General features: G+C 43.3%; 61 protein-coding genes and 4 pseudogenes. 14 read left to right on the forward strand and 51 right to left on the reverse strand.

Annotated elements, in window-relative coordinates:
- The 3 genes and pseudogenes from BM329_RS15290 to BM329_RS05695 form a co-directional block, all read left to right on the forward strand.
- Positions 1 to 213 (forward strand): annotated as a pseudogene (locus BM329_RS15290) (hypothetical protein); the annotation flags it as partial.
- A 136-nt stretch (positions 214 to 349) separates the two neighbouring features.
- The gene (locus BM329_RS05690; protein ID WP_092550121.1) at positions 350 to 976 is read left to right on the forward strand and encodes a beta/gamma crystallin domain-containing protein; all 627 of its coding nucleotides are present in this window, start codon (positions 350 to 352) and stop codon (positions 974 to 976) included.
- 733 nt (positions 977 to 1,709) lie between these two features.
- Positions 1,710 to 2,618, forward strand: a complete 909-nt coding sequence (locus BM329_RS05695) for a TIGR01777 family oxidoreductase (protein ID WP_092550285.1) — start codon at positions 1,710 to 1,712, stop codon at positions 2,616 to 2,618.
- Between the two features lie 155 nt (positions 2,619 to 2,773).
- Here BM329_RS05695 and ampE read toward each other — a convergent pair whose 3' ends face one another.
- From ampE to trmJ, 23 genes and pseudogenes are all read right to left on the reverse strand, one after another.
- Positions 2,774 to 3,643 (reverse strand): beta-lactamase regulator AmpE, encoded by an 870-nt coding sequence (ampE, locus tag BM329_RS05700; protein WP_092550124.1) that lies wholly within the window; start codon positions 3,641 to 3,643, stop codon positions 2,774 to 2,776.
- A 5-nt stretch (positions 3,644 to 3,648) separates the two neighbouring features.
- Positions 3,649 to 3,774, reverse strand: a pseudogene (locus BM329_RS05705) (1,6-anhydro-N-acetylmuramyl-L-alanine amidase AmpD); the annotation flags it as partial.
- A gap of 139 nt (positions 3,775 to 3,913) precedes the next feature.
- Positions 3,914 to 4,051 (reverse strand): annotated as a pseudogene (locus BM329_RS14680) (IS110 family transposase); the annotation flags it as partial.
- A gap of 36 nt (positions 4,052 to 4,087) precedes the next feature.
- Entirely contained in the window at positions 4,088 to 5,578 is a 1,491-nt protein-coding gene (der, locus tag BM329_RS05710) for a ribosome biogenesis GTPase Der (protein WP_092550127.1), read from the reverse strand.
- A 277-nt stretch (positions 5,579 to 5,855) separates the two neighbouring features.
- The gene (gene bamB / locus BM329_RS05715; protein ID WP_092550130.1) at positions 5,856 to 7,028 is read right to left on the reverse strand and encodes an outer membrane protein assembly factor BamB; all 1,173 of its coding nucleotides are present in this window, start codon (positions 7,026 to 7,028) and stop codon (positions 5,856 to 5,858) included.
- 15 nt (positions 7,029 to 7,043) lie between these two features.
- The gene (locus BM329_RS05720) at positions 7,044 to 7,664 is read right to left on the reverse strand and encodes a YfgM family protein (RefSeq protein ID WP_092550133.1); all 621 of its coding nucleotides are present in this window, start codon (positions 7,662 to 7,664) and stop codon (positions 7,044 to 7,046) included.
- 13 nt (positions 7,665 to 7,677) lie between these two features.
- Positions 7,678 to 8,955, reverse strand: coding sequence for a histidine--tRNA ligase (gene hisS / locus BM329_RS05725; RefSeq protein WP_092550136.1), 1,278 nt, complete (start codon positions 8,953 to 8,955; stop codon positions 7,678 to 7,680).
- A 157-nt stretch (positions 8,956 to 9,112) separates the two neighbouring features.
- Positions 9,113 to 10,234 (reverse strand): flavodoxin-dependent (E)-4-hydroxy-3-methylbut-2-enyl-diphosphate synthase, encoded by a 1,122-nt coding sequence (gene ispG, locus BM329_RS05730; RefSeq protein ID WP_092550139.1) that lies wholly within the window; start codon positions 10,232 to 10,234, stop codon positions 9,113 to 9,115.
- Positions 10,235 to 10,393: 159 nt separating this feature from the next.
- Positions 10,394 to 11,431, reverse strand: a complete 1,038-nt coding sequence (rodZ, locus tag BM329_RS05735; protein ID WP_092550142.1) for a cytoskeleton protein RodZ — start codon at positions 11,429 to 11,431, stop codon at positions 10,394 to 10,396.
- Between the two features lie 176 nt (positions 11,432 to 11,607).
- Positions 11,608 to 12,090, reverse strand: a complete 483-nt coding sequence (locus BM329_RS05740; RefSeq protein WP_245759019.1) for a fimbrial assembly protein — start codon at positions 12,088 to 12,090, stop codon at positions 11,608 to 11,610.
- Positions 12,091 to 12,164: 74 nt separating this feature from the next.
- Complete coding sequence (gene rlmN / locus BM329_RS05745; RefSeq protein WP_092550145.1) at positions 12,165 to 13,343, reverse strand: dual-specificity RNA methyltransferase RlmN; 1,179 nt, start codon at positions 13,341 to 13,343, stop codon at positions 12,165 to 12,167.
- Positions 13,344 to 13,668: 325 nt separating this feature from the next.
- Positions 13,669 to 14,097, reverse strand: a complete 429-nt coding sequence (gene ndk, locus BM329_RS05750; protein ID WP_092550148.1) for a nucleoside-diphosphate kinase — start codon at positions 14,095 to 14,097, stop codon at positions 13,669 to 13,671.
- Positions 14,098 to 14,509: 412 nt separating this feature from the next.
- Complete coding sequence (locus BM329_RS05755; protein WP_092550151.1) at positions 14,510 to 14,938, reverse strand: enhanced serine sensitivity protein SseB C-terminal domain-containing protein; 429 nt, start codon at positions 14,936 to 14,938, stop codon at positions 14,510 to 14,512.
- A gap of 117 nt (positions 14,939 to 15,055) precedes the next feature.
- Positions 15,056 to 16,351 (reverse strand): aminopeptidase PepB, encoded by a 1,296-nt coding sequence (gene pepB / locus BM329_RS05760; RefSeq protein ID WP_092550154.1) that lies wholly within the window; start codon positions 16,349 to 16,351, stop codon positions 15,056 to 15,058.
- Between the two features lie 183 nt (positions 16,352 to 16,534).
- Positions 16,535 to 16,729, reverse strand: coding sequence for a Fe-S cluster assembly protein IscX (iscX, locus tag BM329_RS05765; protein WP_092550157.1), 195 nt, complete (start codon positions 16,727 to 16,729; stop codon positions 16,535 to 16,537).
- A gap of 13 nt (positions 16,730 to 16,742) precedes the next feature.
- Entirely contained in the window at positions 16,743 to 17,078 is a 336-nt protein-coding gene (fdx, locus tag BM329_RS05770) for an ISC system 2Fe-2S type ferredoxin (protein ID WP_092550160.1), read from the reverse strand.
- 2 nt (positions 17,079 to 17,080) lie between these two features.
- Positions 17,081 to 18,937 carry a Fe-S protein assembly chaperone HscA gene (gene hscA, locus BM329_RS05775; RefSeq protein ID WP_092550163.1) on the reverse strand — a complete coding sequence of 619 codons (1,857 nt, stop codon included), beginning with the start codon at positions 18,935 to 18,937 and terminating at the stop codon, positions 17,081 to 17,083.
- An 84-nt stretch (positions 18,938 to 19,021) separates the two neighbouring features.
- Positions 19,022 to 19,543 carry a co-chaperone HscB gene (hscB, locus tag BM329_RS05780; protein WP_092550166.1) on the reverse strand — a complete coding sequence of 174 codons (522 nt, stop codon included), beginning with the start codon at positions 19,541 to 19,543 and terminating at the stop codon, positions 19,022 to 19,024.
- A 77-nt stretch (positions 19,544 to 19,620) separates the two neighbouring features.
- Entirely contained in the window at positions 19,621 to 19,944 is a 324-nt protein-coding gene (gene iscA, locus BM329_RS05785) for an iron-sulfur cluster assembly protein IscA (RefSeq protein ID WP_092550169.1), read from the reverse strand.
- Positions 19,945 to 20,028: 84 nt separating this feature from the next.
- The gene (gene iscU, locus BM329_RS05790) at positions 20,029 to 20,415 is read right to left on the reverse strand and encodes a Fe-S cluster assembly scaffold IscU (protein WP_092550172.1); all 387 of its coding nucleotides are present in this window, start codon (positions 20,413 to 20,415) and stop codon (positions 20,029 to 20,031) included.
- 24 nt (positions 20,416 to 20,439) lie between these two features.
- Positions 20,440 to 21,654: an IscS subfamily cysteine desulfurase gene (locus BM329_RS05795; protein WP_092550175.1), complete on the reverse strand. Its 1,215-nt coding sequence runs from the start codon at positions 21,652 to 21,654 to the stop codon at positions 20,440 to 20,442.
- A gap of 65 nt (positions 21,655 to 21,719) precedes the next feature.
- The gene (iscR, locus tag BM329_RS05800) at positions 21,720 to 22,214 is read right to left on the reverse strand and encodes a Fe-S cluster assembly transcriptional regulator IscR (RefSeq protein WP_092550178.1); all 495 of its coding nucleotides are present in this window, start codon (positions 22,212 to 22,214) and stop codon (positions 21,720 to 21,722) included.
- A gap of 163 nt (positions 22,215 to 22,377) precedes the next feature.
- On the reverse strand, positions 22,378 to 23,124 hold the full coding sequence (gene trmJ, locus BM329_RS05805; protein ID WP_092550181.1) for a tRNA (cytosine(32)/uridine(32)-2'-O)-methyltransferase TrmJ: 747 nt from the start codon (positions 23,122 to 23,124) through the stop codon (positions 22,378 to 22,380).
- Positions 23,125 to 23,249: 125 nt separating this feature from the next.
- Between trmJ and suhB the strand changes: the two genes are divergently transcribed.
- Entirely contained in the window at positions 23,250 to 24,053 is an 804-nt protein-coding gene (suhB, locus tag BM329_RS05810; RefSeq protein WP_092550184.1) for an inositol-1-monophosphatase, read from the forward strand.
- A gap of 76 nt (positions 24,054 to 24,129) precedes the next feature.
- Here suhB and BM329_RS14400 read toward each other — a convergent pair whose 3' ends face one another.
- From BM329_RS14400 to metE, 17 genes and pseudogenes are all read right to left on the reverse strand, one after another.
- On the reverse strand, positions 24,130 to 24,315 hold the full coding sequence (locus tag BM329_RS14400) for a hypothetical protein (RefSeq protein ID WP_143101212.1): 186 nt from the start codon (positions 24,313 to 24,315) through the stop codon (positions 24,130 to 24,132).
- A 395-nt stretch (positions 24,316 to 24,710) separates the two neighbouring features.
- On the reverse strand, positions 24,711 to 24,986 hold the full coding sequence (locus BM329_RS05820; RefSeq protein WP_092550187.1) for a helix-turn-helix domain-containing protein: 276 nt from the start codon (positions 24,984 to 24,986) through the stop codon (positions 24,711 to 24,713).
- A gap of 17 nt (positions 24,987 to 25,003) precedes the next feature.
- Entirely contained in the window at positions 25,004 to 25,837 is an 834-nt protein-coding gene (locus tag BM329_RS05825) for an MrpH family fimbial adhesin (RefSeq protein WP_092550190.1), read from the reverse strand.
- A gap of 65 nt (positions 25,838 to 25,902) precedes the next feature.
- The gene (locus BM329_RS05830; protein ID WP_092550194.1) at positions 25,903 to 26,454 is read right to left on the reverse strand and encodes a fimbrial protein; all 552 of its coding nucleotides are present in this window, start codon (positions 26,452 to 26,454) and stop codon (positions 25,903 to 25,905) included.
- Positions 26,455 to 26,711: 257 nt separating this feature from the next.
- Complete coding sequence (locus tag BM329_RS05835) at positions 26,712 to 27,470, reverse strand: fimbria/pilus periplasmic chaperone (RefSeq protein ID WP_092550197.1); 759 nt, start codon at positions 27,468 to 27,470, stop codon at positions 26,712 to 26,714.
- A 130-nt stretch (positions 27,471 to 27,600) separates the two neighbouring features.
- Positions 27,601 to 30,303 (reverse strand): outer membrane usher protein, encoded by a 2,703-nt coding sequence (locus tag BM329_RS05840; protein ID WP_092550200.1) that lies wholly within the window; start codon positions 30,301 to 30,303, stop codon positions 27,601 to 27,603.
- Between the two features lie 572 nt (positions 30,304 to 30,875).
- Positions 30,876 to 31,418, reverse strand: a complete 543-nt coding sequence (locus BM329_RS05845; protein ID WP_092550203.1) for a fimbrial protein — start codon at positions 31,416 to 31,418, stop codon at positions 30,876 to 30,878.
- Positions 31,419 to 32,145: 727 nt separating this feature from the next.
- Entirely contained in the window at positions 32,146 to 32,862 is a 717-nt protein-coding gene (deoD, locus tag BM329_RS05850; protein WP_092550206.1) for a purine-nucleoside phosphorylase, read from the reverse strand.
- 75 nt (positions 32,863 to 32,937) lie between these two features.
- Positions 32,938 to 34,161 carry a phosphopentomutase gene (deoB, locus tag BM329_RS05855; protein ID WP_092550209.1) on the reverse strand — a complete coding sequence of 408 codons (1,224 nt, stop codon included), beginning with the start codon at positions 34,159 to 34,161 and terminating at the stop codon, positions 32,938 to 32,940.
- An 84-nt stretch (positions 34,162 to 34,245) separates the two neighbouring features.
- Positions 34,246 to 34,418 (reverse strand): annotated as a pseudogene (locus tag BM329_RS05860) (thymidine phosphorylase); the annotation flags it as partial.
- A gap of 94 nt (positions 34,419 to 34,512) precedes the next feature.
- Complete coding sequence (deoC, locus tag BM329_RS05865; protein WP_092550212.1) at positions 34,513 to 35,292, reverse strand: deoxyribose-phosphate aldolase; 780 nt, start codon at positions 35,290 to 35,292, stop codon at positions 34,513 to 34,515.
- Positions 35,293 to 35,620: 328 nt separating this feature from the next.
- Entirely contained in the window at positions 35,621 to 36,886 is a 1,266-nt protein-coding gene (locus BM329_RS05870) for a NupC/NupG family nucleoside CNT transporter (protein WP_177216200.1), read from the reverse strand.
- 350 nt (positions 36,887 to 37,236) lie between these two features.
- Entirely contained in the window at positions 37,237 to 38,007 is a 771-nt protein-coding gene (locus BM329_RS05875) for a TatD family hydrolase (RefSeq protein WP_092550218.1), read from the reverse strand.
- The gene (locus tag BM329_RS05880; RefSeq protein WP_092550221.1) at positions 38,008 to 39,132 is read right to left on the reverse strand and encodes a patatin-like phospholipase family protein; all 1,125 of its coding nucleotides are present in this window, start codon (positions 39,130 to 39,132) and stop codon (positions 38,008 to 38,010) included.
- A 404-nt stretch (positions 39,133 to 39,536) separates the two neighbouring features.
- Positions 39,537 to 39,938: a BON domain-containing protein gene (locus tag BM329_RS05885; protein WP_092550224.1), complete on the reverse strand. Its 402-nt coding sequence runs from the start codon at positions 39,936 to 39,938 to the stop codon at positions 39,537 to 39,539.
- 193 nt (positions 39,939 to 40,131) lie between these two features.
- Positions 40,132 to 41,721 (reverse strand): peptide chain release factor 3, encoded by a 1,590-nt coding sequence (gene prfC / locus BM329_RS05890; RefSeq protein ID WP_092550227.1) that lies wholly within the window; start codon positions 41,719 to 41,721, stop codon positions 40,132 to 40,134.
- Between the two features lie 283 nt (positions 41,722 to 42,004).
- On the reverse strand, positions 42,005 to 44,290 hold the full coding sequence (gene metE, locus BM329_RS05900) for a 5-methyltetrahydropteroyltriglutamate--homocysteine S-methyltransferase (protein WP_092550230.1): 2,286 nt from the start codon (positions 44,288 to 44,290) through the stop codon (positions 42,005 to 42,007).
- A 108-nt stretch (positions 44,291 to 44,398) separates the two neighbouring features.
- Between metE and metR the strand changes: the two genes are divergently transcribed.
- Positions 44,399 to 45,355, forward strand: coding sequence for an HTH-type transcriptional regulator MetR (gene metR, locus BM329_RS05905; RefSeq protein ID WP_092550233.1), 957 nt, complete (start codon positions 44,399 to 44,401; stop codon positions 45,353 to 45,355).
- Here the strand turns inward: metR and BM329_RS05910 are convergent.
- Positions 45,240 to 46,139, reverse strand: coding sequence for a carboxylate/amino acid/amine transporter (locus tag BM329_RS05910; protein WP_143101213.1), 900 nt, complete (start codon positions 46,137 to 46,139; stop codon positions 45,240 to 45,242). The two genes, metR and BM329_RS05910, sit on opposite strands and share 116 nt — an antisense overlap.
- A 23-nt stretch (positions 46,140 to 46,162) precedes the next feature.
- Positions 46,163 to 47,812 carry a Na+/H+ antiporter gene (locus BM329_RS05915; RefSeq protein ID WP_092550235.1) on the reverse strand — a complete coding sequence of 550 codons (1,650 nt, stop codon included), beginning with the start codon at positions 47,810 to 47,812 and terminating at the stop codon, positions 46,163 to 46,165.
- Positions 47,813 to 48,248: 436 nt separating this feature from the next.
- Between BM329_RS05915 and sanA the strand changes: the two genes are divergently transcribed.
- Positions 48,249 to 48,941 carry an outer membrane permeability protein SanA gene (gene sanA, locus BM329_RS05920; protein ID WP_092550238.1) on the forward strand — a complete coding sequence of 231 codons (693 nt, stop codon included), beginning with the start codon at positions 48,249 to 48,251 and terminating at the stop codon, positions 48,939 to 48,941.
- 119 nt (positions 48,942 to 49,060) lie between these two features.
- Here the strand turns inward: sanA and yeiB are convergent, their stop codons facing one another.
- Both yeiB and folE read right to left on the reverse strand, forming a co-directional pair.
- Positions 49,061 to 50,209, reverse strand: coding sequence for a DUF418 domain-containing protein YeiB (yeiB, locus tag BM329_RS05925; protein ID WP_092550241.1), 1,149 nt, complete (start codon positions 50,207 to 50,209; stop codon positions 49,061 to 49,063).
- A 15-nt stretch (positions 50,210 to 50,224) separates the two neighbouring features.
- The gene (gene folE / locus BM329_RS05930) at positions 50,225 to 50,893 is read right to left on the reverse strand and encodes a GTP cyclohydrolase I FolE (RefSeq protein WP_092550244.1); all 669 of its coding nucleotides are present in this window, start codon (positions 50,891 to 50,893) and stop codon (positions 50,225 to 50,227) included.
- Between the two features lie 395 nt (positions 50,894 to 51,288).
- Here folE and BM329_RS05935 point away from each other — a divergent pair, with 395 nt between their 5' ends.
- The 3 genes from BM329_RS05935 (at position 51,289) to BM329_RS05945 (ending at position 56,647) form a co-directional block, all read left to right on the forward strand.
- Positions 51,289 to 51,915, forward strand: a complete 627-nt coding sequence (locus tag BM329_RS05935; RefSeq protein ID WP_245759020.1) for a Fic family protein — start codon at positions 51,289 to 51,291, stop codon at positions 51,913 to 51,915.
- A gap of 150 nt (positions 51,916 to 52,065) precedes the next feature.
- Positions 52,066 to 53,733, forward strand: a complete 1,668-nt coding sequence (glnS, locus tag BM329_RS05940) for a glutamine--tRNA ligase (RefSeq protein WP_092550247.1) — start codon at positions 52,066 to 52,068, stop codon at positions 53,731 to 53,733.
- 214 nt (positions 53,734 to 53,947) lie between these two features.
- Positions 53,948 to 56,647 carry a beta-N-acetylhexosaminidase gene (locus BM329_RS05945; protein ID WP_092550250.1) on the forward strand — a complete coding sequence of 900 codons (2,700 nt, stop codon included), beginning with the start codon at positions 53,948 to 53,950 and terminating at the stop codon, positions 56,645 to 56,647.
- Positions 56,648 to 56,755: 108 nt separating this feature from the next.
- Here BM329_RS05945 and fur read toward each other — a convergent pair whose 3' ends face one another.
- The 7 genes from fur to BM329_RS05980 all read right to left on the reverse strand — a co-directional run bounded on the left by fur (position 56,756) and on the right by BM329_RS05980 (position 65,375).
- Positions 56,756 to 57,205, reverse strand: a complete 450-nt coding sequence (fur, locus tag BM329_RS05950; RefSeq protein WP_092550253.1) for a ferric iron uptake transcriptional regulator — start codon at positions 57,203 to 57,205, stop codon at positions 56,756 to 56,758.
- Between the two features lie 176 nt (positions 57,206 to 57,381).
- Complete coding sequence (fldA, locus tag BM329_RS05955; RefSeq protein WP_092550256.1) at positions 57,382 to 57,915, reverse strand: flavodoxin FldA; 534 nt, start codon at positions 57,913 to 57,915, stop codon at positions 57,382 to 57,384.
- A gap of 181 nt (positions 57,916 to 58,096) precedes the next feature.
- Entirely contained in the window at positions 58,097 to 58,387 is a 291-nt protein-coding gene (gene ybfE, locus BM329_RS05960; RefSeq protein WP_092550259.1) for a LexA regulated protein, read from the reverse strand.
- A 208-nt stretch (positions 58,388 to 58,595) separates the two neighbouring features.
- Entirely contained in the window at positions 58,596 to 59,618 is a 1,023-nt protein-coding gene (locus tag BM329_RS05965; RefSeq protein WP_092550261.1) for a GlxA family transcriptional regulator, read from the reverse strand.
- 108 nt (positions 59,619 to 59,726) lie between these two features.
- Positions 59,727 to 61,886: a type I secretion system permease/ATPase gene (locus BM329_RS05970; protein ID WP_092550264.1), complete on the reverse strand. Its 2,160-nt coding sequence runs from the start codon at positions 61,884 to 61,886 to the stop codon at positions 59,727 to 59,729.
- 2 nt (positions 61,887 to 61,888) lie between these two features.
- Positions 61,889 to 63,244 carry an HlyD family type I secretion periplasmic adaptor subunit gene (locus BM329_RS05975; RefSeq protein WP_177216199.1) on the reverse strand — a complete coding sequence of 452 codons (1,356 nt, stop codon included), beginning with the start codon at positions 63,242 to 63,244 and terminating at the stop codon, positions 61,889 to 61,891.
- A gap of 25 nt (positions 63,245 to 63,269) precedes the next feature.
- On the reverse strand, positions 63,270 to 65,375 hold the full coding sequence (locus BM329_RS05980; protein ID WP_092550270.1) for a type I secretion system permease/ATPase: 2,106 nt from the start codon (positions 65,373 to 65,375) through the stop codon (positions 63,270 to 63,272).
- 439 nt (positions 65,376 to 65,814) lie between these two features.
- Here BM329_RS05980 and rtxH point away from each other — a divergent pair, with 439 nt between their 5' ends.
- The 5 genes from rtxH to BM329_RS06025 all read left to right on the forward strand — a co-directional run bounded on the left by rtxH (position 65,815) and on the right by BM329_RS06025 (position 83,494).
- On the forward strand, positions 65,815 to 66,192 hold the full coding sequence (rtxH, locus tag BM329_RS05985) for a protein RtxH (protein ID WP_092550273.1): 378 nt from the start codon (positions 65,815 to 65,817) through the stop codon (positions 66,190 to 66,192).
- A 35-nt stretch (positions 66,193 to 66,227) separates the two neighbouring features.
- Positions 66,228 to 66,689, forward strand: coding sequence for an RTX toxin-activating lysine-acyltransferase RtxC (gene rtxC, locus BM329_RS05990; protein ID WP_092550276.1), 462 nt, complete (start codon positions 66,228 to 66,230; stop codon positions 66,687 to 66,689).
- Positions 66,690 to 66,716: 27 nt separating this feature from the next.
- On the forward strand, positions 66,717 to 81,587 hold the full coding sequence (rtxA, locus tag BM329_RS15005) for an MARTX multifunctional-autoprocessing repeats-in-toxin holotoxin RtxA (protein ID WP_245759022.1): 14,871 nt from the start codon (positions 66,717 to 66,719) through the stop codon (positions 81,585 to 81,587).
- A 340-nt stretch (positions 81,588 to 81,927) separates the two neighbouring features.
- Positions 81,928 to 82,929 carry a hypothetical protein gene (locus BM329_RS06020; RefSeq protein WP_092550279.1) on the forward strand — a complete coding sequence of 334 codons (1,002 nt, stop codon included), beginning with the start codon at positions 81,928 to 81,930 and terminating at the stop codon, positions 82,927 to 82,929.
- Between the two features lie 226 nt (positions 82,930 to 83,155).
- A complete protein-coding gene (locus BM329_RS06025; protein WP_092550282.1) occupies positions 83,156 to 83,494 on the forward strand; it encodes a hypothetical protein in 339 nt (112 codons plus the stop codon).
- Positions 83,495 to 83,965: the final 471 nt, after the last annotated feature.

Below are 83,965 nucleotides of genomic sequence, written 5' to 3' on the forward strand. Positions count from 1 at the left end.
GACCCGTTACGCCAAAAACAGTGCATCGTTTCTTGCCGCAGTCCAAATCCGCTGCCTTGCTCTTTGGTTGAGTATTTCATGACGACGCCATCTAACCTTGTGGCAAACCGATTAAATAATCGCCCTCGTAAAACACGAGATTACAAAACACCGAATGAGTTATTTAAAGGAATACCCACTCATTTACTTCGTCCATTACGGTGTTGCGCTTAATATGTGAATCCAAGATTTAAATTAATATTTTTTAAAATAAGGCCTCAATATAAAACTCTCTGATTGTGTTGACATAAAATCCAGCTTCCTTATTCTGGTCATTCACTACCACAATAAAAATCTGGAGAAAACAATCATGTCTAAAGACAAATTAGTCAATGGTGCTGTATTTTATACTCAAAAGAATTATGCTGGAGATTCCTATAAATATCCAGAAAATAGTACAGAAGTAAATTTAGTTGGCACTCCATTAAATGATAAGTTTCTTTCCGTTGAAATTGGCACGGACTCAATTGTGCTTGCCTGGCGACACGGCAGTGATAATCAGTCTGGGCAAATTTATCGTGAATGGGACACAAGCCAAGCTGATATTAGTGATATTCAAGGATTATCTAGATTTATTGTATTACCATCAAACCGTGGATTGTTATCAGTGAAGTTAGTTAACGAATCAGGTGTAGATCAAGTTTTCAGAGCACATATCCAAACTTACAAAATCCCTAAAGCAGTAGAAATTTATTCAAATGGAGGCTATGAAATCGTTGGCTTAATACCGAAAGATGGTCTGGAATATGTTACATCCATCGCGGTATTTGATCAGAACCACCATCCTGTTACTCACGGTGCTATTTATTTTAAAAATAATGGTTCTGGCGTTGATATCATTACTCATGATACAACAAAACCTCCCCACATGCGGTTTGAAAAAGCATCAGACTATCAGGTTATTTTGTATCTGGAAAATTATACTACCCATAAGTAAAATAAGTCTGAGATTGTAGATATAAGTTCATTAATCTTTTTTCAATGTTATTAAAATAGAAAGAGATCTGATAAAACAGGCGTGCACTCTATATACGCGCCTGTTTTTCAATCAATTATCCCCAATCATACGCAATATCTTTATTTATCATTCAATAAGAACATTTAACCCAAAACAAATATCATGTCGTTTAACTTAAATTGATCCAAATTCATATATCCCATCCTAATAAAAATTAGTGTTGAAAATGGCAAGGACAATTTTCAGGCAATAGTGTCTGATTATTGCGAGCTAACCATAAGGAAAGAGCTTTAATAAACGATTTGCATGCCAGGTGACTTGATAAAATCAAGCAACGGCCTGTTACACTAGCTGCTTACAATGACGCCTATACCCTTCGTCTTTCAAGTTGCTGCTTTGTTGGCTACGCTCATTCACCCAGTCACATAGTTAGCTATGCTCCCGGGGATTAATGAAGGTTTCTGCCTTTCACCGGAAGCCGGCCTTTGGCTGGGCAAATTCGTTCCCGACGAATTTGTCATTCCCTTGCCGCCTCGCTGCATCTTGAAATCCATTGGGTTAAATGTAATCTATGCAAAAAATTCACTTAATGACAAAATTTTTCACCGTAAAACTTGATATTGATTACAAATGGCAACATATTTCGCTGTCACTTAAGTCATCTCCTGCTATAGTCAATATTGATTATCTATTTTTGTCACAGGGGGTGGCTATGCGTATCTTAATTACGGGAGGAACGGGGCTGATTGGTTATCGCTTGACCTGTCAGCTACTTTCTCTCTCCCATTCCATCACCATTCTGAGTCGTTCACCACAAAAAGTGTACGCTCTGTTTTCCAGTCTCGTTGAATGTTGGACAACGTTAAATGACCAACACGATCTGAATAGTTTTGATGCTGTGATTAATCTTGCTGGCGAACCTATCGTCAATAAGCGTTGGACTCCTAAGCAAAAAGAAAGAGTCTGTCAAAGTCGCTGGCAGATCACTGAACGGCTGAGCTCATTGATCAACGATAGTGAATCTCCTCCTTCGGTCTTTATTTCTGGTTCAGCTGTTGGTTATTATGGTGATCAGGGGCAATCAGTTGTTACCGAAAATGATCAACCGCACGATGAGTTTTCCCATCAACTTTGTGCACGCTGGGAGCAGCTTGCTTTGCAGGCGAAAAGTGATAAAACCCGTGTATGTCTGCTACGCACAGGTATTGTGCTGGCGAAAAAAGGCGGTGCACTGCAAAAGATGCTGCCAATGTTTCGTTTGGGATTAGGCGGTGCAATCGGTCATGGTAAACAATATATGTCGTGGATACACATTGAGGATACAGTCAATGCTATCTATTACCTGCTGGTTTCACCTGAGTTAGATGGACCTTTCAATATAACATCACCTTATCCCATCCATAATGATCAATTCAGTGCCATACTGGCGAGTGTATTGCATCGCCCTGCTTTCGTTCGTGTCCCTGAATTTATGTTAAAAGCGATGATGGGGGAAGCCGCGACATTAGTTTTAGGTGGGCAACAAGCTATTCCCAGGAGGCTGGAAGAGGCAGGATTCGGCTTCCGTTATTTCCGGTTAGAAGAAGCCTTGCAAGATATATTAAAAACAGAAACTAAATAAAATTGAGTTAAAAATAAAAAGAACAACAGATTCTATCGCACATAGTCTATCAGCTATGAATAAGGAGATAATAAAAAACAGATTTAGTACTGTTGTGAGTTCAGACTAAAAGCCAGAGAGATAGTTATCACACCACTCTCTCTAGCTTTCTACTATTAAATTAACGCGCCATAAATCGTCAGCAATGCAACAATAATCACAATCGTAAATGTAGCTTTTTTAGCTAATGTTACGGCAGCAACTGGTGTTTCTACCGGATTGAGATGTGGTTCTTTACTTAATGCAAATTGAGCCAATTGACTGACGACCTTATATTGCGATGTCCGTAAGTCACTCAGCGACGCAATCCAAGCTGGCAAGGCTTTCTCACCATGCCCCAACAAAGCATAAGCAATACCGGCCAAACGTGCGGGAAGCCAATCTAACCAATGTAATATGCCATCAACACCCGATTGTGCTCGCTGTACCGCTGTTGCGTTTTGTGCCAGCCATCCCTGATAGGCCCGGAGGCAACCATATCCCATCAGAATAGCGGGACCAATTTCTCCCAGCACAATCAACCAAAAAATCGGTGCCAGATAATAGCGAAAATTTATCCAAATTAAGGCATTCTGTGTTTCACGTAACCATTCTTCCTTCGTTACATCAGAAAGTGTCGTATCGGGTAACGTTCCTTGAATTACGGTCAGACGTGCAAGATAACTAGTTTGCTGTTCAGAATCATCATCTCGCACTGCCTGAAGATACCTGCGGTAATTACGACGCAGCTCCCCTGCGCCAATACATAACAGACTGATAATAATACTGAATAAAATTGCTGGAATGCCAAAAACAACAGAACCAGAAACTTCAATAAGTTTCCATGTCAAGAAAGCAACCAAGACACTCATGCCTAAACTGCCCCACAACGAATAAAATTTTATTCTGGCAAACAATGGCGCTAAATAACGTTCCAACTGCCAATGGTCTCCCATCTTGAAGACCCGTTCCCATGCCAATATTAACAATAGAATAAAGAGAGTCATCCAACTCACTCCTTCAATAGTTGTTTATAATGTTCCCAATAAAAATAATGTCCTGGATCGGTCTTTCTATCCGGTGCGATATCACTGTGTCCCGTGATATTACTGCGGATATCAAGATACTGACTGATAAGCATTATCTGCGGACTACGATAAGAGCCGCGTATCTGCGCCTTATTTTCCTCACGAGCTTTAAACTCAGAATGTAATTCAGACCGGTCTGACCTGTCTTCGTTATCCCCATCCATTGCCAGAGCAACCTTTCAGTGTTCACCCTTTTGTTTCCAGTTCGCGTGCCCAGTTCTGGGATCCACTGCAAACTTCCATACCAATCAGACAGGGTTCCCGGTTAGCAAAAAATGTCAGCAACGCATCCTGTTTTTTCTGCTTATCCACTATCTCACTTGTATGGAAATCAACCATATGCAATTCCAGAACTCGGGTTAATTAACGCTTTTTCAAATGTTCTATCAAACGCTTACGCTTACGAAGCTGAGTTGCCGTTAACGCATTTTTCTTACCTGCGTAAGGGTTAGCTCCTTCTTTAAATTGGATGCGAATAGGTGTTCCCATCACTTTTAAAGAACGACGGAAATAGTTCATCAAATAACGCTTATAAGAATCAGGTAAATCGGTTACCTGATTACCGTGGATAACAACGATAGGTGGATTGTAACCCCCTGCATGAGCGTATTTCATTTTCACCCTACGACCACGGATCATCGGCGGTTGATGATCATCTTCTGCCATACGCATAATGCGAGTCAGTAAAGATGTGTTCACACGACGGGTCGCACTTTCATAGGCTTCCAGAATTGATTCAAATAAATTGCCGACACCACTGCCATGCAGCGCAGAAATAAAGTGAACACGGGCAAAATCAACAAATCCCAGACGTAGATCCAGCATGTCCTTAACGTGATCTTTATCTTCCTGACTCATGCCATCCCATTTGTTGACAGCGATAACCAGTGAACGACCACTGTTAAGAATAAAACCAAGCAGGGAAAGATCTTGATCTGAAATACCTTCACGAGCATCGACTACCAATAATACGACATTGGCATCTTCAATCGCCTGAAGTGTTTTGATAACAGAAAATTTCTCTACAGTTTCAGTGACTTTTCCACGTTTACGAACACCTGCGGTATCAATCAGAATATATTCACGGCCATCACGCTCCATGGGAATATATATGCTGTCGCGGGTTGTACCGGGCATGTCATACACAACAACACGCTCTTCCCCCAGAATACGGTTGGTTAATGTAGATTTCCCTACATTTGGGCGACCAACAATCGCAAGCTTTAAAGGTAAAGTAGTAGGATCGAAGTCCTCCTCCTGCTCCTCTTCAACAGAAGCATCCAATTCAGCCTGTTCTATCTCTGCCCAATAAGCAGCATTGGCTTCTTCTTCAGTTAATTCGACTTCTTCTGTCTCCTCTTTATCGGAAAAAGGCAGTAATACCCGTTCAATCAGTTGCGTGACTCCACGACCGTGAGAAGCCGCGATGGAATAAATGTCGCCCAATCCCAGTGAATAAAATTCTGCAATAGATGTTGCAATATCAATGCCATCAGTCTTGTTCGCTACTAGAAAGGTTGCTTTTTCACGATTACGCAGATGCTTTGCAATCCCATGATCTGCTGGCATCAACCCTGATCTGGCATCAACCATGAATAGAACGATATCGGCTTCTTCGATAGCCATCAAAGATTGCATAGCCATATGGGTTTCTACACCCTCTTCCATACCATCAATACCTCCCGTATCAATGATAATGAACTCCTGCCCTTCAATCTCAGCCCGTCCATATTTACGATCACGGGTTAAGCCAGGGAAATCCGCTACCAGCGCATCTCTGGTCCGGGTTAATCGGTTAAATAAGGTGGACTTTCCAACATTGGGGCGCCCAACCAGTGCAACGACAGGTATCATTTTTGATGCCTCATGACTCAATTTAAATCTATATCCTGCTGAAAATGAAAGAATTTAACGTTGTTTACTACAAAATTAACCACAACAGCATTGTCCATTACAACATCGTCCACGACAACAGGATATTAAAAAGACGAGAACGGCTCCTGTTACTGTCAGCACAGGAGCCGTGTAAAGTTTTGTGCCACTATCTATATTCCCTTTATCTTTCAAGCTACAGCGTTTTATTGGCTGCAACGCGAAATCCATTGGGATAGCCTTAACACATGTTTTGGAATTAGCGGGTATACAGGTAAACTGTCCCGTCCTTCGCTTGTACCATCAGTTTATCACTAGCAACAACCGGACGGCTCAACAGGCCAGAACCATCAACCTTATGCTGAGCTACAAATTTGCCATCAGCCATATTCAACCAATGCAAATAACCCTCGCTATCTCCTACAACCAGATAACCATTATACATTTCTGGTGCAGTCAAATGACGGTGCAAAAGATCACTTTGTGTCCATAATGTAACGCCATCACTTTTGCGCAGAGACAAAATACTGTCGTTCTGATCAACAATAAAAATATTGTCATCAGTTACAACCATATCATTCACAGAGCCTAAGTCACGTTTCCAGATAATCTGGCCTGAACGCATATCCATTGCAACTAAATTGCCGTTATAAGCAATGGCGTAAATAACATTGTCAGAAATGACGGGGGTCATATCAACATCATTCAGGCGATCAATTTCGGTAGAACCCGTTACCTGCGAAATACGCTTCTGCCAAATCAGCTCGCCCTGAGAGAGCAAAACTGCACTGATACGACCATTATCACCACCTACAACCGCTGCACCGTAAGCTACAGCAGGGGCCGATTCACCACGAACTGATAATGGAGGTGCATCCATATTGACTGACCACACGATACTGCCGTCCGTTTCTTTCAATGCCTGCAACAGGCCGTTGCCAGTATGAATCAAGACAAGTCCACTCTCTACCACAGGACGTGACAAGGCTTCACCGGCAACTGTCGATTCCCATTCAACTTTACCGTTTTCTGTATTCAGTGCGATGACTTTTGCCTTTTCTGTACCAACATAAAGGCGATCATCAAATACCGTCAAACCACCGGAAAGCAGTACCGGCAAGTTGGATGACAGAAAACCTGTTTTCTTGGACAAATTAATTGCCCACAATTCTTTACCACTATCTATGTCCAGTGCTTTGACAACACCGTAGCGATCAGCGACATAAACTGTTGAACCCTGCCAAGCTGGTGATAGGCGAGAGTAATAGTGCCCGATGCCGTTCCCAACGGACTTATCCCAAACAACACGGGGATTGAATTGATTTTCAACCTTTGGTAACGGTGACATTGCTACCGTATCCTGTTCGCTCAAACAACCAGCCAGCAGAACAGAAGCAACCAGCCCAACCAAGAGTGTTTTTCGCAGTTGCATTAGAAGTTGGCTCCCTTAGTTGGATAAGTTATTAAATTTAATTTTAATGGAATCTTTCATTACCTGAGGGCCTTCTGATTCAAGCCCTTTGGAATATGCTGCACGCGCACCAGCAATATTGCCTTTTTTCGCCAGAATATCTCCACGGAGATCTTCCGTCGCAACCACCCAGCCTTTACCTTTGACCTGTTCCAGCGTTTTCAATGCAGCATCTGTTTTATCTTCCGCCAATTGAACCCTGGCTAAACGCAGATTGGAAATAGCTCGCATGTTCTCATCTTTGGCTTTGCCAGATGCGGTTAGCAAATTTTTCTCAGCCCGGGCCAAATCATTTTTTTCAACAGCATGTTTTGCCAGTTCCAGATCAGCCATCACACCGTAGATGTTATCCGTTGTATTAGCGAATTTTTCTGCGGCAACAATGCTTTCTTTCGACCCCGATGCCAGCGATGTGTTCAACGCCTCAAATTCCGCTGCTGTCTCATGTAATTGGTTTGTTTGATGAGTCTGCCAGTAACGCCAGCCAATCAAAACCCCAATGCCCAGAACTAAACCAACAGCAATATATTTACCGTTGGTGGCGAAAAAACGCTTTATTACGTCAACTTTTTCAGTTTCAGTGGTATAGACTTCCACAGAGTCTTTCTCCTTAGCCTAACAATTCGGTCAAATGCGCTGCGATCGCTTGTTGTGACAACGTTTCTTGTTCACCGTTACGTAAATCTTTCACCGTGATATTGCCTGCCTGAATTTCGTCTTCTCCAAGGATCAGGGCAACTTTGGCTCCATGCTTACCTGCACGTACCAGCTGTTTTTTAAAGTTACCACCACCATGATTGGTCATCAGACGTAATTCTGGTAGTTGATCGCGGATCTTCTCTGCCAGTATCAATGCTGCCTGCTGGCTACCTTGACCAGAGGAGGAAAGATAAACATCAACAACTGTCAGATCTGCAATAAAATCAGGATTGACTTCCTGAACTAACAGAACCATACGTTCCATACCCATTGCAAAACCCACTGCCGGTGTTGCCTTTCCGCCTAATTGCTCAACCAGACCATCGTAACGACCACCTGCACAGATTGTTCCCTGAGCACCCAATGCGGATGTTACCCATTCAAAAACAGTACGATTGTAGTAATCAAGACCACGAACCAGACGCTGGTTGATACGATATTTGATACCTGCGCTATCAAGGATCTGGCACAGGCCATCAAAATGCTCTCTTGCTTCGGCATCAAGATAATCAAACAGTTCCGGAGCATCGTTAAGAAGTTGCTGAATTTCAGGATTTTTGGAATCCAGAACACGTAGTGGATTGGTATACATACGGCGCTGGCAGTCTTCGTTCAGTTTCTCTTTATGCTGTTCCAGGAATGCCACCAGAGCTTCACGGTAATTTGCACGTGCTTCCAATGAACCAATAGAGTTAAGTTCAAGCGTCACATGGTCAGCAATACCCAACTCACGCCACCAGCGGGCAGTCATTAAAATCATTTCAGCATCAATATCCGGCCCTTGCAGACCAAATACTTCAGCACCTAACTGATGGAATTGGCGATAGCGACCTTTTTGTGGACGCTCATAACGGAACATAGGCCCGATATACCATAAACGCTGTTCCTGATTGTACAGCAGACCATGTTGAATACCGGCACGAACACACCCAGCAGTATTTTCTGGGCGCAGGGTCAAACTTTCCCCATTGCGGTCATCAAAGGTGTACATCTCTTTTTCGACAACATCGGTGACTTCCCCAATCGCACGTTTGAATAACGGGGTCTGCTCTATAATCGGTGTCCGAATTTCGCTAAAACCATAACCTGACAGCACACGTTTCACTGTAGATTCAATTCGTTGCCAAACGACCGTTTCAGCAGGAAGGCAATCGTTCATACCACGAATAGCTGGGATATTTTTTGTCACGTTTTATCTCTTATTAATATTTATACAATGGCGTCGATTATAAAAGCGAATACTCGCAAGGTTCAATCAGCAAGAAAAACTATAGCTGCATACCCAATCAGATACCCGGATAAAGTTATATACTGGCGCGTAATAATACGGGCCAGCATCAGGCATATCATCCATCAAGCTGGTTAATGCTAATCCGATTATTGGCATCAAGGATAGAAGCTTTTGCTCGGATCTTGGCTTCAAGTTGATCAATCAGATCTTTATTATCAAGGCGTTCTTTCTGGCGAATGCCATCTTCATAAAAGCCACTTTTGGTTTTCGCTCCTGTAACACCAAGCGTTGAGACCTCTGCCTCTCCCGGGCCATTTACGACACAGCCAATGATCGAAACATCCATCGGGGTAATTAAATCTTCGAGACGTTGTTCAAGCACATTCACTGTATTGATAACGTCAAATTCCTGACGTGAACAAGTCGGACAAGCAATGAAATTAATGCCTCTGGAACGGACGCGCAATGCTTTCAAAATATCAAAGCCAACTTTAACTTCTTCTACCGGATCTGCGGCCAAAGAGATGCGCAACGTATCGCCGATCCCCTCTGACAACAACATTCCCAGGCCAATTGAGGATTTAACCGCACCAGCACGGGCCCCTCCTGCCTCAGTAATTCCCAGATGCAGAGGTTGATCAATTTTTTGCGCCAACAAACGATAAGCGCCAACGGCCAAAAAAACGTCAGATGCTTTGACACTCACCTTGAACTGATCGAAGTTCAGACGATCCAGAATATCTACATGGCGCATCGCTGATTCAACCAACGCTTCTGGTGTCGGTTCACCATATTTTTCCTGTAGATCTTTCTCCAGTGACCCACCATTAACGCCAATACGAATTGGAATGTTATTGTGGCTGGCGCAGTCCACAACCTGACGAATGCGTTCTTCGTTACCAATATTGCCGGGATTAATGCGTAGACAATCCACACCATATTCTGCTACTTTCAACGCGATGCGGTAATCAAAGTGAATATCAGCCACAAGCGGGATATTGACCTGCTGTTTGATGGATTTGAAGGCTTCAGCCGCATCCATAGTTGGCACAGAAACACGAACAATATCCACACCTACACGTTCAAGCGCCCGGATCTGATTAACTGTTGCCCCGACATCAGTTGTCCGTGTGTTGGTCATTGATTGCACTGCGATGGGGGCGCCATCCCCTATAGGTACATTACCGACATAAATACGTGTGGACTTACGTCTTTTTATCGGTGATTCATTATGCATTTTTACATTACTCCCCTACATCCCTGTATTTTGTTTATAAAAATTACAACTATGCTGTGGTGAATAATACACGCTGAGATAAATAATACACACAGGCGAACATGAATTCTTATTCTTCAATGTTCGCCCGAATCTTTGGCGCAAGAAATTCGTCAGAGTTTATTTCAATGTCAGTTTGGCCGACACGCCCTTCTTAATAAAAGTACTGAGATCTACAGGTCTTCCCTGGAACTGAACCTTAATCTGAGCAGGTGCACCAATATTCAGTGAGTAGGATAATTCATCGGAAAACTTCAGACTTTCGCCTTTACTTTTAGTTCCACTGAACAATATCTTACCTTTAGCGTTTTTGACTTCTAACCAGCATCTTCCATTGAAATTCATCATCAATTCGTTGTTGCTTACGGTCTCGATATTATTCACATCAACCGATGATGTACTCACAGCAGAATTTGCTGAATCTGTATTTGTTGCCGGTGGATTTACGGGCAACGTTACGGTTTTTGGCTCTGTTGCAGTATTTGGCTCTGTTGCAGTAGATACTGAAGCACTGGAAACAGCTGAAGCACCATTGTTTACTGAAGCACGATTGTTTGCCCCAGTATTTGTCTGTGCTGGAGAAGCTTTTTCTTGTGATAATGGCGCTTGAGAGGTCTCTACAGATTGGCTTCCTTTCGGCTGTACAGATAAATTATCTGCTGTAGTCGTTGAAGTACCAAAATCATGTTCACCACTCCGCTCATGGGGATTAGATTGCTCGGCCATTGAAGTCAATTCTTTTTGCTGAGCTTTATAATTCTGCCACCACCATAGGCCGGTCATTCCCAATAACACAATGATGACAAACCATGTTATCTTCATTAACCAACCATCACGTTTTTTACGTTTTTTCCCCGCCGAAAAGCTTTGCATTGGAGAAACCTTCACATTTTTGGTAGGCATTTGTTTGTCCAAAATGCTCAGGATTTCGGACTCAGGCACTTGGACAAGTTTTGCATAAGAACGAATATATCCACGCAAGAATGTCCAAGTTAGATTTGACGGGATCGTATCTTCTTCGATATCACGAACAGTCGACAGTTTAAGACACAAACGATCTGCCACAATTTGCTGAGAAAGTTCAAATTTTTCACGAGCCTGGCGCAGAATTTGACCTGCTGTCAGATTGGCTTCTTCTGGGTAAGTTTCAGTCTTCATTAGCTAAGGATACTGGTACTGTTCTGGGTTAAAGAATTTACGCAAATTAACTTAATAGAGCACATAACTTAATTTGAGTAGCGAAATCATCTTATTACTGCATCAAATGCAGTAAATCGTTTATCACAAATGTAGTAGTTTATACCCTTTATCTTTCAAACTAGCTTTAGCTGCGCTCATTCACCCTTATCACATAGCGAACTGTGTTCTGGGGAATTGGTTTCATTGCTGCCGCGCTGCAACTTGAAATCTATTGAGTATATGTTGCTTTCCACACTTCCCGTGACCAATTCTTTAGCTTCTTCATACTGCTTTTGTTCACAGAGAAAAGCATGGTAATGATGTACTACAGTATCACTTCCTGCCGCATACTGCATGGCCATTCTGTAATGCTGGCTGGCGGTTTCCGGCCGGCCTGCATATTGTTCATGCAGTGCCATGCCTAAATGTGCCTCTGGATGACGGGGTTCCGCCAGCAAGATTTTCTGAAAATGATATTTGGCAGCCGGCAAATCCCGTTCCACCAAATAAGCCTTTCCTAGCTGTAATCGTGTCTCTATGGCAACGATCTTTTGGCCGCGACGGGCTGAATGTTCCGCACAGCCCGTCAATAAACTAAAACAAACTATAGACCAAATTACTATTGATTTCCGTATCATACCATTTTCATTTATAAGGATATGTCAAACTTTGCCAGATTTTTAGCCTATTAATCGATATATTAAACAACAAATCAGACTGTTTTTACCTGAATAGGTTCACCCGTCAGGCGTTTTTTCAACGTCCGTTTTGTTCTATCAATCACTTCACCTGCAAGCTGTCCACACGCAGCATCAATATCATCACCTCTCGTTTTACGCACGATGGTTGTAAGACCATATTCCATCAAAACTTTGGAAAAACGATCGATCCGGCTGTTGGAACTACGCCCGTAAGGTGCTCCCGGGAACGGGTTCCACGGAATAAGATTGATTTTACTTGGCGTATCTTTCAGGCATTCCGCCAACTGATGCGCCTGTTCAACACTATCATTGACGTGATCAAGCATAACGTATTCCACCGTGACACGCCCCTGATTAGCGTTGGATTTTGTCAGATAACGGCGTACACCAGCCAAGAACTCTTCAATGTTATATTTGCGGTTAATTGGCACGATTTCGTCACGAATATCATCGGTAGGTGCATGAAGGGAGATAGCCAGTGCAACGTCAATCATATCACCCAATTTATCCAGTGCAGGAACGACACCAGACGTTGACAATGTTACACGACGTTTTGACAAGCCAAAACCGAAATCATCCATCATGATTTCCATTGCTGGCACGACATTGTTCAAATTAAGTAACGGCTCTCCCATTCCCATCATAACTACGTTAGTAATAGGACGACGACCACTGGATTTCAGTGAACCGATGATTTTGGCAGCACGCCAAACCTGACCGATAATTTCAGATACCCGCAAGTTACGGTTAAAACCCTGCTGAGCAGTAGAACAGAATTTACACTCTAAAGCGCATCCCACCTGAGATGAGACGCACAGTGTCGCGCGCTCATCCTCTGGGATATAAACCGTTTCAACCTGTTGATCGCCAACAGTAATCGCCCATTTAATAGTACCATCAGAGGAGCGCTGTTCTTCTGCAACTTCCGGTGCCTTGATTTCAGCAACTTGTTGCAGTTTCGCCCTGAGTACTTTATTAATATCTGTCATTTGCTCAAAGTCGTCATAGCAATAATGGTACATCCATTTCATTACCTGATCGGCACGAAAAGGTTTTTCACCCATATCGAGGAAAAATTGACGCATTTGCTTACGGTTAAGGTCGAGCAAATTGATTTTACCGTTTTTCTTTTCAGGAGTGACAGATACGGCGGAGGTTGAAGATGGTACGGTTGCGTTAAGTTGGGACATTTTTTACATCGCCTCGTTGTTACACTTTCGGCTCTGTGCTGATTTTATTTCAGCACTATATTTCAGCACTAAGTTTTCATGCGGTGACTGCCAATTCAATGGTCATTCTATTCCAATGATATTGGATTCCGTCATATATCTTCTTCTATCTTCTTCATCTTGCCAATTACCATTTGTTGGCGACGAGTTAAAATCTATTAAGCATAAAATGTCGATGAGATCGAACGAACATTGAAATAAAATAATAAACACCCCACTAAATAAAATCAGTGAGGCGCGACATTGTACAAACTTTACTGTTTAGATGCTACGAGTAACTGGAGTCTCAGTAACGAGGGAAAATCTCATCATCACTGAAGAAGTAAGCAATTTCACGGTTTGCGGATTCGATAGAATCTGAACCATGGACAGCGTTTTCAGTAAAGCTGTCTGCATAGTCTGCACGCAGAGTACCGGCCAAGGCGTTATCAGGATTAGTTGCACCCATCAGATCACGGTGACGCTGAACTGCGTTTTCGCCTTCCAGAATCTGTACCGTAATTGGACCTGAGGTCATGAATTCCACCAGACCATCAAAGAAAGGGCGGCCTTTGTGTTCAGCGTAAAAACCTTCCGCTTGTTCGCGGGTCAAATGCAGCATTTTAGCCGCGATGATTTTAAACCCTGCACTTTCAAAACGGGCATAGATAGAACCGATAACATCTTTCTTTACTGCGTTAGGTTTAATAATGGAAAAAGTACGTTCAATCGTCATTCGATAACCTCTTTGGCACTTTCAGCGATGATTCATTTTAATTTTTACGCCCCTGAGGAAAACTGAGGAGCAAATCTACCCTGTATCTGACAGGAATAAAAATAGGCGTTGATTATAGGAGGAGGCTTTCTGCTTGCCTACAAAAACACAACATTTTATTAAAACTTTATTAGCGAAAATTATTATTTTTTAGCATAAATCACATTTTTACTCAGTTACACACAACAAGATAACTCGAGTTAACTGGATTTATAGATATCTCACCTGAATATTAGGCAAAATAAAAAAAACGAGTTTTGGCCTTCCTTTGCCCTATTTCTATGTAAATCCATTACTGGCACTGATGATACTTGTTATTTTGCATAACCAAGGAACAGAAAAATCTTCTTTGAGATGATAAACAGATTGATTTTTATTGGTTGATCACAGGAATGGTATCCCGCAGCCAGCTACCTAATTTGCGTTGGTAGAAAGGTTGGGTATGCTGAATCAGATAATGGCTGATCCCCCTTTCTTTTTCATCAAGCAGACAAAAATCGACCGAATCGTCTTCGTCAAGGTACTCGCAAGCCAGCTCACCTGCTTCTTGAATCATTAAATTAATTTTATTTCCTGCCGTGGCTTCACTGAATTCCAAGCCAATTAATAAATTGGGCTTTTCATCCACATTTTTATCTTGAGCCATGACCAGAAAAGCGCGCCGAATAGGTTTATGCTGTTTGAATAAATCAATCAACGCTTCAATAAGCCGAGCAGGTTGTTCCTCGGGCTGGCTGAGAGTAATTCTGCTTCCACTTGGAACCTTTATTTCGGTAACGGCATGCCCATTTGATAAACGCATGAAAATCTCCGAACAGTGCTGTTTGAACTGAAGTTAAGCATGTTGAAAGGTTAAATCATAGCCCCTCTTATGAGGAGCTATCAAAATAGATGAATGAAAAGTTACTTAATTTAAGCTTTATTCCGCTTTAGCTAGCAATAAATTAGCAATAGTACGTACACCATATCCCGTTGCACCGGCTGCCCATTGCTCTACAGCAGACTTACGATAGGTTGCCGAACAGTCAATATGTACCCAACCTTTTTTGTAGTTCTCTACAAAGTGGGACAGGAATGCTGCCGCAGTACTTGCTCCCGCTGAATGTGAAGGTGACGCAATGTTGTTCAGTTCAGCAAAATTGGATGGCAATTGGCTGCGATGGAATTCAGCCAGCGGTAAACGCCAGAATAATTCATTTTCGCTATCAGCCGCAGCCAGTAACTCGGAGACCAATTGATCATCAAAGCTGAGTACAGAATGGTAATCGTTTCCGACCGCTGTTTTTGCGGCTCCGGTCAAAGTTGCTGCATCAATAATAAGGGGTGCTTCTTCCGCACTGGCATCAATCAAGCCATCAGCCAGAACCAGACGCCCTTCCGCATCGGTGTTCATCACTTCAACGGTTTTGCCGTTGCGGTAGTTAATGATGTCACCCAATTTGAAAGCGTTGCTGCTTACCATGTTGTCTGCAATACACAGGAACAATTTTACACGATGCGTCAAGCCACGGCTGATTGCCAAAGCCAATGCACCTGTTAACGTTGCCGCACCGCCCATATCCGATTTCATGGAATCCATAAAATTGGAAGGCTTGATGCTGTACCCACCGGAATCGAAAGTAATGCCTTTACCGACCAGACATGCAAAAACAGGTGCTGTTGCATCTTTTGTTGGATTGAAATCTAATGTCAGAAAAACAGGGTCACGGAAAGAACCACGACCGACAGTATGTACTCCCATGTACCCCTGTTCACGCAGATCATTTCCTTTGATGATTCGGTAACTAACGGCATCGCCCGCTACACCACTCAGTAAATCAATGGCACACTTTGCAAGCTGTTCTGGCCCTAAATCTTCAGCAGGGAGGTTGACGGTATCGCGTACCCAATCAACAAATTTGATTCTTCTTTCCAATTCTTGTTTTTCCATTACGGGCAGTTGAGGCCACTCAATTGTACGCAGCCCCTTAGGAGAACGGAAACCTGACCAGAATGACCAACTTTTTTCCAGATCCCAACCTTCGCCCGCTAGAGCAACATTGCGGATTCCTTGCCCATCAACCTTACGTCCTGCGCATTGGACTGCCCCTAACTTTCCATTGCCTTCCAGATGGATAGTAATCCCTTGCTCACTGGAACTGATTAGTGCTTTTTCACCCCAGCAAGCGTTAGCTGGCTCATAAGACAGTGTTATCGGCATAATTTGCTTTGTCATTTTTTCTCGCTTCTTATCTTATTTGTTGACTGTGTTACATCGCTTACTGTTTTAGTTATACAGTAAGAGGGATTAATATAAAAAAACTGGCGTTTGCCAGTTTTTCATTAAATGCAGACTATGCCAAGCTATTGAGCAAGTATCAGTGAGGTTGCGCATTTTTTGTCTTAAGCAAATTTCACGCTACTCATATTCATCCAGCCATACCAACAAAATAGCTTCCAGTATTTTTTCGTTAGATTTCTGTGGATCATCATTAAAACCATCCAGTTCACAAACCCATTCATGCATATCGGTGAACCGCACTGTTTTTGGATCCAAATCCGGAAATTTATCATACAGTGCTTCGCCAATATCACGGCTGTCAGACCATTTCATTTTCCGTTCTCCGTCAGTGCTCACGTGCATGGTTAATGGTGTATTTAGGGATTTCAACAATTAAATCCTCATCGGTCACTTTGGCCTGACAACTCAAACGACTTTCAGGCTCAAGCCCCCATGCTTTATCCAGCATGTCGTCTTCCAGTTCAGAGCTTTCCTCCAGTGAATCAAACCCTTCTCTGACGATGCAGTGACAAGTGGTACACGCGCAAGATTTTTCACAAGCATGTTCAATCTCAATTCCATTACGCAGTGCAACATCCAGAATTGATTCGCCTTCCTGTGCGTCCAATACTGCACCTTCGGGGCAAAGTTCGTTATGAGGTAAAAATACAATTTTAGGCATAATTAAATTTCATCCACAGAGTGACCCGCCAAAGCCCGGCGGATTGATGTGTCCATACGACGCGCGGCAAACTCTTGCGTTCGCTTGTCCAATTGCTTAATTGCCCTTTCAATCGCATCAGAGGACGTTCCCTGAACACTGTCAATTAATACTTGCACGGCTGCATCAATGGCAACCTGCTCTTCTTCACTCAGCAAATCAGCATCTTTTTCCAGCGCACTCGTTAAGCTTTCCAGAACCCGGGCTGCTTCAACTTTTTGCTCAGCCAATTTACGTGCTTCAAGATCGTCCTGCGTGTTAGCCATAGAATCTTTCAGCATACGGGCAATTTCCTCATCCGATAAACCATAGGAAGGTTTTACCTGAATGGAAGCCTCAACACCGGTGGATTTTTCCAGTGCGCTGACACTCAGCAAACCATCGGCATCGACCTGAAAGGTCACGCGGATGTGCGCACCACCAGCCGGTAACGGAGGAATACCGCGCAGTGTGAAACGTGCCAGTGAACGGCAATCATTGACCAATTCTCTTTCGCCTTGCACCACATGGATGCTCATGGCGCTTTGACCATCTTTGAATGTGGTAAATTCTTGCGCTTTTGCGACAGGAATAGTGGTATTACGTGGAATGACTTTTTCAACCAATCCACCCATTGTTTCCAAGCCAAGTGACAGTGGAATCACGTCCAATAGCAGCATTTCACTGTCAGGTTTATTTCCGACCAGAATGTCTGCCTGAATTGCTGCACCCACAGCCACTACTTTATCCGGATCAATAGAGGTCAAAGGCTCTCGATTAAAAAATTCACCCACCATGCTGCGCACGAGTGGCACTCGTGTTGAACCACCAACCATAACAACTTGCAGAACTTCATCTGCTGTTACGCCCGCGTCTTTCAGTGCCCGACGGCAAGAAAGCTGTGTACGTTTAATAAGAGACGTAATCAGCTCATTGAATTTAGTACGAGTGATGCTGCCTTGCCAGCCAGCAATGCTGATTTCCGCGTTATCTGCTTCACTTAAGGTAATTTTGGTTTGAGTGGCAATATCCAATATTTGACGCTGCAATCCGTGATCGTTATCAATAATGCCAGCCTGCTCACGCATCCAATTTGCCAATAGCCAATCAAAATCATCACCGCCCAGCGCAGTATCGCCCCCAGTTGCCAACACTTCAAACACCCCCCGGCTGAGGCGGAGAATAGAGACATCGAAAGTTCCGCCACCCAGATCATAAACAGCAATGATACCTTCCTGACCGGAATCAAGACCATAAGCAATGGCTGCGGCTGTCGGTTCATTCAAAAGGCGCAAAACATGCAATCCCGCCAAACGTGCGGCATCTTTAGTACCTTGACGCTGCGCATCATCAAAATAAGCAGGAACCGTGATAACAACTCCATCAAGTTTACCATCCAAGGTTTCTTCTGCCCGTTGTGTCAACGACTTGAGTATTTCAGAAGAAACCTGAATAGGGTCGACCAAACCCGCTACAGTGTTGATCAACGGCAAGCCGTTTTCACTCGCTTGAAGCTGATATGGCAGATTGGGATAACGCTTCTGAATATCAGCCAAAGAGCGTCCCATCATACGCTTGACTGAACTCACAATATTGACAGGATCTGATGCAGCCTGTTGGCGGGCCTGCCAACCAACCAGAATCTCTTCTTTGCAATATTGTACAACGGAAGGAAGCAAGTGACGGTTTTCACTATCTGCCGGATCTGCCAGAGTTTCCGCCTGTCCACTGCGGACAGTCGCAACCAGAGAGTGAGTTGTGCCAAGATCAATCCCCGCCGCCAGACGACGCTGATGCGGTGCGGCAGATAAACCAGGTTCGCTGATTTGTAATAAAGCCATGTGTGCCTCTTTAAATCTATTCAGCCGAAACTTATTCAGCTGAAATTCATTCAGCCAAAAGCTATTCGAATCAATGCCATTTAGCTAAAAATCATCCAGCAACCGTTCTTCAAGTTGTTCAACCTGCTGTTGCAATTTATCTAAAAAGTGTAATTTACGGACTGTATCGGCTGCAATTGACCATTCGGCAGCATCTAACTGCTGTTCCATCTGCTCACTACGAGTTTTAATCATTTTATTCAGGCGAGATGAAAAGCCGGATAGCGCTGTTTCTGGATCTGAACTATGCTCAATGGCATCAAGCTCTTCGCGCAACTCCAGCTGCTGCATCAGGAAAACGGTATCCTGCATCGTGTGCTGTTCGTTGGATAGATCGAACTCTTGTTGAAACAGTATATATTCTGCGCGCTTCAGGGGATGTTTCAGCGTCTGGTAGCCAGAATTGATGGTTGCGGCTTGTTGAAGTGCCAGCGTTTTTTCACGTTCTGGCTGGGTGGCAAAACGATCAGGATGAAACTGACGTTGCAATTCCTGATAACGGGTTGCCAACAGTTCACGGTCAATCGCATAACGCGCAGGCAGCCCAAATAAAGTAAAATAGTCCATAAGTTACTCTTGATTTCGCAAAGTACATAGTTTCGTAAAGTACATAGTTTCGCAAAGTGTGGAGTCAAAAAACGGGGTTAAACGTGGAAACTTTCCCCACAACCGCACTCACTGGAAACGTTGGGGTTGTTGAATTTAAAGCCTTCGTTCAGGCCTTCTTGAACAAAATCCAACTCCGTACCATCAAGATAAAGGATGCTTTTACCATCAATGATAACTTTCACACCCTTATCTTCAAAAATTTGATCTTCTTCATTAACCACATCAGCAAATTCAAGCACATATGCCATACCTGAGCAGCCGGATGTTTTCACTCCCAAACGCAACCCGACACCTTTTCCCCGATTGTCGAGGAAGGACAAAATACGTTGGGCTGCACTTTCTGTCAGGGAAATTGACATACAACACCTCACTTTAAAACTAGTAAAGGTGGATATTGAATCAATATCCACCAGAATTATTTTCTATTCTTTTTGCGAAAAGAGTTATTTGGCTTGGCGCTTGCTTTTGTAATCAGCAATAGCGGCTTTGATCGCGTCTTCTGCCAAAATAGAGCAGTGAATTTTCACTGGTGGCAGTTCTAACTCGTCAGCAATCTGAGTGTTTTTAATTTCCTCAGCCTGTTCCAACGATTTACCTTTCATCCATTCCGTGACCAGAGAGCTGGATGCAATCGCAGAGCCACAGCCATAGGTTTTAAAACGTGCATCTTCAATGATGCCTGAATCGTTGACCTTTATTTGCAAACGCATGACATCACCACAAGCCGGTGCTCCTACCATGCCACTGCCAACTGAAGGGTCTTCACTATCGAATGAGCCAACATTACGTGGGTTTTCGTAGTGATCAATTACTTTGTCGCTGTAAGCCATTTCGTTACTCCTGAAACCGTCTGATTAATGATGAGACCATTCGATGGTGCTGATATCCACACCCTGTTTGAACATTTCCCACAATGGAGAAAGATCGCGCAAATGACCAATCGCGTCGTGAATCAACTTGATTGCGTAGTCTATTTCTTCTTCTGTGGTAAAACGCCCCAAAGAGAAACGAATAGAACTGTGTGCCAGTTCATCATTCATGCCCAATGCACGCAGGACATAAGAAGGTTCTAAGCTCGCGGAAGTACATGCTGAGCCAGAAGAAACTGCCAGATCTTTCAATGACATCATCAATGACTCACCTTCAACATAGTTGAAGCTGGCATTTAGAATGTGTGGCGCTCCCAGTTCCAAATCCCCGTTCAGGTAAACTTCTTCAATATCTTTGATTCCGTTCCACAATCGCAGACGCAGACCACGCAGGCGCTGAGCTTCTGATTCCAGTTCTTCTTTAGCGATACGGTAAGCTTCACCCATGCCAACAATCTGGTGAACAGGCAATGTCCCTGAACGCATTCCGCGCTCATGACCACCGCCGTGTTGCTGAGCTTCAATACGAATACGGGGTTTACGGCGGACATACAACGCACCGATACCCATCGGGCCATAAAGCTTATGAGCTGAGAAAGACATCAGATCAACTTTCAGTTTGCTGAGGTCAACAGGCAATTTACCCACACTTTGGGTTGCATCGACATGGAAAATAATGCCACGGCTGCGGCACATTTCGCCAATGGTCATGATGTCCTGAACAATACCGATTTCATTGTTGATGTGCATGATGGAAACCAGAATTGTATCTTCACGCATGGTGGCTTCCAGCTCTTTCAGATCAATCATGCCATTGCTCATTGGTGCAAGGTAAGTTATCTCAAAACCTTCACGCTCCAACTGGCGACAAGTATCTAAAACCGCTTTGTGTTCAGTTTTGCTGGTAATAATGTGCTTGCCTTTTTTCTGATAAAATTTTGCAGCACCTTTAATAGCAAGGTTATCTGATTCTGTAGCGCCTGAAGTGAACACAATTTCACGTGGGTCTGCACCAATCAAATCAGCAATTTGATTACGCGCAATATCAACCGCTTCTTCAGCCTGCCAGCCAAAACGATGGGAACGGGAAGCTGGGTTACCAAAAATCCCGTCCATTGTCAGATAATTCATCATCTTTTCAGCAACACGCGGATCAACGGGTGTTGTTGCTGAATAGTCCAAATAAATGGGTAATTTCATTGCTCACATGCTCCGTAAGACACTTTTAATACTTTTATTTGCCACAACAAGTGTTTGCCACAAGATTACGCACGCAGATTAACGTTAATCGTCTCTTGAGGTCTGCCGTTAGGTGTACGTCGCTTATCGCTGTCTTGACGATCAGCTACGTCTAATACTTCTTGGTGCTTCACTAATTCGTCTAAACTGATGCTGCTCAGGAAACTCGTAATACGATCACTGAGATCACGCCATAAAGCATGAGTCAAACAACGATCACCGCCCTGACAACCTTCCTTGCCCTGACAACGAGTCGCATCAACTGATTCATCAACAGCTGAAATAACTTCGGCAACGAAAATCTTGCCTGAATCTCTGCCCAGCAAATAACCGCCACCCGGACCACGGACGCTAGAAACCAGACCATTTTTACGCAGGCGGGAGAATAACTGCTCCAGATAGGAAAGTGAAATTCCCTGACGCTCAGAAATGTCGGCTAATGGTACCGGCCCTTCTTGTGAATGCAACGCCACATCTAGCATGGCAGTTACCGCATAACGTCCTTTTGATGTCAGTCTCATAACAAAAACTCCATGGTGAAATATGGGTCAAATTGTGACATTCCCGAGTATTTTAGTCAACTATTTAACCTACTATTTTACTCAACTATTATTTGATTGATCTTCATCTTCTTCACCCGTGTTTCTCGGTTGTTTCTCGCGACACTAACCCGCTGTATTTAAATTATTTTTTATCCCATTTCTGCATGGAAGTTAGTATACCACGCAGGATATTCAACTCCTGAGTTTCTGGCCGTGCCCGGGTATAAAGCCGTCTCAGCTTGTTCATTATCTGACCGGGGTGCGCTTTGCGAATGAAACCGGATTCGCTCAATACCTGCTCAAGATGCTGGTAAAAACGCTCCATATCCTCGATAGGTGGATATTCAGTTTCATGCTCTGAAAAAGCGGCTTTGTCTGGGTCTGGCTGTTCCTGATCCTGAAATGCAAGGTATGCCATGCGAATTTCATAGCTGACTAATTGTACAGCCATTGCCAGATTCAGAGAACCATATTCCGGATTGGTTGGAATATAAAGGTGATAATGACACTTTTGCAGTTCTTCATTCGTCAGGCCAACACGTTCCCGGCCAAATACAATCGCAACTGGAGAGCGGCTGGCCACTTTGACACAGCGTTCACCACATTCACGTGGTTCGACGATTGGCCAGGAAAGGGTGCGTGAACGGGCACTGGTTCCGATAACCAATTCACATCCTGCCAATGCTTCGTCCAACGTATTCACAATCGTTGCATTACCAATGACATCACTTGCTCCGGCTGAAAGCGCGATGGAGTGAGAATCAGGTTGAATAAGCGGATTCACCAGATACAGATTGGATAATCCCATTGTTTTCATGGCCCTGGCGGCTGATCCCATGTTACCCGTGTGGGAAGTTTCTACCAGAATAATGCGGATATTCTCTAACATGACGGCTTTTAGATTCGGTATAATAGTCGAATATCTTAACACAGCATTAGTCATTTTGCCGAACTACTGCTATACTTCGCGCCGATTTGTTTCCCGTTCTTTAAAATTCTGGTGGAAGATACCCCATGCATCCTATGCTAACCATTGCTATACGCGCAGCGCGTAAAGCCGGCAACTATATTGCCAAGAGCTACGAAACCCCTGATGCCGTAGAGGCAAGTCAAAAAGGCAGTAACGATTTCGTCACCAATGTTGACCGTGAAGCAGAAGCGCTAATCATCGACATTATTCGCAAGTCTTACCCTAAACACACTATTATCACCGAAGAAAGCGGTGAGCATTTAGGTGAAGAAGACGATTTCCAATGGGTTATCGATCCACTGGATGGCACCACCAACTTTATTAAACGTCTCCCACATTTTGCTGTTTCCATTGCCGTGCGCATTAAAGGCCGCACTGAAGTGGCTGTAGTTTACGATCCAATGCGTAATGAACTGTTCAGCTCAACACGTGGTCAAGGTGCTCAGTTGAACGGTTATCGCCTGCGTGGTTCTAAAAGCCGCGATCTGGAAGGTACTGTTCTTGCTACTGGTTTCCCGTTTAAAGCAAAACAGCACACTATCCCTTACATGAATGTGCTGGGTAAATTATTTGACCGCTGTGCAGACTTCCGTCGTACAGGTTCTGCGGCACTGGATATGGCATATGTTGCTGCCGGACGTGTAGATGGTTTCTTCGAGATCGGTCTGAAACCTTGGGATTTCATGGGCGGAGAATTGCTGGTACGTGAATCCGGCTGTATCGTCACTGATTTCGTCGGTGGTCATAACCATATCAACTCCGGCAATATCGTTGCAGGCAGTCCGCGTATTGTTAAAGACATTTTGTCTCACATGCGTGAAGAATTAACGGAAGCACTGAAACGTTAATGATAAAATAAATATAATTTGCGTAATGTCGGTTTCAGGGCAGCGATTAAAGTGCCCTGAAATTTTTATGAGATTTTTATTTGCGGCAAACAGGAATATACAGACCGCCACCGTCGGGATTACTACTGCCACTATGCCCAATAATATTATCAACTAAGTTTACAACGGCTATATTTTTGGCTGGTGCCTGTGGAGCATATTCTGAAGTCCAGATATACCCGTCGTCTTTCAAGTTGCAGCTTTGTTGGCTGCGCTCACTCACCCCAGTCACATAGTTAGCTATGCTCTTGGGGGTTCATTCCCTTGGGGGTTCATTCCCTTGCCGTCGCGCTGCATCTTGAAATCCATTGGGTATAGTAAAATTGGCGATATTATTAACTGGCCAACCATATGCAGTATAAAAATTAATACAGCGGCAAGGTCAGCAGATAATGGGTGCCACCACGCACGGATTCAGCCACTTGCGCAAAAATATTTATTCATGCCATTTGCTTGAGGCGATGCCGCTGTTTATCTGTCCACTGCTTAATGGATATTTAATGAAAAAGCCATTCCTTTTCAGAAATGGCTTGGATTGCTGATATATTGATCTTTTTTTCTGTTCGATATCAATATATGTCTGGTGCAATTTATATTAGATACAATATATCTTAGATACTATAAACCTAATATTGTTTCCGCTACACAGGAATATTGATTATTCATTTGAACTTTAGGGGGGGTAAAGCAATCCTCTAAAAACCAGTCGACAGGGGTATTCAAAGCAATAGCAATAGAGACCAGATGTTCCAGACTAATTTTATTGGTTCCGCGTTCATAACGTGACAATTGCTGATGACTCACTTCAATTTTGTCTGCCAACTCTGCTGCTGTTACTCCAATTTCTTTTCTTTTCATTTGGATTCTTTTTCCTACCCGCATACTGACGTGCATAATATTTTACTCTCAGTTTAATTATAACTTAATAAAATGATTGCAGTTCCTTCATACTTACCTGCTCTGGGTTGTGAAAGCGCATGTAACTGTGATGTCAGCGTAAAACTCTTGGGAGCAAAACCTTTTTCTACAAAAATACGCGCTCCTTTTAATCCTTCTTTATCCTCAACCTTCAATGTGGAATAAAGTTTCTGTCCGGAGTCCAAATATATTTTTTCTTGTCGGTCTTTTGACATGCCTAATACTGTTATTTCTCCCGCAAGATTACATCTGACATATCCAGTGGCCTGACGGGTAGCATTATTTACTTCTGAAGCTGTTAGCTCCCCGTACGAAATTTCAGCAGGGACATCAATGGAACAGGACTGTCTCGGTGGTGGTAATTTGCCGCAAGTTGAACCAGGATACTGCCTGGCATCACCAAAGCGGGAAGATGTCGTGTGAGCATAAAACAGCCCTATACATTTAGAATCCAGGGGCATAATCGGAAACCTTGTTTTGAAAGGTAAAGCAAACTTCTTTTTATAAGCTCTCATTACATCAGCAGTTGTCTGATATAGATGTGCATTTTTCAAACATGAATCGGTATCCTTACAAGCCCCCTGCATACCAGGGTTATTATCCTGATACTGTACATCGGGTCCGACATAACATTGGTTCCACCCATAACAAGGATTAGGAATACCTTCTTCCTCTGTCCAAGCAATTATTTCCATAGTCGCGTAAGTTCGACCCCTTTCTTCCTCAATACTAATCGGCATAACATAAGCCCCACCATAAACCTGTGTGGTACTTAATAAAAACAACAAGGCTACTAGTTTCAACAACGATTTTTTAATATGGCACATAACTTATTTTCCAAATGGCATCAAATTCTGGCTAAATATCGTAGATGAAAAACCAGTCAGCATGACTAGTCGTAATTAACTTCAAAAGTTGCAATTGCAGTAAATTCACCAATACCAATCTTTTTACTTTGAATAGCATTAGGTTCAGCTTGTACAAATGCCCGGAGTGGAATTACATTATTTTTACTATTGGCTAATAACTGGAATTCACTGGTTTTATTAAACGGCATTGGCGTACCATCAGTTTTTTCCATTCCAATCGCTAAGCCAGCCAAACTAAATGCTAATAAACCCGGTAATTCTTTACTTGTCTCACCTAAAAATTTAATTTTGAGTCTATTTGTAATGCGGGGATCACAATCCTCTAAACGCAAATCAAATTGTCGGCTTTCTGTACGGTGTTTCAGATAAAGATCGCTGTTAAGAATATTTCCAAAATCTACTTCCATATTTTGATCTTCTGTCTTAATAGAACATGTAGGAGCGAGTACAGTGAGCGTAATCCTGACATTTTGGCGCAGGTTATCGTTTGCATATGCGCTATGCTGGCTAGCAATGCCTAAGAGAAACAGTACCGACAATACATATCTGGATAGTTTGATACTTAACGAGTTCATTTCATTTACCCAACTTTATCCAATCACTTACCCAAAAGAAGGCTTATACCCGTCGTCTTTCAAGTTGCAGCTTTGTTGGCTGCGCTCACTCACCCCAGTCACATAGTTAGAGTCACATAGTTAGCTATGCTCTTGAGGGTTCATTCCCTTGCCGTCGCGCTGCATCTTGAAATCCATTGGGTATATACGACCCGGTGAGTTCTGGTTTAATGCCCTATCAACTTTTCAATTGATAAGACATCACCAAGACAACCCAATCAGATTTCATCAGTCACAATTTTTTTCACCACGCAATTATTGCCACTACAATTGAATGTTAACTGTGGACGTCCACCATAATCATTGACATAAGTCAGGACTGGTGAATTACCTAATGCCTTAATTGTTCCGCCAAGCTTTTCATTGCTTCTGGGTGCCAACATTAAAGGCTGGAATCCCTCGACACTATTTCCATTCACTTTGTTCGATGCTTCTGAAATAGTGACGTAATAAGGTGTTGGGTTATTCACCACATATTGATTTCCTTCACGGGTTAAAGTGAGTTTTTCCTGCCATGGATTATCAATATCAATACGACGTGCAATCACGGTTTCTGGGCGGTAGAACAACTTAATCCGTGTTTGTAAAGCAATTTGCAGCACATTCGGTTTCTCACTGCGTGGCGGAATTTCACGAACGTTAAAATAAAATAGACTTTCTTTGTCTTGTGGTAATTGAGCTATCGCTGGCAGTGTCTGAATTTTGACTTGACTCTTTTCTCCAGCTTCAACACGCTGTACTGGTGGAACAACCACAAGCGGGCCATTGATCTTATTTCCCTGTTCATCTTCAATCCATGCCTGTGCCAAATAAGGCAAATCAAGATGCTGGTTTTCAATGTTCAGACTGACTGATTTCATCTCCCCATTAAAAATCACGCGAGTACGATCCAACGCCAGCGCTGCCATTGCCTGATTAATTGATATCAAGCCCGTTACCGTTACGGCTGTTATCATTAGAATTTTTTTCAGTTTCATAGTGTCATTTGCTCATACTAAAAAGAGGCTCATATTTATATTACTGAACCAGCTAATAACTGTACTTTTTTATTTCAAAAAATTATAATGCTTTATTTAATAACGATTTTTTTGATCAAACCATTACATTTTACTTACCATCACCCATTAAAAACTGACAAGGTAATAAAAGTGAAGATAAAGATTCTGCTGAAATTTCATCTGGCACCGTTATCTCACACTGGGCACTTCCATCCCAATGTATTGTCAGTTTTTCACCCTGATTCATTCCACTCAGGTAAGCAAATCCATCATCACTTAGAATCCCGATTTCCCGTTGGGCTGCATTCATAACAGATGCCCCGAAAGGAGGGAATGAACCATCAGGCAGACGAATAACCGTCATTGCTTTAATGCCTGACATCACCTGAAATTTGCGATAACCAATCGCGCCTTCTGTCAGTGTTGCTTGCTGCACAGACCGCAGTGCTTCCACATCATCCGGCAGGTTATCTAAGTCAATATGTGCCTTATTGCGATAATAGTGGTTCACATCTGTCAGCACTGCTTTTCCAAAGTGATTGGTATGTACCGCTGAACCGAATCCCCGGATAGGAACATTGCTGACACCTTCCGTATCTACCATCAGACGAGTCGCACCGGGCATATTGGTGCGATGTAGGGCAGCACCTTTTGCTGTTACAGTTATTCCACCTTGTAGACCAAGTGCAGCGGCAGTATTGCCACCATCCTGATAACTGGCACTAGCTGTCAGTAATGTTTTATCGCCATAATGGGTGTAATAGCCATCGGCTGATGCCCTGCCGCCAATAGTTGTACCCGCTGAAATGCGATAGTTATTGCGATCATCAATGCGATCAAAATACCCCACTGTATGCGCGTTGCCCTGACGATTAACCATCCCGTTATAACTGAGAGTGGCGCTTTCTCCCCATGGAATGGAAAGGCTCAGGTACATGCCGTCATCTTTTTTATTATCAAAATTGTTGCGGTAGGCTGATAAGTTGACGTTGATGTTTTTATACCGCCCAATATCCAGATATTTGGATAGAGAGATGTTATAGCGATCGTTCGTTGGTCGGTTCCAGTAGGTTTGATGGCTATAGTTAAAATGGGCGTTAAGACCGATATCAGGGAATTGTTTATTGAAAATAATGGTATATAGTTCTTTTCCGCTATCAGAGGAAATATTGCGATAGCGGCGATCGATATACTGCCCCATGTTCATGAAATCACGTTCAGAAAAGCGATATCCGGCAAATGTCACTTGACTGTTGTATTCATCAAAACGTTTCGAATAACTGAGACGATAAGATCCACCTGTGAAGGTTTTATTCTCCCCTGATAGTTTTGCCCTTGATTCCGTCATGTCAAATGACAGTGCACCAAACATCATCAAGTCACGGCCGAGCCCCAATGACAAGGCGTTATAATCTCCCGCCGCCAAAAGGCCCCCATACAGTGACCAGCCGTTGTTAATGCCCCAGGAGAATTCCCCCAGACCAAATGCAGGTCCTTCCCGGCGATGTTTATCATTGATAGATTGCCCACCAATAAATTTATATTGCACTCGTCCAGGACGTGTCAGATAAGGAATGGTCGCTGTGTTGACCTGAAATTGCTGTACACCACCGTCTTGCTCTTCGACCCTGACATCCAGTGTTCCTGATACTGCATCTCTGAGATCCTGAATACGGAATGGACCGGAAGCAACCTGAGTTTCATAGATAACCCTTCCCTGCTGGCTGATAGTCACCCTAGCATTGGTTCTGGCAACACCAGTAACTTCAGGAGCATAGCCACGCAAATTCGGTGGTAACATATTTTCATCAGTCACTAGACTGACGCCGGTATAGCGGAAGCTATCGAAAATATTAGAGTTGAGGTAATCCTCTCCCAATGTTAATTTCGCTTCCAAACGTGGAATTGCACGATATACGTAGTAACGACTCCAATCCCAATCACGTTCTCTTCCACCAGAATGCCCTAATTTATTATCTTTGGATTTGAAGCGGTTATATCTGGCCTGCCAATCAGCCCGAAAGCGCCACGCCCCAGCGTTGATACCCGCGATTCCGTTAGCACTGATCTGCTGGTTGTTTCTACCCTGAGCTGGTTTGGATGTTTGTGCGTTTAAGTTGTAGTCAAACAACAAACCACAAATTCCTTCATCCCAGCGCGAAGGTGGGTCCCAGTCCGGTAAGTCATATTCCAGATAGATTTTAGGAACAACTAAATACAGTGTATAAGTAGCCAGTTCACCTCTGGCTGATATACCTGGCAATGTATTGATATCAAGGCATTTTCCATCATTCTGCCATCCCAACTTTTCTATCCATTCCCGTTTCAAAGTTATTTGCTTAACTAATTCAGGGGGTATACAGGCTTCACTAGCTTGTGGATCATCTTCTGGCGCAATGAAATCAATAGAATACGTATCAGGAAATTCATTCTTATTCATCCGTACAGCCATAATATAATTACCCGGCATGATATAACCCGCACGTGCAAATTTCTCCAAATCAATACTGGAGCGTTCATTAATATCCAGCGCGCCTGTATTAAATTCAATCGATGGCTTAGAATAAGCTACTTGAATACCAGATAGCACAAACAGTAAAAAAGCAGAAAGAGGTTTAACTCCGAATGTTAAATGCCTTTTTTTTATTTTATTAATTATCTTTTTTTTATTAGTCACTTTATTTTTATTAAATAGATTTTTTCTCTCACTGTTTGCTTTTCTATTAATGAATGAAAAACCATAATTCATAGAATATGAAAACAAAGCCATAGCATCCTCTGAACAATGAATCGTTAATAATCCAGTTTTAATTTATCCTCTATCTATGTTACGTTCTCTGTCTGTGCTTCGCTGGTTTTACCATACCGCGGGAAGTAGAGGAAACATGTCACCATCGGTATGCCATTAAAAGTTATCTCAGAATGGAAAATTTTTATTTCCTGGATGCAGCCAATAGAGAACACCGTGGGTAGATTAAATAAACAAAAAAGTATTTCAATTCACTCTATAGAGACCGCTCCTATTAGTGGCACACTTTGCTAACTCAATTGTCAATAATATTGTGTGATTACACTCTGAGTAGTGAATTAATCTCAGAAATACCCCAGATATATTATCAGGAAACCCAATACCAAGGCGAAAACGAGCTTCCTGATATATACCCGTCGTCTTTCAAGTTGCAGCTTTGTTGGCTGCGCTCACTCACCCCAGTCACATAGTTAGCTATGCTCCAGGGGATTAATGAAAGGCTCCTGCCTTTCACCGGAGGCCAGCCTTTGGCTGGGCAAATTCGTTCCCGACGAATTTGTCATTCCCTTGCCGTCGCGCTGCATCTTGAAATCCATTGGGTATACAACCTAAAAATTACCAACTAATTTGCTATATTACAGGTAGTTTAAAGAGAAGTTAGCAATAGCGGTGAAGTTACCTGGAACAACTAAGTTTTTGCCTTCGCTATCAGATGCGCTAATACCTTGCAGGTAAGCTGCGAAATGCAGATCGTTGTTACCTTCAGACAAAGACATCACTTCAGATCTAGCCCCCAAGGGGATGAGTTTGCCGGCTGCATTAGTGATAGCAATTACAGCACCTTTTGCAGTTCCTTCAATACCCAACAGGCCTTGAGACGTTACACCATAATTGTTCTGCCCAGTGAAAGTCGTTACCAGACCATTTTTAGTTTGATCTGTACAGTTTTCTAATTCAATTTTGAAGAAATGAGATTCTGAACGACCGCCATCTTTAAGGATATGGCTAGAAATTTGTCCCAGATTAACTTCAACATTGTTATTTTTGATTGAGCAAGGTGCATCAATGATAGAACCAGTGAATTTCACTGTGCCATTACCTTGATTAACTGCATTTGCCGCACCAGCAGTTAAAGCCACACCAAAACCTAAAACCATCGCCAATTTGTTAAGTTTCATAATTTAACTTATGCCTTTAATTGTAAAATAGATACTAATAGCCAAAAATAAGCCGAAGCACAGAAATTAATTTCTGACACTTAGGCGAATGATTATTTAGTTTTTTGACACGATTCATAAGTTGTCAAAATGAACCAAACCGTCAATATAATTCAACAGAACATATTTTAAGTCAAATTTCAGACAATAAAACTAGCTATGTGCTTTAACGTCATATTAAATATAATTTTTTACAAAAATCACGTTTAATGAGTAGCATATTTTACTAGTATTTTTTTATTTTTAGATTATTCAACTAAATTATATCGAATGATGTTTAGTAGTTCAGAATTTTAATTGTCGTTGCTTTATTGCTCTATTTTGTCATCCTGAAGGTAGGCTTTATGGTATTTCATGGAAATAATAACAATATTTATATTTTAATGTTGAATTAATTGATTAAATAGAAATAAAACAAAGATATTTAACAAGAAAATATAATTACCAAGATAATTATTTATACAAAATATCAATCCTAAAAAATCATTTTGGTTTTGTTAAGTATATTATTTACATTCATTTTTTAATCAAGAAATGAATAAATAAAACATTTGATTAAATAGATATGTGAACTCTATTTTGAAGAAAACACCTATAATTAATATATGATTAAAAAATAAAAAACCCTTTCCAATATTGGAAAGGGCTTATCATTTTTTAATGAAATACTAAAACTATTTACGTTTTTTTAATTATCACCCGCCAAAATGGATTCAAGCGCAATCTCGATCATGTCATTAAACGTCAGTTGGCGCTCTTCAGCCGTCATTTGTTCGCCAGTACGGATATGGTCAGAAACAGTACAAATAGTCAGTGCTTTTGCACCAAATTCAGCTGCCACACCGTAAATACCCGCAGCTTCCATTTCAACGCCCAGAATGCCGTATTTTTCCATTACGTCGAACATTTGTGGGTCTGGTGTATAGAACAGATCTACAGAGAAGATATTACCAACGCGGGCATCAATATTTTTAGCTTTAGCTGCATCAACCGCATTACGAACCAGTTCAAAGTCCGCAATTGCAGCGAAATCGTGATCTTTAAAACGCTGACGGTTTACTTTGGAATCGGTACATGCGCCCATGCCAATCACAATATCACGGATTTTAACATCTTCACTGACAGCACCACAGGAGCCAATACGAATGATTTTCTCAACACCAAATTCAGTGATCAGTTCTTTGGCGTAAATAGAACAGGATGGGATGCCCATACCATGTCCCATAACAGAGATACGGCGACCTTTGTAAGTACCGGTGAAACCCAGCATACCGCGAACATTGTTAACCTGACGGGCATCTTCCAAGAAAGTTTCCGCAATATATTTTGCACGCAGTGGATCGCCCGGCATCAAAACAACATCAGCAAAATCGCCCATCTCAGCATTAATATGTGGGGTGGCCATAAGTTTATTCCTTGTTTTTATTACACGTATGTAAATGGATAAAAATCAAGGGAAGCCAATTGGCTTCCCAAAAAATTAAAACATCGCTTTGCCATAATCCATTGGCGATAGATTAAAATATTTTGCAACTGTCTGACCAATGTCAGCAAATGTTTCGCGATGCCCTAATGAACCGGGTTTAACTTTAGGTCCGTAAACCAGAACCGGAATATGTTCCCGAGTATGATCAGTTCCTTTCCAAGTCGGGTCACAACCATGGTCAGCGGTAAAGATCAGAATGTCATCCTCTTTAACCAGTTTCAGCATTTCCGGCAGGCGACGGTCAAATAATTCCAGTGCTGCCGCATAACCCGCTACATCACGGCGGTGGCCGTAAGAAGAGTCGAAATCAACAAAGTTGGTAAATACGATGGTGTTATCTCCTGCCTGCTCTATTTCAATCAGTGAAGCATCAAACAGAGCATCAATGCCCGTTGCCTTAACCTTTTTAGTGATACCCACGTTTGCATAAATGTCTGCAATCTTACCAATGGAAACCACTTCACCTTGTTTCTCATCAACCAATTTTTTCAGGATGGTTGGGGCAGGGGGTTCAACAGCTAAATCATGACGATTACCAGTACGCTGGAAGTTACCCGCTTTATCCCCGACAAATGGACGGGCTATGACACGGCCAATGTTGTATTCACCAATATTCAGCTCTTCACGAGCGATTTCACACAGTTCATACAGGCGATCCAAACCGAATGACTCTTCATGGCAGGCAATCTGGAAAACAGAATCCGCAGAGGTATAGAAAATCGGTTTACCGGTTTTCATGTGTTCTTCACCCAGATTATCCAGAATCACGGTACCGGAAGAGTGACAGTTACCCAGATATCCCGGAAGGTTGGCACGCTCAACCAGTCTATCCAGTAATTCCTGCGGGAAACTGTTCTCTTCGTCCTGAAAATAGCCCCAGTCGAATAAGACAGGGACACCCGCAATTTCCCAGTGACCTGATGGCGTGTCTTTACCAGAAGAAAGTTCACTCGCATAACCATAGGCACCAATAATGTCGGCATCTTTATCTAAACCAATTGGAAAAGTTCCACAAGACTCTTCCATCGCCTTACCCAATCCCAAACGGCTCAGATTTGGCAGGTGCAATGGCCCTTTACGGCCGATATCAGCCTCACCACGGGCACATTGCTCTGCAATGTGTCCTAAAGTGTTAGACCCCTCATCACCAAACTTTGTAGCATCTGCGCTTGCACCGATACCAAAGGAATCCAATACCATGATGAATGTACGTTTCATAATTTTCTCCTGCGTCAATTCACGCTATCAATGCGGAAACTGTCGGCTATTAAAATCTATTTTCGATTCTTATTTGGTTTATCCACTGATATCACTATTAGCATGAATCAGTGCCTGAGGGGTGTCTGCATTCACCTGCATATCCAGCGTAACAATATCACTCAGCCCCACACTGTAATTAATAGGATCAGTCGCCTTACGACGCGTCCTCCTCCCAATGCAACAACAGACATGCCTAACGCACGGGTATCCATTTGCCAAAAACAAAGCTACCTCCCAATCATTATTATTTGAAAAGAATGGCAGTAATGCATACTATTTTAGCGTGCATTTAATGAATTATTATTGATCTCAATAACCATTACTCTGCTTCTGGCTCTGGTGTCCAAGTGTGTTCAGCAAACTTCCCAATAAACTGGAAGCACCAAAACGGAAATGGCGAGAGTCAGCCCACTTGTCTCCCATAATGTGCCCAGCCAGAGCAAGATACTGTGCCGCTTCTTCGGCTGTGCGTACACCACCTGCGGGTTTAAAACCAACGTTGTCACCTACGCCCATATCGCGGATTACAGTCAACATGATTTCAGCACTCTCAAGTGTTGCATTAACGGCAACTTTACCCGTTGAAGTTTTGATGAAATCCGCACCTGCTTTGATCGAGATTTCAGAGGCTTTGCGAATCAGTTCTGCTTCTTTTAATTCGCCTGTTTCAATAATCACTTTTAGCCAGACACCTGATCCAGCACAGGCAGTTTTGCAGGCTTTTACCAAATCGAAACCAATCTGTTCATGACCAGCCATCAATGCACGATAAGGAAAAACAACATCCACTTCATCAGCACCATAAGCGATGGCAGCACGAGTTTCAGCCAGTGCAATGTCAATATCATCATTACCGTGTGGAAAGTTGGTAACAGTGGCAATGCGGATATCGGGGGTTCCCTGTTCACGCAATACCTTGCGAGCTACAGGAATAAAACGCGGGTAGATACAGACGGCGGCCGTTTGTCCGGCGGGGCTGTTTGCCTGACGACAAAGTGCTGTCACTTTCTCATCTGTATCATCATCATTAAGCGTAGTTAAATCCATCAGACTCAGTGCGCGCTGGGCGGCGGCGGTTAAATCGGTCATAAAACTCTCCAACGGTATTATTATCGTAACTGAATCAGTTCACATCTTCTTTTGTACGATTATTTTGAACAAACGTGGTTATCTTTAACAGTCACCGACCTTAACAATCAACATGTTCGTTTGTTAGCGAGCGGAATTAGTTCCTTGAAGATGCGGCTACGATAATACACGATGCAACAACCGAATTCCTTCTCTCCGCACTATTTTTGTGCAATCTTTCTGCACTATACTGGCTTTCTTAATGGCGTTGGGAAAAACAAATGCAGGTGAGATTTCTCACCTGCATTCAATTTGATACACGCTTACTGGGTGTTACGCTTCCTACGTTTTACAAAGAGAGGAAGAACCCGGCAATAGTTGCACTCATCAAGTTAGAGAGTGAGCCTGCCAATACAGCTTTCAAGCCGAAACGAGCAATATCGCCGCGACGGTTTGGTGCCATACCGCCCAAGCCGCCCAGAAGAATAGCCACAGAAGACAAGTTAGCGAAGCCACACAGAGCAAAGGAGATAATGGCTTTGGTATGTTCGGAAAGTACTTGCAGGCCTGCGGCCTGAACAACATTGTCAGGTTTCAGGTATTCACCAAAGTTCATGAATGCGACGAATTCATTGACTACCAGTTTCTGGCCGATGAAAGAGCCTGCAATAGTCGCTTCATGCCACGGAACACCGATCAGATAAGCAATTGGTGCAAAAGCCCAGCCCAGTACCAGTTCCATGGATAATTGAGGATAATCGAACCAACCGCCGATACCGCCCAGGATACCGTTTAACAAAGCGATCAATGCGGTGAATGCCAACAACATTGCACCGACGTTCAGAGCCAATTGCATACCAGATGCTGCACCTGATGCGGCCGCATCGATGATATTTGCCGGACGCTCTTCTGCTGCAACCAGTGACATCGCATCAGTAGTGTCATGTGTTTCTTCGGTTTCAGGCACCATCAGTTTCGCAAACAGCAGACCACCCGGTGCTGCCATAAATGAAGCTGCAATCAGGTATTCCAATGGAACACCCATAGAGGCATAGCCCGCCAATACAGAACCCGCTACAGAGGCCAAGCCACCGCACATAACAGCGAACAGTTCAGATTGGGTCATGGTAGAAATATAAGGACGAACAACCAGAGGGGCTTCGGTTTGACCTACGAAAATATTCGCGGTCGCAGACAAAGATTCAGTCCGGGATGTTCCCAGTATTTTCTGCAAGCCACCACCCAAGATTTTGATGATAAGCTGCATAACGCCCATGTAATAAAGCACGGCAATAAGTGAGGAGAAGAAAACAATTACCGGCAGAACACGCAGGGCAAAAACAAAACCACCGCCACCAAACAGTTCAAACATTTTGTCGGAAACCAATCCGCCAAAAATAAAGTCTGTTCCTTTCTGGCCATATCCAATCACATTGGAAACGCCTTCTGACATTCCTCCCAGAATGTCTTTACCAGCGGGCACATAAAGTACAAATGCCCCAATAGCAATCTGAATCAGGAAGGCGCCCAGGACAGTACGGATTTTAATAGCTCGATAGTTACTGGAGAAGAGTACTGCGATAAAAATCAGCACCGCCATCCCGACCAGGCTCATAAGGAGTTGCATTGGAAGAATCCCTGTTCACTGAATGAATAATAAAAAATATGTCAGTTTTTTTGTAATTTCCTACTGACATTGTGTGTGTGCTGATTATACCTAGTACTAAAAAGGAACAAGCAACTAACATCACAATTTAATACAGCAAAAAGTAATATAAAAACAAAAAATGAGATGTGCATCACATAAAGCCACCTGGTTTCGGTGGGATTAGATAATTTAGCGGGAAAAAAGGTAAAAAAAAGAATAAATAAGCAGAGAATATAAGTTAAACATTATTAATGTTTAATGAAAACCGATTATATAAATCCACAGCTAAAAAACTCAATGAGTTTTACCCATTAGAATCAGCCCAGTAAAAATAGTACTCTACTGTTATGATAAATTTGATTGGCAATCTCATCCGGTGATTCTGTACGCAATTCACACAGTCCTGAAAAAACTTGTGCAACTCTTTCAGGTCGATTGGGTTGGCCTTGGGATCCTGCCAGAGGCATATCAGGTGCATCAGTTTCCAACACTAATGATGACAAAGGTAACTGTGAAATAGTATTACGTGTCTTTTGTGCTCTGTCGTAAGTAATGGTTCCCCCTACGCCAATATAAAATCCCAGGCCAATAAAAGTCTTAGCTTGTGACAAGCTTCCTGCAAAACCATGAATCACACCAGTACGTGGCAATTTATGTTTTCGTAAAATTGCGGCCAATTGATCATGACTTTTTCTGGAATGAAGTATCGCGGGTAAATCATACTGTTTGGCCAGCTTCAACTGTGCTTCCAATAGACTTTTCTGCATCTCAAACTGCGGTTCAGGCATATAAAGGTCCAGACCTATCTCGCCTACCGCCACACATTTAGCGCTTTTTTTCTGTAATTGCCGGTTCAACTCATCCAAATGTGCATTTTGATGTTGACGGATATAAAGCGGATGTAAACCGAACGCAGTATAAATTGAAGGATAAGCCTCCGCCAATGCAGCAACCCGCTGGAAATTTATTTGGCTCACCGTGGGCACAATAATTTTTTCTACGCCTGCTTTTCTGGCTTGTTCCAGACTTTTTATTTCATCGCCAGCAAAAGGCGAAAAATCAAAGTGGCAGTGTGTATCAATAAACATCTAATTATCCAAATTATCCATCATGACCTGCTCTGTTGCCTGTGTGTTGTCTATCACATCAGAGACAGGTGCCCCCACTATCAGAGGATTGACGTGATTCAGGAAATAGTTCCGCCGAAAGCAGTTATGATTAACACTATCTGGATTCAATCCGCGGCGACATACACCATAGCTTTTACGTTCAATATGCCCAAATTTTCCGTCCACAAAAGTATGCCCAATAGTTGCCAAAAAATATCGCCCGCAGCGTCTTCCCAAATGATAATCCTGATTCAATACACTAATTCGGCTTCCCAATGCCATTGTCGCTAATGGGGCTGGCGGATAGATTTCGAAGATCTGCACATCATCCGGTGGATTTTCGATAAATTTTTGCGTCCGACGGTAACTGTTGGCATGGAGATTAACCATCTTAACCATTTTTTGCAGACTGCTGTCTTCCAACCAACGCTCCATGCGCTTGAACCACTGGGGTGTATAGTAAAGCTGTGAAGGAACTGTCCGAATTACAACAATTGTATCCGCACCACGGAGATAGGCTTCTTGAACGGGTATCGCATCGCAAATACCTCCATCTTGATAAACAACATCATCAAGGGTAACGCCATTACGATAAAATCCCGGAATAGCGCTGGAAGCCTTCAAGATGTCCATCCAATTTTTGTCATCAGGATGCAAATAATCAGGGTCAAAATTATCAGCACGACAAGCACACATGTAAAATTCACGTCCTGCATCAAATTGGCGTATTCCAACAGGGATATTAAGCGGTAATTGTTTGGATATGGTATCCATATACCAATCCAAATCGATCAGATGTCCACCACGAACAAAACGCAGGGGATTAAAAAAAGCGGGATCGGTTGTATAACGATTGATGATTTTACGTGCATAGCCCCGTTGACCACAAATATAAGCAGAAAGATTTTGGGCACCTGCCGACGTTCCGAGAAACAATTCAAACGGATTAAAACCAAGGCGAAGAAATTCATCCAAAACACCTGCGGTAAAAATACCTCTCTGGCCACCACCTTCACAAACGAGAGCAATTTTCCCAGGTTTGATCTGCGAGTTATAAGCCAAAGGTTCTATATTACCCAGCGTTATTGGAATATGTTTCCCCACTATTCTCCTCCTTTAAAAGCCAGTAACAATATCAAAGCATAATACATTTGCTGAATATCATGAGTATATTGTTAGATAAGTGATGCATTTGTTAACTTGTGTTAAACACTTTATATCCGGAATCTTCTGCTCATACTTGCCGTTTCTGCCTTGTAGTGAGCAATAACAAGTTCCCGATCCACTATCTTAGTTCGTATGCACTCTTTGTTCATGTAGCAATTTCTGAACCTGTCGAGACTTGCCTGAATACTAATATTTATTAAGGAGGGAATGTCATGTCTGAAGTCAGCCAAAGTCAGCCCAGGGATTTATAGCCTCATTGGGCAATATTCCGCCTGAATAAATGAAAATAAAAATAAAAAAAAAGAGTGGCTTATTATTAGCCACCCTTTTTAGAATGCCAGTTATTTCTTAATTTCTATAGTACTCTTAACAGATTTGACACCTTTCACGCCATGAGCAATTTCAGCAATTTTCGCTGCTTGATGTTTGTTTTTGACAAAACCAGAAAGATAGACAATGCCTTTTTCGGTTTTCACGGAAATTTCATTGCTATTTATTCCTTTGTGCTCCAGTAGCTTTCCTTTCACTTTTGCTGTGACAGCACTATCGTCCAAGTAAGCATCTGCATTCTGAAAAGTGTGATCTATTTTTTTCCCTGTATTGTCTATGGATTTATCGATTTTCTGCCCCTTACTTTCCTCCGTTTTTCCTGAAGAGGATTCGGTTGCCAGAGTATTACCAATAACGAGTACCGAGCCTAGAACAACAGCCAGTAGCGAATGTGCAAATTTGATATTTTTCATCCTACCACCTTTTTTAATATAAACTAGAACTGTACTAGAACAGTATGTCAATTAGACAGTAGTGATAAAATCAGCTTTACAAAAAATAACGAATATTTTCCTTAAAACAGAGAGTTATTCTTAAATTGAAGAATAATACAGAGAATATATATTGAAAATTAAGGGTCAACAGGAAAGTTGACCCGGAAAAATATTAATGTTCCCGTGTCTTACGGAAATCAACGTCAGGATAGCGTTCACTGGTCAGGTTTAAATTAACCATCGTAGGTGCAATGTAAGTTAAGTTATCACCACCATCAAGAGCCAAGTTCTGCTCATTCTTACGCTTGAACTCTTCCAGTTTCTTTACATCGCTGCATTCTACCCAGCGGGCGGTAGAAACATTAACAGGCTCATACAGTGCTTCAACGTTGTATTCACTCTTCAAACGAGCAACAACAACATCAAACTGAAGTACACCGACTGCCCCGACAATCAGATCGTTATTCATCAACGGACGGAAGACCTGCACCGCTCCCTCTTCGGATAATTGAACCAGACCTTTCAGCAATTGCTTCTGTTTCAATGGATCACGCAAACGAATACGGCGGAACAGTTCTGGGGCAAAGTTAGGAATACCGGTAAATTTCAGCTCTTCGCCTTGGGTAAAGGTATCTCCAATCTGGATCGTGCCATGATTGTGCAGACCGATAATGTCTCCCGGATAGGCATCCTCAACATGAGCGCGATCTCCTGCCATAAAAGTCAGGGCATCAGAAATAACGACATCTTTCTTGATGCGCACTTGGCGCAGCTTCATGCCTTTTTCATATTTACCGGAAACAACACGCAAAAATGCCACACGGTCACGGTGTTTCGGATCCATATTGGCCTGAATTTTGAAAACAAACCCAGTGAATTTTTCTTCACTTGCGGTGACTTTACGTGCGTCAGTCTGGCGAGGCATTGGAGTCGGAGCCCATTTAACAAGGCCATCCAACATATGATCAACACCAAAGTTACCCAACGCTGTACCAAAAAATACTGGTGTCAGTTCACCTTGTAAAAAAGCATCCTGATCAAATTCATGGGATGCTCCCTTGACCAGTTCCAACTCTTCACGCAATTGATTCGCCAGCTCTTCACCTATCGCCGCATCCAGTTCAGAATTATCCAGGCCCTTGATAGTGTGGACTTCCTGAATTGTATGACCTTGACCAGATTGATACAGATAAGTTTCATCAAGGTAAAGATGATAAACACCCTTGAAAGATTTACCGCAGCCAACAGGCCATGTAATCGGGCTACAGGCGATCTTCAGCTCATTTTCCACTTCATCCATCAGTTCCATCGGATCTCGGATATCACGATCGAGCTTGTTCATGAATGTCAGAATTGGCGTGTCACGCAGACGGGTAACTTCCATCAGCTTACGGGTACGATCCTCAACCCCTTTCGCGGCATCAATCACCATCAAACAACAGTCAACAGCGGTTAAAGTACGATAAGTATCTTCGGAGAAGTCTTCGTGTCCCGGGGTATCCAGTAAGTTAACCAGACAATCTGCATAAGGGAATTGCATCACGGAAGTAGTAATCGAAATACCGCGCTGTTTTTCCATCTCCATCCAGTCTGATTTAGCGTGTTGGTTAGAACCACGGCCTTTTACCGTACCCGCTTTCTGGATTGCCTGTCCGAACAGTAATACTTTTTCGGTAATAGTGGTTTTACCCGCATCTGGGTGAGAAATAATTGCAAATGTTCTTCGCTTAGCTAATTCACTAGCGAAAATGAGTTGTTGCATGTTGATTTTTCCAATTATGCACAAGGTTATGTACAGAAAATAAATTTGCGAAAATTTTACACTGATAGCGCCTCTTTGCAAAATACAACCTGCTCTCTTCTTTGCTCTCAGAACACTTGCCTAATTTAATCGATAAGGTCACGCCAAACGGTGTAGTTCCAGAAAATTTAGACTTAAAATCCGCAGGCGTGAATCTGCTGAAAAATAAACTATTGGGTCAATGATCCTTACGCCCGCCACATTTCATAATCTGTGGCGGGCAGCTTAATGTATCGTTTTTAAGTTAGTTATTCAGTGTAGAACGCAGGCGTTTTGCAGCTTCTACCATATTCGCCAATGATTGTCTGGTTTCTATCCAACCCCGGGTTTTCAGTCCACAATCTGGGTTTACCCACAAACGCTCAACCGGGATACGGTCAGCCGCTTTACGCAGTAGCGCCTCAATCCATTCAACACTTGGTACGTTTGGTGAGTGAATGTCATACACACCAGGCCCAATTTCATTCGGATATGAGAAGTTCTCAAATGAATCCAATAACTCCATATCCGAGCGGGAGGTTTCAATGGTAATGACATCTGCATCCAGCGCTGCTATGGAAGGCATGACGTCATTGAACTCGCAATAACACATATGGGTGTGAATTTGTGTATCATCCTGCGCGATTGCGGCACTCAGTTTGAAAGCATCCACTGCCCACTCCAGATAAGCCTGCCACTCTTCTCTGCGTAGTGGTAACCCTTCTCGCAATGCAGGTTCATCAATCTGAATGATACCAATACCTGCTTTCTGCAAATCATTAACTTCATCACGCAAGGCTAATGCAATCTGTTTAGCAATGGTTTCACGGCTGACATCTTCCCTTGGGAATGACCAACAGAGAATCGTTACTGGTCCCGTTAACATTCCTTTCACTGGCTTATCTGTCAAGGATTGTGCATACGTTGCCCAATCTACCGTAATCGCTTCTGGGCGGCTGATATCGCCAATGATTACAGGTGGTTTCACACAACGGGAACCGTAGCTTTGTACCCAACCATTTTGAGTGAAGACATAGCCATCAAAATGCTCACCGAAATATTCCACCATGTCATTACGCTCAGCTTCACCATGTACCAGCACATCCAGCCCCAGACTTTCCTGCTCTTGAATCGCCTGTTGGATATGTTCACTGATATTGGTCCGGTAATACTGACCATCCACTCGGCCTTTTTTGAAATCGAGGCGCAGACTGCGAATTTCCGTTGTTTGTGGGAATGAGCCAATAGTGGTCGTCGGCCACAATGGTAAGTTATAACGTTGACGCTGAAGTTTAGCACGTTCTGAATATGTCTGATTACGTTCACTGTCTTGCGGCTTGATTGCAGCAAGGCGCTCAGCAACAGCCAGATTGTTTACTCTGGTGGAATTTCTCCGGGCACGAATGGGAGCGCTATAGGCATCCAGTTCAGCCTGTTTACCACCTTCTGCCTCATTCAGTGCCTGTGACAGTAAAGATAGTTCCTCACATTTCTGTAATGCAAAAGCAAACCAACTTTTTACTTCTTCATCCAGCCCTGTTTCATCATTTAAATCAATCGGACTATGCAGTAATGAGCAAGAAGTACCAATCCACACATTTCTCTTACCTACCAATGGTGCGACAAGCTGATATTTTTCACTCAAATCTGCGCGCCAGACATTACGACCGTTAATCACGCCCAATGAAAGCAACCAATTTTCTGGCAAGAACTTATCCAGATTTTCAGGGGAATCTTTTCCTGCCACCAAATCAACATGCAGACCTTGTACTGGCAGTGATTTGATCGTTTCAATATTATGACCGATGCTATCGAAATAGGTCGTCAGCAGTAATTTCACTTGCCCCTCAAGCGCCTGATAAGCTGTTGGGAAAGCAGCGAGCCACTCTTCGGGTAATTCTAATACCAGCGCAGGCTCATCAATTTGTACCCATTCAACGCCGCGTTTTGCCAATTCAGCCAACACTTGTTGGTACACAGGAAGAATTTCCGTTAATAAGGAGAGGCGATCGAAAACTTTGCCTTTCACTTTACCCAGCCATAAATAGGTTACAGGTCCCAAAAGAACAGGTTTTATTTTATGCCCCAAGGCCAATGCTTCATCGACTTCATCCAGCAGTTGAGTCCAGCCGAGTTTAAATTCCTGTCCTTCCTGAAATTCAGGCACGATATAGTGATAATTCGTGTTAAACCATTTGGTCATTTCTGAAGCGGCAGCTGGTGTACCTGTTGGTGCCCTGCCACGAGCTATGCGGAATAGAGTATCCAGATTAATGGTACCATCTTCATTTTCATTTCGATGACGTGGTGGAACATTGCCCAATAATAGGCTTGTGGTCAATACTTGGTCATACCACGCAAAATCTCCAACAGGGACTAAATCAACGCCCGCTTCTTTTTGTTGTTGCCAATGACGTGCACGTAATTCACAACCCGTCTCCAGCAATTCTTGTTGAGAAATTTTGCCTGCCCAATAATTCTCTTGCGCCTTTTTTAGCTCTCTTTTCAAGCCGATACGTGGAAAACCTAATGTATGATTCAAAACCGTCATGTTGTCACCCGTGAAATTTTAGCCGTCTAGATGTTTACACTTCTATAATCAACAGGTAGTGTATAAACCACAAGCGCAAATTATTCATCATTAACTTGAAGGTTTTTCATGATCGAAATAAAACATTTAAAAACGTTACAGGCATTGAATCATTGTGGGTCATTGGCCGCTACTGCGAATTACCTGCATCAAACTCAATCCGCTCTTTCTCACCAATTCAGCGAGTTAGAACACCGTTTGGGATTCAAGCTGTTCATTCGTAAAAGCCAACCTCTTCAGCTAACACCTCAGGGTGAAGTGTTATTAAGGCTTGCGGAACAAGTATTGCCTTTGGTCACTGCTTCCCTGCGTGAATGCTATGAGCCAGAAAAGACTAATCTACGCATCGCTATTGAATGTCATAGCTGTATTCAATGGCTAACGCCTGCACTTAAGCATTTTCGTGAAAGTTGGCCGCAGGTTAATGTAGATTTTAAATCCGGTGTAACATTTGATCCTCAGCCAGCACTACAGCAACGGGAGCTGGATATTGTCCTGACATCAGACATTATTGCCGACAGCAATCTGCACTATACTCCACTGTTTGACTATGAAGTGAAACTAGTGGTTGCACCGGATCATCCATTGGCGAATAAACGCGATATTCACCCGCAGGATCTTGCTTCTGAAACTCTGCTGATCTATCCCGTCCAACGGCAACGGTTTGACATCTGGCGACGTTTTCTCCAACCCGCAGGGGTGACACCGACATTGAAAAGTGTCGATAATACCTTATTGTTGGTCCAAATGGTGGCAGCTCGTCTGGGTATTGCTGCACTGCCACACTGGACAGTAGAAACATTCGAAAGGCAAGGGTTAGTTGTAACCCAGACACTGGGAGAAGGATTATGGAGCAGATTGTACGCTGCCAACCGGGAAGGAGAACAACGCCAACCTGCCATTGATACATTTATTCGTTCCGCGCGCCAGCACGCGGTGGGCAATCTGCCATTGGTGAAACGGGTTTCAGTATCCAGCGATGATGCACCCAAAGTGAGGCAACAATCAGGCTGCCTCCAATGCTAAAGCTCTGCCAATCAGGGTGCTGCTGCCAAATTGCGAAATTAACCAACAACCCTGCCGGAACCAGCATATTATTCATAATAGCCAGTGTTCCGGCATCTACTTGGGTCGCACCATAGTTCCACATAAAGTAGCCAATACCAGATGCACCAACGCCTAACCAAATCAGAACGCCCCATTGTAACTGTGTTGTCGGTAGTTTTTGTGGATCGCCAAACAACAACCAACCAATGATAGCGACAACACACGCTCCCAAATAGAACCATGAGAAAGCGATTCGCTGCGGGATCGGATGGACTTCCATCAAACGCTTATAACCAACCTGACCAATGGCAAAGAAAATATTTGCCAATTGCACCAATATCAAACCAATCCAGAAAGATTCGCTTGGTCGGTCATATCGAATAATTGCGGCTCCCGCCACAGCCAGAAAAGAACTCAGAGCATAGCCCCAACGCAGCCGATTACGCCCCATCAAATCATAAATCAGAGTGACATAGAGCGGTGTCATGATGGTAAACAGCAAAAATTCTGCCACAGTTAAATAGTGATAGGCATGAAATACAAACAAATACATCACGCCAAGCTGACAAGCGCCGATTGCCATATATAACGCAATGACTTTCAACGATAACCCACGCCAACGCAAAAATGGCAAGAATACCATTGCAGCCAGAACTACCCTGACAAGCACAGAAAACCAGCTATCAACCTGACCAGAAAGATAAACGCCGATCAGGCTAAATGAAGCGGCCCATAAAAATGTTGTGATCGTTAACAGCCACATGATTTATTGATTTTTACCTACTTTTATTGTTCTTTTCCCACTAAAAGCGCTTCCAGCAAATCAAGATCATGCAGCAGCGTTTGTAGTGTCTCATTACTAACTTTACGAGTTGCACGCAGATGATACAGTTCGCCACGTTCAGCCCTTAATGCTGTTAAGCGGAAGCGTTGTTCCAACTCTTCAACCATCAGATTATGCTCGGCTTCATCCGTTCCGGCTGTACGCCGCCGCAAATAACCGGTAACACGGGAAGCAACCTCGCTAATAACCTCCGCATCCAGTTTTTCTTCAGTGTTGACAGACAAACGCTCTTCCATTTTATTCATACTGACAATCGCAACTTTAGCCATTGCAGCTTTTGCCATTCTGATTTCATTGAGATCAGCCATCTTATCGCCGACTTTCATACCACGCAGCAGCAAAGGTAATGCAATAACGCCCACAAACAGGGAAAGCAAAATCACACCGGCGGAAATGAAAATCAACTGATAACGTGCCGGGAACGGATCACCATCTGGCAAGAACAAAGGAACAGATAGCGCACCTGCCAGCGTAATTGCTCCACGAACACCAGCAAATGAAGCCAGCCATAATTCACGGATAGTGTAAGAGGCAAATTCCAGTGGTCTCTTTTTCATAAACACTTTGCTGGTATTTTTCATCAGCCATAACCAGCCAAATCGGAGTAATACCAGCGCACCATAAATGATGGCCACAGCGGAGAATAGCATCCAGGTTTCAACATTCGGATCAAGATCAGCCTGAGCCACAGAAGTTTCCCAAATGTCTGGTAACTGTAACCCCAACATGACGAATACAAGGCCGTTAAAGACGAAAGCCAGCATCCCCCATACGTTATCAGCACGTAAACGCATATCCAATGGCGCATTACGGATCACGCCTGCTTTACTGATTGTCATACCAGCAGCAACCGCAGCCAGAATACCTGAAAAACCGATATGCTCAGCAATCAAATAGGAAGCAAATGGCAACAACATCATGAACATGATTTGCGTTGCCGGATCATCTCCACTCCAGCGGCTCATCAATCTCAATGATTTACTGTACACCAATGTAACACCAATACCAGAAAGCAACCCACCAATCGCAACTTTGAAAAACTCCAATGTTGCGCCAGTGACGGTAAAGGCCATCGTTCCCATGGCAATCGCCACCGCAAATTTAAGAGCGACCAGGCCAGAAGCATCATTCATCAATGCTTCTCCTTCCAGTACACTCATCATATTTTTAGGGATGCTTCCTCTTCCAACAATTGATGACAGTGCCACCGCATCAGTTGGTGATAATACTGCTGCCAGTGCAAAAGCAGCGATAAGTGAAATACTCGGCAGCAACATGTGAATCAAATAGCCAATGCCAACAACAGTCACCAATACCAGGACTAAAACTAAAATGAAGATTTCCCGACCATGCTGAAAAAATTCTCGGGTTGGAGTTTTCCAGCCATCAACAAACAACAAAGGAGGGATAAGTAAAACGAGGAATAATTCAGGATCGAAAGTAACGTGTAAACCAAAATGAGGCCAGGCCAGCAGCGCTCCCATTGCTATTTGCACTATCGGCAAGGGGACACGGAACGGAATCATTTTAGTAAGAACACCAGAAACTGACACCACCAAAATCAAGATCAAGATAGTAAAGAATATTTCCATGTTACCCTTACAAATTGCCAAAAATCCGTCAGTGAAGAGATTGTGACTTTTTTTCCCCCCTAATAATAGCGCTATTAACTATAATTATTGCAGTTATTAAAGAAAATCAAAAAACAATCACATTATGAATCAATAACCAGTAACTCTTTTGCCAAACGTTCAAAAAAATAGAAAAAATTATCGGAATTGATCTGGCAAAGCGAGTTTTTCAGTTAAATATCATATATTGTCGTTATTGTCACAAATCAGAACATATCAAAGGACATGGAAATATGTTGTTTGACAGCCTTCCCGAAGAAGATCATCTGACTGGAAGGACGTTTAATTACGCTTATTCCACCCCAAAATCTATCTCACCGAAAACTTGCTTCGGTATTTCAAGTAAAGTAGCCTTTAATCTATTGACTCATAAGTACATATAAGGCAAACGAAAATCATGTGGAAACGCTTGATGACTAGTCTGATTTTTATCATTGCTGTCCTTATGTTGACAGCGATTATGCTTGATCGTTGGATTAGCTGGAAAACTGCTCCTTACATTTTTGATGATCTCAGACAACTTCCTGAACGGGAGGTCGGTATGGTGCTCGGCACATCCAAATATTATAAAAGCGGTACATATAACCAATACTACTTCTACCGTATTCAAGGCGCGGTTAACGCTTACAATGGTGGAAAAATTAAATATCTGCTATTAAGCGGAGATAATGCACAGCATAACTATAATGAACCGATTACGATGCGGAAAGATTTGCTCAAAGCAGGAATCCCAGCCAGTAGCATTGTGATGGATTTTGCTGGTTTCAGAACGTTGGATTCGATTGTCAGAACTCGTAAGGTATTTGATACCGATGATTTTACGATTATCACCCAGCGATTCCATTGTGAACGGGCTTTGTTTATCGCCATGCATTTTGATATAGAGGCGCAGTGTTATGCCGTACCATCCCCTAAAAATATGATGACTATTCGTTTCAGAGAAGTATTAGCACGCCTCGGAGCTTTGACAGACCTGTATATTTTAAAACGTGAACCGCGTTTTTTAGGCCCGTTAATGCCAATTCCGGCACCACATGTCACACCAGCAGGAATTCAAAGTTATCCTGCCGTATCACCAGACGAATTATAAAAACTAGAAAAAAAATCTCGCGAGGAATAAGAGGAATAATAAATGCAGAGCCAGTTAAATAGGCTCTACATTTAAACTGCATCACACAATATTTACCTGAAATTACGATTTACCTGAAATTACGCCAGTTTCGCTGTCAAACAACGCCAAAGCTGCTCCAACGGCCCTTGTGAGTAACGTTTTAACCACCAACAAGCAAACCAGATGTTCAATGCCCAGATAAATGGTACAAACGCCATTAGTTCCAAACGAGTAAACTGACCAAATAATTCAAAGCGATAAAAAAGCGTGGTACAGACCAGAGTTTGCAGCAAGTAGCTACTTAACGCCATTTTCCCCACCTGCCGTAACCAAAAAGTGACTCTCCAACGTGAAATGGCAGGCCAAAATCCATAAATCAACGCAATATAAGCAAAAGCTACCAACGGTGTTGCCAATTCAGTGATGGTGCAGCGGATAGTCCACGACACAAAATAACTATAAGGGTATAAATACTGGATTGATAAAGCCGCACATTGAATAGTCATCCCAACAGGGATTAGACATAATGCCAGATGACGATAATGTTTGTGGCTAAATTCACCTTTCAGCCAGCCATTACGCAATAACATTGCACCCCAAAGCATGGCCCCAATTATTTGCCAGCCATATTGCACAATGACCACTATCATTGCGCCACTTATTTGGCGGATTCGGTACTCCATAGCCAAGAGCCTGCCATGAGTTTTCCAGAAAGTTTCATGAAAAATATCTTCCGGGGTTGGCATCCAGAATGAATTATTCTCCTCCACAGGAAACAGCCCCAGAAGATAAAACATCATTACGCCGAACAAGTAAAAAGTCGCTCCTGTACTGAATAACTTTTGACGAGTATTGATAAAGTGCCATGTCAGCAAGCCAACAATGCCATATGACAACAAGATATCGCCATCCCATAGCAAAATACCGTGCAGTAAACCAATCGCCGCTAAAATTAGTAATCTGGAAATATTCCAGTTACGTTCCCGTTGCCGAAGCAGTTCAAGTGAGGCTCCAAATAATAACGTCAAGATGAACAGAAACTTCCCCTGAGTAAAAATACTCAAAGCAGACCATGTGACCACATCAGAGAATGAGACAGAATCTTTATAAAACAGATTCATGTAAGCGGCATATGGCAAAGCAAAGCTGGTAATATTCAACAACAGTATCCCCAAAATGGCAAAACCACGCATACTATCAATGATCTCAATTCTCTGATTTATGACTCCCTTGCAACTATGCTCCATAATAATAAAAATTCATCATGACAAATGCAGATGACGTACTGCACGCAGGAATTCCTGCCGAGTATTCTGGCTTGACTTAAATAACCCTCCCAGAGATGTCGTTGTCGTGGTACTGGTCGCATCACGGATACCACGCGCTTTCACACAGTAATGGACAGCATCTATAGAAATGGCAACATTGCAGGTACCAAGCAACGTTTGCAACGCAATCAGGATCTGCTGCGTCAAACGTTCCTGCACTTGTGGGCGTTGAGCAAAGAACTGAACAATGCGGTTAATTTTCGACAATCCAATCACTTTATCCTTAGGGATATACGCAACTGTTGCTTTGCCATCAATGGTCACAAAGTGGTGTTCACAAGTGCTGGTCAATGTAATATCACGGACTGTTACCATCTCATCCACTTTCATTTTGTTTTCTATCAACGTAATTTTCGGGAAGTTATGATAGTCGAGTCCTGAAAATATCTCATCCACATACATTTTTGCGATACGGCCTGGGGTATCCGCCAAACTGTCATCACTCAAATCGAGATTTAACAGTTTCATAATTTCTGCCATATGTTCCTCAATGCGTACCTTACGCGCCTCCGGCTCCAGAGTTTGTTCACGCAGGGGAGTTTCAAGACCACGGGCGACCAGTGCCGAATGCACCAGCGCGGCTTCTGTACTTAGGGATGACATCAGTTTCTCCAAGAGTAATATCTTCCGTCACTTGACGGGTAATCGAAATACTTATTTTAATCAGATATCAGTGAGATGTAATACTACTCGTCATTCGTTCACATCGTATCTGCGTATAACTATACCTGTGCGTCATCAATGCGCCAACTCAGGATAGGTCATGACGAATATTGCTGCGATAAAATACCAGTAACCCGGCAACGACCAAACCAATAAATGCGATGTAAAGAGCAGAATGGGTTAAATGAGGGTAATTTTCCTGTTTAACTTAACATATTGATTCTGCGTAATTCTGTCAGAGAACCAGAGTTTATGAGGCTGGTTTATTCATGTTGATCCCCTCAAAGGTTTGCATCATACTTAGTTATACATCAAATTTTCAAATCTGAGGTAACATGGCTAAACATCCTGTAGAACAATCACCTAAGCTGGATTTTACAAATTTAGATTTTGTTAAATTTGGTAAATACCTCAGTAAATACAGTATTGTTGATAAGAAAGGAAGATACCTTCATTGGAGTCAACTTAAGTGGCGGGTTCCCAATAAAGAAGCTGAAAACATCTGGTATGCGGTAAAGTTCCGTAGAGATCAGGCAAAAAAAAACATGGGCTTGTTTGATAAAAACGGGAATGAGTTTCATTTTTGCATACATGATTCGCTGGAACCAAAGTTGCATAAAATTGTACAACTTGGTGCAGGTAAGGTTGCCGCAATCGCAGGATCTCAAGCATCTGGTCAAGTTCAACAGAATTATTTAGTTTCATCTTTACTAATGGAAGAAGCCATCACCAGCGCTCAATTGGAAGGTGCAGCAACCACCCGAGCTGACGCAAAGAAAATGCTAGAGGAAGAATTAGCGCCCAGCACTCCTGATGAGAGAATGATTCTGAATAATTATATGTTATTAAGGCTAGCGAATAAAAGAAAACAAGAACCCCTTACAAGGGATCTAATGCTTGAATTTCACAGAATAGCTACTCATGGTGTATCTGAAAACGAAAATATACCGGGGGAAGGTTGATTTCGTAGCGGGAAGGGTTTTGGCTTCCCGCTTTTACATATTAACTTTCACCATTCCTCCATTTCCCACGAACAAAGTATTGTTTATCGGTTCAGCTTATTGGATTATAGAGGATTATGTTAAAGCGCTTTTTGTATTGAGGAAAAAACGATGAGTGAGGCAGATGCCCGCCCGACAAACTTTATTCGTCAGATTATTGACGAAGATCTTGCAACGGGTAAACATACATCCGTACATACCCGTTTCCCACCTGAACCCAACGGTTATCTGCATATCGGCCATGCTAAGTCGATCTGCCTGAATTTCGGCATCGCTCAAGACTATCAGGGACAATGCAACCTACGTTTTGACGATACAAACCCGGTTAAAGAAGATATTGAGTACGTTGAGTCGATTAAAACTGATGTTCAGTGGCTGGGTTTCCAGTGGAGCGGCAATATTCGTTACTCTTCTGACTATTTCGATACTCTGTATCAATACGCCATTGAGTTAATCAACAAAGGACTGGCGTATGTCGATGAATTGAGTGCTGACGAAATCCGTGAATATCGCGGGACTTTGAAACAGCCGGGTAAAAACAGTCCGTATCGTAATCGTAGCGTAGAAGAAAATTTCGCTCTATTTGAAAAAATGCGGGCGGGTGAATTCGGGGAAGGTAAAGCGTGTCTGCGAGCCAAAATCGATATGGCATCTCCCTTCATCGTGATGCGTGATCCGGTGATCTACCGCATTAAATTTGCAGAGCACCATCAATCGGGTAATAAATGGTGCATCTACCCGATGTACGATTTCACGCACTGTATTTCCGATGCACTGGAAGAGATCACCCATTCCCTCTGTACACTGGAATTCCAGGATAACCGTCGTCTGTATGACTGGGTATTGGATAACATCACGATCGATTGCCATCCGCGCCAGTACGAGTTTTCTCGCCTGAATCTGGAATATGCAGTGATGTCGAAGCGTAAACTGAACCAATTGGTGACAGAAAACATTGTTGATGGTTGGGATGATCCGCGTATGCCAACCATCTCTGGTTTGCGTCGCCGTGGCTATACTGCTGCATCTATCCGTGAATTCTGCCGCCGCATTGGTGTAACGAAGCAGGATAACAATGTTGAAATGGCTTCATTGGAATCTTGTATCCGTGATGACCTGAATGAAAATGCACCACGCGCGATGGCGGTTCTTGACCCCGTTAAACTGGTGATTGAGAACATGCCGGAAGGTGAAGTGATCCTGACGATGCCTAACCATCCGAACAAACCGGAAATGGGGAGCCGTGAAGTGCCATTCAGCCGCGAACTTTACATTGACCGTGCGGATTTCCGTGAAGAAGCAAACCGTCAATATAAGCGTCTGGTGCTGGGTAAAGAAGTGCGTCTGCGTAATGCGTATGTGATTCAGGCTGAGCGTGTTGAAAAAGATGCAGAAGGCAACATTACGACGATTTATTGCCGATATGATGAACATACCCTGAATAAAGATCCGGCTGATGGTCGTAAAGTCAAGGGAGTTATTCATTGGGTAAGCTCTTCACATGGCGTACCAGCGGAATTTTATCTGTATGACCGCTTGTTCAGCGTACCAAACCCGGGTGCGGAAGATGACTTCCTGTCTACTATCAATTCAGAATCGCTGGTGATCTGTAAAGGCTTTGTGGAGCCTGGTTTGGCAAACGCATTGCCGGAAAAAACCTACCAGTTTGAACGTGAAGGTTACTTCTGTGCTGATAGCCGTCTCTCAAGTGCTGATCGTCTGGTGTTTAACCGCACGGTTGGTCTGCGTGATACTTGGGCAAAAATCTCACAGGGATAATATATACACTTCGTCTTTCAAACCGCCTCTTTGTTGGCTGCGCTCGCTCACCCCGGCCACATAGTTATCTATGCTCCCGGGGTAATGAAAATTAACTCGTCCAGTTAAGATTAAAAGTTGCCTTATAGTCACATATTGTTTAGGGTTATTGCCTGTTCAGGTTTGTACAATATTTACTCAATGAAAAGAATAATAAATTCGGACGAGGTAATTTATGAAAACCGTTAAATTACGTACTTTGGCAGCCCTCATCACGGTAGTTGGATTTATTGGAAGTTCTCATGCGGAAATGTCATCCTCAGCATCACTACGGATGTCACCACAACAAATAGTGGATTCACTGAGCCAGTTAAAAGTTAATTTTAAAATCATTGATAATCAGGCCGGATCACATGGCACAGATTGCGCCATACTCGGTGCGGACTCAGCCGCTTGTAATCGGGTTAATATCACCTTGAGTAATGGTAATCAAGCGATCCATTCTGCTGATTGGGCGATCTATTTTCACAGCATTCGCCAGATCCTGAAACTCGATAATGACCAATACAAAATCACCCATATTACGGGGGATTTACATAAATTGGAGCCAACAGAGAAATTCAATGGCATCAAAGCGAATGAAAAGATTGTCCTGCCAATCATCGGAGAGTATTGGCAAATTTACAGTACAGATTTTATGCCTCGCTGGTATGCAACTTCCGGCGATGCCGTCCCTAAGATACTGGCGAATACCGATACAGAAGACATCAGCCAATATTTATCTGATCTGGAAGGTGATCTGTGGAAACGCATCATGGAAGATCATAATACTCTGATAACACCTGAAAATCGTTTTGCGAAAAATCAATCGATGGTAAAAGCGAGCGAGGGTAAACTGCGTGGACAGATTATCCCCACACCGAGAAAACTTTCCATTCATTCTCAGGATGTCGATTTATCCCGGGGCGTGAAATTAGAATTGGGCGGGGTAGGTGATAAATCTATTAAGGTGATCAGAGAACGTTTCAAATCCCATAATATTCCTTTAGCGGATAACGGTTATCATATTGCGACTCAAATTAATGCAAACAAATTCACCGGTAACTGGCGAATAAAGGGCGCTTATTCGTTGGAAATTACAACTAAAGGAGCACAGATAATTGCATTTGATCAATCTGGTGTCTTTTATGGTCTGCAATCCCTGTTTTCCTTATTGCCCGCCAACGGCACACCTAAAATAGCCACATTGAGGGCAAAAGATGCGCCGAGATTTGAATACCGTGGCGTGTTCCTTGATGTAGGGCGCAATTTCCACAGCAAAAAAGCCGTTTTGCGTCTGCTCGATCAAATGGCTAACTACAAGTTGAACAAATTCCATTTCCACTTGAGTGATGATGAAGGTTGGCGTCTGGAAATTCCCGGTTTACCGGAGCTGACAGAAATTGGTAGCCAGCGTTGCCATGATTTAAGTGAGACTAAATGCGTATTGCCACAATTGGGATCTGGGCCGAATAACAATAACATGGGCAGCGGTTATTTCAGTCGTCAGGATTACATTGATATTCTGAACTACGCTAAAGCTCGCCAGATAGAAGTGATCCCGGAAATTGATATTCCGGCTCATGCCCGGGCCGCAGTTGTATCAATGGAAGCGCGTTATAAGAGGTTAATGGCACAGGATAAAGAACAAGAAGCCAGTGAATATCGTTTGCTTGATCCGACCGATACCTCAAACACCACATCCGTACAGTTTTACGATCGCCGGAGTTACCTTAATCCGTGCCTGGATTCCTCCAGGAAATTTATCGATAAGGTAATAAGCGAAATCGTTGCCATGCATAAAGAAGCCGGATTGCCGTTAAATACATGGCACTTTGGTGGGGATGAAGCAAAAAATATTCGTTTGGGGGCAGGGTATCAGGATAAAGATGGCCCAATTATGCCGGGAAAAGGGATTATCAACAAAAAAATCGAAGACAAACCGTGGGCTAAATCCAAGGCTTGCCAGAAGATGATAGCGGAGGGTGTGATTAAAGATGTTGATGAACTCGCCAGCTATTTTGCTATTGAAGTCAGTAAGATCGTCAATACTCACGGTATTGACACAATGCAGGCATGGCAGGACGGCTTGAAGCACGCCAAATCAGCCAAAGATTTCGCCACTAAACATGTTGCGGTAAACTTCTGGGATACCCTCTACTGGGGGGGCTATGATTCGGTGAATGACTGGGCAAATAAAGGTTATCGGGTCGTTGTTTCCAACCCTGATTATGTCTATATCGATATGCCGTATGAAGTTAATCCGAAAGAGCGTGGTTACTATTGGGCAACTCGGTTTAATGATGAGGAGAAAATTTTTAGCTTTTCCCCGAATAACCTGCCACAAAATGCAGAAACATCGGTCGATCGCGACGGCAATAACTTCAATGCCCACAGCAATAAACGCTGGCCGGGTGCTTATGGAATGTCAGGGCAATTGTGGAGTGAAACAGTGCGAACGGATGAACAGATGGAATATATGATTTATCCGCGTTTACTGCCGTTAGCGGAACGGGCATGGCATCAAGCGGGTTGGGAACTGGATTATCAGCAGGGCAGAGAATTTAAAGGCGGAATAACGCGTTATGTCGATATGGCTGAGTTTCATCATGACTGGGTACGTTTTGCCAATCTGATAGGGCAGAATGAACTGGCTAAATTAGATAAAGCGAATATTTCATACCGTTTGCCTGTGCCGGGTGGAAGAATTGTTGGGGGAATATTTGAAGCCAATATTGCCTTGCCGGGTGTTGTTATCCAGTATTCATTGGATGATGGTAAAACATGGCAGGTTTACGATGACAGACAGCGCCCCTATGTTACTGATAATGTGAAAATTCGCTCAGTCAGTACCGATGAGAAACGTTTTAGCCGGATAGAAGAAGTGAAATTTTAACGCATAAAAGTGAACTGCCGGTTAGCTTAGCTAACCGGCAGTTACTATTCAAACTAAATGAAATACCAGAAGCAAATTACGTCATTACTTCTTTATTGCATTTACTTTTTATGAATTTTCATCATGCAGAGCGCTATCTTTGCGACAATCACCAGCAGCACAGTGACCGTATAAATAAAGGCTATGGTTTGAAAGCTTAATCCCATAACGGTCAGCGATGATTTTCTGACGTTCTTCGATAAACTCGTCATTAAATTCAATGACTTTACCGCAATCAAGGCAAATCAGATGGTCATGGTGATGTTGCTGAGTGAGTTCAAAAACCGATTTACCACCTTCAAAATTGTGGCGAGTGACAATGCCGGCATCATCGAACTGGTTCAACACGCGATAGACAGTGGCGAGGCCAATCTCTTCACCGATATCAATCAGTTTTTTGTAGAGATCCTCCGCACTGACATGATGGCATTCTGGGTCCTGTAGCACTTCCAGAATTTTTAGTCGTGGAAGTGTTACTTTAAGTCCAGCATTTTTCAATGCTTTATTGTTGTCGGTCATGCGGATTCAGTCCTGTAACTTGAGTTAAGTGAAATTATGATACTTAGGTGTATCGTGAGGGAATCATAATTCTGTTTCACGTTGCTGATTATAGGCATGGATATTCAAAATGAAAACCATGCCAGACCTGATATCATGACACATTATGCAAGAATAATCCTGTGGGAAAGGGAAACTTATGCCCCCAAAATCTCTGATAGACTCATTTCGGTCTTGATTTTCTGCACCCAAGCTTCAACGCGCTCATCAGTCAATTCTGGCTGACGATCTTCATCAATGGCCAGACCGATAAAGTGACTGTCATCGGCCATGCCTTTAGAGGCTTCAAAGTGATATCCTTCGGTCGGCCAGTGGCCTACGATAATGGCACCATTAGGTTCAATAATATCGCGAATGGTGCCCATAGCATCACAGAAATACTCTGCATAATCTTCCTGATCACCACAGCCGAACAGGGCAACAAGTTTTCCTTCAAAGTTGATCTCTTCCAATGTCGGGAAGAAATCATCCCAATCACATTGAGCTTCACCATAATACCAGGTTGGGATGCCAAGCAGCAGAATATCAAAGGATTCAATGTCTTCTTTGCTACTTTTGGCAATATCGTGGATTTCAGCAACATCAGTACCGCCCAATTTTTCTTGGATCATTTTGGCGATGTTCTCTGTGTTGCCTGTATCGCTGCCGAAGAATATACCTATTATTGCCATAAAATGGGTTAACCTCTTGTTTTATAAGTGCATTAAGCCTATGCACATTGCGCTGAAATCAGCAGGAAAAGTGTCAGTTTTAATAAAATGAAAAGCGTTATTTTGACCAAACATCCATGACAAATCTGTCAGATTTGTGTGGTGATGGTGATAGCGTTTCATTGCTGTTGAGTAAAATCAGTTAATCGGCAAGGTGATTTTTTTCTGCCAGTTGAGCTAACAGCATCTGTTCAATCAGTTCACTGCGACTGATATTGCGCTGTTTTGCGAGATGATTCAGTGCATAGACAGCATCTTCGTTGAGCTTGAGTTCTACTCGACACAGTCCTTTGACTTTATCCCGTCGCAACTGATTACGTTTATTGATCCTAAGCTGCTCATCTCTGGGCAGCGGATTTGTTTTAGGTCGCCCCGGCCTGCGTTCATCTGCGAACAAATCCAGTGTAGTGCGATCAGTTTGTTCTTTTGCCATAAATTCAATTGATAAAGGGCGTGTACCAATAATATAGCGGGCAATAATACCTTAGCTGGATGCGTGTCGCTACTGGTTGATGGGGGAGATTGTTAGAATCAACATTTATGATGTAAGCATTTTTCGTATCATACGGGTAAGAAAATCGAGTCATTTATTAGTGTTGCTGATTATTTGCAAAGTGCAAAATTGGTTGGCAGAAAAAAACTTAATGGTGATATTTTTGGCGATACTCTTTTGGTGTCAGCCCATTGTAACGTTTAAATAATTCCCTGAAATAACGGGTATCTTCATAACCCACTTCATGGCTGATCTCTTCAATAGTTTTTTGGGATTTTTCCAGCCAGCGTTTTGCCTGTGACAAACGGATCTGCTGGATATATTGGATTGGTGTTTTTCCCGTGGCGATTTTGAAGCGGCGTTTCATTTGCCGCTCACAAAGATGGATCTTATTGGCTAAATCAGTGACGGATAAGATTTCAGAAGGAAAAGCGTGCATCCAGTCTTGCAGTTTGTGGATCAACATATCGTCATGTTGGCGATATGGCGTAAAATTGACGGAATCTGACGATAACTCGCTGTCATTTTCACCTAACAGAAATTTTGCACATTGCCCTCTGGCATATTTTCCATAAATTAACTCCACAATATTCAACATACAACTACCACCGCCGTAAGCGCTCGAGATACAAAAACGATGATTGTCACGAATGACCTTTTTATCGCTATAAAGCGGAATATGAGGAAATAATTCTTTGAATTCAGAGGAAAAATGAGGGTGAATGGTTGCACTTACCTGCAATAATCCTGCTTTTGCCAGCATGAAAGTGCCTGAACATATTGAAACGATAGGAATGTGTTTTTCATCCATAGTCCTGAGCCATTCCATGATTTCCTGTGAACAATGCCGTGGATCCCATTCAGGAAAACCCAGTGAACCGATCAGAATGATATCGGGTTTCAACTCCTTTAAGTGGAGAGAATTGAAAAGAGGGGGATAAAGAATACGGTGGGGAGAACTGTCGGTATCATCACAGAAGGAAGTAGAATCATCCGCCATAAATAGACCGTTGGTGTCATTTATTTGCGGGCTTGCAGGGGAAATAATGCTGACATGGGGAATAGAGCCGCCAATGGTGTTGGCGGCAATGGTCAGTATTTCAATCGGCATGGCAATCGATGTAACAGACGTGTGAGAAAAAACTAATGCAGTGATAGCGACTTGTTTCATATTTATATTCTTTTCCTTAAGAACATTTTGTTATGTTAGTTTCATAATGAAATTAATTCTAAGGAGAAATAAGCCCTTATGTTCCCAATGAGTTTTCCGTCCTGATAATCACTTAGTCTGCTGATACCAAAGTTGAGCGTATAAACCGTCTTGCTGCACAAGGGCATCATGTGAATTTGATTCAACAATTTTTCCCTGATCCAAAACGAAAATTTTATCGGCATGGCGAATGGTATTCAGCCGATGAGCAATACTGATCACCGTTCGGTTTCGGCATATTTCATCCATATTGCTCATGATGGCGGCTTCAGATTCATAATCCAGTGCAGAAGTGGCTTCATCAAGGATCAGGATCTTTGGGTTACTCAGCAATGCCCTCGCCAGTGCGATACGTTGGCGTTGCCCGCCAGAAAGGTTATTCCCTTTTTCACCAACAGGGTGGGCGAACTTGTGGGGAAATGTATTGATAAAATCAGTCGCCCCTGCTAAGGCAGCTGCCTGATAGACTTCTTCATCACTGGCATTGGGTTTGCATAAGCGAATATTGTCCGTGATGCTGCCGGAAAATAGAATGCTTTCCTGTAAGACAACACTCATGTTGCGTCGCAGCGATACAGGATCAGCAATTGCTAAATCCATGCCATCTACCAAGACCTGACCATGTTGTGGCACATATAGGCGCTGTAACAATCGGGTCAGCGTGCTTTTGCCTGAACCTGACGGCCCTGTAATGCCGATAAATTCTCCAGCCTCAATTGCCAGTGACAGGTTCGCCAGAACTTCAGGTGTATCAGTATGATAGCGGAAGCGAATATTTCTGAACTCAATCTGGCCTGCCAGTTCAGGTGCCGATGCCAGCCCCTGTTTACTGTGTTCCATAGGTTCATCAAGAATATCGCCGACCCGTCGCAGGGCGATCAGCGTATGCTGAAAATCTTGCCAGACCTGAGCTAACCGCAAAATCGGCTGGGTAACGTGTCCCGCCAGCATATTGAAAGCAATCAATCCACCCGGAGACAAATCGTCATCAAGCACACCTATGACACCCCACCACAAAAGCAGGGCCGCAACAACTTTCTGGATCAGACTGATCCCTTGTCCTGCTGCCAGTCCGCTTTTCTGGGCGGAAAAACGTTGGATCAACTGTTGACTCAATACTTTTTTCCATTGGTACAAAAAGCATTTCTCCGTTGCGGTAGTTTTGATGGTTTCAATGCCTGTGATGGCTTCGGTAAGGAAACTAACGGCATTGGCATCAGATTCATACTCTTTTTCTACCTTTCGCCGAATGATTGGCCCGATAGTGATCCAGAGCAGGAAATAGAGCGCCAGAGAACTTATCACGATCCATGTCAGCAGGGAGGAGTAATGAAACATGACTCCCAGAAACAGAATGATGAAAATCAAATCAAGCAGCAGCATAAGCGTAGAGCCAGTCAAGAACTGACGGATCTGTGTCATTTCCCGGACGCGGGAGATAATTTGCCCAGTCTGGCGTTGCTTGAAATAGGGCAGGGGTAATCCAACTAAATGGCGGTAAAGCCTGCCGGAAAGCTCCGAATTGACCTGGCTGGCCATATGCCCAAACACGGTGTTGCGCAGGAAGCTGTACAAGGGTTCAGCCAATGCCAGTGACAGCATCGCCATGCCGAGGACATGCAGGCTAGAGATACTCCGCCCGACCAGTACCTTATCAATAACATTTTCAAACAGCAAAGGTGATGCCAGTGCGAAAAGCTGCAACACAATAGCAAACAGGAAAATATCCCGCAATTGGTTTTTCTGCCTGAAAATAGAAGGATAAAACCAGCTCATGCCGAATTTGACTTGCTGCGTAGTCAGGGACTTATCTGCTACCAGTAGTATTTTATATTCGCTCAGCTCTTTGGGTTCACTTAGCGCTTTATGCTTTTTGGGTAAATGATGTATTTCGTGTTTTCCGGTAGTGGGATCAAACACAGTAAATCTGTCAGAATGGATTTCTGATAACACCCACCAGCGCTGTTCCAGCTCAATTAACGCAGGTAAAGGTATTGTGGCAGAAGTTGCGGGAGTCAGGCGATCAAATTTACTGTGCAATCCGAGCGAATCAGCGGCTTCACGTAGTTGCTGATCTGTCAGCGCCAGGGAATCCAGCCCCAGCACATGGTGTATTTGTTCGACAGAAGCCACTTTGTGAAATTGTTTCCCCAAATAGGCAATGCATTCCAAAGCATGATTTTGCAAAGTGGCATCCGCGGCACTGGTAAAGGAAAAATTGTCAGTCATGATTATTTTTCCCTCAATGCTTCAGATTGATATTCCTGAATCGGGCTGAGCAGATAATCAATAACTCGCCGCTGATCCGTTTTGATTTCCGCAACGATGGACATACCTGCCGTGATTTCGACTGGTTTTCCATCCACCATAATATTGTTCTGCCTGAGGCTGATTTGGGCAGGGAAAACCAGTCCCAATTGCTCATGCGTGGTGGAATCCCGTGAAATGCTCAATAACTCCCCTTCAATTGTGCCATAGCGGGTATAAGGGAAAGCATCGACTTTGACCGTAACATGTTGCCCGGGGCGGACAAAACCAACATCTTTGTTCAGGATCTGGACTTCAGCAAGCTGGACATGATCATCCGGCACAATCACCATCAAATTCTGGGCAGGCTGTAGAACTGCACCGAGAGTATGGACACTCAATTGCTGGACTGTGCCGGTTACAGGAGAACGTACAATCTCCAGTTCTTCCCGCTCCTGTACTTTGGACATTTCCTGTTTCAGTACAGCCAATTGCATTTCGGCCTGTTTTCTTTTTTCAAACCATTCCCGCTCTTTTTGTACTTTTACGCTTTTTAAACGTGCTTCCAGACTTTTGTATTGAGTAATTAGAATACTCAGCTCAGATTTTTGCTGGGCGATCAGCCTTTCTGTTTCCAGAAATTCCTTCTCTTGTTCCAGATATTCCACCTTGCTGATGACCTGCTTTTGGCTCAAGGTTTTTCGCGCCTGTAAACGCTGGCTGATGTTTTCGCGCAGATGGCTCAATGACTGAATATCACTATCCCGCGCTTTCTGATGAGTGACATTGACCTCCATTTCTGCGTAGATATTGGTGATGCTTGAATCGAATTCCTGCTTTTCGTGTTGATAATGCTTCAGAATCTTTGCCTGTTTGCCCTCAGGTTGTTGCTGGAAAAGTGGCAGGGATTTGGGATCATGTTTTCCGAGCAGGGCCTGATAGCGAATCTCTTCTTCTGTCAGATAATCACGTTGTTCGATCAGACGGGCAATATCTTGATTAACTCCCAGTGTATGGAGTGTAATCAACGGCGCACCTTTCTCAATGTGCTGCCCATTTCCCACATGAATGGCAATAATGCGGCTCTGCTCATAAGCCTGAATGATTTGGGAACGGCCGGAGACAATCAGTTGTCCGGTTGCGGTGGCCTGTACATCTAATTTCCCCAGACAGGCCCAGAGTAGGGCAACCAGAACTCCAATGCTCAGGGTTATCGCCGTATAACGGGCAAACGGGGAAGGCGGGCGTTGTGATAACGCCAAGTGCGTCGGAAAAAAATCATAATCGGGCGAAGGGGCGCGTAACCTTTCCATTGCTTTGAGTGAAATAGCTTTAGGCATGGAAATCGCCTTCGTAAAAATCACTTTAAGCATGGGAAGGTTCCTCTTGCTTTAGTTCTTGTTGTAGTTGCCAAAGTTTCCGGTAGTGCTTGCCCTGTTGCAGAAGTTGTTCATGGCTGCCTTGTTCAATGATTTGGCCTTGGTGCAAGACAATAATCCGGTCACATTGACGTACCGTGGAGAGTCGGTGTGCAATGGTGATAACTGTCCGGCCCTGGGAAATATCCGCCATATTGGATTGAATAACGGCCTGTGATTCGTCATCCAGTGCGCTGGTGGCTTCATCAAGGATCAGGATTTTTGGATCTGACAGCAGCGTCCTGGCAATGGCCAGACGTTGCCGCTGACCGCCTGATAAGGATTGACCGCCTTCAGCGATCACCGTGTCATAGCCCATTGGCAGCTTGAGAATAAAATCGTGGGCGCCCGCCAGCTTTGTAGTCTCAATCACTGCGGACAACGGGACATCAGGGCATGATTGCGATAAATTCTCATACACAGTTTTATTGAACAGAAAATTTTCTTGCAGCACGATACCGATCTGCTGCCGGATAGATTCAATATTAAGATTCTGTAAAGGAATGCCATCCAACATGATGGCTCCACTTTCCGGGGCATAAAGCCGCAGCAGCAAACGTGCAAGAGTACTTTTACCTGAGCCGGAGGTTCCCACAATACCCACGGTTTCACCCGCCCGGATATTCAGCGTGAAATGGTGAATAGTGGGGGGTAAATCGGGCTGATAGCGGAAGACAATATCAGAGAATGAAATGGCTCCCTGTAATTTAACCTGTTCATTTCCTGCTTGATATTCTGTTGGCAGGTTCAGCATATCCCCCAGCTTATCAATGGCGATGCGAGAACGGATAAATTGCCCCCAGAGCTGCACCAGTTTCGACAATGGTTGTTGGGTATGGCTTACCATCATATTGAAAGCGATCAGCTGACCGATGGTCATATGCAGGGAAAGAACTTCTGAAGCGCCAAGCCAGATAATCACGGCACTGGTGACTTTTTGTAACATCATCACAATATGACCAGAGCGATTATCCCATTGCTGTACATCATAGCTGGTGCTGACCATCTTTTCAGTCTGGCTATCCCAGCGACGAATAAAACGAGGCTCAGCGGCAAGGCTTTTTAACGTCTCGGCACCCGCGACGGTTTCGGTCAGGAAAGAAGTATTAATCGCTGCATGAGTGAACTGTTTTTCCACCGCCTTTTCGATTTTGGGAGTAACCCACCACGCAAGCAGAGCATAAGCAGGTATGGTCAGCAGAAAAAGCAAGGTCAGCATACCGGACAGCAGGCTCATGACGTAGATAAAGACAAACATGAACAACACATCAATACACAGTGTGAACATGGAGCCGGTTAAAAACTCCCGAACGGTTTCCAGTTCCCGTATCCGCGTCACAATTGCTCCCACTTGACGGGTTTTGAAAAACAGTAATGGCAGGCCGAACAGATGCTGAACCAGTTTCAATCCCAGTTTTATATCAATCCGGTTGGCGGTGTGGGCATACTGGTATTCGCGCAGCCCCTGAAGGATCACTTCAATCAACCCGGCAACCACCAGCCCAAAGATCAGTACATCCAGTGTAGAAAATGCCTGATGGACGAGAACCTTGTCCATAACCACTTGCACCACCAGAGGAGAAATCAGTGCCAGAATCTGGAGAACGAAAGAGAACAGGAGTATCTCCGTGAGGTTTTTCTTTTGTCTGACAAATTCAGGAATAAACCAACTAATATTAAATTGGTTACTTTTTTGTTTTATTTTCATCCACCTGCCACTCCATAGATTGATAAATTTTTCTTTATTTAAGATCTCTGGTTTTTCGTGGTAAGGTTTTTGGATCAGTACACATCGTTCATCATATTTTGCCAAAATGAAAGGCTGACCATCACTGTCGAATAAAATGGCCGGTAGCGAAATGGCTTCTAACTTCTTATTTATAGAATATTTATTTTTAATTTTAATATGGTATTCTTTTTGTATTTTGTTTAAGGCAGAAATATAATCATCATTATCACTTAAGATTTTATTGTGTGTGTCAGCATAGCTTAGATTAGAAATCATTATAATTAATTTAATCAATGATATTGTTTTTCTTTCTATTTTATTCATTAAAGGCAATCTATTTTTAATAACAATCGGATCTCCGTTTAGGGAGATAACCTGAAAAGGATTATAGCTTTTTTTTAAATGAGTTAAATAAATTCTGCGAAATACATTATCTGTTATCAAGGAGTTTATGAGTGTTGGTCATTAGGACAAAATGCAGTGGTTAAACAGACATTTTGCACTTTATATCTTGATCTTATCAGGTGAATAGATATATTTTCGTTCAAAGTAGTCTGCAGATCATTTTATTTATCAGCGTATATTTTACTTACCATTTTGCTTTTGATTTAGCTTATTCTGCTTAGGAAATTGTAACAATAAAGTTAAATAATAAATGAAACCATAATATAATAAATATGGGATTCGTTTATTATTTAATTAATTTAATGATAATTTAATGATAATTTAACATCATATTAATGTTTATTTAATGGATAACAATATGTCTGAGAAATTCGTACAAACCATTTCAAGTGTTAATTACAATAAAGGGATTTTCTCTCTTTATTTTGTTGGACAAGAACCTAATCGAATGGCCAATGGCACACTGGCAGAAAGCGATCAGGAATTACAACTGAAACAAGTTATTCACATGCCTGCGTCCGGTTTTATGTATATGGTTTCCATGGTGAAAAATATGTTTGAAGATCCAAGAATGGAAGCTGAAATCAATAAGCTGATCGCCGCTGGTTTTTTACCTGTGCCTGAACTAAATCCTGAGATAAATGAAGGAGAAGCACCTGTTGCGGCAGAACCTGTTGTTGCAGAAACCATTGAGCCTAAAAAACGCGTAACCCGCAATTCTGAAACATTAAAATAATATCAGTAGAACGCTTATCAGGTAGTTGCTAACCTATGATGATTACACATCAACCAGCAACACTGAGTACTGCTGAGATACAGGCAATGATTGGTGGGGTGATGTTGCTTTGTCAGCACTCCCCTTTGCACCGACGCTACTTAGTTGCAGAGTGGCAACAGCGTATCTTGCCGTCGTTCCAGTTTAATCAGTTTTGCTATTACGAAGATAAACATCAACGCCCAGTTGCTTTTTGTAATTGGGCTTTTTTATCTGACCGTAGCCGGGACGTAATTCTTGCCGGAGAGCGAGAAATATCACTAGAAGACTGGCGTTCCGGTCAGCATATCTTTTTTCCAGAGATGATTGCCCCTTTCGGACATGCTCGTGCCATTGCCTGTGATCTTCGCCGGCGTGTCTTTGCAGCATGGAAAGGGCAAAAAGCCTGCACAGTCAGGGGAACTCTGGATGTTCAAAATGACCACTGTATCCGCAAAGTACAGTGGTTCTCAGTTTAATTTTTTTATCTAACACCAGGATTATTTATGGGGAAATCATCTAACCGTAGTGCGGAATACTTCTTTACGGGTAAATATGAAGATGATAACGATGGAAACGACATAACTGCTATCAATCTCTACATGGGCGGAGTTATTAACGCTTATGGCGGGAATGATCACATTGTTATCGCCAGTCTTAGCGCAACAGTCAATACAACGTGGGGAAATGACACGATTGAGGGGGGAGCAGGGTATCTCTTCGTTAATAAAACGCATAATGGCTCCGTAGAATTTACCGGTGCTGCCGGTGGGTTGGAGATCAATCACACAGGTGATAACGGTAACATCGATTATACAGGGGGATCCGGATACAACAACATTGTGCGCAAAGGCGTACAGGGTGATATTCGGTTTGAAGGTGGGGGTTTTTATAACAGCCTGTACTCTGATGTTACACATGGCGATATCCATTTCACGGGAGCCGGTGGCTATAACAAAATTACCCGCAAGGGAGCCGGCAATGACTTCAGTGGGAAAGGGCTAGAATACGCCAAAGCTGAAGAGATCATACTGAGAGAAGCGACCATGAATGGTTCATGGATTGGAAGCGACCATCAGGTAAGCGGTATTAAATCGGCACAGGAGCCGAACACCTATCTGTTTGCATTTGCGGATAATGATCATACCAAAATCAATAAAGTCCAGCTTCGCAATGATCCGGAAACAGGCCGATTAAAATATTACACCACCTCTTGGTATAAAGCGGGTAAGCACCTCAATGACCTAGAAAAACAGGATATTTCTGGTCAGGGCGGTTTTGTGGCCGTCAATCAAGATGGTGCCTATACCCTGTCAAATCTGAATGTTGAACGTCAACAAGCTGTTACGCAACATGCTGTTGAGAAAAAACTAACAGAGAATGCTTGGGTAACTTATGGCGATGGTGCCTTGGTTAAAGCATCGGATATCACGTTGTCAGATGCCAAAATGGGCGGCGATGCGATATACAGGGATGGGACAACCGTCGATGTACAAGCGGTGAAATCCAATCGTATGATGCCGAATACTTATGTGTACGCTAAGAAACTGGGCATACATACAAAAATCGTTGTGGTTGAGCTGAGAAACGATCCCAAGACCGGCGTGCTGCAATACCTTGCACGTCATTGGTATAAGGAGGGGGATCACACGGCTAATCTGGCGAATGAAGTTATTTCTTACAGCAATGGCTACCACGATATGGGAACCGGCAGCTATTCGCTGAGTGACCTTCATTACAGTACCAATGTGGTTCTTTCTGCTTCTGCGCGTGTTGCCAATATGCACGAATACAGCGAATCAGATTTATTTGGGTCTGCGGAAGGTGGCAATAAAGAAAGTTCCGGTGATGTTCATTTTAACGGAGCGGGTGGCGGCAACGTTATTCAATCCAACGTAACACGCGGCAATGTGTACTTTAATGGTGCGGGTATTGCCAACATCATTGAACATAGTTCTGTGTTTGGCAATACAAAATTCAACGGCGCTGGTGGTGCAAACGTCATCATCAAAAAAGGTAAAGAAGGAAACCTGAGCTTCGATGGTGTCGGTATTGCTAACGTACTGCTTCACCAAAGCCAGCGCGGTGACATGAATGTCAATGCGGGCGGTGCAGCAAACGTGCTGGTCCGCATTGGAGATGGTCGCTATCTTGCCCATCTTCTGGCCGTCGGCAATATATCTATTCACAAAGGTCATGGTAACAGCCGCATCTCTATGGGCGGTGGTTTCAATACCCATACACAGATTGGTAATGGTGATGCCTTCTGGTCTGGTGTCGGTGGTGCGAATGTTCTGACCCAAATGGGGAACGGCAATGTTTCCTCAATACTGGTTGGCGGGGTAAACGTTCTGACCAAGGTGGGTGAAGGCAATCTGGAATCCGCCATGTTTGGCGGTGCCAATGTGATCACCCATATCAGCAACGAACATGAGACTTCCGATACGAAAGCCATCGCACTGGGCGGTACCAATGTTCTGACTAAAAAAGGCAAGGGCGATGTGTTGTCCATCATGGCTGGGGGCGCGAATGTTCTGACTCATGTTGGTGAAGGCAAAACCACCGGTATCATGCTGGGTGGCGCGAATATTCTGACTAAAGTCGGCAACGGTGATACCACAGGCATTATGTTTGGCCTGGGAAATATTCTGACCCATGTCGGTAACGGCCAAACACTGGGCATCATGGTTTCTGCGGGGAACATTTTCACCAAAGTCGGTAATGATACAACGATTGCTGCCATGATTGGAGTCGGTAATATTTTCACCCATGTGGGTGAAGGGAATGCCTGGGCGCTGATGGGTGGTGCAGGCAATGTCTTTACTAAAGTCGGTAACGGTGATGCTCTGGCACTGATGCTAGCACTCGGCAATGTGTTCACACATATTGGTGATGGCATGAGTGTTGCCCTGATGATCGCCAAAGGCAATATTGCCACTAAAGTCGGTAACGGTGATGTGTTGTCTGCCATGATTGGCAAAGGCAATATCTTTACCCAGATTGGTCATGGTTCCACGTTTGCCGCCATGATTGGCGGGGCCAATGTGCTGACCAAAGTCGGCGATGACCTGACGGCTGCCTTGATGATAGGTAAAGCCAACATTTATACCCATGTCGGAAAAGGAACCAGCATCGGTTTATTTGGCGGCTCAGCCAACATCATGACAAAAGTGGGTGATGGTACAACGCTGGCTGCCATGTTCGGTGAAGCCAATATCATGACTCACGTGGGTGATGGTCTGACAGGCGTATTGGCGTTAGGCAAAGCCAATATTGTGACGAAAGTCGGTAATGATTTCATGGGCATTGTGGCAGCTTCTGAAGCCAACCTCGTCACTCATGTCGGCAATGGCACGACAGCGGCTTTATTGTTAGGCAAAGGCAATATCCTGACTAAAGTAGGCGATGGAACCACGGTCGGTTTATTGATTTCCAAAATCGGCAACATCATGACTCATGTGGGTGACGGCACGACGGTCGGGTTTGCCAAAGGGGATGCCAACATCATTACCAAAGTCGGTGATGGATTAGGCGTTAATGCCGCTTGGGGCAAGGCTAACATCATGACGCATATGGGTGATGGTGATCGTTATAACTTTGCCAAAGGTGATGTGAATATCATTACCAAAGTGGGTGATGGTCAGGAAGTGACAGTCGTTCAGGGGCAAGCCAATATCGTGACCCATGTGGGCGATGGCGATGATTACACCGGCGCCTGGGGCAAGGCCAACGCGATCACCAAAGTGGGTGATGGCCGCAATGTGGTTCTCGCCAAAGGGGATGCCAATATTGTGACCCAAATCGGTGATGGTGACAGCTTTAACGCGCTATGGAGTCAGGGCAATGTGGTCACCAAAGTGGGTGACGGTATGCAAGTCACTGCCGCCAAAGGTAAAGGCAACATCACGACTACAGTCGGTGATGGCTTGAGTGCGACGGCTGCTCATGGCGACCTGAATATCAATACTAAAGTCGGAGATGGTATTTCCGTCAATGTGGCGTGGGGTAAATTCAACGTCAATACCAAAGTGGGTGACGGACTGAATGTTTCTGTTATGAAAGGCAAGGGCAATGCCAATATCCATGTAGGTGACGGCCTGAACATCAACGCCTCTTATGCCCGCAACAACGTGGCAATTCAGGTGGGTAACGGTGATTTCTATAGCCTTGCTGTGGCGGAAAGCAATACTCAGAGCAATAAACTGGGTGCGCTGTTCAGCAACATAAAACAGACATTACTGGGGGTTGCAGGCAGTCAGGCTATCAATTACCTGGTGAATGGCGATGAAGCCAACACATCAGGAACCCATAAGGGACGTGGCGCGATTGATCTGCCAGAAGTCTCTTCTTTGAATGGCTTTAAACTCACTGAAATCGATGAAGTGACTTCTGATTTGAAGGACAGCCTGAAAGGTTCTGTGACAGGTGTTGATGCCCCAGATATTGGTAGTATCGAGCATGCACTCGGCAATGAAAAAAACCTGAATCCAAATCAGTCACGTAACTTGATCATCAATGGTGATTTTGAACAAGGGGACAAGGGATGGCTGCACACCAACGACATTGAAGCCAACCATTCAGCTAAGGCATACGGTCTCAGTGTTGAAGGACATGGTGAGAATGTCAGTGAGCTTGATGTTCAGAATAATACCAGTATTTATCAGGATATTCGTGATCTCACTGCGGGTGAATCCATCAAACTCAGCTTTGACTTTGCAAGGCGTGCCGAGAGTTCCGTTGATAATGGCATGGAAGTGCTATGGAACAATCAGGTGGTATTCTCGGTTCATGCGGGTAAAACCGAATGGAAATACCATACAATGACTCTGACGGCAAAGGCGGGCAGCAACCGATTGGAGTTTAAAGGTACTGGCGAGAGTGATGGTTTTGGTTACATTCTGGATAACATTGTTGCAAAATCTGAATTATCGGACAGCGGTATTGCTGATCATATGAAGCAAGATAAAGCCGCGCAGAATGCCTTGCAGGATAAAGAAAAAGCAGAAGCTGATCGCCAACATCTGGAGCAGGAAAAAGATAAACAACTTGCGGCTATCTCTGCTACACAAGCACAACTGGAAAACACCGATCTGGATGCACTGAACGCTAACGGACAGACCCAGCGTAATGCGATCCAGGGTGAAGCTCAGGCAGCGATCGATGAATTGCAGGCAAAAGTCAAAGGATTGGAAGAGCTGAACAGCCATGCCATCTATCATGGGGAATCCGGTGAACAGTATCGTGATCAGTTTGCCAGTGGATTGTTGGGACATGTTCAGACCGAATTGGACAAAGCAGACGAGACTGCACGGAACCAATTAGATAACGCACAAAAAGCGGCAGCGGGGCGTCTTGGCGATATCAAGGATGCGGTTGCCAAATCAGAAGTTGGTGCACTTAACGCTGAACAAAACCGTCAACATGCCAAACAGGATGTTGAAAATGCTCGCCTCCAGGCCGAAAACCGGAGAAAAGAAGCCTTAAGCTATGAGCAACGGGCTAATCAGGCGGGAAGTGATGGCAAATCGGCGGCGCTGAAGGCAGAACAGCGTGGTCAAAATGAGGCTTCTGCGGCAGACAGTAAAACCGCGCAAGTACAAAATGATGCCAAAAATTCCAAACTTGATGGCAGCTATAAGCCAAAGCGCACAGGTGCAACCGGCAGCGGCCTGTCAGGTAACGCTTATGAATCTAATTACTCTGAACACATTGAAAAAGCAGAACAATCCAAGAGTAGCATCAATCCTGAATCGACCGTTCAGGCTGATGGTGGATTCAGTGAAGAATTGCAATATTTGGATGAAGATCTGAACGAACTTGCCGATGCAAAAAAAGCGCTGGATCGTTTACAGATCAATGCGGGAATACGGGTTAAGAAATCTATACTGACATCTGACCATAGCGAAATGTCACTGCATCAGCCGATTAGCCAGCCCGCTGATGTCGTGACTGAATGGATCGGAAACACACCAAAAATTTCAGGATTGGATCTCAGTGGACTGAAAGCACTGGGCAAACCACATGGTCAGTCAGAAGCGAGCGATATGTCAGAAACGGACTCTTCCTCCCGCTTAAGAGCAAGAGCGCAGAAAGTGGCAGATATCTACCATTGGCTGGATAAAGGCCATAGCTGGAATAAAGACAACGGCATTGCAATCGATAAATATATCCCTGTGCCGGGATTTGATCGCATTGATACAGACATTTCGAATGATGTCAGGCAGGAAATGATTGATAATATTAAGGAATATATTAACAATCCGAAAAATAAAAACAGTGTACCGAAAGAACAGGTTGCCTCGTTGGCAGAATTGTTCGTCAATGCCACGATTGACTATGACTGGAATAAGCGTGTTGAGTTTATTTCAATGTTGGATCGCTACGGCTATAGTTTTGAACCTGCGTATGGTGACAAAAGCATTGTGTCGTTCTGGTCAGGTAAAAACCGCAAATTTTACCGTGAAGCTCTGGATTCATCAAATCCCGACGGCAAGAAAGTAGTTTACGATACTAATATAAAAGGTAACGCTTTTGCCCTTCAACTGAACAGGAGACTGATAAGTTGGGGTATTGAGTCCGATACGTCTAAAAAACATAACTTGCAATCCGTTGTCAGGGCTTCCGCATATAGCAATACTGGATTCTGGAGTTCACTCTATGCGACTGGAGCACGTAATGATGTATATGTCATGTCGGAAGGTGGTATTCGTCTTGGCAACTACTTCTGGAATGTTGAACTGCCAGTATTGCGTCAATTGCAACGTGAAGGGCTGGTGGGGGAAATCCGCCTGCTGGATAAACCTGCCAGTGAATACCAAGGCGTATCATCTGAATCCATTGGCCGCAAGCTGACGGGTGTGGGTGTTTCTGTGAAGGTGCGTTTTGATTTTCTCCCTCCTGAAGAACAGGAAAGACTGCAGGAATTGGATCCGACAGGATATCAATCGAATACCCCGGTGGATGTTGACATCAAACTCAGCGCTATTGACAACATGTTGAATCAGGCTTTGCCATTCTATGTTCTGCGTGAAGAACGCAATTTGCTGGTGCGTAAATTGTGGGTGAATAAATTAAAGAGTGATTTAGTCTTTGAAGTCCGTCCGTGGCCGGGTAATAACGGCAGTGCGTTCAAAAAAATCATTGTGGAAGGCTACGAAGGATTGGCTCAAATCAAATCCATTGAACGCTTTATCCTTGCCAACTATGACAATTACAACCAACTACCCGATGCGTTGAATCTGGTGGACGATCGCATTGTTTCCCACGATCAGAGACGTGCCCATATTGTGGCGCAAAAAGTAGAAGGTAGCTGGATCTATAAACCGAAAGCTGAGCTGATATCTGCGGCTGAATTGCCATTTTATAATCTGCGTGAAGAGCGCAATTTGCAGGTGCGTAAATCAAAGGATTTTTCAGGCTTTGAAGTCCGTCCGTGGCTGCGTAATAACGGCGATGATTTCAAAATTATTTTCGTCGAGAATCCAAAAGATTACACACAAATCAAAGCCCTTGAGCTTTTCATTCTCGCCAACTATAAAGAGTACGGGAAATTGCCGGAGGCACTGTATTGGGTAAAAGATCAGATTATCTCTTTTGATCAAGGACGTACCCGCATTCTTGCGGAAAAAGTGGAAGGGAGCTGGAACTATAAACCGAACACTGACCTGATGTCAGCCAGTCAGTTTCAGGAAGAGGCTAACGTCAAAGGCAAAATCCGTGGTGATAGTTACCGGAATGTACTGGATGCACTCAGAAGCTATGAAGAACATCTCCTGCAAAACGACAATGATGATTATGACTCAGAGTCCGTGGAAAAACTAATCAATTTGCACCAGCAAGTTGAAGGCTATCTGTTGGGGCATCCTGACTCTGAGCGTATACCGGCCATGAAAAAACTGCTGTCGCAGATCAATGTGCGGATGGAAGAATCCCTGATACTGGCGGAACCGACACTGAGAAGCGCAGGCAAAGGCAGTTTCAGCGAGTTCTACAACAAACTGGGTAACGCCAACCTCCAGGATTCCGAACATCTTTATCTGGATGAACAGGGAGACTTTGTTATCCGCGGCAAATCCAATATCCAGACTGCCATGAAAGCGGAAAGTGCAGAAAAAGCCGTTGAGCAGATTAAAGCTGATGTGACCAAAGAATATGGTCAATCAGTGGCGGATACGGTTTTCGCAAACCTGCAATCTTCTGATCTGGCGAAAGATGGCAAGGGAATTGATGTCTCAGGGCTGAAAAAGGTACATCAGGCGATTGAGCAACATTTATCTCCGGTCAGTGCAACACTGTTTGTCTGGAAACCGAGTGATCACAGTCGACTGGGACATGCTGCCCTGCAAATTGGGCAAGGTCGTATTCAAATCAGTGCAGAAGACGCAGGCGATTTCAATGAGAAAAATTACGTCAGTTGGTGGCCGAAAGGTGGCAAATCAACCGATCTTAACAGTATTTTTGATGTGTCCTCAGAGGCATATCCAGATATAAGAATACGCTGGCGTGACCTCAGCCAGCCAGCCTACCCAAGTATAGCGCTGAAACATGATGTCGCTTCTGAAGAAAATGATGGCTTTGGTTTGCACGATGGTAAACGTAAGTTGAAGAAATTTATTGAAAAACTTCAGTCTGCTAAAGGCGTTGATGCAAAATTCGCGGATATTAGCGAAACTTTCGCCATAATGGCGCTTGCGAATGGTCATTTTCTGCAATATGCGGAGATACCGAAGCATATTTACCAACCTTTCGTTGAAAAGATGAAAGCCAGCAACGCTGACGTGTTTGAATTAGGCAAAGAATTTGCTGAAGCACTGCGTACTGCTGCGAAACAACAACATTCTCCTGAACTAATAGAAAAACGCATTGCTAAAGTTATTCGTGAATTCGTAAAACGTGAAGTAAATAACATTCTGGATTTCAAATCCAGTGAAGCCGATAAGGGGAGGGTCTTCCGTATCAATCTGGCTGGATTAGATGTGGCGGCAATGCAGGCGGAATGGCAGAAAAGCCGCCAGAATCCAGATGCACGTTACCAGCTGTTAAATGGCAACTGTTCAAGTATCGTAGCCAAAGTGCTCAAGGCAGGGGGCGCTGATAAAGTTATCGGCCATACATGGCGGCCAAAATTTGGGGTTTGGACACCAACTGAATTATTTAATTTTGCGCAAAAATTACAAGAAGTGCAGCTTGAAACGGTAGCAAAAAAACAACACTACTCTCCTGTGGAGGAGTTAGCCGCGTTATCGGGTAAGAATAAGACACTAGAAACGGTCATCGCGGAGAATGATGGCACTCCATCGCTGAATGAACTTATTACTAAGGATGGCTTACGTAAAAAAGCCTCAGTTTTTGCCAAACCGATTGGTCCTGCTTATCAGGCAATTCTTGATAAACTTGACCATATTCATAACCTGACTGGAAACGAGCAGTTATCAGCAGGATTCGAACTGTATCAACGTATTACCCGTTACCTTGATGCACATCCTGATTCTAAACGCAATACTGCTTTGAGTGGCGTACAGACGCAACTGGGAGATATTATGTTTAGAGGTACATTACAGGAAGTACGTAGCCCGTTGCTGGAGATCGCCCAAACTCGACCTGAAATGGCATTGCGAATCTACCAAATTGCCCGTAATGAAGCCCGTGGGAATACACCAGGACTGACAGATCTGATGGTGCGTTGGGTGAAGGAAGATCCTTATCTTGCTGCTAAGCTAGGTTATCAAGGGGAAATTCCCGCTGATCTCGCTTTTAATCCTAAATTCCATGTGGACTTGGGTGATCAGTTTGATGATTTCAAACAATGCCTGAGTAAAGCTCAAGATAAGGGATTGCTGATTAATGCCCGGATAGATGAGCAGAATAAACGGGTTCATCTTGGCTACAGTTATAATGAACTGCTAGATATGACCGGATCTGAAGATATGAAGATGGCGGTCTATTTCCTTAAGGAAGTCGCTAAACAAGCGGATCCAAATTTCGCCGGTTCACACGAAGCGATTTTACTTAATCGGTTTGCTAATCCTGCCTACTTAGTACAGTTGGAACAGGGTAGGCTGGCACAGATAGAAGCGATATATCACAGCTCCCATCAGACAGATATCGCAGCTTGGGACAAACAATATTCCTCAAACGCACTGACACAACTCAATCGTCAGCTTAGTGACGGGACAGATCTGAATAGCCAGTTGTCGTTGCTACTTAAGGATCGTCAAGGATTGCTGATCGGTGAGAGTCATGGTTCAGATCTTAATGGATTGCGTTTTGTTAATGAGCAGATGGATGCATTGAAAGCTCATGGAGTAACCGTTATTGGATTGGAGCATTTGCGTTCGGATTTGGCTCAGCCGTTGATAGATAAGTTCTTGGCCGGTGGAGATATGCCCGCTGAGCTGACCGCTATGATTGAGACCAAACATTTGCCTGTTGACTTATTTAAGCAGGCCAAAAGTAAGAGGATCAAAATCATTGCATTGGATGACAACAGCACAACTCGTCCGGTAATAGAAGGATCACAACATGGCCTGATGTATCGTGCTGGTGCGGCTAATAATGTGGCGGTTAAGCGTTTGGGACAATTAGCTGAGGGAGAGAAATTTGTTGCCATTTATGGTGACGCCCATCTGCAATCCCATGAAGGTATTGATCATTTTGTACCTGGCATGACTCATCGTCTTGGTCTACCGGCCCTTAAAGTGGATGCAAATAACCGTTTCACGGCTCAGGCGGATGATACCAGTCTGCGCAAGCATTATGACGATGTACCGCAGCTTGAAAAAAATCTTTATAAGCCGAATCGAGTTGTCGGTGAAGATCTGGAAGCGCTGGATCATTCTAATGAAAAAGACCGTGTGAAAGCAGGATTGCTGGAAAAATTGGATAATGCTCTCTTTGATAAGAAATCAGGTAAAAAAGAGCTGAAGCAATACTCATTCCATTTCGATCAGAGCGATTCACTATTAAATAATCTTGAGAAACTTGTACCAGAAGTTGGCAATGTCCTCGTGACTAAAGGGGATGATTTTGATCCAAAAGAATTCTTGGAAGGTGTCTGTTTTGCCTTGTCTGCCCGTTACATGATAGAAGAGCGCGTGAATGGGCTGGGTGGTGGCAAAGAATATCTGTCGTGGTTGACGGATGCAGTCAAAGCCTACAATGACAATTCTGAGTATAAAAAGAGCGACATCAATTCGGTTGAAGCCCCTTTGCTTAATCAGTATCGCCGCCAGAATATCGGCCCGGCTATTCAGGACCTATTGTCGATTCAATATAGCCAAGTGCAAAATATGTCTGGTTTTTCAGGCATGAAAAAAGCCTATGAAGCTTATAGCGGCAAACTGAAAGCCAATGGACTGACGGGAAAAAGAATCAACTACGCGTTGGATCCTGATGTTGCTGGCTATGAATCCGTAATGGGACAACTGCGTGATGCGGATAAAACGACGTATATATCCTTTATGTCTAAAGACCATGCAATGGCCGTCGTTGTCAATAAGGGAGAAACTCAAACTGTCTGGTCATTCTATGATCCTAACTTTGGTATCAAGTCATTTAATAACTATAAAGACTTTGAAGGCTTTATGGATTCTTTCCATAAGGGAATGATAACAGGGCATAAATCCATCTTTGGTTATAAATATGCGGCCAGCAAAGAGAAAAATCAAAGCTTCAATGTTGAATACAATATGTTTGAAGATGGTGCCATTACCCATTACGACGGTGTCTGGAAACAGGCGCGTGCCGGTGAACAACCGTATGTATTGCGTGCGCTGAAAGAGCAGGGTAAAACCTTTAAACTGGGTTCAAACGTGACAGGGCGTGTGGTTGATTACCGTGATAATGCCGTGACGTTGGAAGTGACAACGGAGAAAGGTGATAAAGTACTGGTTGAAGTTGAAAGTAACAATTTCAAACAGGCTGCGCACCTTGTACAGTCGAATATCGATCATGTATTTGCTCATCCGGAAACCAACAAATTAACACTTAAAGCTTCGGGCGATATAAGCATAACCGATGAAGTGAAAGCCCCGCTTAAGGGCAATACCCCAGAAGGTGTTAACCGGGTTGTTAATAACCACGATGTTGGCTCTTGGGAAAATATTACGGTCAAACCACAGCCTGAAAGTGGAGATAGTCGCTTTAGCGGCCAGATTATTATCCAGACGGAAAATGATCCGGTTGTCGCCAAGGCTGCCGCAAATCTGGCTGGTAAACACCCGGATTCCAGCGTGATTGTTCAGCTTGATGCCAATGGTAAGTATCGTGTGGTGTATGGCGACCCTGATAAATTACAGTCCGGTAAATTGCGCTGGCAGATTGTGGGTCATGGTCGTGAGGAATCCGCACAGAACCACACACGCATCAGTGGCTACAGTGCGGATGAACTGGCCCTGAGACTGAAACAGTTCAGCACTGATTTCAAACAGGCCGGTATGCCTGATCATATCAGCCTTGTGGGTTGCTCTTTGATTGGCGATGACAAGCGCAATGGTTTTGCCCGCCGCTTTATTTCCGCATTCGATAGTCAAGGCATCCGTACCACTGTATCGGCACGCAGCAATGAAGTTGCGGTAGACAGCGTTGGTCATAAGTACACGAAAAATGCCCAGGATCAGTGGGTACACAAGCTCACGGATAACAAAATCGTCTTGGGCTGGAATGACAAGGGCGAAGTTGAAAGCAACTCTGAGCGTGTTCGCCGTGGTATCTCTGAGAATGAGATCACCTTGTCTCGCGTGGGGCACACCAAAGTTGATGCAAAAGCGCAGGGTGCTATTGCGGATAACGTGGAGACATTCCATGCACCGAAGAAACGCAATCGAAACGATGAAAATAGCCCAGCGGCTTCATCGGAATCAAACAATCAGTTGAGTTATTCCGGCAATATTGATGTACAAGTGGGTAACGGTGAATTTACCGCGGTGTACTGGGGAACCTCCAACGTAGGTATCAAAGTGGGTACAGGGGGCTTTAAGTCTCTGGCCTTTGGTGACAACAACGTAATGGTTCACGTCGGCAACAGTGACAGCAAACACAGTGTCAATATTGCGGGTTATCAGGCATTGGAAGGCGCACAACTGTTTGTGGGCAACCGGAATATCAGCTTCAATATGGGACGCAGTAACGATCTGATTGTGATGTTGGAAAAATCCATTCCGACACCGCCGTTGGTGAACCCATTTGATGGTGCTGCCCGTATTTCCGGGGTATTGCAGAACATTGCCGGTTCATATGACTCACCGGATTGGCTGACTGCCCAAAATCAGCAATGGACACTGGAGAGTGCGAAGAAATACGTCAGTGATCTGTCTGGTCTCGATTTGACCAGCAGTGTGGATTATAAAACCCTGACTGATCTCGACTCGCAAAATGAACGCAGCAGCCGTGGCTTGAAGAGCGACATTGAAAGCACACTAAACAAGAAATACAACCAGTGGTTGGGAGAAAGTGGTAATACCCCTGAAATAGGTAAAACCAGTCGTGCAGATAAACTCCGTCGGGCGAATGAAAAACTGGCCTTCAATTTTGCTGTTGGTGGGCAGGGTGCTGATATTCAGGTAACGACGGGTAACTGGAACTTTATGTTCGGTGACAACATTCAGTCGATTCTGGATACCAACCTGGGTTCACTGTTCGGCCTGATGACGCAGGAATACACCTCCACGGGCATGGCAAAAACGACATTTACCTTTAGCCCGACAGATATACCACGTCAGATCAAAAACAAACTGCTGGACAATCTGGCGGGTGTCACTGCTGATATGACGCTGGCGGATATTTTCGGCGTGGATTATACCCCGAATGGCGGTATTGTTTCCCGTTCAGGCCAGCCTGTTGATGGCGTTGCCATTCTGCGTGAAATGCTGGAAATCATCGGTGAATTCAGCAGCGACCAACTGAAAGCCTTCACTGATCCGGAAAAATGGCTCAATAGTTTGGAAGCAGGTCTGAATATGGGAGCTGACGGCGTGAAATCTTTCACTGAAAGCCACGGACTAAAAGCGGCAGCGCCTGATGAAAAGCAATCAGGGCATGTTTCCATCAATGAAAACAATAAACCTGTATTGACAACCGAAGAATTACAGGCAGACCGGACTCTTGGACTTAACTCTCTGAACCTGCCAAATCTGTTTGCAACGCTATTCAGTAAGAATAAGCAAACGGAGATGAAATCTCTGGTGACTAACCTGAAAGAGAACCTGACAGCTGATTTGCTGAACATACAGGATAAAACGTTCGATTTCCTGCGCAATAGCGGTCATCTGCAAGGTGATGGTGACATCAACGTCTCCCTCGGAAACTACAATTTCAACTGGGGTGGTGACGGTAAAGATCTCGGTGCTTATCTGGGAGACAACAACAACTTCTGGGGCGGCCGGGGCGATGATGTCTTCTATTCTGTAGGAACCTCAAATATCTTCGGTGGGGGTAAAGGCAACGATGTTGGCGTGATGATGGGACGCGAAAACAGGATGTTTGGTGGGGCAGGCAATGATGTTGCGGTCTTGGCCGGACGCATTAACTATGCCAGCATGGATGATGGCGATGATCAGGTTTTTGCTTTTGGTGAAGGTGGTATGATTGATGCTGGCAAAGGACGCGACTATATCATTGCATCCGGCAACTTTAACCACATTGATGCCGGAGAAGATCAGGATTACGTTGTAACCATTGGCAATAACAATCAGGCTGATTTGGGAGCAGGTAACGACTTTGCCACCGTATTCGGCAATTATAACCGGATAGATGGCAATTCGGGCAATAACTCCGTCAAACTGATGGGTTATCACGCGGTAATCAACGGTGGAACAGGTAACGATCACCTGATCGCTGATGTGGTATCCAAGTTCAGTCAGTTTAACGGTGGTGCAGGTGATGACTTGCTGATATTGGGCGGATATCAGAATCGCTTCAAAGGTGGCACGGGCATCAATAGCTTTGTGGTCAGCGGAGAGGTGATTGACAACACGGTTGAAGATATCAAACAAGGTGACAAAATCATTTTCAACGATATTAACTGGCAAAACCTGTGGTTCCAACGCAGTGGCTACGACTTGGTGCTGTTGACCCATCGCGATATCAAAGACACCTCAGTACAGGGTCAATTTGAAGCGCTGGGTTCTGTAACCTTTAATGATTACTTCAATGGCAAACGTGCAGATATCATCACCCAAATGGGAGATAAGGATATGCAAGGTGAGCGGAAATATACGGCACTTTCCACCAACGCAGTAGATTCCTTGGTGCAGGCCATGAGTGGATTTGCGCCTAATATGGGTGACAGCGGGTTCATTGACTCGCTTGATAGCCAAACGAAGTCGACCATCGTAACCGCCTGGTCGGATACAATAAATGGGAAATCCAAATTGGCATAATTAGCTGGAAAGGATTTTTCAGCAATAACCAATAAATGTAATGAAAATGGCTCACAATAGTGGGCCATTTTTTTATGCAATTCTGAATTGATTGAGTATAAGTTCAAATATCCATTTGGAATAAAAAATTAATTAATGAAATTATTAATTATAAAAAAATATTTTAATTTGTACTAAATTTAAAAGTATCGTGTTGCTTAATCATGTTTAGTTCTTCATGAATTTGATGCCCAGAAAAAATATCGCCTACTCATGGTTATTAGAAATTCATACAGGAGTAGTGATTCTGGAAAAACAGATAAATTATCGGGGTTATGACGGAAAAATATAGGTGGTATATATGATTTTCGTTACAATATTAATGTTTTCAGGGGAAGAAAATTATCAATGGAAATATGATACTCATAGTGAAGAATCAAAAAGATTATTGTATATTTTTCATGGTTTCATGAAAGGAATCAATATTGGAAATCACAAAGATAAACTAGGTTTCTCTGGAGTTCTTGTTGAGTTTGATGGTGAAACTGTGGGTGAAGCGGCTAAGTATGGAATACCTGATTCATTTTATCTATGTGATGGGCATGTGTTAAATCTATGGGAAAGTCAATATATTGCCTGTGAATTGATTGAAAGTTCGAACTTAAATGAGTTACTGAAATATGAATTAAATAAGATGATAAATAATATTAAGGAAACAGAAATTATTAAAAAAGATACAGAGTGGTTTTATAAAGACTTAATCGAAGATGAAGATAACCATATAATAGTAGGAAGACGTAAATTTTTACATGATGTAGGAAGTAAGGGAAATCTCGATATTAATTTCGTTAATCCAATTACTAATATTTCATATTCTGTTCAAACTGGGTTATTCAGTAAAATGTTCTGGAATGTCCCCGGCCGTATTGAACATAATAACTGCTATGCTTACGCGTGTAATTATGCATCCGGAACTTTCCCCAGTCCTGGCCGGTATTCTGGTAAACCACATAAAAGAACCATCTATTCTCTGATAGATGCCGTTATTGCTGATGGGTTAATTCCGTTGGAAGAGTATAAAATTCAAGAAAATACTCCGAATTATGTTATTGCTCTTTATTGTATTCCTTCCACTTCCAGTGTCATTCTTGACAATATTTTTTGGGATTATCATTTTTATCGGTTAGTCGTAGGTAGGGGTAGTAAGCATTCTCAATTTTGGGGGCATAAACCAGGCCAAGGAACAGCCAGAAAAAGAGATGATAAAGGAAAAATTATATATGATCCTAACAAATGTGAACGTGGGGACTATACTGAATTTGCGGGTTATTTTATTGTTAGTAATCAGGTTAAGATAAAATAAGGATAAGGATAGACAATAAATAAAATAAGAAGATGTGACCGTTACTCTGCAATACGGGAATGCGGCTATTTTGTTGTCTGCAAAGTAAGCTCCTGTCCTGATGAAAATGGCTATGTGTCAGTTCAACTGCTTTTGGCGAGTATGCCTTGTTATTCCATCCTGGAATTCTGTCTTTTTTCTTTGTCCGTGGATATACTGTCGCTTTATTTTTACCGGTTAGTTCTAAATGATAAGAAAATTACTATTACTATTACTATTTGTGTTTGTGATTGCCGGATGTTCTGCCGGAAGGGTGCCAACAGATCATCTTGTATTACTTAACAACGACAAGCTTTGTCGTGCTCTCGGGGAAAATTCCGATAACGGAGATATCACCACCAGGATATTGAACGAAATATTATCCAGAGGTGATTCGATAGATATGCAAGAATGTTATTCTATTGAAAGATTTGTAAAAAGTAGCCGAATGCCTTCGACTCATGATTTTTGGTTTAACAACATTCCCCCAATGGATACTGAGACAATAAAAAGTATGGTACAAATGAAGGCCGACGGTAAATTATAATCTATTTATAGCGCATTCTATTCTGAATGCGCTGATTATTGTGGTGATAGAGAGATTTTAAATTATAAATAAAATGAAATCCCATCCCGATCCAACCGCCTGCTCTTATCATCTACCTTATAGGTATCTATGCTTCGGCGTTGCCATCGTGACGTAAACTTTCCATCTAATATTGCTTTTAATGAACAAGGGTTTCAATCGAAAAAGGATTTTTCATCTATTCTCTTGATTAGGTATTCCCTTAAGTCAACTTCGAAAATTATAAATATCCGCTAATTTTAATTTTATATCTGTGACTCAAGTTTATTTGTAACTATTTGAATAATATATTTTTTATTGCCTGTGGATAAGGTTTATTTCGCATTAAAAACGTTTCTTGGATTCACATATTAAGCGCAACACCGTAATGGACGAAGTAAATGAGTGGGTATTCCTTTAAATAACTCATTCGGTGTTTTGTAATCTCGTGTT

Source organism: Xenorhabdus koppenhoeferi (assembly GCF_900116635.1).
GTDB classification, from domain to species: Bacteria; Pseudomonadota; Gammaproteobacteria; order Enterobacterales; family Enterobacteriaceae; genus Xenorhabdus; species Xenorhabdus koppenhoeferi.

Bases quoted from the DNA above. Each gene is read 5' to 3' on its own strand.
- iscR (WP_092550178.1), bottom strand. From the start codon at position 22,214: ATGAGACTGACATCAAAAGGACGTTATGCGGTAACTGCCATGCTAGAT.
- trmJ (WP_092550181.1), bottom strand. From the start codon at position 23,124: ATGTTAGAGAATATCCGCATTATTCTGGTAGAAACTTCCCACACGGGT.
- bamB (WP_092550130.1), bottom strand. From the start codon at position 7,028: ATGCAACTGCGAAAAACACTCTTGGTTGGGCTGGTTGCTTCTGTTCTG.
- BM329_RS05965 (WP_092550261.1), bottom strand. From the start codon at position 59,618: ATGAAACAAGTCGCTATCACTGCATTAGTTTTTTCTCACACGTCTGTT.
- BM329_RS05915 (WP_092550235.1), bottom strand. From the start codon at position 47,812: ATGGAAATATTCTTTACTATCTTGATCTTGATTTTGGTGGTGTCAGTT.
- BM329_RS05885 (WP_092550224.1), bottom strand. From the start codon at position 39,938: ATGAAAAATATCAAATTTGCACATTCGCTACTGGCTGTTGTTCTAGGC.
- iscA (WP_092550169.1), bottom strand. From the start codon at position 19,944: ATGTCAATTTCCCTGACAGAAAGTGCAGCCCAACGTATTTTGTCCTTC.
- rlmN (WP_092550145.1), bottom strand. From the start codon at position 13,343: ATGTCCCAACTTAACGCAACCGTACCATCTTCAACCTCCGCCGTATCT.
- glnS (WP_092550247.1), top strand. From the start codon at position 52,066: ATGAGTGAGGCAGATGCCCGCCCGACAAACTTTATTCGTCAGATTATT.
- BM329_RS05980 (WP_092550270.1), bottom strand. From the start codon at position 65,375: ATGAATAAAATAGAAAGAAAAACAATATCATTGATTAAATTAATTATA.
- BM329_RS05945 (WP_092550250.1), top strand. From the start codon at position 53,948: ATGAAAACCGTTAAATTACGTACTTTGGCAGCCCTCATCACGGTAGTT.
- rtxA (WP_245759022.1), top strand. From the start codon at position 66,717: ATGGGGAAATCATCTAACCGTAGTGCGGAATACTTCTTTACGGGTAAA.
- ispG (WP_092550139.1), bottom strand. From the start codon at position 10,234: ATGCATAATGAATCACCGATAAAAAGACGTAAGTCCACACGTATTTAT.
- BM329_RS05740 (WP_245759019.1), bottom strand. From the start codon at position 12,090: ATGATACGGAAATCAATAGTAATTTGGTCTATAGTTTGTTTTAGTTTA.
- BM329_RS05935 (WP_245759020.1), top strand. From the start codon at position 51,289: ATGGCTAAACATCCTGTAGAACAATCACCTAAGCTGGATTTTACAAAT.
- ndk (WP_092550148.1), bottom strand. From the start codon at position 14,097: ATGACGATTGAACGTACTTTTTCCATTATTAAACCTAACGCAGTAAAG.
- BM329_RS05975 (WP_177216199.1), bottom strand. From the start codon at position 63,244: ATGCCTAAAGCTATTTCACTCAAAGCAATGGAAAGGTTACGCGCCCCT.
- BM329_RS05835 (WP_092550197.1), bottom strand. From the start codon at position 27,470: ATGAAACTGAAAAAAATTCTAATGATAACAGCCGTAACGGTAACGGGC.
- hscB (WP_092550166.1), bottom strand. From the start codon at position 19,543: ATGGACTATTTTACTTTATTTGGGCTGCCTGCGCGTTATGCGATTGAC.
- BM329_RS06020 (WP_092550279.1), top strand. From the start codon at position 81,928: ATGATTTTCGTTACAATATTAATGTTTTCAGGGGAAGAAAATTATCAA.
- pepB (WP_092550154.1), bottom strand. From the start codon at position 16,351: ATGACAAAGCAAATTATGCCGATAACACTGTCTTATGAGCCAGCTAAC.
- BM329_RS05830 (WP_092550194.1), bottom strand. From the start codon at position 26,454: ATGAACTCGTTAAGTATCAAACTATCCAGATATGTATTGTCGGTACTG.
- folE (WP_092550244.1), bottom strand. From the start codon at position 50,893: ATGTCATCCCTAAGTACAGAAGCCGCGCTGGTGCATTCGGCACTGGTC.
- BM329_RS05690 (WP_092550121.1), top strand. From the start codon at position 350: ATGTCTAAAGACAAATTAGTCAATGGTGCTGTATTTTATACTCAAAAG.
- fldA (WP_092550256.1), bottom strand. From the start codon at position 57,915: ATGGCAATAATAGGTATATTCTTCGGCAGCGATACAGGCAACACAGAG.
- metR (WP_092550233.1), top strand. From the start codon at position 44,399: ATGATCGAAATAAAACATTTAAAAACGTTACAGGCATTGAATCATTGT.
- BM329_RS05755 (WP_092550151.1), bottom strand. From the start codon at position 14,938: ATGCGTTTATCAAATGGGCATGCCGTTACCGAAATAAAGGTTCCAAGT.
- BM329_RS05845 (WP_092550203.1), bottom strand. From the start codon at position 31,418: ATGAAACTTAACAAATTGGCGATGGTTTTAGGTTTTGGTGTGGCTTTA.
- BM329_RS05695 (WP_092550285.1), top strand. From the start codon at position 1,710: ATGCGTATCTTAATTACGGGAGGAACGGGGCTGATTGGTTATCGCTTG.
- ampE (WP_092550124.1), bottom strand. From the start codon at position 3,643: ATGACTCTCTTTATTCTATTGTTAATATTGGCATGGGAACGGGTCTTC.
- yeiB (WP_092550241.1), bottom strand. From the start codon at position 50,209: ATGGAGCATAGTTGCAAGGGAGTCATAAATCAGAGAATTGAGATCATT.
- rtxC (WP_092550276.1), top strand. From the start codon at position 66,228: ATGATGATTACACATCAACCAGCAACACTGAGTACTGCTGAGATACAG.
- ybfE (WP_092550259.1), bottom strand. From the start codon at position 58,387: ATGGCAAAAGAACAAACTGATCGCACTACACTGGATTTGTTCGCAGAT.
- der (WP_092550127.1), bottom strand. From the start codon at position 5,578: ATGATACCTGTCGTTGCACTGGTTGGGCGCCCCAATGTTGGAAAGTCC.
- metE (WP_092550230.1), bottom strand. From the start codon at position 44,290: ATGACGGTTTTGAATCATACATTAGGTTTTCCACGTATCGGCTTGAAA.
- fur (WP_092550253.1), bottom strand. From the start codon at position 57,205: ATGACCGACAACAATAAAGCATTGAAAAATGCTGGACTTAAAGTAACA.
- fdx (WP_092550160.1), bottom strand. From the start codon at position 17,078: ATGCCTAAAATTGTATTTTTACCTCATAACGAACTTTGCCCCGAAGGT.
- iscX (WP_092550157.1), bottom strand. From the start codon at position 16,729: ATGAAATGGTCTGACAGCCGTGATATTGGCGAAGCACTGTATGATAAA.
- sanA (WP_092550238.1), top strand. From the start codon at position 48,249: ATGTGGAAACGCTTGATGACTAGTCTGATTTTTATCATTGCTGTCCTT.
- deoC (WP_092550212.1), bottom strand. From the start codon at position 35,292: ATGACCGATTTAACCGCCGCCGCCCAGCGCGCACTGAGTCTGATGGAT.
- BM329_RS05875 (WP_092550218.1), bottom strand. From the start codon at position 38,007: ATGTTTATTGATACACACTGCCACTTTGATTTTTCGCCTTTTGCTGGC.
- rtxH (WP_092550273.1), top strand. From the start codon at position 65,815: ATGTCTGAGAAATTCGTACAAACCATTTCAAGTGTTAATTACAATAAA.
- BM329_RS05825 (WP_092550190.1), bottom strand. From the start codon at position 25,837: ATGTGCCATATTAAAAAATCGTTGTTGAAACTAGTAGCCTTGTTGTTT.
- deoD (WP_092550206.1), bottom strand. From the start codon at position 32,862: ATGGCCACCCCACATATTAATGCTGAGATGGGCGATTTTGCTGATGTT.
- hscA (WP_092550163.1), bottom strand. From the start codon at position 18,937: ATGGCTTTATTACAAATCAGCGAACCTGGTTTATCTGCCGCACCGCAT.
- BM329_RS05870 (WP_177216200.1), bottom strand. From the start codon at position 36,886: ATGAGCCTGGTCGGGATGGCGGTGCTGATTTTTATCGCAGTACTCTTC.
- BM329_RS05910 (WP_143101213.1), bottom strand. From the start codon at position 46,139: ATGTGGCTGTTAACGATCACAACATTTTTATGGGCCGCTTCATTTAGC.
- rodZ (WP_092550142.1), bottom strand. From the start codon at position 11,431: ATGAAGACTGAAACTTACCCAGAAGAAGCCAATCTGACAGCAGGTCAA.
- deoB (WP_092550209.1), bottom strand. From the start codon at position 34,161: ATGAAACGTACATTCATCATGGTATTGGATTCCTTTGGTATCGGTGCA.
- BM329_RS05795 (WP_092550175.1), bottom strand. From the start codon at position 21,654: ATGAAATTACCCATTTATTTGGACTATTCAGCAACAACACCCGTTGAT.
- BM329_RS05970 (WP_092550264.1), bottom strand. From the start codon at position 61,886: ATGACTGACAATTTTTCCTTTACCAGTGCCGCGGATGCCACTTTGCAA.
- suhB (WP_092550184.1), top strand. From the start codon at position 23,250: ATGCATCCTATGCTAACCATTGCTATACGCGCAGCGCGTAAAGCCGGC.
- prfC (WP_092550227.1), bottom strand. From the start codon at position 41,721: ATGCAACAACTCATTTTCGCTAGTGAATTAGCTAAGCGAAGAACATTT.
- BM329_RS06025 (WP_092550282.1), top strand. From the start codon at position 83,156: ATGATAAGAAAATTACTATTACTATTACTATTTGTGTTTGTGATTGCC.
- iscU (WP_092550172.1), bottom strand. From the start codon at position 20,415: ATGGCTTACAGCGACAAAGTAATTGATCACTACGAAAACCCACGTAAT.
- BM329_RS05820 (WP_092550187.1), bottom strand. From the start codon at position 24,986: ATGCACGTCAGTATGCGGGTAGGAAAAAGAATCCAAATGAAAAGAAAA.